80 protein-coding genes (1 of these 80 only partly in view) are annotated in these 115,343 nt (G+C 51.4%); 44 read left to right on the top strand and 36 right to left on the bottom strand.

What is annotated here, in order from left to right; translation table 11 throughout:
* The first annotated feature begins 178 nt into the window (after positions 1-178).
* The 10 genes from LZD49_RS21255 (at position 179) to LZD49_RS21210 (ending at position 15,976) form a co-directional block, all read left to right on the top strand.
* Positions 179-3,505, top strand: a complete 3,327-nt coding sequence (locus LZD49_RS21255) for a TonB-dependent receptor (RefSeq protein WP_234669683.1) — start codon at positions 179-181, stop codon at positions 3,503-3,505.
* 7 nt (positions 3,506-3,512) lie between these two features.
* Positions 3,513-5,282 carry a RagB/SusD family nutrient uptake outer membrane protein gene (locus LZD49_RS21250; RefSeq protein WP_234669682.1) on the top strand — a complete coding sequence of 590 codons (1,770 nt, stop codon included), beginning with the start codon at positions 3,513-3,515 and terminating at the stop codon, positions 5,280-5,282.
* Between the two features lie 158 nt (positions 5,283-5,440).
* A complete protein-coding gene (locus LZD49_RS21245) occupies positions 5,441-5,776 on the top strand; it encodes a PadR family transcriptional regulator (protein ID WP_234669681.1) in 336 nt (111 codons plus the stop codon).
* Positions 5,773-8,397, top strand: coding sequence for an ABC transporter permease (locus LZD49_RS21240; RefSeq protein ID WP_234669680.1), 2,625 nt, complete (start codon positions 5,773-5,775; stop codon positions 8,395-8,397). Before LZD49_RS21245 ends, LZD49_RS21240 begins: the two co-directional genes overlap by 4 nt.
* Positions 8,398-8,693: 296 nt before the next feature.
* The gene (locus LZD49_RS21235; RefSeq protein ID WP_234669679.1) at positions 8,694-9,530 is read left to right on the top strand and encodes an AraC family transcriptional regulator; all 837 of its coding nucleotides are present in this window, start codon (positions 8,694-8,696) and stop codon (positions 9,528-9,530) included.
* Positions 9,531-9,631: 101 nt separating this feature from the next.
* Positions 9,632-10,039, top strand: a complete 408-nt coding sequence (locus tag LZD49_RS21230; RefSeq protein WP_234669678.1) for a DinB family protein — start codon at positions 9,632-9,634, stop codon at positions 10,037-10,039.
* Positions 10,040-10,222: 183 nt separating this feature from the next.
* Positions 10,223-11,386 carry a hypothetical protein gene (locus LZD49_RS21225; protein ID WP_234669677.1) on the top strand — a complete coding sequence of 388 codons (1,164 nt, stop codon included), beginning with the start codon at positions 10,223-10,225 and terminating at the stop codon, positions 11,384-11,386.
* 421 nt (positions 11,387-11,807) lie between these two features.
* Positions 11,808-13,280 (top strand): ankyrin repeat domain-containing protein, encoded by a 1,473-nt coding sequence (locus LZD49_RS21220; protein WP_234669676.1) that lies wholly within the window; start codon positions 11,808-11,810, stop codon positions 13,278-13,280.
* Complete coding sequence (locus LZD49_RS21215; protein ID WP_234669675.1) at positions 13,280-13,765, top strand: DUF2271 domain-containing protein; 486 nt, start codon at positions 13,280-13,282, stop codon at positions 13,763-13,765. The genes LZD49_RS21220 and LZD49_RS21215 overlap by 1 nt, the downstream gene beginning before the upstream one ends.
* Before the next feature lie 15 nt (positions 13,766-13,780).
* A complete protein-coding gene (locus tag LZD49_RS21210; protein ID WP_234669674.1) occupies positions 13,781-15,976 on the top strand; it encodes a PepSY domain-containing protein in 2,196 nt (731 codons plus the stop codon).
* Here LZD49_RS21210 and LZD49_RS21205 read toward each other — a convergent pair.
* The gene (locus LZD49_RS21205; RefSeq protein ID WP_234669673.1) at positions 15,973-17,136 is read right to left on the bottom strand and encodes an MFS transporter; all 1,164 of its coding nucleotides are present in this window, start codon (positions 17,134-17,136) and stop codon (positions 15,973-15,975) included. The genes LZD49_RS21210 and LZD49_RS21205 overlap by 4 nt on opposite strands.
* A 60-nt stretch (positions 17,137-17,196) precedes the next feature.
* Positions 17,197-18,372 (bottom strand): serine hydrolase, encoded by a 1,176-nt coding sequence (locus LZD49_RS21200; RefSeq protein WP_234669672.1) that lies wholly within the window; start codon positions 18,370-18,372, stop codon positions 17,197-17,199.
* A gap of 51 nt (positions 18,373-18,423) precedes the next feature.
* On the opposite strand from LZD49_RS21200, the gene LZD49_RS21195 reads away from it, so the two are divergent.
* Positions 18,424-18,708: a hypothetical protein gene (locus LZD49_RS21195; protein WP_234669671.1), complete on the top strand. Its 285-nt coding sequence runs from the start codon at positions 18,424-18,426 to the stop codon at positions 18,706-18,708.
* Between the two features lie 464 nt (positions 18,709-19,172).
* Here the strand turns inward: LZD49_RS21195 and LZD49_RS21190 are convergent, their stop codons facing one another.
* The 16 genes from LZD49_RS21190 to LZD49_RS21115 form a co-directional block, all read right to left on the bottom strand.
* On the bottom strand, positions 19,173-19,529 hold the full coding sequence (locus LZD49_RS21190; RefSeq protein WP_234669670.1) for a DUF1801 domain-containing protein: 357 nt from the start codon (positions 19,527-19,529) through the stop codon (positions 19,173-19,175).
* A gap of 116 nt (positions 19,530-19,645) precedes the next feature.
* On the bottom strand, positions 19,646-20,041 hold the full coding sequence (locus LZD49_RS21185) for a response regulator (protein WP_234669669.1): 396 nt from the start codon (positions 20,039-20,041) through the stop codon (positions 19,646-19,648).
* A 12-nt stretch (positions 20,042-20,053) separates the two neighbouring features.
* On the bottom strand, positions 20,054-21,718 hold the full coding sequence (locus tag LZD49_RS21180; protein WP_234669668.1) for an ATP-binding protein: 1,665 nt from the start codon (positions 21,716-21,718) through the stop codon (positions 20,054-20,056).
* A gap of 4 nt (positions 21,719-21,722) precedes the next feature.
* Entirely contained in the window at positions 21,723-22,730 is a 1,008-nt protein-coding gene (locus tag LZD49_RS21175) for an ATP-binding SpoIIE family protein phosphatase (RefSeq protein ID WP_234669667.1), read from the bottom strand.
* Positions 22,723-23,133, bottom strand: a complete 411-nt coding sequence (locus tag LZD49_RS21170; RefSeq protein WP_409021342.1) for an anti-sigma regulatory factor — start codon at positions 23,131-23,133, stop codon at positions 22,723-22,725. The genes LZD49_RS21175 and LZD49_RS21170 overlap by 8 nt, the downstream gene beginning before the upstream one ends.
* A complete protein-coding gene (locus tag LZD49_RS21165) occupies positions 23,123-23,512 on the bottom strand; it encodes an STAS domain-containing protein (RefSeq protein ID WP_234669665.1) in 390 nt (129 codons plus the stop codon). Before LZD49_RS21165 ends, LZD49_RS21170 begins: the two co-directional genes overlap by 11 nt.
* 23 nt (positions 23,513-23,535) lie before the next feature.
* The gene (locus LZD49_RS21160; protein ID WP_234669664.1) at positions 23,536-24,399 is read right to left on the bottom strand and encodes an STAS domain-containing protein; all 864 of its coding nucleotides are present in this window, start codon (positions 24,397-24,399) and stop codon (positions 23,536-23,538) included.
* Positions 24,400-24,492: 93 nt separating this feature from the next.
* Positions 24,493-25,959: a serine hydrolase gene (locus LZD49_RS21155; RefSeq protein ID WP_234669663.1), complete on the bottom strand. Its 1,467-nt coding sequence runs from the start codon at positions 25,957-25,959 to the stop codon at positions 24,493-24,495.
* Positions 25,960-26,018: 59 nt separating this feature from the next.
* A complete protein-coding gene (locus tag LZD49_RS21150; RefSeq protein ID WP_234669662.1) occupies positions 26,019-27,278 on the bottom strand; it encodes an MSMEG_0569 family flavin-dependent oxidoreductase in 1,260 nt (419 codons plus the stop codon).
* Positions 27,279-27,437: 159 nt separating this feature from the next.
* Entirely contained in the window at positions 27,438-28,352 is a 915-nt protein-coding gene (locus LZD49_RS21145) for a methylenetetrahydrofolate reductase (protein ID WP_234669661.1), read from the bottom strand.
* A 56-nt stretch (positions 28,353-28,408) separates the two neighbouring features.
* Positions 28,409-28,708 carry an MSMEG_0570 family nitrogen starvation response protein gene (locus LZD49_RS21140; protein ID WP_234669660.1) on the bottom strand — a complete coding sequence of 100 codons (300 nt, stop codon included), beginning with the start codon at positions 28,706-28,708 and terminating at the stop codon, positions 28,409-28,411.
* Between the two features lie 5 nt (positions 28,709-28,713).
* Positions 28,714-29,673 (bottom strand): sll0787 family AIR synthase-like protein, encoded by a 960-nt coding sequence (locus LZD49_RS21135; RefSeq protein ID WP_234669659.1) that lies wholly within the window; start codon positions 29,671-29,673, stop codon positions 28,714-28,716.
* A gap of 68 nt (positions 29,674-29,741) precedes the next feature.
* The gene (locus LZD49_RS21130) at positions 29,742-30,341 is read right to left on the bottom strand and encodes an MSMEG_0567/Sll0786 family nitrogen starvation N-acetyltransferase (RefSeq protein WP_234669658.1); all 600 of its coding nucleotides are present in this window, start codon (positions 30,339-30,341) and stop codon (positions 29,742-29,744) included.
* A 23-nt stretch (positions 30,342-30,364) separates the two neighbouring features.
* Positions 30,365-31,471, bottom strand: coding sequence for an MSMEG_0568 family radical SAM protein (locus LZD49_RS21125; RefSeq protein ID WP_234669657.1), 1,107 nt, complete (start codon positions 31,469-31,471; stop codon positions 30,365-30,367).
* Complete coding sequence (locus tag LZD49_RS21120) at positions 31,468-32,436, bottom strand: Nit6803 family nitrilase (RefSeq protein ID WP_234669656.1); 969 nt, start codon at positions 32,434-32,436, stop codon at positions 31,468-31,470. Before LZD49_RS21120 ends, LZD49_RS21125 begins: the two co-directional genes overlap by 4 nt.
* Before the next feature lie 59 nt (positions 32,437-32,495).
* Positions 32,496-32,978, bottom strand: coding sequence for an MSMEG_0572/Sll0783 family nitrogen starvation response protein (locus tag LZD49_RS21115; protein ID WP_234669655.1), 483 nt, complete (start codon positions 32,976-32,978; stop codon positions 32,496-32,498).
* Positions 32,979-33,297: 319 nt separating this feature from the next.
* Here LZD49_RS21115 and LZD49_RS21110 point away from each other — a divergent pair, with 319 nt between their 5' ends.
* Complete coding sequence (locus tag LZD49_RS21110; protein WP_234669654.1) at positions 33,298-34,092, top strand: response regulator transcription factor; 795 nt, start codon at positions 33,298-33,300, stop codon at positions 34,090-34,092.
* 54 nt (positions 34,093-34,146) lie between these two features.
* On the opposite strand, the gene LZD49_RS21105 is transcribed toward LZD49_RS21110, so the two are convergent.
* The 4 genes from LZD49_RS21105 to LZD49_RS21090 all read right to left on the bottom strand — a co-directional run bounded on the left by LZD49_RS21105 (position 34,147) and on the right by LZD49_RS21090 (position 39,683).
* Entirely contained in the window at positions 34,147-34,299 is a 153-nt protein-coding gene (locus LZD49_RS21105) for a hypothetical protein (protein ID WP_234669653.1), read from the bottom strand.
* Positions 34,300-34,415: 116 nt separating this feature from the next.
* Entirely contained in the window at positions 34,416-35,531 is a 1,116-nt protein-coding gene (locus LZD49_RS21100; protein ID WP_234669652.1) for a sensor histidine kinase, read from the bottom strand.
* Positions 35,532-35,570: 39 nt separating this feature from the next.
* The gene (locus tag LZD49_RS21095; protein WP_234669651.1) at positions 35,571-36,380 is read right to left on the bottom strand and encodes a LytTR family DNA-binding domain-containing protein; all 810 of its coding nucleotides are present in this window, start codon (positions 36,378-36,380) and stop codon (positions 35,571-35,573) included.
* A 132-nt stretch (positions 36,381-36,512) separates the two neighbouring features.
* Positions 36,513-39,683, bottom strand: coding sequence for a lantibiotic dehydratase (locus LZD49_RS21090; protein ID WP_234669650.1), 3,171 nt, complete (start codon positions 39,681-39,683; stop codon positions 36,513-36,515).
* 301 nt (positions 39,684-39,984) lie between these two features.
* On the opposite strand from LZD49_RS21090, the gene LZD49_RS21085 reads away from it, so the two are divergent.
* From LZD49_RS21085 to LZD49_RS21075, 3 genes are all read left to right on the top strand, one after another.
* Complete coding sequence (locus LZD49_RS21085; protein ID WP_234669649.1) at positions 39,985-41,181, top strand: lanthionine synthetase LanC family protein; 1,197 nt, start codon at positions 39,985-39,987, stop codon at positions 41,179-41,181.
* 319 nt (positions 41,182-41,500) lie between these two features.
* Positions 41,501-42,091, top strand: coding sequence for a Crp/Fnr family transcriptional regulator (locus LZD49_RS21080; protein WP_234669648.1), 591 nt, complete (start codon positions 41,501-41,503; stop codon positions 42,089-42,091).
* A gap of 68 nt (positions 42,092-42,159) precedes the next feature.
* Entirely contained in the window at positions 42,160-42,603 is a 444-nt protein-coding gene (locus LZD49_RS21075; protein ID WP_234669647.1) for a carboxymuconolactone decarboxylase family protein, read from the top strand.
* Between the two features lie 11 nt (positions 42,604-42,614).
* Here LZD49_RS21075 and LZD49_RS21070 read toward each other — a convergent pair whose 3' ends face one another.
* From LZD49_RS21070 to LZD49_RS21060, 3 genes are all read right to left on the bottom strand, one after another.
* The gene (locus LZD49_RS21070) at positions 42,615-43,739 is read right to left on the bottom strand and encodes a hypothetical protein (RefSeq protein WP_234669646.1); all 1,125 of its coding nucleotides are present in this window, start codon (positions 43,737-43,739) and stop codon (positions 42,615-42,617) included.
* A 77-nt stretch (positions 43,740-43,816) separates the two neighbouring features.
* Positions 43,817-45,028 carry a hypothetical protein gene (locus LZD49_RS21065; protein WP_234669645.1) on the bottom strand — a complete coding sequence of 404 codons (1,212 nt, stop codon included), beginning with the start codon at positions 45,026-45,028 and terminating at the stop codon, positions 43,817-43,819.
* Between the two features lie 280 nt (positions 45,029-45,308).
* A complete protein-coding gene (locus LZD49_RS21060; RefSeq protein WP_234669644.1) occupies positions 45,309-49,391 on the bottom strand; it encodes a hybrid sensor histidine kinase/response regulator transcription factor in 4,083 nt (1,360 codons plus the stop codon).
* A 187-nt stretch (positions 49,392-49,578) separates the two neighbouring features.
* Between LZD49_RS21060 and LZD49_RS21055 the strand changes: the two genes are divergently transcribed.
* The 3 genes from LZD49_RS21055 (at position 49,579) to LZD49_RS21045 (ending at position 58,668) form a co-directional block, all read left to right on the top strand.
* Entirely contained in the window at positions 49,579-52,956 is a 3,378-nt protein-coding gene (locus tag LZD49_RS21055; RefSeq protein ID WP_234669643.1) for a TonB-dependent receptor, read from the top strand.
* A gap of 16 nt (positions 52,957-52,972) precedes the next feature.
* On the top strand, positions 52,973-54,772 hold the full coding sequence (locus LZD49_RS21050) for a RagB/SusD family nutrient uptake outer membrane protein (RefSeq protein ID WP_234669642.1): 1,800 nt from the start codon (positions 52,973-52,975) through the stop codon (positions 54,770-54,772).
* Positions 54,773-54,858: 86 nt separating this feature from the next.
* Positions 54,859-58,668, top strand: coding sequence for a polysaccharide lyase family 8 super-sandwich domain-containing protein (locus LZD49_RS21045; protein ID WP_234669641.1), 3,810 nt, complete (start codon positions 54,859-54,861; stop codon positions 58,666-58,668).
* A 66-nt stretch (positions 58,669-58,734) separates the two neighbouring features.
* Here the strand turns inward: LZD49_RS21045 and LZD49_RS21040 are convergent, their stop codons facing one another.
* On the bottom strand, positions 58,735-61,974 hold the full coding sequence (locus LZD49_RS21040; RefSeq protein ID WP_234669638.1) for a T9SS type A sorting domain-containing protein: 3,240 nt from the start codon (positions 61,972-61,974) through the stop codon (positions 58,735-58,737).
* 276 nt (positions 61,975-62,250) lie between these two features.
* On the opposite strand from LZD49_RS21040, the gene LZD49_RS21035 reads away from it, so the two are divergent.
* From LZD49_RS21035 to LZD49_RS21020, 4 genes are all read left to right on the top strand, one after another.
* Positions 62,251-64,005 carry an FAD/NAD(P)-binding protein gene (locus LZD49_RS21035; protein WP_234669637.1) on the top strand — a complete coding sequence of 585 codons (1,755 nt, stop codon included), beginning with the start codon at positions 62,251-62,253 and terminating at the stop codon, positions 64,003-64,005.
* Entirely contained in the window at positions 63,992-64,861 is an 870-nt protein-coding gene (locus tag LZD49_RS21030; RefSeq protein WP_234669636.1) for an MOSC domain-containing protein, read from the top strand. The genes LZD49_RS21035 and LZD49_RS21030 overlap by 14 nt, the downstream gene beginning before the upstream one ends.
* Positions 64,862-64,946: 85 nt before the next feature.
* Complete coding sequence (locus LZD49_RS21025) at positions 64,947-65,144, top strand: hypothetical protein (RefSeq protein WP_234669635.1); 198 nt, start codon at positions 64,947-64,949, stop codon at positions 65,142-65,144.
* Positions 65,145-65,197: 53 nt separating this feature from the next.
* Positions 65,198-65,878: a hypothetical protein gene (locus LZD49_RS21020; protein ID WP_234669634.1), complete on the top strand. Its 681-nt coding sequence runs from the start codon at positions 65,198-65,200 to the stop codon at positions 65,876-65,878.
* Positions 65,879-65,896: 18 nt separating this feature from the next.
* On the opposite strand, the gene LZD49_RS21015 is transcribed toward LZD49_RS21020, so the two are convergent.
* The gene (locus LZD49_RS21015; protein ID WP_234669632.1) at positions 65,897-67,480 is read right to left on the bottom strand and encodes a Na+/H+ antiporter; all 1,584 of its coding nucleotides are present in this window, start codon (positions 67,478-67,480) and stop codon (positions 65,897-65,899) included.
* A gap of 231 nt (positions 67,481-67,711) precedes the next feature.
* Entirely contained in the window at positions 67,712-67,975 is a 264-nt protein-coding gene (locus tag LZD49_RS21010) for a SemiSWEET family sugar transporter (protein ID WP_234669630.1), read from the bottom strand.
* A 250-nt stretch (positions 67,976-68,225) separates the two neighbouring features.
* Here LZD49_RS21010 and LZD49_RS21005 point away from each other — a divergent pair, with 250 nt between their 5' ends.
* Both LZD49_RS21005 and LZD49_RS21000 read left to right on the top strand, forming a co-directional pair.
* The gene (locus LZD49_RS21005; RefSeq protein WP_234669628.1) at positions 68,226-68,993 is read left to right on the top strand and encodes an SDR family NAD(P)-dependent oxidoreductase; all 768 of its coding nucleotides are present in this window, start codon (positions 68,226-68,228) and stop codon (positions 68,991-68,993) included.
* Between the two features lie 437 nt (positions 68,994-69,430).
* On the top strand, positions 69,431-70,324 hold the full coding sequence (locus tag LZD49_RS21000; RefSeq protein WP_234669626.1) for an AraC family transcriptional regulator: 894 nt from the start codon (positions 69,431-69,433) through the stop codon (positions 70,322-70,324).
* Between the two features lie 126 nt (positions 70,325-70,450).
* Here the strand turns inward: LZD49_RS21000 and LZD49_RS20995 are convergent, their stop codons facing one another.
* The 3 genes from LZD49_RS20995 to LZD49_RS20985 all read right to left on the bottom strand — a co-directional run bounded on the left by LZD49_RS20995 (position 70,451) and on the right by LZD49_RS20985 (position 74,030).
* A complete protein-coding gene (locus tag LZD49_RS20995) occupies positions 70,451-72,853 on the bottom strand; it encodes an ABC transporter permease (RefSeq protein WP_234669625.1) in 2,403 nt (800 codons plus the stop codon).
* Positions 72,854-72,958: 105 nt separating this feature from the next.
* Positions 72,959-73,456, bottom strand: coding sequence for a hypothetical protein (locus LZD49_RS20990; RefSeq protein ID WP_234669623.1), 498 nt, complete (start codon positions 73,454-73,456; stop codon positions 72,959-72,961).
* A 238-nt stretch (positions 73,457-73,694) separates the two neighbouring features.
* The gene (locus LZD49_RS20985; protein WP_234669622.1) at positions 73,695-74,030 is read right to left on the bottom strand and encodes a hypothetical protein; all 336 of its coding nucleotides are present in this window, start codon (positions 74,028-74,030) and stop codon (positions 73,695-73,697) included.
* A 102-nt stretch (positions 74,031-74,132) separates the two neighbouring features.
* Between LZD49_RS20985 and LZD49_RS20980 the strand changes: the two genes are divergently transcribed.
* The 18 genes from LZD49_RS20980 to LZD49_RS20895 all read left to right on the top strand — a co-directional run bounded on the left by LZD49_RS20980 (position 74,133) and on the right by LZD49_RS20895 (position 103,818).
* Positions 74,133-74,948 carry an AraC family transcriptional regulator gene (locus tag LZD49_RS20980; RefSeq protein WP_234669620.1) on the top strand — a complete coding sequence of 272 codons (816 nt, stop codon included), beginning with the start codon at positions 74,133-74,135 and terminating at the stop codon, positions 74,946-74,948.
* A gap of 51 nt (positions 74,949-74,999) precedes the next feature.
* Positions 75,000-76,583, top strand: coding sequence for an FAD-dependent monooxygenase (locus tag LZD49_RS20975; RefSeq protein ID WP_234669619.1), 1,584 nt, complete (start codon positions 75,000-75,002; stop codon positions 76,581-76,583).
* 439 nt (positions 76,584-77,022) lie between these two features.
* The gene (locus tag LZD49_RS20970) at positions 77,023-80,163 is read left to right on the top strand and encodes a TonB-dependent receptor (protein WP_234669617.1); all 3,141 of its coding nucleotides are present in this window, start codon (positions 77,023-77,025) and stop codon (positions 80,161-80,163) included.
* Positions 80,164-80,181: 18 nt separating this feature from the next.
* Positions 80,182-81,690 (top strand): RagB/SusD family nutrient uptake outer membrane protein, encoded by a 1,509-nt coding sequence (locus tag LZD49_RS20965; protein ID WP_234669616.1) that lies wholly within the window; start codon positions 80,182-80,184, stop codon positions 81,688-81,690.
* Between the two features lie 386 nt (positions 81,691-82,076).
* Positions 82,077-82,961: an SDR family NAD(P)-dependent oxidoreductase gene (locus LZD49_RS20960; protein ID WP_234669615.1), complete on the top strand. Its 885-nt coding sequence runs from the start codon at positions 82,077-82,079 to the stop codon at positions 82,959-82,961.
* Positions 82,962-83,235: 274 nt separating this feature from the next.
* Entirely contained in the window at positions 83,236-83,883 is a 648-nt protein-coding gene (locus LZD49_RS20955) for an RNA polymerase sigma-70 factor (protein ID WP_234669613.1), read from the top strand.
* Between the two features lie 8 nt (positions 83,884-83,891).
* Complete coding sequence (locus LZD49_RS20950) at positions 83,892-84,884, top strand: FecR family protein (protein WP_234669611.1); 993 nt, start codon at positions 83,892-83,894, stop codon at positions 84,882-84,884.
* A gap of 4 nt (positions 84,885-84,888) precedes the next feature.
* On the top strand, positions 84,889-88,386 hold the full coding sequence (locus LZD49_RS20945) for a TonB-dependent receptor (protein ID WP_234669609.1): 3,498 nt from the start codon (positions 84,889-84,891) through the stop codon (positions 88,384-88,386).
* Between the two features lie 33 nt (positions 88,387-88,419).
* Positions 88,420-89,985 carry a RagB/SusD family nutrient uptake outer membrane protein gene (locus LZD49_RS20940; RefSeq protein WP_234669607.1) on the top strand — a complete coding sequence of 522 codons (1,566 nt, stop codon included), beginning with the start codon at positions 88,420-88,422 and terminating at the stop codon, positions 89,983-89,985.
* Positions 89,986-89,988: 3 nt separating this feature from the next.
* Positions 89,989-90,924, top strand: a complete 936-nt coding sequence (locus tag LZD49_RS20935; protein ID WP_234669605.1) for a DUF4380 domain-containing protein — start codon at positions 89,989-89,991, stop codon at positions 90,922-90,924.
* A gap of 83 nt (positions 90,925-91,007) precedes the next feature.
* Positions 91,008-93,191: a PQQ-binding-like beta-propeller repeat protein gene (locus tag LZD49_RS20930; protein WP_234669604.1), complete on the top strand. Its 2,184-nt coding sequence runs from the start codon at positions 91,008-91,010 to the stop codon at positions 93,189-93,191.
* Between the two features lie 127 nt (positions 93,192-93,318).
* The gene (locus LZD49_RS20925; protein ID WP_234669602.1) at positions 93,319-94,512 is read left to right on the top strand and encodes an imelysin family protein; all 1,194 of its coding nucleotides are present in this window, start codon (positions 93,319-93,321) and stop codon (positions 94,510-94,512) included.
* 83 nt (positions 94,513-94,595) lie between these two features.
* On the top strand, positions 94,596-96,011 hold the full coding sequence (locus tag LZD49_RS20920) for a di-heme oxidoredictase family protein (protein ID WP_234669601.1): 1,416 nt from the start codon (positions 94,596-94,598) through the stop codon (positions 96,009-96,011).
* Between the two features lie 9 nt (positions 96,012-96,020).
* On the top strand, positions 96,021-97,148 hold the full coding sequence (locus tag LZD49_RS20915) for an imelysin family protein (protein WP_234669600.1): 1,128 nt from the start codon (positions 96,021-96,023) through the stop codon (positions 97,146-97,148).
* A gap of 5 nt (positions 97,149-97,153) precedes the next feature.
* Complete coding sequence (locus tag LZD49_RS20910) at positions 97,154-98,497, top strand: HTTM domain-containing protein (RefSeq protein ID WP_234669598.1); 1,344 nt, start codon at positions 97,154-97,156, stop codon at positions 98,495-98,497.
* A gap of 28 nt (positions 98,498-98,525) precedes the next feature.
* Complete coding sequence (locus tag LZD49_RS20905) at positions 98,526-100,712, top strand: TonB-dependent receptor plug domain-containing protein (RefSeq protein ID WP_234669596.1); 2,187 nt, start codon at positions 98,526-98,528, stop codon at positions 100,710-100,712.
* A gap of 164 nt (positions 100,713-100,876) precedes the next feature.
* The gene (locus LZD49_RS20900; protein WP_234669595.1) at positions 100,877-101,215 is read left to right on the top strand and encodes a PadR family transcriptional regulator; all 339 of its coding nucleotides are present in this window, start codon (positions 100,877-100,879) and stop codon (positions 101,213-101,215) included.
* Positions 101,212-103,818, top strand: coding sequence for an ABC transporter permease (locus LZD49_RS20895; RefSeq protein WP_234669593.1), 2,607 nt, complete (start codon positions 101,212-101,214; stop codon positions 103,816-103,818). The genes LZD49_RS20900 and LZD49_RS20895 overlap by 4 nt, the downstream gene beginning before the upstream one ends.
* Before the next feature lie 8 nt (positions 103,819-103,826).
* Here the strand turns inward: LZD49_RS20895 and ubiG are convergent, their stop codons facing one another.
* From ubiG to LZD49_RS20880, 3 genes are all read right to left on the bottom strand, one after another.
* Positions 103,827-104,627 (bottom strand): bifunctional 2-polyprenyl-6-hydroxyphenol methylase/3-demethylubiquinol 3-O-methyltransferase UbiG, encoded by an 801-nt coding sequence (ubiG, locus tag LZD49_RS20890; RefSeq protein ID WP_234669592.1) that lies wholly within the window; start codon positions 104,625-104,627, stop codon positions 103,827-103,829.
* A gap of 32 nt (positions 104,628-104,659) precedes the next feature.
* Positions 104,660-105,703 (bottom strand): acetylserotonin O-methyltransferase, encoded by a 1,044-nt coding sequence (locus LZD49_RS20885; RefSeq protein WP_234669590.1) that lies wholly within the window; start codon positions 105,701-105,703, stop codon positions 104,660-104,662.
* Between the two features lie 81 nt (positions 105,704-105,784).
* Entirely contained in the window at positions 105,785-109,996 is a 4,212-nt protein-coding gene (locus tag LZD49_RS20880) for a hybrid sensor histidine kinase/response regulator transcription factor (protein WP_234669588.1), read from the bottom strand.
* A gap of 329 nt (positions 109,997-110,325) precedes the next feature.
* On the opposite strand from LZD49_RS20880, the gene LZD49_RS20875 reads away from it, so the two are divergent.
* A complete protein-coding gene (locus tag LZD49_RS20875; protein WP_234669587.1) occupies positions 110,326-110,664 on the top strand; it encodes a PadR family transcriptional regulator in 339 nt (112 codons plus the stop codon).
* 132 nt (positions 110,665-110,796) lie between these two features.
* Here LZD49_RS20875 and LZD49_RS20870 read toward each other — a convergent pair whose 3' ends face one another.
* Complete coding sequence (locus tag LZD49_RS20870) at positions 110,797-111,861, bottom strand: phosphatidylinositol-specific phospholipase C1-like protein (RefSeq protein WP_234669585.1); 1,065 nt, start codon at positions 111,859-111,861, stop codon at positions 110,797-110,799.
* A gap of 251 nt (positions 111,862-112,112) precedes the next feature.
* On the opposite strand from LZD49_RS20870, the gene LZD49_RS20865 reads away from it, so the two are divergent.
* Complete coding sequence (locus LZD49_RS20865) at positions 112,113-114,764, top strand: ABC transporter permease (protein ID WP_234669583.1); 2,652 nt, start codon at positions 112,113-112,115, stop codon at positions 114,762-114,764.
* Positions 114,765-114,885: 121 nt separating this feature from the next.
* On the opposite strand, the gene LZD49_RS20860 is transcribed toward LZD49_RS20865, so the two are convergent.
* Positions 114,886-115,343: the 3' portion of an ABC transporter permease gene (locus LZD49_RS20860; protein WP_234669720.1), read on the bottom strand. It continues 2,200 nt past the right edge of the window; the window shows 458 of its 2,658 coding nt (coding positions 2,201-2,658); its start codon lies beyond the right edge, outside the window; its stop codon occupies positions 114,886-114,888.

Genomic DNA, 115,343 nt, shown 5'->3' with positions numbered 1-115,343 from the left:
TGTTAAGTTTTACTCAACTTCTTGATTGACAATCTGCCGCTTCCACCAGGCCACTCCGCCAGATTATGATATTGTTAAATAGCGATTCGCAGAAAGTGTAAATAAGATCGATTGCTCAATTTTGTCGCCTCAAAACCGAAAACTCACTAATATATTCTCCATACCAAACTTTACTCCTATGTATCGATGTAAAAAAAGGTGGCTGCTCAATGGCGGTGCCTTGAACAAGTCGTTCGCCGGATTAGCGCTGATCGCCATGATCGGCGGCCCAGGCTGGACCCTTGCGGCAGCAGGGACCGGTGCTGTTAACCGCAACGAGCACCGTAACATTACGAAAGCCGACCGCCAGATCAAAGGACGGGTGACCGACGGCGATACGCCGGACGGAATTCCGGGCGTCAACGTAGTTATTAAAGGCGGCCAGACCGGTACCGTTACCGACGCCAATGGAACCTACTCGATCGAAGTCCCCGAAGGCGGTGCCGTGCTCGTATTTTCCTATGTGGGCTATAACAGCCAGGAAATTGAAACTGGCACACGCAGCACAATCGACATCGCGTTGAAGGCCGACAACAAGTCGCTTAACGAAGTGGTGGTTGTCGGGTACGGTACTCAAAAGAAAGTCAACCTGACGGGTGCTGTGGATCAGGTGGGACAGGAAGTGCTGCAAAACAGACCGATCCCTAACCTGGCACAGGGCCTAGTAGGTGTAGTGCCGAACCTGAACATCAGGATGTTCGACGGCAAGCCTACACAATCGCCTTCGTTCAACGTTCGCGGTACAACCTCTATCGGTCAGCAGGGAAGTGCCCTGGTATTGATCGACGGTGTAGAAGGTGACCCCCGCATGCTCAACCCACAGGATATCGAAAGTATTTCGGTATTGAAAGACGCAGCTTCGGCCTCTATTTATGGTGCCCGCGCGGTATTCGGGGTAGTACTCATCACCACCAAGCCTGCTCCGGAAGGAAAAATGAGAATTTCCTATTCGGCCAACTACTCGATCAAAGCACCGACGGAAGTTCCCGACAATATCACTGACTCATACCCATGGGCACAGGGTTTCAGCGATGCCTGGTCACGCTGGAACGACAACGGTAGCACGCCGACGGCGATCAACAAAACCATTAGCTTCTCGCCTGCCTATCTGGCCGAGATCAAGAGAAGATATGAGGACCCGTCGCTGCCAAAGGTAGAGGTAAACCCAACTACTGGTGAATACCAATACTATTACAGCACCGACTGGTACAAAGAGCTTTACAAGAAAAGCCTCAGTGCCCAGGATCACGCGCTTTCTATCGCCGGCGGTACTGATAAAGCCACGTACCTGCTGAGCGGCCGTTTCAACAATCAGGACGGTTTGTTCCGATACAATACCGACAAGTACAGCATGTATAACTTCCGCGGTAAAGGCGGTGTGCAGCTGACCCCGTGGTTGCGCGTCGACAACAACACCGAGTTCTCTTCGATGAAGTACCACCAGCCAATAAACGTAGGTGAAGGAAGCGGTATTTACCGCAACATCGCCGACGAAGGCCACCCGCTGGCCCCATTGACTAACCCGGACGGGTCGCTTTCATTCTCTGCGGCTTACACTGTGGGTGATTATTACTATGGCCGGAACGCAATCGATTTGACCCAGCGTTTCCTGAAAAACCAGACGGCGATGAAGGCGCAGTTCTTCGAAAAGGCGCTGACCCTGAAGGCCAACATGACGTTCCAGAGTACCGATGTTGCTACCCAGCAGAATCGCGTTCCGGTACCATACAGCCGCGCCAAAGGGGTGATCGGTTATACTGGTACCAACACCAACGATATCGCGGTAGGAAGAAGCACCGTCAACTACCTGGCGACCAACTTCTATGCCGACTATGTGAAGTCGTTTAACAATACCCACAACTTCACCCTGCTGGGCGGTTTTAACTACGAGCGGTCCATCACAACCAGCCTGAGCGCCCAACGGAACGGACTTGTTTACAGCGGTGCCGACGATATCAACCTTGCATTGGGACAAAGCATTACAACCGGAGGCGGGTACCGGAAATGGGCGATTGCCGGTGGTTTCTTCCGTTTGAACTATAACTTCCGCGAACGCTATCTGCTGGAAGTGAACGGTCGCTACGACGGTTCTTCGAAATTCCCGACTGACCAGCAATGGGCATTCTTCCCGTCGGTATCAGCCGGATGGCGCGTTTCCGAAGAGCCGTTCTGGAAAGTGAACCCGAAAATCATTTCGCATGTAAAAGTCCGTGCCTCCTACGGTTCGTTGGGCAATGGTAACATCGACCCATACTCTTTTAACGAGAAGTTCGGCATTTCGCAGTCTGGACGTGTGATCAACGGTATCCGTCCGCAAACTACCAGTATGCCGGGCGTAGTACCCAACGATCTGAGCTGGGAAACTTCTACCACCGCCAACCTTGGTCTTGATTTCTATGCACTCAATAGCCGTCTCCAATTTTCAGGAGATATTTACCAGCGCAAAACGACGGACATGTTCACCGTGGGACCAACGTTACCCGCAGTTTTTGGAACAGGTGTTCCGAAAGGCAACTACGCCGATCTGAAAACCAACGGATGGGAACTTTCGATCAACTGGGATGACCAGTTCAATATGGCTTCAAAGCCCTTCCATTACAATGTGCGTTTCACTCTTGCGGATTACAAAGCAACGATCACCAAATACAACAACCCTGACAAAAACCTGACCGATAACTACGCAGGCCAGCGTATCGGTGAAATCTGGGGATACAAGGTGGCAGGTCTGTTCAAATCGGAAGCCGAGATCGCCGAATCTCCCTCACAGGCCAACGTTCCGAACACAAACACCCGGAAAAACTACCCTGGTGACATCAAATTCCAAAACCTGGATGGCGACAATGTGATCTATCAGGGTCTGAACCGCGTGGGCAATTCGGGTGACAAATCCATTATCGGTAACTCAGAGCCACGCTATACTTACGGTGTGAACCTGTCGGGAGATTGGAGTGGCTTCTTCGTGGGCGCTTTCTTCCAGGGAGTACTCAAACAAAACTGGTACCCATCGTCAGAAGCGCGTTTCTGGGGCCAATACAACCGCCCATACAACGCCTATCCCCGCTGGCAGCAAGATAACATGTACCGCGAAGAGCTGGGTAACTTCGACGCCTACCTCCCGCGCCTGGTAGGGTATGTGGCACAAGGCTCCGGCCGTGCATTGCAGGTAGCTAACGACCGTTACATGCAGAATGTAGGTTATATCCGTTTGAGAAACCTGCAAATAGGTTACACGATTCCGGAGCGCATTACCTCGAAGATCCACGCCCGCGACCTGAAAGTGTACGTGTCCGGCGAAAACCTATGGACATGGTCGCCGCTGTACAAATGGACCCGCGACACCGACGTGACCAGCATTTACGGATCTGACCGCGATCTCAGCTCCAGCAACCCGCCAGGCAATGCCGGTGACGGATACAATTACCCGATGTTGAAGTCCGTGTCGATCGGCTTGTCACTCAATTTTTAACGGAATTATGAAGACTAAAAAAATACTAAGCTATACCCTTGCCGTGATGCTGCTCGCTACGGCAAGCTCCTGCGACCTCAGTGAGGTGCCGGTGGATACTGCTACCAACGATGCTGTTTTTGGCTCGGAAAGTGGACTTGAGCTTTATGCAGGCTCTTTTTATAACCTACTGCCCAATACCGATACCGGTGTGTTCCAGGATGACGACAACTCTGACCTCGTAGCGCGGAATGGCGTAGACAACTACTTGGCAGTAAACGCATTAAGTCCTATCACCAGTAATGGTTGGGACTGGGGAAACCTGCGTAACATCAACTATTTCATTGAAAACACTGAAAAAAGCACCGTACCTACTAAAAACCACTATCTGGGGATGGCGCGCTTTTTCCGGGCGTTGTTTTATTTTGAAAAAGTGAAAAGATTCGGTGATGTACCCTGGATCGATAAAACCATTGCCGTGGATGACGACGCTACGCTGTATGGTGCTCGTATGAACCGCTACGAAGTAATGGACAAAGTGCTCGCGGACCTGAACTACGCGATCGAGAACATTACATTGACATCCGATCCTTCGGTTACCCGCATCACCAAAAATGTGGCCCGTGCGTACAAAACCCGAATTGCCCTGTTCGAGGCATCGTGGCGGAAATACCATACCGAGGACAACAAGCAGGCCACTGCCAATACCTGGTATGAAGAAGTAATAAAGGAAGCCAACGCGATCACCGGTTATACGTTGCATTCCAGCGTGGCCGACAGGGCTTACCGCGAATTGTTCCTCGCGAAAAGTGCTTATGCCGACGAGTCGATCCTTTCGGTGGCATTGAGCGCGAGCTTGCAGGTTTACAGCTCTGCAAACCGTCGCTTTATCAGCCCTACTTATGGTAACCGTCCAAGCCTGACGCGCCGTTTTGTTAATACCTACCTGAACCTGGACGGAACGCCGTTCACCAGCAAGGCGGGCTACGAAACCACACCATTTGTAGAGGAAGTAAAAAACCGCGACCTGCGTTTGAAACAAACCATCCGCACAGGCGACTATACCCGTACGGAAAACGGTGTCCCTGTGGTTGCCCCACCGAATTTCAGCCAGACCTACACTGGTTACCAGCCGATTAAATGGTGCTACGACGAACGTTTTCCTTTCGATGACGAAAGCCGTAACGACAATGCGCATATCGTAATGCGCTGGGCAGAAGTGCTCCTGAACAAAGCAGAAGCATTGGCCGAGCTCGACAAGATGACCGCAGCCGAATGGACCGGCACAATCGGCGCATTGCGCAAGAGAGCAGGTATCACCGGCGCTACTTTGACGACCGTTCCTACAACTGCCGACCCTTATATGATATCGTTCTTCGCAGGTAAGTTCAACAATCCTGTGTTGCTCGAAGTACTGCGTGAAAGAGGTACTGAGTTGGTATTCGAAGGCCTTCGTCCGGATGACCTGAGAAGATGGAAGCTGGGTAACCTGTTCCAGGATGCGCCTATGAACGGTATGTACGTGCCTGCCCTTGGCGAATACGACCTGAATGGGGATGGTAAAAATGATGTTTATTTCTATCAGGGAACAAAACCTACTTCCACCACGCCGGGTATCGCATTCGTGGATGTGAGCCCTTCTACGGCTGTGGGACGCATCCAATTGTCGAAAGGCACTTCGGGTGAAGTCCTATGGAACCCGGGACAGCGTGAATGGGCGGATAAGAAGTATCTGTACCCAATTCCGGAACCCGACCGCATCAGAAACCCGGCTCTGGGCCAGAACCCAGGCTGGTAAGAATTGGGAAATAGTTTTCACGAGAAGAGCGGGGTTGCCATTTGTGGTAGCCCCGCTCTTTTTTGTGTCTAAATAAATATTTTACATACAAAACATGAATTTATATTTTCATAATACATACATTTAGTGAATTAATATACTAAATTATTGGCTGCCAAATGAAAGGGACCAATTTGGGCGAGTTTGAAGAGCTGGTTTTGCTGACGATCGCGGCATTAGGCCGGGAGGCTTACAGCGTGGCCATCTGCGACGAACTGGAAAAATATACCGGCCGCTCCGCGAAGCTCGGGGTGGTACATGCCGTGCTGAACAGGCTTGAAGAAAAAGCACTCGTAAAAAGCCAGCTTGGCGACACCAGTGCGACGAGGGGCGGCAAGCGGAAGCGCTTTTATGAAGTAAGCCATGCGGGCAAGGTAGCGGTCACGCGGGCAAAGGAACTCAGGGAAACCATCTGGCGGGACATTCCCGGCTTTAACCTCGAAGGTTCGATATGAAAAAGACCGCACCGCAACCACCGCAGTGGGCCACCCGGTTTCTGAGATGGTACTGCCGCCCCCGCCTCCTCGAAGACCTCGAAGGCGATCTATACGAATACTTTCTCCGCAACGTCCGCGACAAAGGCCTCAGGCGCGCCCGGTTCATTTATATGATCGACGTCGTCAAGTTCCTGCGCCCGTATACTATTCGCAAGATCGAATTCCTAACCCTTTTAACCCATTTCATCATGCTCGGCAGCTATTTCAAAACATCGCGGCGCACCCTCGTCCGGAACAAACTGTTTTCACTGATCAATATCGTCGGCCTTGCCGTGAGCATGTCTGTTGGCCTGCTGGTGATCGCCATCGTGAGCGACCTGCGCTCGTACGACGATTTTCATGAGAAAAAGGACCGTGTATTTCGGGTGATCACGCAAAATCAGGCCGAAGGGCAGCCTGCTATGGACTTCGCCTCTACCTCAGTAAGAATCGGCCAGTTATTGCAGGAAAATGTCCCGGGTATCGAAAATTTCACGCTCATCCGCACCGGCTTTTCCGGCGATGCGCAGATCGGCCGGAACACATTCCCTTTAGAAGCGGTTTGGGCAGACCAGTCGTTTTTCAAAGTATTTACATTCCCGCTCGTAGCCGGCAATCCTGCCACAGCGCTTAAAGAGCCCTTTTCCATGGTAGTCTCCGAAAAAACAGCTGAAAGGCTTTTTGGCAGGTTCAACCCGTTGGGGCAGACTGTGCGTTTCGATACGCTCGATTACCAGGTCACCGGTGTGGCAAAGGATGTTCCGCATCTCTCCCATCTCCGTTTCGACGCCCTTATTTCATTTGCTTCCGCTGATGCGACAATTGGCAAAAAAGAAAATGCATTTTATGCCTGGAACAATATCTGGTCTAATTACGTGTACCTCACCATCCCGAAAGGCGGCAGCCCGGATAATGTGCAACATGCACTCGATCAGATCAATGCAGAACAAAACAAGGCATTGGAGCATTTGAAGGTGACCGTATCGTTGCAACCATTGAAGGAAATCGCGCTGGGTAAAGACCTCTCGAACAACCTGGGCCCTGAAACCGAGCCCGTAACGCTATGGATCCTTGGCGGGCTGGCATTGGTGATTATCCTTTCGGCTTGTTTCAATTATACGAACCTCTCGGTGGCCCGGTCGCTCAGGCGGTCACGCGAGGTGGGCGTTCGCAAGATCATAGGCGCGCGGCGCAGCCATGTTCTGGGACAGTTCATTGCCGAATCGGTGATGATAGCCTTCCTGGCATTGCTCTTTTCTTTTGGATTATACCTTTTATTACGAAAGGAATTTTTCGCGCTGGACCCGCACATTTCGCAAATATTCACGCTCGATCTTTCGGTGCAGTCGGTACTGTACTTCATCGGCCTGGCCGCCTTCACCGGTATTGCTGCAGGGCTTCTGCCTGCGTTGTTTTTTTCCAAAATCAGCGCCATCTCCGTCATGAAGGACGCTGGTGGGTTGAAACTTTTCAAACATATCGGGTTAAGGAAAGTGCTGATCGTCGTCCAGTACACCCTTTCGCTGATATTCATTGCCACCACCGCCGTAGGTTACAGCCAGTACAAGGGTTTCCTGAATTTCGATCTGGGTTTTAGTACTGAAAACATCCTGAATATCAAGCTCCGCGGTACCGATGCTACCGTACTGAGGGAAGAACTGGCCGCAATTCCGGAGGTAAAACAGCTCTCCCAATCGAGTATGATCACCAGCTTGGGCAGCACTTACGGCTATACCACGAAATATCTCCCGGGCGATTCGGCAATGGTATGGATGAATATGGTCGACGAGCATTACCTGCCTCTCCACAAACACGAATTGCTGGCAGGCAAGAATTTCACCCTTCGTCCCGAAAAAGGAAAAGAAAGTGAGGTAATTGTCAATCAGCAACTTTTAAAGCGCTTTAACATTGCCGGACGAGATCCCAGGAAAGCATTAGGAGAGATCATCACATTGGGTGACCAGAAAGTGGCTATTGTGGGCGTGCTGAAAGACTTCCATTACGGCACCGTCGAGAACAAAATAGAGCCGGTGATGTTCCGTTACTCACGCAGCGAACCGTGGGGATATTTAAACCTCAAAATCGCTTCCAACGACCTTACTGCCACCATGGGCAAAATCGAAGATGCCTGGAAACGGTTTGATAAGGTGCACCCGCTCAAAGCCAGTTTTTACGACGACCAGATCGAGGAAACTTACAGCCAGTTTTCCATGATGGTCAAAGCGATCGGATTCCTTGCATTTCTTGCCATTTGCATTGCTTCGCTGGGGCTGTTCGGCATGGTGGTGTTCACAACCGAAACCAAATTGAAAGAAATCAGTATTCGCAAGGTGCTAGGTGCCAGCGAACCGGGACTGATATTCTTGCTTTGCCGCGGTTTTTTAACACTCCTCGGCATCGCCACGCTCATCGCACTGCCCGTTACCTACCTGCTTTTCGATCAGGTTTTACTGACGCGCTTCGCCTATCACCAGCCCATTGGTATGGTCGAATTGCTTGGGGGCGCATTGGTTGTAATGTTGCTGGCCGTGCTCATGATCGGTTCCCAAACTACCAAAGCTGCACGGAGTAATCCTGCGAAAGTCCTGAAAAGCGAATAAAGCCCGTCGCGAACCGCGCACTCTTCAAACGGTATTGGTCAACCGCCCCTGCGAGCGCTTGGCCGATACCATTTTCTTTTCCTGCTTCCTCTTGGTACTGTGAAAATGATGCAAACGGGTGCCCGGGGAACAGCAATCCGGAGGCCTGCAATCCATTTTGCGATTGCATTTACAACCAGGGGAAACCATTGGACGCGTGTTTGGACGCGTATGAAAAAGCTTCTGCCCGCTACTGACACACTGCTGTCATAAGCCGGTATTTCTTTTGAGTGAAAATGACCACAATTCATTCACGCATGGATGCTATCATCGACACCCTTTACCGCTCGGCGCTGGTAACAATACACGACTTCCGCTGCCAGTGCGGGCATTGCAAGGTTTCGGCCACCGAGTACCAGCGCGAATTTTCCATCGCCTATGTCCGGACCGGCAACTTTGTGTTCAAAAGTTTCAGAAACGATCTCGATTCCCATCACGGGCACTTTCTGATCAGCAAAGCGGGATTCGAATACAAAGTAGGCCACGTACACGCCCTGCCAGATCAATGCACCATATTTTCGGTTTCACCGGCCAACCTCGACCAACTGCTCGCATTAAACACCGGTTTTGCATCCTTTGTCCAAAACCCCGACCGCCATTCGATGCTGGCCAGGGCCACCCCGGAAACCGAATATCTTCACCATTGCATTTTCAACGCCTTGAATGCAAAACACTTCGACAAACTGCGGATCGAGCAACTAACGGTTTCACTGATGGAGCAGGTCATTACGGGTACTTCGAAACAAACAGCCCCGAAAGCGCTGAGTGATAAGCATAAGCGGGGCTATTTACCTATGATCGAGAAGGTTAAGAAGTTGATCAACGATAATATATGCGAAGACATTTCCCTCGCCGACCTGGCTGATGCCGCCAACATAAGTCCGTTTCATTTTTCGCGGTTGTTCAAACAAATCACCGCATTCACACCATACGGCTATTTGCTGCGTTCACGCCTCCAAAATGCCCACTTGCAAATCGCCCATACCAACCTTCCGGTCACGACGATTGCATTTGAGTCCGGTTTCAACAGTCTCGAACATTTCTCGGCGGCTTACAAGACGTTTTTCGGAAAGTCGCCATCGGCGGGTCGCTGAGCTGGCAGTTTTACCTGCCTGGTTCCAAAATCAGCAATATTCCTTAAATATAGGCCGTGCGCTCGCGGTAGTTTTGCTCATCAAATCAAAAACAAACATTCATGAAAGAGCAATTGTTGATTACGCTTGAAAATTCCAGAAAGTACACGCTGGCTGTCGCATCCGCCCTGCCGGAAGCAACATTCCAGTTCAAACCCGCCGAAGAGGTCTGGTCGTTTGCCGAATTGCTGAGCCATATCGCTTACGGAATTTACTGGTGGGAGGAAAATTACATTCGCGGGACCGAAAGCGACTGGAGCCCGCCAGCCTCCGCGCAAACAAAAGTGGATGCACAGGCCGCCCTGGAAGCAGCTTATGATATGCTGGCCAAATCTGTGAATGCCTTAAAACCTGACACCGATCAATTGAACGGCTTTCATGCCACGCTCGACCACATTACCCACCATCGCGGCCAGGCCACCACATACCTCCGCTGCTGCGGCATCGAGCCTCCGACGTACGTTTATTAGCCAAGTTATCTATTAGCCATGTTAATTGTTAGGTCAAACCGTCAGGGCTATGCACTGGCGGTTTTTATATAAAAAGATCCTTTTTGTGCGTGCGTTGAACCCGTCCCGACCTTTCAATAGGTTATTTAATCAAAGCATCGCCGTTTCGCTATTTTTGATATTATACAAAAAAGCGTTCAGGCCATGCATATTCCTTCCCCAAACGAAGTCCGGGCCATTGCTGCGATCACCGATCCAACGATCCGTAATTTGCGTATTACCCATTGTTATTATGAACTTTCGGCTGCTTTTATCAGCCGCACGGGTCAGGTGGCGAACTGGTGCACGTTTGCGACCTGGGCATCCAAGCAGGCCGGTCAAAGTATCCGCCGGGAGGATTTGATGCGCAGCATCGAGGCCAAACTGAATTGGAGTAAGCTGAATGAGTTAACGCTCCTCTGGAAAATCGCGACCGAAATGGGCGTCAGCGCGTCCCTCGAACAAAAGCTGCACGGCATTATCCGCGACACCTGGCTTGCGCATATCATCAACCGGATCAGCGAGGCGGTTGCGCGGGGTAATCAGAAGGTTTTCGAGGAGATCGGATGGGAATTTGCCCGATTTCTTTCGGTTTGTTTTCAAGATAAAACCTTCGATCAGCAGCGGCTGGATGCTTTCTCCAAAGAACTTCGTGCAGGTAACCCGCCGGATGGACAGCAATATCTGACACAGGCATTTACAAATTATTATACCGCCTTTTTTGAACAAAACCCGCAATTGAAAACCGAATTGCAACTACTTGCAAACCTGGAAATCGGCTTTCATGAACAAACACGTTTGCAACCGGAAATCGCGGCCTCACTGAATGCCGCATTCATCGTCGACAAGGAGATTACCCGTCAAAAAATACTCGACGCCTTCTTCCCATCCGATAGCTGGCGGGCCCGTATTCGTCTCGCCTATTTGAAAATCACAGGCAAAACTTCGCGACTCGAAGCGGCGATCGACCGCTTGATGAACCGACTCCAAAGCATCATGCGCGAGGTCCTTACAACGCACCTGATGACCCTCACCCTCCCACCCGACGTGCGCCTGTCACTCGCGAAAGATCTTAACAGAACCTATCCTGAGGCATTGCGTCAACTGTCATGCGGAAGCCTGATCACCCTACTGACCCAAATAGACCCCACCCGTGACAGCGTCCTGGAAAGTGGCGCCATCGACTGGGCTGATCTCCCGGAGCGCATGCACTTCATCGCGGAGCTGTTCCGCTGCTACCACGCCGATGAGACGCTGTACTGCGAAGCATTTACAGCACAGCAGGTAACGGCCATGAAAGAAGGTAAGTTACCGGCGGGGCGGCTTTAAGCTTTTGGGGAGATTGGCCCAAACAAAGCTGCCGCGGTGATCCACCGCTCGTCGGCAGACTCAGGAACGAATGACACCAAATGGAATAATGTCAGATACTTGTCTGCCGACCCTCATTTCCGACACCCGGAAAATGCGCTCTTTCATTGTATTGCATTAAAATATCTGCATACAGGCAAAAAAGAAAGACTTTGTAAAGCGGAAGCTTTGCCGTATACTTGTTTATATTTAGTTTAAATAGTAAACATATCAGCAATGTTTTGATCCAAGACTCTGCTGACTAATGGAGAAAAGTAAACAGCGATGACGGCCAAGGGTTAAAAGATGATGTCTACGAAAAGCCCACCAGGTTGCGGGCAGCATTATAGTAGTAGTATCAATTTTAACTTGAAAACAATACGTATCACAATTCAATACCCCTATGAAAAGACTTCTTGTCGCCCTCTGCACCTCGCTTTCCTTTGCGGCATACGCGCAGCAGAATGTGCTTTTGGAACAATCGTTCTGGAAAAATAACCCCGACGTTGCGACGGTGAAAGCCGCTGTCGAAAAAGGTGCCGATCCTACCCAATTCAACAGCAACAGTTTCGACCCGGTGGTGCTGGCCATCAATGCGGGCGCTCCCAACGAAACCATCAAATACCTGCTTGCACAACCCGGCAATGGCGTTGATAAAATCACCCACGATAGCCGTATATACCTGCATTGGGCCGCCAGCCGTGGAAATATAGAGCTCATGGAGTACCTGGTAAGCAAGGGCTCGAAGGCGGACGTTATCGACAGCCACGGTGCTACTCCGCTGAACTTTGCGGCAGGCGGCGGGCAGACCAACACCAAGGTTTACGACATCTGCATTGCTAACGGCGCCAACCTCAAAAAAGACCTCAACCAGGACGGTGCCAATGCATTGCTCCTTGCTGTGGCCAACGACAATGACCTGACGCTGACCAACTATTTCACCTCCAAAGGCCTGGACCTGAAAAGCACCGACGCCAACGGCGCGAATGCATTCAGCTACGCCGCCCGGGCGGGTAATATTGAAATGCTCAAAAAATTGCTCGCGAAAGGCGTTCAAGCGAATGGTACTGCCATGCTGATGGCCGCCCAGGGGTCTCGCCGAGGACCGAACAACATCGAAGTGTTCCAATACCTCGAAAGCCTCAACCTGAAACCGACCGTTGTAGGCAAGAATGGTGAGAATGTGCTGCATTCCATCGCCCGCAGACCAAAACAGGAAGAGATCATTCAATATTTTTTGTCAAAAGGTGTGGATGTAAACCAGGCCGACGAAGACGGTAACACGGTTTTCATGAATGCCGCCGCATCCAATCGCGATACTGCGACTTTGAATTTGCTGCTTCCAAAAGTGAAAAATATCAACCAGGCCAATGCCAAAGGCGTAACAGCCCTAATGCTGGCAGTTCGCGGCAATTCGCCGGAAACAGTTGGTTACCTCATCGGCAAAGGCGCGTCAGTCAATGCAGCTGACCGAAATGGCGATAATCTGGGTTATTATCTGGTGCAATCGTATGCGCCGGCAAGAGCAGCTGATTTCGACGCGAAACTGAAAGTGTTGGAGGGCAAAGGCTACAAGGTGGCAGAGCCACAGGCCAACGGCAGCACACTATACCATTTGGCGGTTGCGAAAAACGACCTTTCGCTGGTGAAGCGCCTCGAACCTTACCAAATTGACGTGAATGCAAAAAACAAAGAAGGCCTTACGGCATTGCATAAAGCAGCCATGGTTTCTAAGGACGATGCGATCCTGAAATACCTGCTGTCGGTGGGCGCGAAAAAGGACATTGCTACCAATTTCCAGGAAACCGCCTTCGACCTGGCTTCCGAAAATGAATCCCTTTCCAAAAACAACGTTACAGTCTCCTTCCTGAAATAATGTCGATTTTTCTAAAAACAGCACTACTGCTAATTGTCCTGTTACTGGCCAAACCTGCCGCCTCCGTTGCGCAGACCAGCAAATACAAATGCATGATCCAAATGACCAACTACACCGGGGAAGGTGCCTACATGGTGATCTCGCTGATCAACCCCAAGGGCGCTTACGAGAAAACCCTTTATGTGTTGGGTCCTGATAAAAAATGGTACAACACGGTTAAAGAGTGGCATAAGTTTCAAACCAAGAAACCGTCAAACCTCAGCGCCATTACCGGCGCATCGGTCACTGGCGGCGACCGGGCCATGAATGTGCTCGAAATCGAAACTTCGAAAATCAATGCGGGTTACAAGCTCCGGTTTGAAAGTGCGGTGGAAGACAAGGCCTACCATGCCAAAGACCTTGAAGTCCCGCTGACGACAGAAGGCCTTTCGGCAAAAAGTGAGGGCACCGGGTACATTCGGTATGTACGATTCAGCCCCAACTAACGCATTACCATTTTTATGACGATTTCCATCTGGAGATACAGCCACCTCGCGTTGGCTGTATCTTCTTTCATTTTACTAACCCTCGCCTCAGTCACAGGCATTATACTGGCATTCAAGCCGGTATCCGAAAGAATACAGCCCTATGGCACCGAGCGGTTAAGCGAAATCCGTCTTTCCGAAACCCTGCCCCTGCTGCGGAAACAATACCCGGGCATTTCCAACATGACCGTCGACGTCAACAACTTCGTGACGATCAAAGGCACTGACGACGCGGGTAAGAACCTGCTCGCGTACGTAGACCCGCGCACCGGCAAGCTCCTAGGGCAACCCGCGCCGCCATCCGAGTTTTTTGAATGGGTAACTGCCCTGCACCGGTCGCTGTTTTTGCATGAAACGGGCCGTTTTTTTATCGGTCTCACTGCATTTTTGCTGTTGCTGATCACCGTTTCCGGCACAATGCTCATTATTCAGCGCCAGCGCGGACTGAAACGGTTTTTTACCCGCATTGTCCGTGATAATTTTGCGCAGTATTACCATGTCACGCTCGGCCGGCTGTCGCTGATCCCGATCCTGCTCATTGCATTGAGCGGTACTTATCTCTCGCTGGCACGCTTCGAACTGATCGACACGGCCTTTACTTCACCAGAAGTTGATTTTGATGTGATTAAAGGTGAGCCGGTCAAGAATCCTGTCGATTTCACCATTTTCAAAAACACCCGGCTATCCGACGTTCAGTCCATTGATTTTCCTTTTTCGGACGATATAGAAGACTATTATACACTGAAACTTAAAGACAGGGAAGTGAATGTCAACCAAATCACCGGCGACATACTCTCGGAAGCCAGATATCCGACAGCAACCCTATTTACCGAACTAAGCCTCGACCTACATACGGGTCGTACGAATATACTCTGGGCCATTGTACTCGCTTTTGCTTCGGGCAATATCCTGTTTTTCATTTACTCAGGCTTTGCTATGACCATTAAGAGGCGTGCGGGAAGGGTCAAAAACAGCCATACAGCCGAAGAGAGCGAATTTATCATTCTGGTTGGCTCCGAAAACGGAAGCACCTTCCACTTCGCAAATGCCATCCACCAGCAACTGACGGAAAACGGGAAAACTGCTTTTGTAACAGAACTGAATAACTACCGAGAGTTTCCGAAAGCCGCGCATATGGTCGTGATGACGGCCACTTACGGGCTGGGCAACCCTCCTGCCAATGCTACGCAATTTGCCGCCAAACTAGCCAAACACAGGCAATCCCGCAAGGTGCATTTCTCGGTAGTTGGCTTCGGCTCGCATGGTTACCCTGATTTCTGCAAATTCGCTTACGAAGCTGAAAACCTGCTGGCTAAACAGGAATGGGCTGTTCCATTGATAGAAGTGCATACCGTCAATGACAGATCACCGGAAGAGTTTGGTCATTGGGCCAGCAACTGGGCACAACATGCTGAAATACCACTCACGCTTTCAACCAGCCTGATAACCACCAGGCAAGACCGGCCGCATGTATTTACAGTCATTGAAAAAACAACCGTATCAGCACCGGAAGAAGCTTTCCTGCTCCGTCTCAGGGTCGAAGGGACAGTCGAATTCACGTCGGGCGACCTGCTGACCATTTACCCTGCCGACGACCATCGCGAACGGCAGTATTCGATTGGTAAAACCGGACAGGACGTGCAATTGAGCGTAAAGCTGCACGCTGGCGGCTTGGGCTCCGAGCATCTTTACCGCCTGCAACCAGGTGATCGCCTGCGCGCGCGGATCGATTCCAATGCGCATTTCCATTTTCCCGAAAAAGCAAAAAGCGTGATCATGATCTCAAACGGGACCGGCATTGCGCCATTCCTGGGCATGATCGACGGACTAACCGGTGACTCGCAGGCTTACCTCTATTCGGGCTTCCGTGACCGGGCCTCGTTTGCATTATATGAGCATGCCATTCAAAAAAGTGTAACTGAAAGGAAGCTGGCGGCATTTCACCTCGCCCGGTCTCGGGAGGATGAAAAGCAATATGTACGGGATCTGTTGGAAAGGGACGAAAAACTTGTCGCCGATGTACTCAGCCACGGGGGCGTGATCATGCTCTGCGGGTCGCTTTCAATGCAAAATAATGTCGTAGAACTGCTGGAAAGGATTTGCTCCACTCGCCTCGGCAAAAGTGTCAGTTACTACCAATCGCATGGGCAAGTACTGATGGATTGTTACTAGGTTTGAGCAACCCGTCCAAACCATTGAATGGTGACAAGCGCCACGACGAGGAAAGGCACAGCCACCATATTGACCATCTCCCATCCCCACAAGTTCAGGACGGCACCCGCGAGAAACGACGACAGCGTAGTAACGGCATACACCGCAAAGTCATGAAATGATTGCGTTTTGGCCCGGTCGGCTGGCGTGTACGCCCTTGTCAGTAAAGCGGTCCCTCCAATGAACATGAAATTCCAGCCTACACCCAGAAAGATCAGTCCCGAAACGAAATGGAAAAAATCGGTTCCGGTGAGTGCGAAGGCGACGTGGGTCAGAAAGATCAAGATGCCCAGTGATATGATCCTGACGGCGCCAAACTTCTGAACGAGATTTCCAGTAAAAAAGGAAGGTACAAACATCCCGAGCACGTGCCATTGTATGACGATCGACGAATCATCGGCATCATGTCCGCACAATTTCATGGCAATCGGCGTGGCCGTCATCACCATGACCATCACCGCAAACCCTACCGCGGAAGAAATCAGGGCCGCAATAAAAACCGGTTGCTTGGCAATGATGCTTAGTGGCCGTTCCTTATGCGATACTTCGCCGTTATTGTCTTCCTGCTGCCCTGCTTCCTTCACCGCCGAAATGATTCCTATCGCGATAATGCTTAAAACAGACACGGAAAGGTAAGAGTAAAAGAACGGCAAATGGCCAATATCCTTGGTAAGCCTGGCCAGCAACGGCCCTGCGATGGCCGCGAACACTCCACCCGACACCACCCAGGAAATAGCCTTGCTCCTGTCTTCCGCCGCAACCGACTCGGCCGCTGCAAAGCGATAGTACTGTGCAAAGCCACCATAAGCCCCGATGAACATATTCCCAACTACAAAAAGCCAGAAGTTAGTGTAGTAAATCCCGGCTGCGGTGAGCCCGCCCGCTACAAAGCCAAGCGCGACACCAACCATGAATCCACGCTTACGGCCATACTTTTTCATGAAAACAGAGGCCGGTATCAGTATGGCGGCCGTCCCGACGGAAATGAGCGCGACAGGCAGCGTGGCAAGGCTTTTGTCCTTCGCAAGATTAAAACCTACCAAACCCGACAAAGCCGCAACCAGCACGGCGGCCGTCTGGTACAATGCCTGGGCGCTTACAAGCGGAAAAATTTTCTTCAAAACTTGACTGAATGGGTGGTGAATGGACAACTTTCACAAAGGTCGCTTCTGATCACGGGATTAGGAAACCAGTAACGAATCCAATGCAATCGCCAGCTTCGGATGAAAGATCACTTTACCGCCATTGTCGCTGTTGGTAAACATCACAAAACCCGATTTTCGTTGTACCGAACCCATCGTAAGCGAGCGGAAACCATTTTGGCCACCCGAATGAAGGATCACATCTCCGGTTTTGCGTTGCTGTACCGCCCAACCTAATGCCCACGCATCGGCGCCATCGATCTTTGCGCCCTCTTTCAATTTTACTTGCGGACGGATCATTTCGCTGTGCATCTTCCTGGTTAACCGAAACTGGTCGGTTGTTGTTGGGTTCAGCACCTCGATCAGAAATTTCGCATAGTCACCGCAGGTTGTGTGAAGGTCACCCATGGCGCCATATCGCGCTATATCCGGCGCCGTAGGCCTCTTTTTGATGTGTGGTTTGCCCACTACATCATGCGGGCTTGCTGCCTTACCGGCAAATTCATCCCGCCAGAGATATCCGCTGGCTTCCATTCCGAAAGGTGCCAGCACATTTTGTTTCAAAGCAGCGTCGAAGTCGGTCGCACACACTTTCAAATCAGCTTCATATTGCGCGCACTCACCCGGCTCTTCCCGGCCGTGCAGACGCGCAATAACCGATTGCAGGCACCAGTAACCCTCTCCCGAATAGTCAAATTGCGAACCGGGTTTAAAATGAACTTTCAAAGGCTGGTCAGTTGAGCGAATATTTTGAAACCCTGTGGTGTGGGAAAGCACATGGCGCGGGGTGATCAGGTCCAGCTGCGGATCATCTCCCAGAAAAGATGTGGATACATATTTGCCCAGGGGTGTGTCCAGACCGATAATATTCTTTTCACAAAGCTTCAACGCGAAATAGGCAAACACAGTCTTACTCACCGAAGCCGCCTCAAATACCGTGTCAGGACCGACCGGCTCCCTGGTTTCCGTGTTTTTCAATCCGAACCCCCGCTGCCAAAGCAATTTGCCGTCGGTAACAAGCGCAATGGATAACCCGGGTACGACCGCTTCCTGCATTAATTGAGGAATAATCTTCGTGAGGTCGTCAACTATCTTCTCGCCGTCACAGGGCGGCTTTCCTGGCTGGCCTGGTAAGAAGGACCAGTCGGCCAGGGATGGCAGGCAAGATGCCACTGCCGGCATCCCGGCTGCTTTGAGGAAATGTCTTCGGCGCATCAGGTTCGCAGGTATTTCGTGATCAATTCATATATTTAAAATCATCATTGGTTGAGAACTACTCCATTGGAATACTTCGCTTCCCAGTTATGCGTGCAATTCCTCCTGAACTTTATAGAAGCTGCTTTCAGCAAAGAATGCTATGCATTGATGCGGGAATTAAAAGACGACATTAACCCGCAAAACCTGGCTTACCTATACGACCGGATCTGCTTTTTTGAAGGTCGGCCACAGCGGTATGGTACACAATATGACGATAGCCAAATGTACCCTGTTGAAGATGCGAAGGCCGTCGGGACGCTCGGCGCAAAAAATAACATATTGTTCATCGGGTGACACAAAAACATCGGCTTCGTAATGCTCCGAATTTATTGCATTCGGTAGTTCCCAAGATGTTTGAAACTGACCTTTTACATTTTTGGACGACCTGATATCATAATTCTTTTCATTGGGCAGTTTTGCACCGGCATTCGACGAAAAATACATGGTACCGCTTCTTGTAAAAGACATATAATACTCATTTTAGCGCTATTGATGCCCCGCCCGGCATTAACCGGTACGTTCGACCAGCCGTTCTTTGTTCGCTCTATGTACCAGATATCGAAATCCTTCTTCTCTCCACGGCCATCCGAGGCGCGGTCTGAAATAAAATACAACCGTTTTTCATTCGGTGATAAAAACGGGTCATTGTATTCGTAATCGGGGCTCGCAATAATTGTTTTCGGTGCGGACCATATGAATTAGTTTCAATAATTAGATATGCCCTCTGCTGCCCTCCGCCGACGTTGATTCCACGCGAGCTACAAAGTCGACTTAATCCACTCAGACACAATCCTGCTCAGTAATTCCCGGCTTGCCTCAATCACAGCCAAATTCTTAAAACTCGCCACAGCCCGGTCATTGGTTCTCCAATCCAGAAGCCCGGCATCATCTTTCAACAGTTTTTCCTTCGGCTGTTCTTTAACCTTTGCACCGCGATGAAAAACCAATTGGATTTGCTTGGGTGGCTGGATCCTCATAGTAATCCGATCCTCCTCACCGACGGCGTAGTTGGGGCCATTCCATTTGATATTTTCTGTCAGCGATTTCTCCGCCTCCAGAATGATTTGCCGCAAGACCTCGATCTCTTGTCGCAAAGGATGATTGAGTTCATCCAAAAATCGGGTTACTTCGGTATTTAATGGCATAGTCTTTCTGTTTGCTGTTGGTGAGAACACCAACAATGGCGTTAATTATGGCTTATTTAACTCGTAAGTAGTTTCCACATGGAAGCCTACCGACCGCGTTCGATGACCATCGACATGGTTTCGAGAATCTGTTCGTAGGAGTAGCCTTTGGTAAAAAATGAAAAGCGGCCCTCCGTCAATACCTGCTTCGGAATAGCCGACACATCGGAGGTTGTGAGAAAAACGAATGGAAAACCGCTGGGCAGCAACTTCTGCTGTGTCAGGGCATCCAGTAATTCCAGGCCGTTCATCACCGGCATATTCAAATCACTGATGACCACGAACGGATTGGCGGGCAACTGTTGAAAATAGTGGAGGGCATCCAGTCCATGCCTGAAAACCCGTACTTCGTTGGAAATGCTTAGTTCTTCCAGGGCTGTTTTGATAAGAAACACGTCGTCCTCATCATCATCCACCAATATGATCGGGCCATTCACTGCCATGGTTCAAAATTATCAACTTTGTCTGTAAGGTAAATAAATACTGAAAACCGAGCCCCCATTGACCTGGCTTTTTACTCTGATATGCCCCTGGTGCATTTCGATAATGCGCTTGCAGATCGCCAGGCCAATACCGGTTCCCTTGAACTGCTCCTGCGTATGGAGGCGCTGGAACATCTGGAAAATCTTGTCGAAATATTGCTCATCAAACCCTATCCCGTTATCGGTAACATCCACCCGTACCCATTCCGTTCTTTCGTCACATTCAGGCAGTTGCTCGTCTTTTGCCAATGTCCGAATGTTTACCGAAATAACCGGTTTTACCCCTGCACCAACAAACTTCAAACCATTCCCGACAAGGTTTTGGAAGAGCAGGGTCAGCAGCCGTTTGTTTCCTTGTAAAAACGCGTTACCCATTTGCCGGATCTCTGCGCCGGATTCACTGATCTGCTCGTCGAAATGCTCTTCAATATGCTGGATTATCTCGGAGAATACGACCAGTTCCATCTCAACTTGCTCGCCTGCGGAAATCCTTGAATAATCGAGCAGGTCCCGGATAACCGCGACCATGCGCTCGGACGCAGCTTTGATCCTGGTTAAAAAATTAATTCCTTCTGCCGGGAGCAAATGCTGGAACCTTCCTAGCATCATTTCTGAAAAAACGATCATTTTCCTGGCTGGCTCCTGCAGATCGTGGGAAGCGACATAGGCAAATCGGGCCAGCTCCTGGTTACTGCGGTTCAGGTCGGCGATGGTCGCGTCGAGCTCCATCTGCCGCTTCTCTAGAACTTGCTTGGTATATTTCAATTCCGCATTGTCGCGCAGCGTCGCCTCTACAAGCTTCTGTGCCTGAATATTCACCAGAAACCCCGACCATTCGACACTGCTGGTTACAGCGCTTTCGGTCGGTGTCATGGAGAGCAAGTGCCACAACCGGGTGCCGTCCGCTTTTCGCTTGATACAAGCTTCTATTGAAAATTCCTCCTTTGCTTTGAGCCGGTCGCGGATCTCCCCGGCCGCCACACTGGATTCGCATTCGCTCAGCCAATTAATCCAGTTCAATACTTTGCCCGGTTGCAATGCCGTCCCGGCGAACTGCCTGAACCCCTCGTTGGCAAATAGCAATTGCCCCTCCTGATCGAGCGTAAACATCATGAGCGGAACAGCGTCGGTGAGTACCTGATATTTTCTTTCGCTTTCCCGCAGGCGGGTCGCCATTTCCTGCAACTGCACATTCAACCTTTTGGCTTCTTCGTATGGCGTAACCGCCGGTAACTCTTCAAACAATTTCTGGCCCCTCAAAATAATCTCCCTGCTGAGCCGTATAGCCACTGGTAAGTCACAAAGCAATGTAATGGCTTCGGCCTCGACGAAAAATCCACTAACGAGCCGCCTGGCATAAGTCAGGTTTGGGTTGTCCGGTTCCACGGCAGATATCGACTCATCCACGACCCGGGCACATACACTGTTCCGCCCCGACTGGTTCTTGAGGAACCCCAGAAAAAGGTGGGGCATTGTGCCCTTATCGAGCATTAACCGGCATACCTCGGAGACGGCGGTTGCGAAACTTGTCTGATGCACCAACCCCACCCCACCATATTCGGCCACCTGCATGGAGCGTTTGTGCGCGAGCATGAGGTCAAGGTCATTGTCCAGGTTCAACTTTGTAATGAGGTGCATACGGTCAAACTTTAACGATTACCACCGAAGTATCATCCGAATAGCGTGCAAAATCCTTATAAATGACCGATGCAAGGATGGATTGGTCACAGCGAAACGCGCCGATGTGATTGCTGGCATCCCACCGGGAGGTTATGCCGTCGGAACACATGATCAAATGCCTTCCGGGCTCTGCACTGACGTTTTGGGATTCAAGTTGCCGTGGTACATTGACGCCGACTATGCCATTATACGGCACATATGTTTTCGAGGATATCGCGTCATGAAGCCGTGTAGAAATGTTGCCTACGCCGCAAAACTGCCACGTTTTGGCCGACAAATCATAGACACCTATCGTAGCGACAATGCCACGGGTATTTTTAATTTGGTGATGGATGTCCATCAAGATCTGGTTGGGTGTATTGTACACACTCTTTTGGAAGGCCTCAGCCGCTTTTTCAGACGCATGCTGGGCCAAGATTCCATGCCCGAGACCGTCCGCGAGCATTACCTTGATAAAATAGGGATTTGCTTTCCATGAGCAAAGATCACCACAATGGGTTTCACCTGGCTTTGGCAATATAATCGGGTACACGCCGAACCGCACGGCATTTGTTTTCGAAAGTGGCTCCTTCAAAATCCTGGCTAACAATACGGTACCCCATCCGGGCGTCGAATAGATTTGGAATTGATCGGACAGCCGCTTGATCGCCCCAAGGCCATGTCCCAGTGTTCCGGCCGTCGAAACACCGTCTTCCACCATCCGGCCAGGATCAGCCATTCCCGGACCGCGGTCGATACTGAGAATTTCAATGCCTGAGGGACCGGCATCGTCGATCATCCGCAGAATTATTTCCCCTCCTCCGGCATGTTTCAGCAGATTGGTCGCGATCTCGGTAAGTACGATATCCAGTTCCGCCAGCTGTTTGGGGACAAGTCCCGCCCTTTGCCCGAGGCGGAATGCCTCCCTTTTTACTATTGGGATAAAACTTCTGTCTTTTAAATCAAACCCTACCTGCTTTGCACTATCCATTTTTCCACTTGATGATTTTAACGGTAGTGCCTATTCCAACCGTACTTTCGATAAAAAATTCGCTGACCAGCCGCCTCGCACCGGGTAATCCCATCCCCATGCTTTTACCGGTGGTGAAGCCGTCCTGCATGGCCTTATTAATGTCGGCTATTCCGGGGCCTTTGTCTTCAAAAACGATCTGGACTCCCTGTTCTCTACCTCGCGTGACGGTTTCCAGCAATACGTTTCCACCACCACCGTAGATCAGCATATTTCTTGCCAGTTCGCTTACGGCCGTGATTAGCTTCGTCTGGTTCACAATGCCCATGCCAATCTTTACCGCAGCTTCCTTAACCCGGTTGCGGCAAATAATCAAATCCCTTTCCTGTCGAATCGATAATTGTTCCCTGATATTAGTCGTCATCAACATCCTCGTCTTCCGTTTCGTCGGGCATCCGCGCAGTAAGCAGGGCCATACCGCGCTCCACATTCAACGCGGTGTAAACGCCCGGCAATGGAAGGCCAAGTTCTATTAAAGTAATCGCAACCGCCGGCTGCATTCCGACAACTACCGTTTCAGCATCGAGGATACTGGACATCGCGGCAATATTCCCGATGATTTTGCCCATAAACGAGTCTACGATAGACAATGCCGAAATATCGATCAGCACGCCTCTTGCACCTGTCTTGTGGACCATTTGAATCAGATCTTCTTCCAGTGTCAAAGCGAGCCTGTCGTAGAGATCAACCTGAATGGTCACCAGCAGAAATTTACCCATTTTTAGAATAGGAATTCGTTCCATATGTTCTTCTGCTTGCCCCTTTACTAGTTAGACTTATCTTTTTGCACACGTCTCACTTCCAGCTGTAATGTTGTGAGCGAATACTTTAATGCGCTGGCTAGTGTTGCCTTCGTAACCATCTTGGAAAGATCTATGCCAAGGTGTACAACGGTCTGTGCGATTTCAGGACGAATACCGCTGATCACGCAGTCGGCACCGAGCAGTCTAATGGCGTTGACGGTCTTAATTAGGTGCTGCGCGACGAGCGAGTCAACCGCTGGTACGCCGGAAATGTCGAGGATAGCAATGGAGCTCTCGGAATCAACGATCCCCTGCAGCAAATTTTCCATCACCACCTGTGTGCGGGCGCTATCTAGCGTACCGATAATCGGCATGGCGATAATGCCGTCCCAGACTTTGATTACCGGCGTAGAGAGCTCGGCCATTTCGTCGGCCTGGCTCAGAATCACTTCTTCCCGACCTTTGATAAATGTTTCAAAACTGGTAATACCGATATTGTCGACAAATTTGCTCACTTCGAGCGTGGTGCGGTACAACTCCTGCGTGTCGTCTGTGATGATTTCTCCCAAAGCTCTGAGCAGCGCGTCTTTCAGGGAGAAGATGTAGGTCGCCGTTTCCCTCGGAGAAAAGCCTTGCTTCGCCCGGGAAATAGTAAGGCCCGAAATATAGTCGAATAGAGGTTGAAGATCAGGCGAATAGGGATCCGTGATGTTTTCCGGAGTAATGGTTTTCAAAACAATTTCCAATAGCTCGGAGGATTGCGCTTTGAGATCGTCCGATGAGTTGAAGTTTCCCCCAAAATCGTCCGCCATTTCTCTTTGGCTGATCCAGTAAGTTAAAATCAGATCATGTTTCTCTCTGAGGGACTCTACGGTTTTTGTGGTCATGGTAAGTACAATTTAAGCTACGAACCAACAAGGTAGAGATTCAAAGGCAGAACTTTGTGTTTTAGAGTATATTTAAATGTTGGCGATTCGGGGTTAAAAAACAGCGAAAACGGCTTCCTCGATGACTTTCCAGGTGATGCTATGGCTACCCGTTGTATCCGACGCATTGTGGTGGAATGTCAGCGCCACCAGGTCCAGGTCCGGAATAATGTAAAGCATTTGGCCGCCGTAGCCCGACGCATAAATAACCGGGAGCGTTGCACCCTTCACCCGCATCACCCCGCGCCACCACTGATAACCGTAGCCAAAATCGCCACCGGATTTGCCGACCGGCAATATAAATGCGGTGCTCTCCTTGATCCAGGACTGAGACACGACCTGGCTGCCGTCCCATTTTCCGCTGTCAAGCACCATCTGCCCTATTTTCAACAGGTCACGGGGGCGCAGGAACAGTCCGCCGCCAGTATGTACCTTGCCGCCCATGTTCGTCCATGCAAATTGTTTTATTCCCAGTTCTTTAAAAAGCGTCTCCCGGGCAAAAACATCGGCTGGCTTTCCGACTGCATTCTTTAAAACCCCACCGAGCAAAATCGAGAGCCCGCTGTTGTATTCGAACCGCTCGCCGGGCTTGTCCTTCGGGTCGGGACCTTTGGAAAGCACATACTGGTACAAGTCGCTGCTATTGTTCATCCGCACAGCGTCGTTCTTAGGGTCGGAGTAAGGAATATCCTCCGTCCAGTCCAGCGCGGCGGACATCGTCAGGGCATGCCGCAGGGATGGTGATACAGCCTTTGATCTGATAGAATCGGCATATTCCGGAAAATAGCTTTTCAACGGCGCGTCAAGGTTTTGGATCAAAGCACGGTCGCGCGCCATGCCCAGCAATAGCGAGTTCACACTTTTGGTAACGGACTGGACACTATGAATCCGGTCGCGGCCACCCAGGTAAAAGTATTCTTCGAGCACCAGTTGCCCATTCTGTGCCACGAGCAGCGCATCGAGGCCATGAAATTTCCCTTGCAGAATCTGCTGAAACAACCCTTTCAACTCTTTTGAATCGGTGACCGCCGGCCGCAGCTTTCCGACTTTCCAGCCATCGGTGGTGGGGGACGGAGCTTCGTATTTCCAGGTTTTCAAAGGCTGTTTATCCGGGCCAATACGGGCTGGTACCTGTGCCGACCAACGCGGAATTCTGGTCAGGGTAATCGTTTCAGGCTTTTGGCCAGGCACGTTCAGAATGCCTTTGATGGTGGCTCGGTCCGTTGAAATATCCCCGGTGAACTTCGCGCCGCCACCGAGTCCCAGCTCCATTTTTAAATCTTTTATTTTAATGCTTTCAATGGGCGCGGTAACCATCAGTTCGGCAAGTTCAAACCGGCCGTTCCACTTTTCTTCCGGCCAGTTCCTGCGCAGCTCAATATCGAAAGCGCTTCTCAGTCCGGGCACCGTCTCCAGTTCGGTATGCCATATACCGGTCAGTTGTTGCTCGTCGGAGTTGCAAGCCATCAACAGCAGCAGCGCGTAAACGAAGAAGTTGTATCGGAGTTTCAAATGCGTCAAAGGTCTGTCTTGTTGTAACTGGTGAATACCTAACAGTGCAATTTACAGAACATTCCTTCTCACACAGCCTCCACGGTGACAGATTTCGGATCCAGTTGTGCCTGAATGCATTCCAAAAGGAACTCGGCATCCTTCCCTACCCCTGAAAACCGCGCAGAACCCCACGTATTTTGCCAGGTAAGGCCCAGAAAGTACATGCCCGGCACTTCGGTAATGCCGCGTTTGTGTACGGGAAAGCCCCTCTCTCCCAGAATGGGCAGTTTGATCCAGGAAAAGTCGTGCCCAAATCCAATGCACCATACGACCGAAGTAATTTTTGAATTCTCCAGGGCCAGTTCGGTTACCTCTTCCGCAGGCTGCCATACAGGTTCGTAGGCCGGCTCTTGCGGCGCCTCGATGCTGTTGTCGGCAATGTACTTATCTATTTTCTTCTTAATGTTTTCCGAAACCCTGTCTGCACTGTCGAGGTTCTCTTTGAGTTTTGGTTCAAAAATCAGCTTTTCCTGATCTGCGTTCGTCAGCGGGCCATAAAGCTGCATGCCTTCCAGCGCGAATTTCCGGAGATCTATTTCCCGTCCACCATCGCGACCAGTCACATAATGATTGGTTTTTTCACGTACCCCCTCACCCTCGGGATGCTTGTCAACCGGCAAGTCGTAGTATTCCATTTTATCGAGCCATTCCACCACATCCCTGCCCCTGTACACCCGTGCGCAACGTGGCGCGTTACCTACGCACAAATGCACTTTCCGGCCCTCCAAATGCAGGTCTTCGGCAATCTGGCTGCCCGATTGTCCCGTTCCAACCACGAGTACTTCACCCTCTGGTAGTTCGCGCGGGTTTTTGTAAAGAGCAGAATGCACATGTACAATATGCGATGGGAATTGCATGGCCAGTTTCGGAATCGGCGCCGAATGGTAGTTTCCAACGCAAGCCACAACCTGCCGCGCAAAATAGTCCCCTTCGGGTGTGCGCAGACGAAACCATTCACCCGTAGCGTCTTTTTCAACGCTCACCACGTGGATACCTTCCAAAACCGGCGGTTCGAAACTTTGCACATACTTTTCCAGAAACGCAACGATCTCGTCCTTGACCATAAAGCCGTAAGGATCTTCGCCGGTGTAAGAGTAGCCCGGCAGATTACATTGCCAATTGGGTGTCACCAGGCAGAACGTATCCCAACGGAAACTCCGCCAGGAGTCGGCGATCCGCTTTTTTTCCAGTACAATGTGGTCAATGCCCTTTTCTTTGAGCAAATAACTCATCGATAGCCCCGACTGGCCGCCACCGATTACGATAACGTCAAAATGCCTTTTCATTTCTTTGTTGGATTGATGTAAAAAACCTGTTGGTAAGGCCGCCACCTGAGACCGGGCGGGGTAGCGATGTGAAAAACGGGCGCATCGGGGCTCAGGCAATTCGATCCCGAAGTGAACCAACCGCCCAATGCAGAATCAACCTGGTACTATATACGTAAGTCAGTATACCAACTCCCCTCCCAAACCGGCCGCCGTAATAACGCGCGGCACCCAATCTTCTGCGCCGATAGAACGGATATGCAGCCCGGAAATCCCTTCCATGGCCCTGATACCGTTGATTAATTCGAGGGTAACCGCCAAACTTTCCGCTTCGCTGTTATGACTTTCAATCCTTTCGAGCAAATGCTGCGGGATATCGAGCCCGGGAATTTCCTTCAAAATGTGCAATCGCTCCGCACCGCTGAACGGAAATACGGCACCAATGAAGCGTGCCCTTTGATGAAGCCCTCTTCTTACCACTTCCTTCATCCAGAGCTCCATAGGCCCAAGTTCAAACACCGCCTGTACCTGAATGTATTTCGCACCCGCCTCGATCTTCTTTTCCAGCCGTTCAAAACTTTGGTCCATTTTCTCAGGGGAACACGGAAAATCAATCGTCCCGACACAGAAAGCCGGCGCGGGGCTGATCACGTCCCCGTTGAACATCCGGCCATGCTCCGACAGTGCGACGATCTTTTCGATAGCTTCCACGCTGCCCATGTCCGACGCATCCTTGGCCGTAGGGTCCGAGCCGATGGAACAGGGATAACCGCCCAGGATGATCACATTTTCGAGCCCGAGGTTGGCGAATGCAAGCAAATCTCCCTGCAATGCGATCCTGTTCTTATGGCGCAATGTGAATTGCAAGATCGGTTCCATTCCGGCATTTTTGCAATGCAAAGCCGGGATCACATTGCTCATCCGGGCGCGTGAAAGCAGGTGATCATTAATCTGCACCACATCCACATACTCGTTAATAATCCGCGCATGCTCCATAAACTTCGTCAAGTCGAAATGCCGCGGAGGAGTAAGCTCAGCCGACGTAATGAACTTGTCGGATGCAAGAAGCGAGGAGAATTTAGAGCTTAGGGACATGGTAAATTTGAATGAGTGAATTTTGAATGAGTGAATGAGTGATTGAGTGATTCAATTCACTCACTCATGGAAACAATAACCACCTCCAACCTCGCTCCCTCTGCTGCCTCTTTCCGTATCCTTTCCACCAGGCCATTCACCCTCGCGAGTTCGCCCATGGCGGAGGTGCATTCGTAGCCGAAACGTTCGTAAACGCGGTTGCTGGCGTGGTGGAGCGCCTGGCTGCAATTGTTTTGGAAGTCGTCCAGCGACATCACCGATGCCTGTTCAAAATATTGTTTAATGATCGTCGACGGCGAATATATTACTTCCTCGCGGTCGTTGGGAAGCTGCACTTTCAGATAGGTTTCCGGCATGAATTCTAGTTGATAAACGCTGTTTCATTATTTTGGAATAAAGCGATCCTGCTGGTTTCGTTGATCTCGCCGATCGACATGCAGGTAATCCCACCGGAGCTGAATTTCCCGATGATCGCGTCGACATGCTCTTCCGGCGCTGTGAGCAGGTATCCATAGCTCGGAAAACTAACCAGCCATTTCAGTAAATCCACATTTTCCGGGACCGGCACCCGATCGAGATCGATGACCGCCCCTTTTTGCGAAGTCCGCATCAGCATTCCCAACGTCCCTACAATCCCTCCCATACTGATATCTTTTGCCGCACGGCAAAGCCCTGCCTCCGCTATCTCATACATAAACCGCATATTCCGCCGCAATTTCGCGGGTGCACTGGTGGTACTCGCATTCCAGAACGGGTAATGCTCGAAATAGGCACCATCCATATCGATCGCCATCAGCAACCGGTCACCGGCTTTGGCATCGAAGCTGGTAAGCAGCTTTCTCGCTTTGCCGATAATGGAAACGGCCAGGTTCAACTCATTGCCGTAGCAGGTATGCCCGCCCACGATCGGGACGCCGTAATCGGTGCTCGCCTGTACCATCCCATTCCAGATTTCCTCACTGGCAGTTTGGTCTTTCGCCCACAACACGTTCGTTACAGCTACCGGCAAGCCGCCCATTGAGCATATGTCACTAATATTGACCATCACCGCGGAGTATCCGGCAAACCAGGGCGAGTTGCGCACGAAATTCTGAATAATGCCCTCCGCGGCAAAAAGCGTGTAAGTGCCGTCGCCATTTGGGATTGCTGCACAGTCGTCGCCATTCCTGATCTCGAAATGAGTATCCACCGCTTCCAGCAGCAGGTTCGCAGGGTCGATGAAAGTAGAAGTCCCGGAATGCGTGTAGGTCCTTTCAATCAACAGTTTATCCTGTACCAAAGGATTCGCCGACAATGCATTTACGATTTCTTTCAATTCCATTGATCTTAACCTGATAATCAATCCAAAAACACATAAGCGGCTCATGCCTGCCCAAAAAGCTGTTTCGTCTATGCGCTGATCTGCTGCCATTTGGCAAGCTGCGTCAGCGATACAGCCGAAGGCGGATAGTAATCCAGGTCGGCCTGCATGAATGCATGCTCGATGCCATGCATCGTCACTGTATCCAGCACACGCCAGTGCAGCCGTTGAAACAACTTGACATTCTGCACCTGAATGTGCGCGTAAAACTCCCTGCAACCCAGCGCACGGGCCGTGGAAACAGCCTTGAAGATCAACCCCGCTCCGATGCCGAGCGTAAAAGGATTTACAGGAATATTTCCGTCAAACAACTTGTCCGAGTTGAACCCGGCAATCAGCCGATACAATTCCGCGACACCAAGCCGGCTTCCAAACCACACGCCCGGCTCACGCTCGTCGATCCGCACGACCCCGATCACTTCGTCCAGCGCGCCCCCGCAACTGCATTCGGCCACGATCGGGATCGCCCTTTCGTCGATACCATCTCGGTCGCTATCCCGGAAAATCTGCTGTTCGTCGCAGAAGATCTTTTTCCTTAGCTCCCAGTATTGCCGTCGCTGCCAGGGCTCGTAGGCAAAGTCGAACGTGATAAATTTACATTTGTACGGTAGCGGGGTTTCGATGATCATCGCCGTATCGGTTTATGTTTTTGTTATGCTACTTCCAAAGCTTTTTTCTCATACACTTTCAGCGTCGAGCAGGCGCCGCATTTGCCGCAGCCCGACTTCATTTTGTCCGACGTCAGATCGGCTTCGGCCAGCATTTGCCCTACTTCCGACAGCACGGTTTTCATAAAATGCCTGTCGGGTGCCGGATGGTTTTGCAACGGTGTATTCTTTACCGGCACGAATGGCACTACAAAAGGATATACGCCTATTTCGGTCAAGACCCGGCTCATATCGATGATACTTTCGGCGGCATCGCCTAAGCCGGCCAGCAGGTAGGTCGACACCTGGCCACGACCAAAAACAGCCACCGCCGCTTCGAATGCATTCATGTAATAATCAAGCGGCACTTCCGCTTTGCCCTTCATAATGCGCTGGCGCACTTCCTCTTCCACAGCTTCCAGGTGCATACCGAGCGTATCCGCGCCCGCATCTTTCAATTTCTGAAACCAGCTAAAATCGTCCGGCGGCTCGCATTGCACCTGAATCGGCAGATCGGGCAACACCTTTTTGATGGCCATGACGCTTTCATACAAAATTTTCGCGCCGCGATCGGGTGTAGCGGGTGTGCCGGTGGTGATCACAAACTGCTCGATGCCATCCATTTCGTAGGCCGCTTTCGCAACTTCGGCCAGGTGATGCGGCTTCTTGAACGGGATGGTAGTCTGGTTTTTCAACGATTCGCCGATGGCGCAGAACTGGCAGGACGTATCTTTGTCGTTATACCGAATGCAATTCTGTAAAACAGTCGTTGCCAGCACATTGTGGCTATGCAACTGTGCGATTTTCCAGAACGGCACGCCATCGGAGCTGAAATGCTTGTAAAACTCAGGTGCCTTTGGAAACAAGCCGTAGCCGACCGGTTCGCCTTCCTTCATAATCGTGATCGTACCGAAGTCATCCGGCAGCGTCGCGGTAAAGGGCGAACGGTCCGAGGCCAGGTTGTACACCGGCACCATAATGGTCGTTCCGGCAATGCGCACCGCCTTGTGATCGGTAGGCCCCGCCCCGCCCCGCCTTCCCAGGATTTGCTGGCCGCTTTCCAGCCGAAGGCCGTAGGTTTGCAGCGCAATAAGCAGTTCGTCGGTTTTCATAGGTCTATCCATTTTTCGTCCTCCGTAACCACTTCTTTCACCGACATTACGTCCTGCGAGGCCTTATTCAAATGCAGCGAGAGCAATTCCGGGCGGGAATAATGGCCCACCGAATCCATCATCCGCTTGCGTTTGGTGATCAGTGCCATGTCCAGATCGGCATAAATGATGCCTTCTCCTTGCGTCAGCGGCTCGCACAAATGCACGCCCTCGGGTGAAATGATCGCCGTCATGCAACCGCCCCGCAGTGATTTTTGCAATTTCGGGTCCGTCGTGAGCGTGTTGATCTGATCATCGTCCAGCCAACCCGTCGAGTTGATCACAAAACAGCCCGATTCCAATGCGTGGTGGCGGATCGTAACTTCCATCTGATCGCCGAATATCTGGCCAACAAGAGAACCCGGAAACTGGCTGCAATGGATTTCTTCATGATCCGCCATGAGCGAATAGCGGGCCAGCGGGTTATAATGCTCCCAGCACGCCAGCGCGCCGATTCGTGCAATGGAAGTGTCCACGGCCCGTAGTCCGCTGCCGTCGCCCTGGCCCCAGATCATGCGTTCATGGTAAGTCGGCGTAATTTTCCGGCGTTTCAGGACGATCTCGCCGGTGGTATCGTAAATGAGTTGCGTATTGAACAGCGAGCCATGGTCGCGCTCGTTCACACCGAGCACCACCACTATATTGCATGCTCGCGCAGCCTGCCCTACCATATCGGTAAGCGGACCAGGCACGACCACCGATTCCTCATAGAGTTTCAGATGGTCCTTACCCTGGAAAACGGGGGGTGTGATAAACGAGAAATAAGGGTAGTAGGGTACGAACGTCTCGGGAAACACGATGATATCCGCCCCCTGCGCAGCAGCCGTCCGGATCGTGTCGCATACTTTTTCAGTGGTCGAGATACCGCTGAAAAGTACCGGTTTGATTTGCGCCGCCGCAGCTTTAATAATTTTCTTTGAAGCCATTTCATGCAAGGTTATTGATCCTTATTCCGATCCGGATCGACCGTCAACAACGCTCGAACCTACAAGGTCCAGGAATGCACCATAAATGCGCCTTCTCTATTGTGTATCAATTGAATATCGAGCACATCCAACGGGCTTATCGGTATAATACCGGGGATAAGCGATGGTTCACCATGGCCGTATAATGCCTGCAATGCGAAACGGCAAGCATATACCTTACCGCCTTCGCCCATGAATTTGGTGAGGCGCTCGCCGTAAACCAGATGGCCCGGGAAAGCCTCATCACCGATCTTCGGAAACCCGCGCTGCAAGCCCAGCGTTACGCCCGGACCGTACAGCAGAATAGAGGTTTCATAACCTTTTCGGAGCAAACGTGTGGCTGTCAAAATGTTAACTAAACCGATAGATCCTTCAAAAGCCACTGTATGGAATGTAACGAGCGCCTTCTGGCCTGGTTCTGCTTTGACATCTTCAAATACCTTGTCTTCATAATCGACGAAGTAATCCCCCTTTTTGTGCGGTTCTAATTCTACCTTAGGCATAGACGTGATCGTTTTTGGTGAATTGAAAAAATACAATTTCAGAGATTCTGAGGAAAGGGGGTACCTACCCTGCCCATTGCCAAAATCCCGTCTTTGACAAGCTTTGGCGTAAATAAATTAGCGCCAAATCTTATTTTGCTAACGATACAAAACTACACACAAACCAGAGGTGATGTCAATCACCAGAAAAGGTTATATTTCTCCCAATTTGCAAAAATTACAACGATTTTTATCTAAATTAAAACTCAGATTCGCGGGTTTCACATTTTTAGATACCAATTTCAGTAAAATCTGATCCAATTTTTCGAGTTATTTGAAAATGAACAATCAAGCACCCAGGCTTGGCGTACCCGACGACTCGGTCGCCATTGAGGGAAATAAATTCAAAAGCTTTCTGGTGAATATGACCTCCCAGTCGCTAGACAGGGAAAGCGAAGTGCATCTGCGAATATTAGAATACATTAAAAATATACAATTATTTCACAACCAGTTCCTATATATTCACCACATTAAGACTGGCAAGTTTTATCACAAAGGTTTTGAGGAATGCCTGGGCTTCAGATTCCAGGAGCTGACGGCCGACTTTTTTGTGCGGAACATCCATGTTGACGACCGTGTGACTTATTTCAATGTATCCAAGGCATTGCTCTCATTTGTGACCTCGCACGCGGCCGACCTCGTTCCATTTGAAAGCAACTTCCACATCAATTACCGGATCAAGAACTCGGACGATGTTTACGTTCCGATCCTACGGCAAAGCTCCGTCATGATCCTGAATGAACGCCATGAGATTGAGGCTTATCTGAGTTTATGCACGGATATGACCAATATTCTGGATTCGATCCGGATACGGTGGCACATGTTTGGTCCGAAAAGCGAGAAATTTCCGCAGTTTCTTTACCAATATGCCAATAAGAAAACGGGTATTTTCAGCGATCGTGAACTGGAAATTTTGCAGCTCCTCATTGAGGGTTATTCCAGTACGGAAATAGGTGAAAAGCTATTTATCAGCCTGAATACTGTTAATACCCACCGGAAAAGCCTGATGAAAAAGGCCAACGTGAAGAAAACAGTGGAGCTTATCGCCTTTGCACGTGAGAAGGGGTATTTATAACGAACAGGACCTGTGGCGCTGCCGCCATAGGTCCTGTGAGGCATCAGGTGCATGTCAGATCATGAACCCTCTGCATAAAAGCGTACTGGCAGTGGTATCGTAATCGATGAGATTCTTATTACCAGCTGCCCGCGATGGGCCATTCAACCGTGCGACTGTGTATTTGACCAGTTCCAGCTTCTCAGGGATAGCAGTTTGCTTTTTCATACAGACAATTGTGGTTAGTTTACACCACGAAATAAGCCTGTAAAAGCACAGCACTTTATCTTTTTATACCAAACGGCAGCCCCCCTCGACCAAAGGCCGAATTTCTACGTAATCACCTAATTTACTGGCATTTGCACTAAAACCTGAAACACATCTTCGGTTTCTGATCGCTCAAATTTGTACCCTCCGGGATAGTAAATTCCCAAGCGTCTTTCGAGGTTGATCAGCCCGATCCCCCCACTTGGCTTTTTTGCCGAACGCACCGGCAATATGCTCTTTGGCTTACTGTTAGCGATGACGAATTCCAGCACACCGGATGAAACCGAAATCGTGATATCGACGAAGCAGTCGTGGCGGGTGGCGTGCACACCATGTTTGAAAGCATTCTCCACCAGGGTAATGAGCGAAAGGGTCGGAATGCGGTGCGTATCCAGTATCTCTCCCTCCTGTATCACATTGACTTTGCATCGCCTGTTGCTCCGGACAGATTCGAGTTCCACATACAGATTCATATAGGCAAGTTCTCTTTCCAGCCTGATGAATTCGTCATTCATCTCATAGAGCGAAAACCGGAGTATTTCGGAAACTTTTAGCAGATATTCGGATGCATCTTCCGAAATAGGCAAAATTTTGGCATAGGCTGCATTGAGAACGTTGAACACAAAATGCGGGTTGATCTGCGATTTGAGCGCTTTCAGCTCCATGGTCAACGCTTCATTCTCGAGCTTCTGCCGCATGACGTTCTCGCTCGCCGCAAACTTGGCCATTTTCAGGGCCGCCGGCAGGATCATAAACTGGGCTTCGGACAGGTCGTTGGAAAATACCAGCCAGGAACCCCACTCCCAGAAATGGAACGGCGAGAGGTACAAATTCCCAAACAGTCTGAACCGGTCAGGCATATTTTCCAGCCCAAAAGCATAATCCACGGCCAGGAACAACCCGATAGAAAAAACATGGTTCAGCAGGATCGCTGAAAGGAAAAGAATGCAGAAGAGTAAAAATCCGCGGATGTACTTATTGAGAACGCTATACAGCCCGATGCAAAAATAATACTCGGGGATAATTTTCAGGAAGTAAAAAAAGCCTGTGATGGTTACACTGCTATCTGTCGCCTTTTGGGCTAATGTCGGCAACGCATATGCATAATGCAGCAGCACGAATAGCAACCAGAATAAAACGTGATACGTGACCCTGAGCCCCTGCGTACGCGGGAACAAAAGACGTTCAATCAATGATCTCTTATTCGTACTATTATTCACCACACCAGGAATCTATTTTTCTGTTAATTGCCTGAACACGTCGTCACGCGTTGGCGAAACGGCGATCGATACTTTCATGCCATTTAACATGGTAACCATATTCCCTTCGATCATTTTAATCATGTTGCGGTTGACAATATACGAGCGGTGTGTCCTAACGAACGGCGGCGATGGTAACCTTGCCATCATGGCGGCCATGGAGGCCAGCGTCACCAGCACTCCGTTGGCATAATATACTTTAACATAATCTTTTAGCCCCTCCACAAAGTAAATGTCTTTGAACCAAACGCAAAACATTTTCCTGTCGGCGCGGATCCACATATACTCTTCCTGCCCGGTGTCGGCCCTGTGTTCGGGTGCCATGTGATTGTTATTCACAGGCTCTGTCGGCGTCACTTCGGAGGGAGAACCGTCTGATTCCATTCCTGCGCGCCCCTTTTCCAATAATATCTGATTTCCCATCAGCCGCCTCACTTTGGTGACTGCCCTCAGAAACCGGTCGAATGCAATTGGTTTCAACAAAAAGGAGGTAACATCGAAGGTGAACCCGTCGACGGCATATTGGGGATAGGCTGTGGTCATGATCACGTGCGAGTCCGGCGCCTTAATAATACTAAGCAGGTCCAGACCTGAAAGTTCGGGCATATTCACATCCAGGAAGATGATATCCGGCTTGATTTCGGCTATCATATCAATTGCTTCTATCGCATTGTAACAACTACCCGCGTAGTCGAGCCAACTTAGCTTTGCAATCAGGAATTTAAGAACTTCATGAGCCGGCTCCTCATCGTCGACAATGAGGCAACTGATTTTTCCTCCCATATTTAAACTGATCCGAATTGCGATTTATGATCGTGCTACACAGATAAAGCAAATCGTGCTTTAAAACGTCAACAAAACCCAAATGCGGTTAATTCTTTTCAGCAAATATGAGCATTATGATTCAATTTATCATTAGTTGTTACCGCTGGACAATGTCGCTACCAACAATTTTCGCCTTTTGGCCAATCGGAAGTCGTAGTACTTTTTTAAGTAATGGTAAATAACCAACTCGTGTTCCCGCTGCCTGGAAACAAACAGGCGGTTGATGAACATATGAATAAGACTGACCGCCAAATCTCCCACCGAAATTTCCATAGCCGGGGCCAGGATTTTCATGGAGTTTTTGATACGTGCCGACCGTTCCCTGAAGGGCCGGATAGCACCTGTGATATTGTTGGCTGCATCCTGACGCGGGTCGAGAAAACTTTGGATCGCGTCGGAATGAGCGCGGTATTTGTTATTCAACTGAATGCTCAGCTGCGTATCGCCTCGGAATTCCCGAAAGAAATTTTCCTGTAAGTGTGTCACCAGTTTCTTTTTTTCTTCGGGACCAAAACCCAGGTCGGTGAGCAACATATCCGTCGCTCTCATGCCTATCAGCCAGCGGTAGCGCTCTCCTTCATCCCCATTTAGCATATTCAGAAAACCAGCAGTTGCCTGACTATCGGCGAAGAAGATGGATTCCACTTCCTCATACTGGTAATCCCCGTAACGTTCCAGCTCCCTTTTATAAGTATCGATCTGGATTTTATGGACAGTCCCCTCAGCGAGCAATGGGTCTATCAGCGTATTGAGCTCCATCAATACCGCGTGCCAAAACCACAATCGGGTACCATTGTAAAACCTGAGCCTTATGTGGTGATTGGGATCATGGTAGCGGACGAAAAACCACTTTTCAATGACTCCTCCGGCTATCAGGCGATCGGCCAACGGCTTGATAACCGAAGTTAAAAGCCGGTCGGCCGTTTTTGTGCCGGCATAAATTTTCACGTATAACCATTCACTCCCGGCGATAAAATTTCGTTTGGTCATTTCGGGCAACGGTATGGCTGGCTGCTTTTTCAATGATTGCTTGGTAAGCGAGGGCTCTTTTCGATGCAGGAAGGGTATTAAAACCTCATTTACATACCGGTTTCCGTGCGCTTGTAACAAGCCATTTTCGTCCCCTTCCAGAAATTCGGTCAGGCTTGCATGGCCAAACTTCCGGATCGAATCGCATAGCACTTGTACAGAAAAATCCGATTCGCCGTCGATCAGGAACTCATTGTCGCCCTGTCGAAGCTGTACGAAACGAGGGATGTTGTAAGCCTTGCGCACGACACTCCATTCACGCGCGGTAACTGAATGCTTGCCCGCCAGGCTTACGAACATCTCCGTGCCGATATTCCAGGTTGCTTTGCTGAGTACCCAATGCTTGTATTCGATCCTTGGCAAAAATACGCTAGCCGAAAGGTGCTCCCAGTTCCACCCCAGATACTGGTAATTATCCTGGTAGGTCAGCTCGCATAAAAAACGGTACACGGGTAGCCCGTTCGCAAAATTGTGCGCATTGGTGAGCCTGGGGAAAACACGTTTATTCAGTCGCTTTGATCTCAAGATCACCTCTCCCGACAATGACACGGATACCATCAGATCCTGCGGCATAATCCGGTTTTCTTCGGGCATAGAAGAAGCTGCCATGTAGGGTATCTCATATTTCCGGAAATGAGGCCGCATCAATACGTTACCTACCCTTGCCTCCGGCAAATGCGCGATTTCGGCAAAGACCACGTCTTCCCGGCAGCTTTCTTCTTCACGAACCGCATTTTGCACCCATTCAGAGAGCTGCTCACTTCCGTGGCAAAACCGCCCGACCAGTTTTAAGCCGGAAGGCCCTCCCATTGCATTAAATGCAAATTTGAAGTTACCATTGTCGACATCCTGCTGCGACGTGGCGATGAGGTTACCAAAAAGGTAGAAACTGTCAGGCGTCTCCCCGTCACGGATGGTGCTTTTGCGCACTTCATCGAGCATGGCATCCGTCAGGCACACCGACATTGTCCCTTCCAACATGGCGCGTTGGTAAAGTCCTTCCCGAAAACTCGTCAGCACCGAAGTCTCCTTCGCATTCACTTTTGCGGCTTCCGGAAACTGCACATCGTCCAGCAATGGGAGGTTATCCGATCCCCCCTGTATGGCATCTCCATAACCAATCCCTGTTTCACTGTCCAGCACGGCCAGTAATGGCATTTCACGTTGTTCGTATCTATCGAGAAAGCGTTTTTTAAACAGCTCCATATCCGGCTGGGGGTTCCGGTAACCCAGAAACTCAATCTTTTTGTACTCCTTCATCAAAGTTCCGATGGCGCGTTGGCTGATGGTACACGCCCGCGTATTGTAAAAAAGATCCGTCTGGATAAGGTCTTTGCTTCCGGCGGCCGCAAAATGCCGTGTAATCACCGATTCTATTTTTTTGTACCTGCACACACCGGCTTCCGTCGATTGCAACAAGTCTGCAATGGTATTCAACCGGGCCACATCTTCCTCCGCGCCTTCCAAACCGTTCAATCTGGCAATAATTGTCTCAAAAAACTCATCTCCGGTGACCGTTGCGGCCAGTTCGGAGGTCAGTATCTGCGCATCGATGATCTGGTCCACGTACCGGCTCGCCTCTTGCCGGCTGATGTCGCCCGACACAATGCTTTCCGCCAGTTCTCCGACAGTTGCTCCATGCCTGGCTGTGAGGAGAATGCAGTCCAGATAAGTATTGGCATTCACGGAAGTCAGCGTGTAAAACCGCTTCTTATTGTTCAGGGAACTTTCGACGTAACGATAAGTATCTCCGATCCGGTAGAGGCTTGAATTCGGGGAAAATTTCAGGCGGCCTCGGATTGTTTCCTTTTTCAAAAGGCCCTCTGCCATCTCCGCCACATAGTTCATATCCAGTCGGGAATGCGTATAAAAGGGGGCGTTAGTATCGAATTCGATGCTGGTGCTTTCCCCGATTTCTCCGATCGCACATCCGGCAAACATTCCGTAAGGGGTGCTGCGGGATGTCATCCTGACCAGATATTTATACAAAGTCATCAACAGCTTCTCCACGCCGGTCTTTACCCTGCCCTCGATCAGGCCGGTAAATGTGCTATATAGTTCCGGAGAAGCCAGATAGATCGCTTCCAGCATGGCCGGCTGCGAAAAAAAGCGGATGAGTTCCGCCTCAAACATTTCGGGGTTGTTATTAACCCGCTCATTGAAGCCATGAAAGGCATTCAGCGACAGCAGGGGCCGCCTCAAAACGAAGAATCCTTGAGATAAAATTGACATGGTGCTTAGCAGGTTAAGATCGTCTAAAAGGCCCCCGTCTTCAAAAAACAGGGGAAACGCATTAGCTGACGTTCTTCAAACTTGCTGTACGATTGCACGTTAGACAAAATATTTGTACCAATTATCCGGTTTCATCGACGAAATTTTCCGGATCATCAGGAGTTTCATGCAAGGCAAATCAGGGCATTCCAGGCAATTCGGTTTTAAGCTTCGTCTAAATAGTACGGCGATCCGTCTAAAAATTTCCCGATCATTCTGATTTACACACATATTTGTTTACAAACCTAAAACGAGCGCAATAATGACTACATCGGAGATATCTGGACTTTCAGCTATGATTGCAACTGCCAAAATCGATGAAATTCACGAAGTTGTGAGCATGCACCGGAAACAGTTTACCAATTTTGGCTTTTCCCGGGGCTATCTTGGCGTATCCGTTTTTAACTATTTGTACGCACTCCATACCGGGCAGAAACAATACCTGGACGAAGCGCGGCAAGCATTTGAGCAAGCTTGTGACATGATCGACGGCGATCCGCAAGCTGCCTATCCCCAGGATTTTACCGATCTCGGTGCCGTAGTGCAATATCTCCACCGGACTGGTGTACTCGATCTGGATCCAAATGTTTTTCTGGGCGATGTAGACGTGATATTATTGAAAAAATTGCGCCTGGAATTACGCGCAGGCAATATCGGGGGCTTTGCCCAGGGCGCGCTCGGTTACGGGCTCTATTTCCTCCACCGCAGCCAATACTGCCAGCGAAGTGCGAAATCGGCCATTGAAGACCTCGTACAGGGTATCATACAAAACGCGGTCCATACTCCCGAAGGCTGCTACTGGAAGTCCGAATGGGACCCGAGGTCGGAATATACCTCGCCCTTTTTTACTCAGGAATCCACGGCTATACTACTTTTCCTGTCCAGGATCGTTGAAATGGGGCTGGTGCCCGCCAGCGCCCTCGAGGACATCGCTCAGGAAGCGGTGAAGTATAAGCAGGCACAACGCGCGAAATACCAGGATTTTCAGTTCATCGACATGACACAGGAAGCCCCTCCTCCGCCATCGTCACTATATTATGGAGAGATGGGCACTGGCTACACGCTGCTTCGGGCCGGGGCCACATTTCACAAAGCTGCCTGGTTGCAGGAGGGCCGGGCGATCCTCAAAACTTGTTCGTTACACGACTGGGAAGAAATCCTTGCCATGGAAGACGCCAGCGTACTTTCCGGTGCTACGGGCCTCGCCCTGATGTTCGATCGTGTGGCGCAGCTCACCAACGATCCGGATATCCAACAGACGGCCAACTTCTGGTACAAACAAATCCTTCGGTTTGATCTGCATACCGATGGGTACGCCGGCTATAAAGTGGCCGACAGCCCATGGCACCCGCAAACCAACCTATCGTTCAGTCAGGGTATTATCGGAATTGGCTGCGGCCTCTTCAAGACGCTGCATCCCGGCAAGGCCGATTTTAATGATCTGATCTGGTTGCTTTGACCGTGTTCGTCCCCTGCTGGTGCGTTGCTACCCATACCACCTGCGCAAACAAAAAGCCACCAAAATGCAATGCCCCCAAGTAGTTGAATGCTTCTCGGGGGCATTTTTATTGGGTAAACGGGGAATACCAATTAAAATTCAAGCTCAGGCTTGTTAAGCCATATCTGCATGGCGACTCTTACAGGACATTGGCGAGGCCCGACGGTTGACCGGCCTTTATAACGGCATGGACTGGATTTCGGTGGCATTGACAGTATTTTAAATACATATCATTATAGAAACCAGCGCATCGAATAAATTTGGGCAAATATCATCTCAAATGGACTTTCCTGAATACACAGGTCGTGAACTCGCGGAGCATATAAAGGCTATCACCGGCACCTCTGTCAACGACACGGGCGCGCTGCTACGATTCTTTAAACACAGCCGTATCTCAAAAAAACAAATCATCCAACAGGCTGACCGTGAATGCACGACGCTGTTCTTTGTCGTTCGCGGCTGCCTGCGTATGTATTTTGTAGATAGTAAGGGCGTCGAGCGGACCACGCAGTTCGCGCTCGAAAACTGGTGGCTGACCGATTTCCTGGCGTTTGAGCGAAAACAGCGGACAGAGTTTGCGATACAGGCAGTAGAACCCGCCGAGGTGCTGTCGATTGACCATAATGCCTATCAATCGCTTCTGGCAGCATTTTCGCAAATGGAGCGGTATTTCCGGATTATCTATCAGTACGGTTATGGCGCGGCCCTGCTCAGGATGAAATATCAGCAGGATTTCTCGCGGGAAGAACTCTACCGGCATTTCGCCCGCCAGTTTCCCGATTTTGTCCAGCGTGTCCCGCAGTATTTGCTTGCCTCTTACCTCGACATTACCCCGGAATATCTGAGTGAGCTCCGGAAAAAACGATCTTAAACCTGTTTAAGTAAATTCGGTTTCGGCGAGGGTACCTTTGACCCATTAATCAACTAATTCAATTCAAGATGAAAAGGGTAAATATCGAAGCCACACAACCGCAAGCATACAAAGCAATGTATGGACTTAGCCACTATTTAAGCACTTCCAAACTGACCAAAACGCATCAGGAACTGATCAAAATCAGAGCGTCGCAAATCAATGGTTGTGCCTACTGCATCGACATGCATACCACCGATGCACTGAAAGCGGGAGAAACCATTCAACGGATCTTTTTGCTGAACGCCTGGCGCGAAACGACGCTCTTCACCGAAGAAGAACGCGTGATCCTCGAATTGACCGAGGCGATCACGTTCATCCACAAAGAAGGCGTTAACGAGGAGCTTTACGAACGCGCGGCAGAAACATTCGATGAAGAATATCTGGCACAGGTGATCATGGCCATCGCCACCATCAATACCTGGAACCGTATCGCAATCAGCACCACATTACAGCCTCCATTGCGCGCTTAGCGACTAACTCCCTACGCAGCGCCCAGATAATTTCCGATATTGAAAACATTGAAGCCCAATATAACCGGATTTCCCGGCGCTGTTTCAAAACGGATGGTGAGCGATCCTGGCGCGCTTGCGATGCTATTACTAATAATGGTGGAACCAGCAGGACAGTAAACAGGCCAGTCCCCCATCACCGCCAACACGCTGATGACCGCCTGTTCTTCCGTGGTAAAGTTGGCATCCGAAGTGAGCGTAAGCGAAATGCCGTCGGCTGCCAGCAGCGATCCTACCGCGTGAGTAAGGGTCCCGTTTTCGCCAAAGTAGGTCGCCCAGTTCGAGCCGTCGGTCCATGGTGGTACGGACTGGGATGCCCATGCCTGGTGTAGCAGGCTGGAATTGTACCAGGCGCCTGGCCTAACAGGAATGACGGCGAAATGGTCGAAGCTGGCGGAAATAGTGATCTTGCTCAGGGCGAATTTCCTGCTGATCCGTAATGCCGCGGAACTGCCGGTCCATATACCGAAATAGTTGGGGTCTTCCCCAGGTACCCATGAGTTGGAAACGTCGGAGTTTCCTTGGGTCGAGTCAAATGAGAAATTCGTTCTTGCGGAGGCGCGAAGCGTATTTTTTAATTCTGAAAAAGAAGGCGAAAAATCGGCTGGTAGGGCATCCGGGCCTTCATAGGGGTCCAGAATTGCCTGTGCGCCACTGATCAGCAACTGTGTGGAGAGGTCGGAGCGACCGATGTTGGCCACCGAAGGCGCATGCAGCATGGCCCACTGAAACCAAACAGTGGGCAACATGTTGGGTGCTGGCGGAGGCGTAATGCTATTGAGATAAGCCGTCCATTGCAGATAGACATCAGGCCCGATGTCCTTCATGAAAGCACTTTCGGGAAACGACAGCCCATTCACCACCGCGGCATACTGATTAAAAAAGGCCGACTGATGGTAATACCAGCGGTTGTATTTGAGGGTGACAGGAGGAACAACATTGAAGCAATCCCAAAGGCTCTGATCGCTCGAAGGCACTGCCGGTGATTGTAATAGCTGAAAATTCCGGATCGATAAGTTCAGGCTTGCTGCCAGCTGGTTGTACCACGCGTCTGTCAGGGCTGTTACCGCGTCGGTGGAGGTATCTAGTGCTATCATTTTGATTCCTGGTTTGCGGATATCCGGGTGAGGTCAAAAAAGAAGGCTGGTATTACCCAGCCTTCCCCTATGTATTGTTAAACCGTAGCATAATTGTTGTCCGCCACAAAGCTGCGTGCCGATTCGTAAAGCGAAACGCCGACGCTTGAAGAATGGCCAACGAACTCTCCTGCCGACAACACATTGACACCCAACACAATAGGCACACCAGGGATGCTATTGGTGGTAATGGTCATCTGTCCGCTCTCGCTGAAAGTAACACGGTTGCTCGACGAGCTGCCGCTGTCACCTGAGTAGAATGGCCAGAAACCCGCTGAACCGCTGGATGTAATGGTTTGCTGATCAACGGAGGAATATTTCGCATCCGACGTAATCGTGATCGACATACCCGACGCCGCAATGATGTTGGCTGAGAAATACTGCATATTCCCATTTTTCCCAAACGTGTTGTTCCAGTTGATAGACGACTGCGAGCTCCATGGATTACCGGTCTGGTTAGCATAGGCAAGGCCCATAGCAGATGAATAATACCATGCACCCGGGGTGTTGGAGTATACCAGAATGTGGTCAAAGCTGGCGCTTACCTGAATGCGGCTAGAAGCAAATTGCTCGCTGAGCGTCGAAGTAGAGCTGCTTCCGCCCCACAAACCGAAAAATCCGGAAGTTGAGCTGCCAGCCCATGAGCTGCTTACATTGCTATTCATGGTACTGCTGTCGAATGAGAACGACCGGGAAGGGCTGTTAGCCAACTGATTTACCAGATCGAGGTAGCCGAGTTGCCAGTCAAAGGCAAGAGGCAGGCCGGTTGGAGTTGTGTAGATCAATGTCAGCTCATTCTGCGCGGTAGCGATAGGGTCGAGCAAAATAGCCGCATAGTCGGAAGAACCGATATTGGCTACGTTGGGGGCGTAAAACATCGCCCAGTTTCTGAACATCGTCGGAATCTGGTTCATGGTGGGCAGCGTAGGCTGTTTTTGCACATAAGCCTGCCATGCATCGAAATTGGCTGCTCCGATGTCTGCTCTTACGTCGATGTTCCGCGAAGGGACCAACGCCGAGAGCAAGCCTCTGTAATTGTTGTAGAACTGGTTACCACCGCTTGCGGCAAACTGCGAGGTCAGGGTTTTAGGAGCGATATTGTTGTAGTAAGCCCAGAACGTCGGATTTGCCGCGGTGCCACTTGCAATCGGCGGAGCCGGCTGAATGATCTGAAAAGAATCCTGGCTTTGTCCCAATCCTTGGATCAGACCATTGTACCAGCCATTTTGTAAGTCTAGGAAATTGCTCATCGTTGAAAACACAAATAACCCCCGTTGTATGACGTCCGGGATCCGCCCCTGTAACAAATACCCTCACAGATAGGTCCGTTTTTTGAAGTGGTAGCTGATCTCCACTATACAAAAGCTTTTGTTTGACAAAGTTGAGTAGAAATAGTTCTTCGAAAACCCCTGTAAACACCTGATTTATAAAAACAAGTGTTTACCCGTTCCCGACCTCGGGACGATTTAATGGTAGATTTTGATCATCGGGGGAACTGGCGGAGAAAGGTTGAACGGCCCTTGAAACAATTCAGGTAGCCCCATATGCCACAGCGAATTCGCTGGGTGTTTTTCCAAATTGCTTTTTGAATTCCTTACTGAAATATTTACGATCGTCGTAGCCCACGGCATAAGCCACTTCGTAGATTGTCATTTTCTGTTGCTGTAAAAGCTGGGCAGCTCTTTTCAAACGGATCGATTTCAGGAAATCGTTGACGGACAGATCTGTTACCGCTTTCAGCTTCTTGTAAAGTACCGACTGGCTCATTCCGATCTTCTCTGCCAGCATGGCCACACCAAATTCCGGATTGTCCATCAGTTCCTCCGTAATGGTGACGATCCGCGCGAGGAACTGCTCGTCCATCGAATCGATCACCACATTCTGCGGTTGCAGGGTGACCTGGCGGCTGTACTTTTCCCTCATCAACGCCCTCGAAGCCAGCAGGTTCCTCACATTCAGACTCAAAAACCGGATACTGAATGGTTTCGGGATGTAGGCGTCCGCACCCGTTTGCAAGCCGCTGAGCTGGTGGTTCAGCGACGCCCGGGCAGTAAGTAATATCACTGGAATGTGGCTCGTCCGCTGGTCGGTTTTCAGTCTCGTACACAGTTCCAACCCGTCCATTTCGCCCATCATCACGTCGCTGATGATCAGGTCGGGGATGTGTTCGATGGCCTGTGCCCATCCTTCCTCCCCATTCACGGCCTGGATAATGCGGTACTCGCCCGCCAGTGATGCCATGACCAGTGACCTCACTTCTTCATGGTCCTCGACGATCAGAACGGCAGGTGTACCCTCGGCAGATAATGGCTGATAGCTGCGTACAAGGTCCGTTTCTGCCAACAGCATCTCGCCGTGCACCTGCGCAGGGGCTACTTTTACTAATTGTTCCGACGCGAAATGTGCATTTCCTTTCAGCAAGGTGATCGTGAAGCAAGTCCTACCCTTCCTATTATGCTGCTCCACACTGCTTTCCACCTTAAGGCTTCCCTTATGCAGTTCCACAATGCTTTTGGACAATGCAAGTCCAATGCCGTAACCCGTATTCTGCTTCCCATGGTCGTAGATCTGGAAAAAATTGGCAAAAAGCTTGCTCAGGTACTCCGGCGCGATACCGATGCCATCGTCCTCGATCCGTATGCTGACGGTATCGCCGACTTCGGTTATTTTCAGCGAAACCTTTCCGCCGTCGTGCGTGAACTTGTAGGCATTGCTCAGCAGGTTGAAAATTACTTTCTCCATTTGCGCGGGATCGAAAAATACGGCGATAGCGTCGGTACTGCATTCGAAAACCGATTCTATATGGCGGTGCTGCGAAAGGAAGCTAAAATCCTGAAAAATGCTTTGGATAAATGGCACCAGGTTGTTTTGACTAACGTGCAATGCCAGATGGTTCGTTTCGGCTTTGCGGAAATCCATCAGCTCGCTTACCAGTTTCAGCAACCGGTCGGCGTTTTTCCTGACCAGCGAAAGGTGCGTCTGAACCTCTTCGTCCTCCGGCCGGGTAATGACCATTTGCTCCACCGGCCCCTGTATAAGTGTCAGGTGCGTCCTGATCTCGTGGGATACATTGGTAAAAAAATTCAGTTTGACCTGATGCAGCTCATGCTCCCGCCGAAACAAAGCGCTCATGTAAAAGTAACGCGTCACAAACAGGATCGCCGAAATAATCGCGACAATGTACAAGCCATAAGCCCACCAGGTTTTCCATAAAGGTGGCAGCACCCTGATCGTGAGCCGTGAGGGCACCTTGCTCCAAACGCCGTCATTATTCGCCCCTTTGACCTCGAATGTGTAAGTTCCCGGCGGCAGGTTGGTGTAGGTAGCCGAAGAGGTCTTTACAAAATTCCAGTCCTGTTCGAAGCCTTCCAGCCGATAGGCATATTTGTTTTTTTCGGGCTTGATATAATTCAGCAGGGCAAAATCGATGGACAAAATGTTCTGATCGTGTGTAAATGTGATCTCGCGCGTGAGGCTGATGTCCTTTTCGAGCAGGCCGTCGTCCCCGCCAACCCCAACAGGCTTGTTGAACAGTTTCAATGCCGTAAACACCACCGGTGCCACGAATTCGTTTGTTTCGATGGCATTTGGAAAAAAGCTGACGAGACCATTCAACCCGCCGAAAAACATTTCGCCGGACGCATCTTTATAGTAGGTGTTTGAAATAAACTCATTGCCCGAAAGGCCATCGGCGACCGTATAATTCTTAAAAATACGCCTGGCGATATCGAAGCGTGACAACCCGTTGGAGGTACTGATCCAGAGATTGCCTCGTTCATCGTCCAGAATACCGAGGACATTGTCGTTCGGCAGCCCGTCTTTTTGAGTGAAATTGGTGAATGTGTTAGTAGCCCTGTCATAACGCGTCAGACCGCCATAGTAGGAACCGATCCAGATCAGTCCGCGTGCGTCCTCGCGTACGCAGTTGATCACCCTGGGGAACCGCTTCGTCGCAGACTCATCCCGTGGCCTGATCCAATCGATGCTGCTGGAATCACTTCTCAGTACATTAACGCCTTCGTTGGTGCCTATCCAGAGATTATGCCGCGAATCCTCGTAAAAATTACGGACAAAATTCCCGCTCAGTTTGAGTGGTGCCGGCGTCCCGACATTGAAATGCCGGAAGTTCTTCGTCGCCCTGTCCAGCAAGTCGACGCCTTTCTGATCGGTACCTACCCACAGTCGCCCGCGGCTGTCCTCAAAAACGGCGCTAACGTTGTCCGAACTGAGGGTCCCGGTATCACCCGGATCGTTCCTGAATGCAGTGAACTTTCGCCGGCCCGTATCGTAGTAGTTTAATCCGCCCAGGTGTGTGCCAATCCACAAATGCCCGGTCTTGTCCTGCACAATGGCCTTGACGAGATTGGAAGTCATTCCCGGTGCAGCATTGCCGTCGCTCCGAAAATTACGGACCGCACCCGAGCGGACATCCAGATAATTGAACCCACCACCTTCCGTTCCGACCCACAGATTGCCAGCCTTATCCTTCACGACAGCGCTTACGACATTGTGATTAATGCTATACTTCGCCTTCCCCGTCTGATAAACCCTGAACGGCGTTTCATACGAGTAAACAATATTGGCGCCATTGTAAAAAGTCCCCAGCCACACCGAGCCGTTGGCATCCTGAAAAATATCATAGAGCGAATTCTGGCTTAAACCAGTCGGGTTTTCGGGCTCGTGCTGGTAAGTTGTAAACGTGCGTTTGATAGGGTCAAGAATGCTCAGGCCTTCCAGTGTGCCAATCCAGAGGTTACCGCTTCGATCGGCGAGTATTTTGCGAATATTATTGTGTACCAATGCATTAGACCCAACACTTTTTTTATAATGAATGAACTTCCCTATGGTTTCATCCAGCAAATTGAGCCCGCCGTGCTTGGTACCGACCCAGATATGCTGCTGTTTGTCCTCCGCCACAGTCGTCACAAAATCATCGCTCAGCGCGCCGGGTTTACCAGGATCAGACTTGAACGCCTTGAAACGGATTGATTTGCCCTGAAAATCCATTTGGGTGAGCCCGGTAGCCGTCGCTATCCAGAGCCGGTGCTGCGAATCCTCGTAAACCGAACGTATATCATCCCCCGACAGACCAGGTTGCGTGTTGGCCACATAGCGTTTGAAACGGTGATGCTCCCTGTCGATGAGCTGGTGGAGACCCCGGTTGGTCCCAACCCACACAATGCCCCGGCTGTCCTCGAAAAGGCAATTGATGGTGTTGCTCCCGAGCGTGCCGGCTTCGTCGGGATTTCCGGCTAATACGGATACGAATGAGTCGGTTTCGGGAACGTAACGGTTCAGGCCATAGCTGGTGCCGAACCAAAGCGTATGCTTCGAGTCAGAAAGTGCCGAAAGAATGTAGTTGCCGCTCAATGAGCCCGGCATGGCCGGATCGTTCTTATATATCTTGAAATTCTTCCCGTCGAACCGGTTGAGCCCGTAGCTTGTGCCCAGCCACATGTAGCCACGGTGATCCTGCACAATAGCCAGCACCGAGTTTTGTGAAAGTCCGTGTTCCGCATTGAGTTTATTAAAAACCAGCCGCTGTCCTGAGGCACCGCCTATCGAGCAAAAAACTATTACGGCCCAAAAACAAAGCGCCTTTATTCTAATCATTTGTCACTTAATGGGTACACTTTCACACATTCTTTTTAGCACTAAAATAGGATAAAATTATCCCTCCGCCGAAAAACACCCCTATTCCAAACGGATTTTCGCCCCACTCCACCGGCCATTTCGCAGAATTTCGTTCCACCAAATTTCAGCAGGACAAAATAAACCACTTTCAATCCCGGGAAATACCATGAAGTATTCTACCAGATCAAAAATTGACACCAAAATCCCTCTGTCACCCGCTCGGCGCGTCGGGCCACATCCCGGTTTACCAGGCAGAAGAAGCCGGATGGGCATGGCGCTTGCCATGCTAACGCTGCTTTCGGCCCCTTGCGCATGCCCGGTGGCGGCATCGGCTATCTCCGTGCAGGCGCGAAAAGCGGTTGCAGAACTGGCAGGCAAAGTTACAGACGAAAAAGGCGAGGCCCTTCCCGGAGTGAGCGTCGTCCTGAAAGGCTCGCAACAGGGCACCGTCACCGATGCAGAAGGGCGGTTCCGTCTTACCGTCACAGAGGCTACCGACAAATCTCTTGTTTTCAGTTTTGTCGGCTATGAGAGCCAAGAACTCGCGATCGGCAATCAAGCGGAGTTCACGATCAGCCTCTCGCCACTGGCCAGCAATCTCGATGAGCTGGTGGTAGTGGGTTACGGTGAGCAGAAAAAAGTGAACCTCACCGGCTCCGTCGCGACCATCGATTCCAAAAGCATTGAAAGTCGTCCGGTGGCTAACCTGTCGTCGTCGCTCGCAGGCTTGGGCCAGGGCGTTTACGTGCGGCAAGGGTCGGGCAAGCCTGGCGACGACGGCGCTACGATCCGCATCCGCGGTACAGGAACGCTCAACGACAGCAGCCCACTCGTCCTGATCGACGGCATTATAGGAGTAATGGATGCCGTGAACCCCAACGATGTCGAAAGCATTTCCATCCTCAAAGACGCGGCCTCATCGGCTATTTACGGCTCTCAGGCGGCAAATGGCGTCATTTTAATTACCACCAAAAAGGGCTCGAAAAACAAAACGACTGTCTCATACAGCGGCCTGTTCTCGACGGCCAGCCCCAGCAACCTGCCTGAATTCGTCTCGGACTACCCCCGCCACATGCGCCTTTTCAATGAAGGTGCAGCCAATATCGGCCGGGCCGTGCCCATTTACTCCGACCAAACCATCCAAACCTGGGAATACGCCAAAACGCACCCCAACGAGCTGAATGTGAATGGTGTCCCCAACTGGCTGGCCTACCCCAACACCGACTGGGGCAAGGTAATCTTTGAAAATTACCTCGTGCAAAATCATAATGTATCGGTCAATGGCGGTAGTGAAAAAGCGCTTTTCAACATCTCGCTGGGCTACCTCGATAACCCGGGCGTGATGCAGAACACCGGGCTTAAACGGTACCAGCTCCGGGCTAATGTGCAAACCAAGATCGGCAATGCCGTGACAATCGGAACGCAGACATTCGCCCAGACGCAATCCAAGGACATGGGTAACACTGCCAATGCGTTCAACTTCCTTCGCCAGACCGTGCCGGGAATTGTGCCCTATTATGATGGGCGTTATGGGCTTCCAGCAGCCGCGGATGAGATCCAGACAGCCAATGGCATTCTTGCCTACCTGAACACTACCGGCGGCAAAGACCAGGAATCGCGTTTCAACACCACCCTTTTTGCAAATGTCGACATCATGAAGGGATTGAAGTTCGAAACGAAGGTGAACTACCAGATCCGGTTTGCCGAGTACAACTCGCACGCCATCCCGGTGCTCCGCTGGAACTTTGCCAACAATGTGGCCGACGACGTGAACCAGTCCAACGACCCGACCACAATGAGCACGCGTTATACTTTTAACAAAAACTACCAGATCACCTTTGATAACGTCCTCCGGTATAATACGACCATTGGCAAAGACCACGAGATCGGCGCATTGGCAGGTTATAACCAGTATTATTACAACTATTACGATATCGACGCCACCAAAACCGGCCTGATCGACTGGACGATTACAACCCTGGGCTCGGCCACAGACATGACCAACACCACCGGCACCGAATATGACCGCGCCATGCGTTCGTGGTTTGGCAGGCTCAACTATGCATTCCGGTCGAAATACCTTTTTGAAGCCAATATCCGCTACGACGGCTCTTCCCGCTTCTCGCCCGACACGCGCTGGGGCACATTTCCGTCCTTCTCGGCGGGATGGCGGATTTCCGAAGAAGCCTTTTTCGGGAGCCTGAGAAACCACATCCCAAACCTGAAACTGCGCGCTTCCTGGGGTAAACTCGGGAACAATGCATCCGGGGATTATGACTATCAGGCCAATTACGGCAAAGTAAACTACTCTTTCAACGGCACCATTGCTTCCGGTTTGGCACAAGGCAAGATCGCCAACCCTTACCTGCAATGGGAAACAACCACGGTGACCAACTTCGGCGTCGACGGAAATGCATTCAGCAACCGAGCGAGCTTCGAACTGGAATGGTACCAGAAGTACACCGACGGCATTTTGACCACACCCCCTATTCCACTCACCGCCGGCACCGTATCGGCGCCTACGCAGAACACGGCGGCTGTGCGGAACCGCGGGATCGAGTTTACGCTTGGTTGGCGGGATAAGGTCGGCGGGGTCAATTATTCGGTGAGCGGAAATTTCGCCTACAACCTCAACCGCGTGATGACCTACAAGGGCAAATTGAACGAGCAATGGGTAACCAATGCCGACGGCACGCGCTCTTATACCAGCAACCTCGGCGACGTGTCGACCGGTACCGACAACCGGATCGTGGAAGACCGCGCCATTAATGAGTACTATCTCCGCGAGCGTTACAACGGCACCGGCACCTACAAGTCGGGTGGCGAACTGGACATCAACGCCGGCCCGAAAGATGGGATGATCCGCACGCCTGACGACCTGGCCTGGGTAACGGCCATGATGGCTGCCGGCTACACTTTCTCGCCAGTAAACAGCATTGGCAAGGCACAACTTTACTATGGCGACTTCATTTTCGCCGACCTGAACGGCGACCGCAACTACGGCAACACTTACGACCGGAAGTTCAGCGGTACCACTTCCGCGCCGAAGTACGTTTTCGGGCTTAATATGGACGCCACCTGGAAGGGCTTTGATATGTCGATGATCTGGGCGGGTTCCGCGGGGATGCAGTACTACTATAATGCCGAGGGCTACAACAACTCTATTGTGCGCGACGGGAACGGCATCGCATCCCGAGTGGCCGACGACCATTACTACTACAACGACGCCAACCCGAGCGATCCGAACAATAACATTACAGGCTCATTTCCAAGGCTTAAATACAATGGCGACGCGATTAATACCACTTCCAGCACCACCTGGCTTTACGATGCGTCGTACATCAAACTGAAAAACCTGCAACTTGGCTACTCCATCCCGGATGCTTGGAGCAAAAAGCTGAAACTGAGCCGCGCACGACTATTCCTTTCGGGCGAAAACCTGCTGATCATCACCAAATACCCCGGTCTCGATCCCGAAATCGGCGCGGGTGTAGGCTATCCGACAATGAAACAGTATTCGCTGGGCATCAATGTAACCCTTTAATTTTCAAACAGTCATCATGAGATTTTATAACAATACATTCAAAATCAAAACGAGGATCTGTCGGATCGGTTTTCCGGCACTGGCTTTGCTGGCACTGGCCGGCTGCGAGCCTGATCTGCTGGATACCAGCCCCTATGGTTCCGTTTCGTCCAATACCATGTGGACGACCGACAACCTGACCGACCTTGGTATGACCGGCGTTTACAACGGCCTGAGACTGGGCATCAACACCAGTGCAGCCTCCGGACGCGAGCTCTACCATTTCGATCGCCTGGGCCTGGGTGGCCAGCAGCGTGACGGCGAGCCTTTTATGACGGGCACGGCCACCGTGGGCAATGGGAACGTGAGCAGTGTGTGGTCGGAGTTGTACGAAGGAGTGCACCGGGCGAATGACGCCATCAAAAATCTTACCGAAAAGTCACCTTCTTCTGCCGAGAAAAAGGCCCGGTACATTGCCGAAAGCAAATTCCTCCGCGCCTACTATTATTCCAGGCTGAACCAGCTTTTCAAAGGCGTGCCCATTTATCTCGAACCGGTGCAACTCGAAGAGATCACCAAAGGCCGCGAAACCGAGGCAAAGGTGTGGGAGCAAGTGATCAGGGACCTGTCGGACGCCATTAACGAACCTGCATTACCCGATAAGTATGCCAAAGGGAATGCCGGTTTTGGGCATGCGACCAAGGGCGCGGCCTATGCATTGCGTGGCAAGACTTACATGTATACCAAACAATGGGACCTCGCCATTGCCGATTTCGAAAAAGTGAAAGCCGCAGGCTACGCCCTTTTCACCGGTGGAGGTGCTGACAGTTACCGCTTGCTTTTTAAACAAGCCAATGAACAGAGCGACGAAATGATTTTCTCCATCCAGCATATGGGTGTAAGCGGCTACGGTTCCACGACCCAGTTTTTCTGCGGAACGCGCTCGTCGACAGGCTCTTGCTGGAACACATATCTGATTTCCCCGAATATCGTCGATCTGTACGAAAATCAGGACGGTACCCGGTTCAACTGGGACGCGGTCATTCCGGGCTACAATGCCATGCCTGTGGAAAAACGCGAGGTTTTCTTTTTGAGAAACAACCTTACCGCTACGGAAATTGCTGCCATGACCGCCAAAGGGCTCGATATGGGCCTTTACCTGCCCAATGGCAATGAGGAAAGGATCCTGAAAGCCTACCAGAACCGCGACCCGCGCTTGCAGGCCAATGTGATCACACCATATGCTCATTACAATGGCACCACGCCGGTCATTTCCCGCTGGCCGTACCGGGTTGCGAACGGACTGGCCATTGCCGACCTCCGTACCGACACTGGTAACCTGTTCCATTATCTGCACCGCAAATTTGTTTACGAGGGTGCTCCGGGTGTGGAGATCGAGAACCGGACGTATGGACCTACCGACTTCCCGATTATCCGCTATGCCGATGTGCTGCTGATGTGGGCCGAGGCATTGAACGAAAAAGGCAAGACGACAGAAGCCGTCGCGCTGGTGAATGAAGTAAGAGCGAGAGCGGGTGTGGCTCTGCTTAACTCCAGCACCGCAACAACCGTCACCGGCCAGGCCAATTTGCGGGAGCGAATCCGCAACGAACGACGGATGGAGTTCGTGAACGAGGGCATCGATTATTTCGATGAGCTGCGCTGGGGTACATTGAAGGAGTCGGTGTTTTATGCAGGAAATGGCGTCAAGCAAGTATGGGGAACCGTGGTGGTGCCTTACATCTGGTCGGGCGACTTTCTGTACAGTTGGCCGATCCCGCAATCGGAGATCGAACGAAACGCCAATTTACAGCAGAATCCGGGCTGGCTCAATTAAGGATATTTACGGAAGCGAGGCGCGGGCATTTCCGCGCTTCGTTCTCTTTCTTGTCAAAAACAGACTTATACATTCTATTTCAAACGATGATGAAAACACATAAGTCCTTTTACAAATGGCTGCTCCTGACAGGCGTGATCGCTTGCCTGCTGGGCACAAAAGCCACCGGTCAAACCGACTTCACGACGATTTCCGACCGTATTTTTGACAATTTCCAGGCCGCCAGTGCCTCCACCACCGACACCCAGGCCGCGGCATTGCTCAGCACCCTGCAAGCCGACTACTCCTGGCCCGACATCAACTACACCTCCACCAGCCAAACCGACTGGGCACCCGGCAACCATTTGGCCCGAATGGGTACTCTGGCCAAAGCCTATTCCAAACCCACCAGCACGTATTATGGCGATGCAAACCTGAAAACGAAGATCGAGGGCATTATGAATTACTGGCTCACGCTTAGCCCCGCGCCGAACAGCACCAACTGGTTCTACCTCTCCATCAGCGTACCGAAGGACATCGGCAACACCCTGATATGCCTTCGCAAGGCACCGCTGGGCATTTCCCAAACCCTGGAAAACCAGATGATCGCCTGGATGACCAAAGGCGTATCTATCGCTGTTTCCCCTGCCAAAGACGGCTCCAACCTGACCGACGTGGCGCAGCATTACATCATGCGCGCCTGCCTCACACAAGACCAGGCGCTATTGAACCAGGCGATCACGGCCGTAACCAGTTCGATCGTGGTAACCACCGGCGAGGGCATTCAAAACGACAATTCCTACACTGCCCACGGCCCGCAGCTATATGTGTACGGCTACGGGCGTGAATACATTTCGGGCATCAGCAACATTGCGGTGTACGTCGCGGGCACTTCCTATGCCTTTTCGAGTGACAAGCTCGCTGTCTTTTCCAATTTTGTCCGAAAGGGTTTTATCAAACCTTCCCGGGGCGCTTATGCCGATTATAACCTCTACGGCCGTGGCGTGAGCCGGGCCAACGCGGGTAAGGCGGACGTCGCGCTCATTGAAAAAGTAAAAGGCTTCGACCTCCCCGCCTACGCTTCTGAATACGACAATGCGATCCAGCGGATGCGCGGCTTACAGCCCGCTTCCTACAATGTAAATGCCGAACATCTGCATTACTGGCGCACCGACTACACTGTGCATCACCGGCCCGGTTACATGTTCGGGCTCCGGAGTATTTCTTCCCGCAATGCAAAATCGGAAATGGGTAATGGCGAGAATATCAAAGGCTATTACCTCACCGAGGGCGCCAATTACATTGCCGTGGATGGAGATGAGTATTACAATATCTTCCCGGTTTGGGAATGGAACAAAATTCCGGGTACGACTGTGCCGGAGATCACCACCTATCCCGTCAGAAGCTCCTGGGGCGTAAATTTCGGCACGGTACCGTTTGTGGGCGGCGTTTCCGACGGTGTATATGGAGTCAGTGCTTACGCGATGAACGATTATGGTACGACAGCGAAAAAGTCGTGGTTCTTTTTTGATGATGAGGTCGTTTGTCTTGGTGCGGGAATCACTTCCTCGGCTTCGCAGGCCATTAATACTACGGTAAACCAATCGCTGCTGAAAACCGACGTCACTGTTTCGGATATTTCAAACAATGTAAGCGTGCTCAGCAACGGCTCGCGGGATTATGCGGGAAATCTGAAATGGGTTTTGCAGGGAAATGTCGGCTATTTCTTTCCTGCGGCCGGCCTGGTTTCGCTGAGCAACCAGGCGCAGTCCGGAAGCTGGAATAGCATCAATACCACCGGTTCCGCCGCAACCGTTTCAGCCGATGTTTTCAAATTGTGGTTCAAACACGGCATTGCGCCGGGTAACGCTTCCTATGCCTATATTGTGGCTCCCGGCAAAACTTCGGCGGCAGAAATGCAGGCTTACAATGCATCCAATATCAGTATTTTGTCCAACACTGCAACCATTCAGGCCGTGCGGCACAATGCATTGGGCGTATGGCAGGTTGTGTTCTACCAGCCGGGTGAATTCACCGCCGGGCAGGTCACCGTCAAGGCGAACAAGGCCTGTACCATTATCTTAAAAAATGCCGAAAGCAATGATGTAACCGTCCATATCGCCGACCCCGCGCAAAACAGCCAGCAGATTTATGTAGGAATAAAAAATGCGCAATTACCGGTCATGAAAGCCGCGGCATTCACTATGCCGACCGGTGCCAATGCGGGTAGTTCTATTTCGGCCCACATCACGGGCAGCAACCCCGATTATTTGGAGCCCGTAGACCCATTGATGGTACTCACCAGCACTGCCGATGCGTTCGTACGTAGCGGAGGGAGCGGTAGTACTGCCGCCTACGCGAATACCAACTATGGTACCGACGCCGTATTGACCGTTAAAAAAGAATCAGCCGGATACGACCGCGAGGCATTCATCAAGTTTGACCTCAGCACGGTGAACCTGAACCCCGACAGCGCCGTGATCCAACTGCGGGTCAACAATGCGAATACGTCGATTTCCAGTACCAAATGGGCATTCTACCTCGTGGAGAACAATGCCTGGACCGAAACCGGCATTACCTGGTCCAACAAACCCGCCCACACTACCAAGTTGGGTGAAAGGACCGGCATCGTGACAGGTTCGACGGTCCGGTTGAACGTAACGCCGGCAGTAATCAGTCGTCTGGCGGCCGATAAGGTATTCTCGCTACATATCGTCTCCGAACCTACAACCACCGACGTGGCCACGATCAGCAAGACGGATGCGAGTTTCAATGCCAGGGAAAATGCCAATGCGCTGTTCCGCCCGCAGATCTGGATTTACGGTACACCCTCGTCCGGCCCCGAAACTTTGAAAGATTCGCTGACCGCCACGGCCGATTCCTACGTTCGCAGCGGCGGGAATGCGGCCAACAACTACGGCTCGCAAGGCTACCTTGTGGCCCGAAATAAATCCGACGACACGCAGGAGACCTATCTCGCTTTTGACCTGCATGGCATGCACAAGAATATTTCTAATGCTAAAATCAGGTTATGGGCCCTTGAAAATGGCATTAGCACCGGCTGGAATTTGTCCATAGCTTCCAACAGCTACTCAACCAGCGCCACGGCCTGGACTGAAACCAGTATCAACTGGAACAATAAACCACAAGCTGGCAGCTCCATTGCCGCTACGACTTCACCCGCCGCGGCAGGCTACATTTACTTTGATATTACCTCCGCATTGGCAGCCATTTCTTCCGACAGCATCCTGACCGTCAAGGTCACCGCTAGCACCGATCTTTACAGCTCGTTCCGGTCGCGAAACTTCGCCACCGACGCGCTACGGCCCAAGCTTGTTTACGATTACACAACCAACGAGGGATCACTGCCTGTCGAGCTGGTGTATTTCAAAGGGAATGCGGAGCAGGATGTGGTAAATCTGTTCTGGGAAACGGCTTCGGAACGGGATAATGACTATTTCGAAATCGAGCGCAGCGCCGACGCGCGGCATTTCGACACGATAGGACGGATAAGCGGCTCGGGCACTGCCAAAGGCGCAAGAAAATATAAACTCACTGACCCGGAGGCTGCCCTTTTCAAAACCGGCAACCTGTATTATCGTCTCAAACAGGTAGACTTCGACGGCACCAGCAGCTTATCATCCATTATTTCGGTTTCACTGGGAGCAAAGGAAAAGCTCCTGACGATAGGGCCCAATCCGACATCGGATTATCTGAATGTATTTTTGGATAACAATTCTAATGCCGCCACACTTTCGATCATCGGCAGAGACGGACTGACACTTGCTGAGAAACAGGTTATGAATGCGTCGAAAACTACATTTGATCTGAGCCGTTACCAGCCGGGCCTTTATTTTGTGAAGATCAGGCAGAATGGTCAGGCTGGGCAGGTTTACAAGTTCGTGATTCAAAAATAGACTGTAATCCTATCAAAACTTTCCCGCCGGTTTGCAAAGTGCGATGCTCCGGCGGGAAGTTTTATTTTATCGAACCCACACCTTTTGCGTCCGCTTTTGTCCACCAGCGTTGAAACGGATCAGGTACATACCCGGCGCTACACCTGGCAACGAGATGGCCGCGCGATTAACAGACTTAGATGGCACTGATACCGGAATTTTCCTGCCTGCCACATCCCACACAGAAAGATCCGAAATAATGGCGCCGGCTTCCACCGTGATCGCTGTGCTGTTTGACGCAGGATTAGGGTAAACCCTGATTTGCCCTGCGCTGGCAAGTGCTTCAATACGGCTGTATGCGAAAGTACCATCCACATCCACCATCCGTAAACGGTAATAAACGGCCCCATCCATTTGCGCAAATGCTTCATCCGTAAAAGTATAGCTAAGCTCCGCAGCGCTATTTCCCGCAGCAGCAACCTTACCGATCATTTCAAAATGTTTGGCGTCGGCGCTCCGTTCTATCTCGAAATGCGATGCGCCGGCTTCACTGGCGGTCTGCCATTGGAGCAGCGCATTGTTTTCAGCCTCACGCGCTTTGAAACTTGCCAGGCGCACAGGCAGAGGCTCTTCCGAGGTTTTGAGAAAGAACCCACTGAACCCCGTCACATCAACACTGATCTCCCACCAACGCGCGGCGGCGTTCCAGCGGATATCGCTGTCAACAGGGTCTATCGTAATCTCCGGTCCGGTATAGGTCCCTGGCAAGCCCGTGTTGTTGCTACTCGTTCCAGCAATCTTTTCGATGCGTATGTAGGAAATTTGAAAGGAATCACCTGGCCCCGTAGGCAACAAATCCTCGTTTACAACATTGAAAGCGTCGAAATCCGACTGGGAAAAATATAGGATAACCCGTCCCGTCGCGGTGCCTGCGCTACTGGTCGGAGTGATTTCGTAATGTCGCCTTACAAATCGGGCAGGCTGCGTGGTTTCGATCCACACCTTAGCAGTGACCGAACCCGCGACATCCCCCCGCGTATTGTTTTCACTTACCACACTCGCAATGAGGCCGCAATTATTGGTGTACATATTATATTGTCCCTGCTGCATGGTGGTCACGCTGTTTGCCACCGCCAGTGCACCGCTGAATGCCGGTGCCGCGCCAGTGCTGGTCCGTACCGGTGCATTTTGGTCCGTAAAGGAGCCGATACCCGCCTGACCTTCGGCATTTCTACCCCACCCGAACAGGCTATCCGCATCCATGATGGCCAGCGAATGGTTCCCTCCCGCAGCTACGGATGTCCAGACGGCCCCGCTACCTACCTGGACGGGCGCATTTTGATTGATATTGGAACCGATACCCAATTGCCCAAAGTTATTTCTACCCCATGTAAACAAGGATCCATCATTTTTAATGGCCACGGTAAAGAATATCCCTGCACTGACGCTTTTCCAATCGGAAGCGCTCCCCACCTGTACCGGCGTGCTTTGGTTTACAGTAGAGCCCAGTCCAAGTTCGCCGTAAGAATTTCCTCCCCACGCCCAAAGGGTTCCGTCGGTTTTAATGCCCACTGCATGCTGAACCCCACTACTCAAATTTTTCCAATCCGACGCGCTTCCTATCTGCACAGGCGTTTGGATCGCAATGGGGCCGGGCCCCAGTTGATCGGCAAAATTAAATCCCCATCCCCAGAGGGTCCCGTCAGTTTTGATTCCGAACGAACGTGCGCTCGTTGCACTGACAGATGCCCAGTCAGAGGCGCTACCCACTTGCACGGGTACGTGTTGATCAATAGCAGATCCGATTCCAAGCTGACCTTGGGCATTCATACCCCAGGCCCACAGCGTTCCGTCATTTTTAATGGCCAGCGTGTGATAATCTCCCCCTGCAACGGTTTTCCATTCAGCATTGCCTATTTGTGTAAGCACTTTTGGTTCATACCCGGAAGTTCCGTCGCCTACTTGTCCAAAGAAGTTATAACCCCACGCCCAGAGCGTCCCATCGTTTTTGATGGCCAGCGAATGCGCATCTCCGGTAGCAACCATTTTCCAATCGGTGGTGTTGCTGAGTTGCACGGGTATATTTTCATTTGCAGTGGTCCCAATGCCGAGCTGACCATAGGCATTAAACCCCCAACCCCAGAGCGTCCCGTCATTTCTCAGGCCCAGCGAAAAGTTCTCTCCCCCGCTGATACTCTTCCAGGTGGGGGATACAACCGGGACAGGCACATTTTTGTCCGTGTTGGATCCTATGCCTAGCTGACCGTACACATTTCCACCCCAGAGATAAATCTGGCCATCCCTGTTCAATCCTGTTGAATGGTAGGCCCCTGCGCTTACCGAAACCCAATTCTTGGCACTTCCTATCTGTACGGGTGACAATCTGCTCGTATTGGACCCGTCGCCTAACTGGCCGGTTTCGTTGAGTCCCCAGGCCCATAATGTACCATCTTTTCGAATACCCAGCGTATGCTCAGCACCTGCGCTGACAGTTTCCCAATTGGTGCCAGCACCTGCTTGCTGTGGGGTATTTGTACTGATATCCGATCCGTTGCCCAGCTCCCCTGAGCTGTTGTACCCCCAGCTCCACAGCGTATTATTATTTTTAATGCCCAAGGTGTAGTACAATCCGGCCGTGATACTTTTCCAATCGGTACCTGCGCCGACCTGGTTTGGCGTACTGCGGTTGGAATTGGGCCCGTAGCCTAGCTGGCCCTCCAGGTTTCTGCCCCAACTCCATAAACTGCCATCACTTTTGATGGCCAATGAATGGCCCTCGCCCGTACTGACTGTGGCCCAGGAAGAGGTGTTATCGATCAGCACCGGGGCGTTTTTGCTCGCATAGGACCCATCGCCCACCTGAGCATATTCGGCCGAACCCCACGCCCAGAGGCTGCCATCGGTTTGAATGGCCAAAGTATGTAATCCGCCCGCGCTGATACTTTTCCAGGTGTTGCCTGTGCCAACCTGTACCGGCGCGTTTTGATCGGTGTTGGAACCGATGCCCAGCTGACCGTCGGAATTTGAGCCCCAGGCCCAGAGGGTACCGTCGCTTTTAATGGCTAAGGTATGGCCTTGTCCCGCGCTGACGCTCACCCAATTGGATGCGCTGCCTACCTGCACCGGAATATTCTGGTCTGTGTTGGACCCAATGCCCAGTTGCCCGGCATTATTCCTACCCCAGGCCCACAAAGTCCCATCACTCTTAATTCCCAGCGTATGGCGGGCGAGAGGCCCAGTGGTAACGGTAGTAAACTGAACGCATTGGGCAGAGACGCCAAGGTTTGCAGCGAGTAGTAGCAACAACATGTAAATAATTTTTTTCATATGGCTAATGTTTGGTTGACAGTATAAAATTCGTTGTAAATCAAATTCTTGTCTCTAATACTTTATTTCTATAATACGGTACAACACATTTCCTACTTGTAGTAATATTTATGGTTACAAAGCCCTCTATTACTTAAAACAGTTTACATAATTCACTTGCTGTGAGCCAGGAAGCATTCATGCTTATCGTCGGCTAGTAAGAACCGCCCGCAATCCCTGGCACGGGGTTTTATAACAAGTTTTTACCGCCATCGGCGCGAGAAACCCGCAACAAAAATGAACCAACAAAAACCCCAAAAAAAAATCGGCATCGTGGGCGCAGGTCCGAGCTGTTTATATCTGTTAAAGCATTTAGTGAGCCTCGAAATGGATTTGGAGGTCGAAATTTTTGAAAAAAGCCAGGTAGTGGGCGCGGGAATGCCGTATAGTGCGCAGGGGGCCAACAGCGAGCACGTCACCAACGTTTCGGGAAATGAAATCCCACCCCTGGCCATTTCCCTGATCCGCTGGCTGGATGAAATGGCCGGCCAACTGCCGGACCAGTTTGCAGTGGACAAAGATAATTTCACACAACATCATGTGCTTCCAAGATTGCTGTTCGGCAAATACCTTGCGGGACAGTTTGAATTGCTGTGTGAGCAAGCACATTCCCGGGGTAAGGCTGTTAAGTTGCACCTGAATGCGGAGGTAACCGACCTGACGGATTGCCGTGAAGAGGAAAAGGCGGTTTTAAGCCTTGCATCGGGGAAAACATTCGAGTTTGATGTTGTCGTCGTCTGCGCTGGCCATCGCTGGCCCGAAAAAGGGGAAAATAGTAAGAAAGGCTATTTCCTTTCCCCTTATCCGCCCGCCAAGCTGGCCTTGCAGCTGAACCACCCCGTGGCTATCAAAGGCTCCTCCCTCACGGCTATCGATGCGATCCGCACGCTGGCGCGGCATAATGGAAGGTTTGAAGAAACGGGCGAAGGGAAGCTCAAATTCATCCCCGCCGAAGGGAGCGAAAAGTTTAAAATTGTCATGCATTCGCGGAATGGCCTCCTGCCTGCGATCCGCTTCCATTTGCAGCAGCCCAGGTTATCGCGTGAATCGCTGCTGACCCGGGAGGAAATCGAACAGAACAGAAAAGAGAACGGCGGATTCCTCTCGCTCGACTTTGTGTTCGATCAGAATTTCAAGCGCGGTTTTCAAAAGAGCGACCCTGCACTTTATAAGCGCATTAAAAACATGAAGGTGGAAGCGTTTGTAGACCTGATCATGTCGATGCGAGAAAATAAGGAACCGTTCGAGCTTTTCCGGGAGGAATATGAAGAAGCCGAGAAATCGATCGAGCAACGGAAGTCTATATACTGGAAGGAAATGCTGGCCGAACTGAGCTTCACGATGAATTATCCGGCTAAATACCTCTCGGCCGAGGATATGCTCAGGCTTAAAAATGTGCTCATGCCATTGATTTCCGTGGTGATCGCTTTTGCCCCCCAATCCTCCTGCAATGAACTTTTCGCCCTGCACGACGCAGGACGGCTCGACATCGTTTCAGTGGGCCAGGAAAGCAAGGTTGAACCCTTGAAAGAAGGTGGCATCCGCTACCATTGCACCGACGAGCAGGGTAAAAAGCACGCCATCCGTTACCCAACGTTTGTGGATTGTTCGGGACAACCGCATTTGTCCGCTGAGGATTTACCGTTTCCGGGACTTACCATGAAAAAATCCGTCAGCCAGGCTGTTATTCGGTTTAAATCTGCCGAAGAGGCCGAAAAATTGAAGGGTGAAGGGAATGACTTGATCGTCAGCAACAACAATGGCGATTTTTTCCTGAAAGTGCCGGGCATTACTATTACCGACCATTTCCAGATCGTCAACGAATTTGGCATACCCAACGAGCGCATTTACATGATGGCCGTGCCTTATATCGGCGGGTACAATCCCGATTACTCGGGACTGGATTTTTGTGAAGAAGCATCGCGCTGCATTGTTGAAAAGCTGGCCGACGTATTCAATGCCCGGCATCCGCCCATGCATGCGGAATGCTGAATATGAACTGCCTAAGAACGTGTCCCCGATGTATTTATCTGAGATATGGGTTTATCCTGTCAAATCGCTGGCTGGTCAACGCGTAACGCAATGCCGGGCCGGTTGGGCCGGGCTGGAATATGACCGGCAATGGATGATTACCGGAAAAAACGGCATCTTTCTGACCCAGCGAGCTTTGCCCCAAATGGCCCTGATCCAGGCCGGGGTAACTTCGGAAGGCCTCTTGCTAAGCGAGTGCGGAAACGCAGAAAACCATCTCCTGGTGCCCTTTTTATCGGCCGCAGGGATCGTGCGTCAGGTAAAAGTGTGGGATGATTGGGTAACCTCGCGCTCGGAAGGACAGCAGGCCGACCATTGGCTCAGCGAGCGGCTCGGCAGGGCCGTATCGCTCGTTCGTATGCAGGAAAATTTATCCAAAAGATCTTTTTCGGTTCCCGATTACCCGCAAGGCGCACTGAGCTTTGCGGATGATTTCCCTTACCATCTGGTCAGCCAGTCATCGATCGATGACCTCAATACGCGCCTTGATGATAGCGTCAGCGTCAGGCGTTTCCGTCCCAATTTTGTGATAGCAGGCGCATTGCCTTATGCCGACGACCATTGGTTCCGCTTCCGCATGGGCGATGCGGCTTTCGCTGCGCCGTCGCGCTGTGATCGTTGTGTGATGGTGAATGTCGACCCGGCCACAGGCGAAAAAGGCAAGCAACCGTTGAAATCGCTGGCCTCTTATCGCAGAGAAGACCGTAAAATCCATTTCGGCCAAAATCTGATTGCTACCGCAGAAGGTGTTGTGCGTGAGGGAGATATTCTTACGGTCACCGCCAACCGATCGCTCGATAAATCCGCCGATCACTAATCCAGATCTTCATCCACTCAATGCTTCGGAGTATTCCTTTCAAGAGAGGTTAATTTTGTATTGTTCAAAACATAACCTACTCATTATGAAAAACTTAAGACAGTCAGAATACCGCAGTTCAATTGCGAATGACACGCCTCAAACCTCCGAAACGTCGCTCGCCCAAACGAATGAAGACTTACTGGTTTTCTTTCTTTCCATGTTTACGACGGTCCAACTCGAAGAATCGCTGGCGGAACAGCGCCACGCCCGGCAGTATGAACTTGCCCAGCAAGCCGTGTGACCAATGCACTTTCCCATTTTCTTCACACCCCATTTTAATCAAATCTCCTAGTCATGAAAAACATTATGAAGTTATTTGCCACCGCAGCTATTTTGCTCGGTTCTTTAACCGACCTATCAGCACAACAGGTTTACAAAAACCGCCCGCAGTTCCCCTATTCGAACCGCTTTACCCTGGGTGGCGGGGTAAGTCAGATCCTGTTGGGCGGGTTCAATGTACAGGCCGAATACACGACCAACCGTTTCGTATTCGATTATTCTCACGGTTTTAACCTCCATTTCGATGGAAATGCCGCCTCACTGGTGGCACAGCGGCAACACCTGGCCGAAAAGCTCAAACAAACGTTGGGAGTTGGCATTGGTTACCGCATCACCCCGGAATTCGACATCCGGTTTGAGCCGAAAATCCATTTTTATGAGTTGAATTATGATGGGAAAGCGGAAGAAACCAAGCCGTTGACCACCTATAAAACAGTAACATTGGGGGCCGGCGCGTATTATCGATACTATCCTTTCCGCCGACAGGAGAATGCGTTGGCGGGAATCCTGATCATGCCCAGCGTACGCTACTGGCCGAACGTATGGACGTCGCTCGACGACGATAAATTTACCTACTTTAACAAGGTAACCGACCGGGCGGAAACCTACAAGGCCGCTCCGCAAGGTTTTACGGCCACCAAAGGTCTGTTCGCGAATGTGACGCTTGCCTACACCTTCGGCTTCAACCGGAAATAATGGCGGGGAGCGGTTTGGTCAGATGATTTTTAACCGCTCCTCCTCCAAATCGATCTGGTACAGCTGCTGGCGGATGATTTCCTCGTCGATCTTCGGGTCCTTATTCAGTTCAACAAGATATTGACGCTGCGTTTCAAGCAATTCCACAAAGATTGCCTTGGTCTTTTCATTCATCCAGCTATCCTCGGTCGCCTTGGCCCTCTCTTCCCATTGTCGCAGGAATTTCTCCATCCCTCCAAGACCGTTCGGTTCGTTTTCGTATTTGTTTTTGAGAAACTCGTACACATGCTGTTTGAGCCCGCGCTTCATTTTTTGCCGGGTCAGCTCCTCCGATTCCTCGTTCGCGATGCCTTCCAGCAACCGTCCCCGCCTGATAATGTACGGAAGTGTGAGGCCCTGAACCAGGAGCGTCGACAGTATCGCGATGAAGGTAATGAAGAGGATCAGGTTCCTGTGCGGGAATGGTGTGCCGCCGTCGAGGGTAATGGGAATGGCCAATGCAGCCGCCAACGATACAACGCCGCGCATGCCGGTCCAGCCGAGCAGCAATGGCATGAGCAGTCGGCGGGCGTTGGAACTGGCACGTGGCGCGACGCTGGGCCGGAAGATTAGCGTGGCGATCATCGCACAGTAGGAACTGATAATTCTTGAAATGACCAAAACACACGTAACCAATAAGCCATAGCCGATCGCTGTCTGTAACCGGATGCCATCGCTCCGCAAGCCTTCGACAATTTCCGGAAGTTCAAGACCGATGATGAGGAATACCACGCCATTTAAAATAAACACAAAGCTTTCCCACACACTAAAACCCCGGATGCGGCTCGCGCTGTTCAGAAAAACCAGCCGGTTTGCCGACATCATCAGTCCACCGCTCACCACAGCCAGCACGCCCGAACAATGCATCTGCTCGGCAGCCCAATACATAAAATAAGGTTCGATCAACGTCAATGCAATATCCGACGGTGCATCGGTAGGCAGGCGTTTCTGTGCCTGGACAAAAAACCAGGCGATCAGTAGCCCAATGCCCGAACCGCCGATCACCATCCATAAAAAGCTGACAGCTGCATCCTGCCAGATAAACTGCCCCGTTCCCACAGCCGCCAATGCAAAGCGGAAGATGATAAGCGAAGAAGCATCGTTCAATAAACTTTCCCCTTCCAGGATGGCAGAAGTGGATCTGGGGACTTTCACAAATTTCATGATCGCGCCCGTGCTCACGGCATCGGGCGGGGATACAATTCCTCCCAACAAAAAGCCCAATGCAATGCTGAATCCCGGAATGAAATGATTCGCAGTAACCGCCACCGAAAATGCGGTGAAGAACACGACCAGGAAAGCAAAACTCCCGATAATCCTCCACCACTTTTTCATTTCTTTGAGGGAAATGGACCAGGCGGCTTCAAATAGTAACGGCGGCAGGAAAATAAAAAAGATAAGGTCGGGATGAACCTCGACCAGGGGCAGCCCCGGAACGAAGCTGACCAGCAACCCGGCCATCACCAGCAAAATAGGATATGCGATTTTCAGCTTCGCAGCCCACATATTCAGCAATACAATGGCCGCTACCATTGCAAGTAGAAAGGGTAAAATGTTATGCATGAAGAACGATTTATCAGGCCAAAGGGATGTTTGGCAAATGTAATGTTTTGATAAATAGCTCAACCTCTATTTCTCACCTTATTCGCTCCGCATGGCCTTTGCCGGGTCATCCAATGCAGCCCGGATTGCCTGACAGCTGACGGTAGCAATAGCCGCAAATATTCAAACTTCTCATCCGATAGTGAACAATGCAGATCCGACAGCGGACAAGCCGATAGCTGATTGGTTGAATCAATCGTTGTCTTTGTATTTATACTTCAAAAACAGCATGGCCACGTTCAGGCATATGGTGAAAATGTTTGTGGAAATGATGGGAATGTCCTTTTTGTCAAGACCATAATAGACCCACAGTGCATTGCCAGTGAGCAGCACGATAAACATGGTCATCGATACCTCGCTGGCTTTCTTCTTTTTAATGGTCGTAACCAGCTGGGGAATAACCGCCGACGATGTGCATATCCCGGCAACAAGGCCCAGCCCTTCTATAAAGTCCATTGGGTGGCGTTTTAGAATTTATTCAGATATACGCTCCATTTTGCAGCGCGACCTGGGATTGATAAGTAAATCGGGACGGCGATGGAAAGAATTATGCCAAAGTCGGCCGGTAGTCGGAATACTGCAAGTGTGAGCCGACGGGCAAGGGTTTTTGACTTACTTCCGTGGAATGTATAAGTATATCCATAGATCGTCAAAATGGATGGCAGCCCGGTGAGCGAACTTTGTATCAACCAAAACATCAGAAATCATGGATACAAAAAATCACTCATCGAAAATCGTCCTCGTAACAGGCGGCAGCCGGGGAATAGGCAAAAGTATCGCGTTGAGTGCAGCGGCACGCGGCATCGACGTCATCCTGACCTACAATAGCAACCCAGAGCAAGGCCAGGCCGTGGCCGAAACGATCAACAGCAACGGTGGCAAGGCCGTGGCAATGCATTTGGACACCGCTAAAACCAGCACATTCGTCAATTTCGCCGACCAGGTTTCCCAGGCGCTCAAAGCAGAATGGGGCCGCGAAGACTTTGACTACCTCGTTAACAATGCAGGCATTTCCCAACGCACGCTGATCAAAGACACGACGGAAGAGATTTTTGACCGGCTCGTGGATGTGAATTTCAAAGGCGTCTTTTTCCTGACCCAAAAACTGATCCCCCTGATCGTGGATGGCGGGCAGGTCATTAACATTTCTTCCGGCCTAGCGCGTTTTGCATTCCCAGGAGTGGCGGTGTACGGCGCGCTGAAAGCAGGCGTCGAAGGTCTGACGCGCTATTTTGCCAAGGAATATGCCGCGCGCAGAATCCGTGTGAACAGCGTAGCTCCCGGCGCGATCGATACGGAATTCGGAGGTGGAAAAGGCGACGAAAGCCACCGTGCCCAGATCGCCACCATGACGGCCCTCGGTCGCCTGGGCGAAGCCGAAGACGTGGGCGATTTCGTAGCATCGCTACTTTCGGAAGACAGCCGCTTTGTAAACGCCCAACGCATCGAAATTGGAGGGGGGATTATGATATGACGGCTGACGGCCGACCGCTGACGGCCGACCGCTTGTGGGCCTAAGGCCCTGACCATAGACGATGGACCATGGACGATGGTTATCAAATAAAAGTCAGTCCAAGGTCGGTGGATTATGATATGACGGCCGACCGCCGACCGCTTGTGGGCCTGCGGCCCTGACCATAGACGATGGACCATGGACGATGGTTATCAAATAAAAGTCAGTCCAAGGTCGGTGGATTATGATATGACGGCTGACCGCCGACCGCCGACCGCTTGTGGGCCTGCGGCCCTGACCATAGACGATGGACCATGGACCATGGTTATCAAATAAAAGTCAGTCCAAGGTCGGCGGTCTATGGTCGGCGGTCTATGGTCGGCGGTCGGCCGTCGGCGGTCAGCGGTCGGCGGTCAGCCGTCATCCCCGCTTTTACGTAACTTTAACTCAAAATCGCCGTGCAATACACCGACATCACATCCATATCGCAATTGCTTTCATTCTTCCGGTACGACAAGCCGGTGCATCCGCTGATTGCCGTAGTGGACCTGGCCAAGGTGGAGCGGTCGCATAGAATACCAGATGCCGCATACCGGCTGGATCTTTATTCCATTGCCTGCAAACAAATAGAGGGTTCTTTCAAATACGGGCGCACTGATTATGATTTCTCGGAAGGGTCACTGATGTTCACTGCACCCAACCAGGTACTTTCGCCCGGCATTGAAAACAAGGTAGAAGGCTGGGCGATCTACATTCATCCCGACTTTCTCCACGCCGACAGCCGGGGGCGGAAACTAACCAGTTATTCCTTTTTCGGTTACGACACCCATGAATGCCTGCACATTTCGGATGCAGAGAAAAAAGTACTGGAAGATTGCGTAGCCAATATCTCCCGCGAAATCTCGATGAATGTCGACACGCATTCACACAATCTCATCCTGACCAACCTCGAACTGCTCCTGTCCTACTGCTCCCGGTTTTACGACCGCCAGTTTCTGACGCGCGTCAAGGCAAGCAATGACATTGTAGAAAGATTTGACCGGGCTTTGAACGATTATTTTGCCCAAAACACGCTGATTGATACAGGTGTGCCGGATGTGAAGTTCTTTGCGTCGCAACTCAACCTTTCGGCCAATTACCTGACCGATTTGTTGACCAGATACACCGGAAAATCAACCTACGAGCACATTCATCTGAAGTTGATCGACAAAGCGAAGGACCTGCTATGGAGCACCCAGATGCCCGTCAGCGCCATAGCCTATGACCTGGGTTTTGAACACCCGTCGCATTTTACGAAGCTTTTCAAAAACAAAACCGGCTATTCGCCCAGAGCTTACAGAAATTTAAACTGAAACATCCGATGACATCGCAGGTATGAAATTCACCAAACCAGTTCTGAATGTATTTTATTCAGACATCAACGATGGGCTAAAATTGTTAACTAGCGCCCAGGCCAAATAGGCAGCATTATTTAGTTGCTATTCACTTTTCAAACTCCGCACCGGGTTCATCAATGCCGCGCGGATACTTTGGAAGCTGACGGTAAACAATGCGATCATAATCGACAGTAAACCAGCGAGCAGGAACACCCACCATTTGATTTCGGTGTGATAGGCAAAATCCTGTAACCAGTTTTTCATACCATACCAGGCCACAGGAGAGGCGATCAGGATGGCGATGAGGACAGGTTTGAGAAAGTCCTTTGAAAGCAGCCCCACAATGCTCGGTACCGACGCACCTAATACTTTTCTGACACCAATTTCTTTGGTCCGTAACTCCGCCATAAACATCGAAAGCCCCAACAATCCCATGCAGGAAATAAGGATCGCAATGCCGGCGAACACACCAAAAAGCAACTGCTGGGTTTGCTCGCGCGCGTATAATTTCCCAAAGCGCTGGTCAAGAAACTCGTATTGAAATGGTACGTCGGGAAAACGCTCCTTCCAAATCGACCCGATATGGTCGATAGCTCCCGGGATGTTGCCGCCCGCAATCTGTACCGACACGCGTCCAAGACGGCCTGGCTGGTAGAACATGACAATAGGTGCTACTTTCTGGTGCAATGACTCGAAATGATAATCTTTGGTGACGCCGATGATCTGCCCGCGCATCTCGCCATAACCGAAACGGTTGCCAATGGCGTCGTCGGGGTTTTTCCAGCCCAGCAGACGTGCTGCGGTTTCGTTGAGCACAAAGCCATTGGTGCGGTCGGTGGGATGCTGGCGGGAAAAGTTACGCCCCGCGGCCATGGCGATCTGGTAAGCAGGAATAAAATCCTCATCCACGGAAAGCGATTTGACACTGATTTCGGTAGGAGCCATCGAATCGCCTTTCATGACGAACGCTTCCCAGGAATCCAGCAACCGGCCCGAAGGTATCCTCGACGACCGCCCTACTTCATTTACGCCTGGATTTTCTTTAAAGCGCTGCCGGATCGCCTCCACATCAACCGTAGAATCATCCGGCATTGAAAAGGTGATCACTTGATCTTTACTATATCCCAATTTGTAATTCTGGATATACCGCATCTGATTGTAAACAACCGTGGTACTGATGATCAGCGCCACCGCAATCGCGAATTGTGCTACCACCAGCGTTTGGCGCAATTGTCCGTTTTTCAATGCGGACGCAATTTTTCCTTTCAAAACTTCGATTGGTTGAAAGCCTGTCATAAAAAAGGCTGGATAACTGCCGGCGACGAGGCCTGTGAATACGGTGATGCCGAAAAGGATCGCCAGAAATACCGGATCCAGCAATGCGCCCATTGAAAGCTGCTTTTGGGTAAAATTATTGAACAGCGGAAGGCATAATACCACCGTTACGAAGGCGATAATCACAGAAATCAGCACAAGCAGCACCGATTCGCTTAGAAACTGGTTGATTAGCTGCGTCCGCACCGCGCCTATCACCTTTCGCATACCGACTTCCTTGGCACGCGTGGCCGATTTGGCGGTGGCAAGGTTCATATAATTGATGCAGGCGATCAGCAGAATAAATACCGCAATCGCCGAAAAGAGGTATACGTACTGAATATCGCCGTTGCCTTCAATTTCCGAATCCAGGTGCGAGCGCAAGTGAATGTCGGTTAGCTTGGTAAGTGTCAGGATAGAATATTTCGAGGCTTTCGGATCGATGTGTTTATTCTGAAATGCGGGAAATGCGGCGGCCAGTTTTTGCGCGTCGTAATGTTTTGGTAAAAGCAAAAAGGTCGAGAAAGAGTTATTGCCCCAGTTAGATCTAAGGCTCTCCGCTCCGTAAATGCGGTCGTCGTTTAACGTAGAGAATGAGACGAGGAAACTAGGATGGAAATGCGACTGCGCGGGTAGCGGCTCAAAAACACCCGTTACCGTGTAATCGAACTGGTTATCCAGCCGAACCACTTTGCCGATGGGGTCCTCCTTTCCGAAATATTTCTCGGCCATGGGTTTGGAGAACATGATCGAAAAAGGGTTTTCAAGCGCTTTTTCCGGGTTTCCACGATCTATTTTAAATGTAAAAACTTTGAAAATATTGGCTTCGGCAGCGAACATCTGTTCTTCTGCAAACCGGTTCTCACCATACTTTACCAGCGCGCCCGTTTCGAGTAGCCTCACCACCTCTTCGACTTGCGGAAAATCCTGTTTTACCAGCGGGCCAAAAGGTGGTGCCGCATGTCCGAGACGCAACGATTCCGTGCCGTCGTTGGCCAGGAAGGTGCGGTTTAGCCGGTAAATGCGATCGGCGTGTTCGTGAAAGCGGTCGTAGGCCAGTTCATCCTTCACATAAAGGGCTAGCAGCAGAAAGCAGCTAAGCCCCAGGGATACACCGGCTATATTGATGAAACTGAAAGCTTTATACTTTGTCAGGTTGCGGAGCGCTATTTTCAGATAGTTCTTGAACATATGGTTTGCATTTAGGATCGTAGGTCGGGAGTAGATTCCACTCCGGCTTACCCTTGACAACAAATGCATGCCACTTTCATTAGCTACTAATAATCAACCTGTTAGTTAATAATATTTGTCCGAAATCGGACGGTATTGTTCGGCGCTATGGTCGGGAAAGTCACTAACCCGCTCCCCCTGAGAATGCAATGCAAGCTCCTCGGTAAGATTTGCCACCTGTTTACAATGCTGATGAATCATCACCGTATTGATATTTGAACCGTTGATCAGGCCCAGCAACGTCTCATATTCTGCGATTATCTGCCGATGAACATACACAATCTTTCCAAGCGCCATATCCGTATCGCCCTCCATTTGCATGATCATCATTGGGTGCTTGTCGGGACGGGTAATGCAACCGTCGCGCATGCAACATTTGAGTGCGTCGTATAGGTTTGCCATTTCCTTTTTCAACACCGAACAAATCATATAATCCCGCGTCAACAAATTTCGCAACCGAAAGGGCATTTCCTGGCGCATAGCAACCGTCATAACCAGTTGCTGCATCTTATAAAGGCGCCAAATCTTCACGACCTGCGTAACAACCGCTTTTACGTTTTCCATATCAACTGATGTTTATGATGCATCAGCAATAATCATTCCAAATTTTTGGTTTTCAGTTATTTAAAGCCGGTTACAAATACGAGACGACAGGAGATAACTCCCGTTTCGACGCTAATAACGCCTGATCCGACTATGCTCTGGTTCAGAAGACAACTCCCCTTTTCGACTTTAAAACGCTTGCTTAGGCAAAAAAAAGAGCAGGAGATAACTCCTGCTGCTCCCATGATGCCCGACCATCTTAACGGCGGTCGTCTTTTGCTTTTTCTTTAAGCTCCTTCGCCTCCTCTTTGGTTGCTTCGTATGCTTTTTCTGCACCTTTTTTCGTCTTTTTAGCGCCTTTTTTCACGCCTTTTTTAGTTGCGTCGTAAGCCTTTTCGGAACCATCGGCTACTTTTTCCGCACCATCTTCCGCTTTGTCTCCCACATATTTGGCGTCCTTCTTAATTTCTTTTCCGGCTTTCCGGCCCGCCTCTTTTGTTTCCGCGGCTGCTTTTTCTGCTTTTGATTGATCGTCCTGCGAGTAGGCGGCAAATGACATGACACAGAATGCGATCAGAACTGCTAATTTTTTCATGATATTTAAAATTTGTTGTTTCAGAGGCCACTTGGCTCGTATAACCCAACAAAAATCATTCCCACGGCCATTCGGTACTTCCGAATTAACCTATCTTGCAAAATGCAGCACGAGGAATTTGAACCACCGGAAGAATTGCAGGATACGATAAAGTGCTTCTGGTACGACAGAAGGGACTTTGGAGCGGTACAATCCGGCTTTGAAGTAATACCAGACGGGTACGCAGAAATTATTTTTTATTTTGGAGGCCATTGCAGCATTTCCAGCCACAGAGACTTGCCACTCCCGTCTCCTTTCGTGGTAGGCTTGCTCAATAAGCCTGTTATTTTTTATTCAAAAAACCGTTTGGAAATAATCGGTGTCCGGTGTTATCCGTGGACTGTCTTCGATTTACTTGGGTTACCATCCGGCAAAGGTAGCGTGCACATATTGGCGCATCCGATTGCTCAGCTTCAATCCACATTGAGTGATTTGATTGGCACGGGCAGGGTCGATGAAGCAGTGACCCAGTTAAGACATTTTTTCCTGGACGTCCGCTCGCGGGTTGCGATTGACAGTATGCTATTCAAAGCGGGCGTCGCCATGAGCGAAGCGAAGGGCACTATACCGGTGAGCCAGGTAGCTGAGGCGGCACATGCGACAGTCCGCACGCTGGAACGAAAATTCAAACAGTCTTCCGGCCATACGGTGAAAGACGTGTCCGCGCTGATGCGCTTTGAGCAGGTAAGAAATCATCTATGGCTTGATCCGGGAGCGAACATTGCGGGCCTCGCCCATGAATTCGGCTATGCCGATCAGTCCCATCTCAGCAGGGAGTTCAAGCGGTACAGCGGCACTACCCCCGCGGCGTTCGCGCGAACAGCGAAAAAAAGGCAACTGGCCGCCGACCGTGATTTTGTCGCGTTTGTACAAGCCTGACGCCAGTACGTTGCGGATTTTTGTGTTTCAACTACCCGAAACACAATCGCTATGCAAACTAAATTTAAAAGCAGCAAATCCACTCAAAATCAACCTGTCTACGATGTAATCATCTCCGGCGCAGGGCCTGTCGGCCTGTTTCTCGCCTGTGAACTTGCGCTGGCCAAATGTTCGGTACTGATACTCGAAAAAGCCGACAATCCACATTCGCCGTTGAAGCAACTTCCATTCGGGATACGCGGCCTCTCCACCCCCACCATTGAAGCGCTTGATCGTCGCGGGCTGCTGCAAGAACTTGAAATACATAAGCGCGTCAAAAACCCGCACGCCATCCCCGCTTCCGGACCCAGCCCCCAGCCCGAACGCCAGGTAGGGCACTTTGCCGGTATCTCCTTTTATCCCGGCAAAATAGACGCTTCTCGATGGAGTAATCGACTGACAAGCTCAACAGAAACGCATTTGCTGTCTGAAATGGAAGAGCTGGAAACAATATTCGCTCGTCGGGCAGCAACCCTGGGCGTCGAAATCAATTATGGCACCGCCATCACAGGCTTTCACCAGACGGCGGATGGCGTTACGGTCCAATGTGCTGAACATTCATTCGAAAGCAAATGGCTTGTGGGCTGCGATGGTAGCCGGAGTATTGTTCGCAAGGCAGGTGGTTTTGAATTCGCTGGTACGGAACCCGAATTTACCGGCTACTCGGTCCAGGCGGACATTATCAACCCGGAAAAGCTCAAACCAGGCCGCAATATGACCGCCACCGGCATGTACCTGCAATCGCAGCCGGGCTACCTCGTCATCCAGGACTTTGACGGCGGCGCATTTCATGGTACCGGTCAGCCCGTTACGCTCGAACACATTCAGCAGGTGCTGCGCCGCATTTCGGGAACCGACGTAACCCTCGCCACCCTGCATATTGCCACCACCTGGACAGACCGGGCACGACAGGCCACTACCTATTGCAACGGCAGGGTACTTCTAGCCGGTGATGCCGCACATATTCACTCTCCACTGGGCGGCCAGGGGCTTAACCTCGGCTTGGGCGATGCCATGAACCTCGGTTGGAAACTCGCCGCTACAATTCATAGTAATGCACCGGAAGGCTTGCTGGACAGCTATTATGCCGAACGGCACCCCATTGGCACAAAAGTCCTGGACTGGTCACGCGCACAGGTGGCAATCATGAAGCCAGACCCGCACGCCCGCGCGCTGAATGCCATTTTCCGTGACCTGATGGACACGCGCGACGTTACCACCTACATTGCCGGACGGGTTTGGGGTGTTGACACGCATTATGACCTTGGAGGAGAACATCCGTTAATCGGCTATTATGTTCCCAATTTCGAGTTCGATGACGGTGTAAAAATCGGTGAGCTGATGCGCGACGGCAGGGGGCTAGTGATTGATTTTGATACAAATCATTCACTCAAAACCTGGGCTGGCCAGCATCGCGATCGAGTTAACTACGTTTCCGGCCGGGCGAAAGATCGGCTGGGATTGAACGCCGCATTGGTGCGCCCCGACGGAATCATTGCCTGGGCTTCTGACGGCAAACCCGATTACAGTGAGTTTCAAAGTTCCGTCGAACGTTGGTTTGCTAGTAATTCAGGCATTATCCATTCCAATTCATAAGTCGGTTCACAGGTCCATGAGTATGACGCCGGTGACGCGAATCGGTAAGTGAGAGAACCGCTGATGTCCGCGCTCCCTGCCATCACATCCTTGCACCGTCCTCCGTAGCGCGGGCACTGCATCCCCGCAGCGCCCGCGCTGCATTTTAATTCTAATTTAAGGTCATTTTAACGGCATTTAAATCTGCTCAGCCCTCTTTTGGACTATATTTTTCAAAAATATTAATATCTCCCTCACCTCTCAAAATAACTAAGGATCACGCCGGCTTCACAGCAAAAGGCGGTGGAAACACTATGACTTGAAAGCATTGAAAACTGAGAATCTTACTAAAACCATTTTTAATCATGACAAATATCCGCGCTCCCGTTCTGCCCGTACGGACTGCCCACTATTGCAATTTTTAAGAACAAACGCTTAATAAACACTAACTAATCCCTGCATGAAAAGTGATATACAATGGCCAGTCATTTGGCCGGTCAGGACTATCAATATAGCCCTGCTAAACCTCCTGCTGCTAATTTCCCTGTGCGCAAACGCCGGTAGCCCCGCTTCTGCCACCGATAAAAAAATAACGGGTAAAGTCCTGGATTCCAAAGACTCCTCCCCGCTTCCGGGTGTAAACGTGCTTATTAAAGGAACGGGCGTAGGAACCTCGACAGACGCCTCCGGAAATTATGAAATTACCGTCCCCGATGAATCCAGCACGCTGGTGTTCAGCTTCGTAGGGTTTACCAGCCAGGAAGTTGCCGTGGGCAACCAATCGGTAGTAGACGTGGGCCTGGTGGCCGATTCGAAAGCGCTGAATGAAGTGGTCGTGATCGGTTATGGTACTGTTCGTAAATCGGACCTTACCGGCGCTGTGTCCACGATCAAGGGCGAACAGCTGGTCGACAAGCCGGTCCCCAACGTTTCCCAGGCCCTGCAAGGTAAGATCGCGGGTGTCGAGGTGAGCGTCAACAGCAATGCGCCGGGTGCCGCCGCCAAAGTACGCGTCCGCGGTATCGGCTCCATTAACTCCAACATCGACCCGCTTTATGTGGTCGACGGGGTGATCGGTGTGGATGGTAACTCGATCAACCCCAATGACATTGCCTCTCTGGAAGTTCTCAAAGATGCGTCGTCGACCGCAATTTATGGTGCGAGGGGTGCCAACGGCGTCATCATGATCACCACCAAACGCGGTCGCGCGGGCGGCATGAAGGTTTCTTATGACGGCAATGTCAATGTAAGCGACCTTTACCGGCACGTCAAAACCTTGAATTCGGACCAATTTGTAAAGGTCTATAACGAAGCCTATGCCAACGGCACGAAATTCGACCCTGCTGGTGGTGTGTGGACACCCCCTGTCCAGCTCAACCACGCCAATTTCCCATTGTTGTTCGATGCGAACGACAAGCCTTTGTACAATACGAACTGGGAAAAAGAGGTATACAAACCTGCTTTCTCCAACAACCATCAGCTCAACTTTCAGGGCGGGAACGATAAAACCCTGTTCAGCTTGTCGCTCGGGTATCTGAACCAGAATGGCCTGATGACGACTTCGGCATTCAAACGCTACAATCTCAGGTTTACAGTAGATACGGATGTCAACCGCTGGCTGAGAACGGGTGGAAGTTTGTCGCTGATCAGCAGCCGGCAGCGCATGGTATCCGACGGAAATGGTAGTTTGAACGTGCCCCGCATGGTTTCGGAAGAAGTGCCGATCCTGCCAGTGAAATACCCCGACGGCACCTGGGCCGGCAACAACGATATCGCCGGACTCGAAGGCGGGCCTAACCCTGTGAACATTGCCAACAACCGGTATACCATCAATAACACGCTCCAATCGCTGGGCAATACCTATTTGCTGTTCCACATCGCCAAGGACCTGGATTTCAAAACCGATCTAGGGTTTAACCTGCAATCCCAGAAGAACAACTATTTTTCTTCCCAAAATCTGGCACACATGTCTGCCGATCAGGGTGGGGTTGCCAACATTCGCGGCTATCTGAACACCTACTGGCAGTCGGAAAACTATCTGACCTGGAACAAGACGATCAACTCCCGCAACCGGTTTACCGCATTGCTCGGGGCATCGTGGCAGCAATACAACCAGGAAACAGATTTCGTTGAAACCCAAAATTTCATAGACGATATATTTCAATGGCATACACTTGGTTCGGGATCGGTGCGGAGCTCTTCTACGTCTGCGGACTACAAATGGGCCATGAACTCCTACTTCGCCCGCCTGACCTACAACCTGGACGAAAAATATCTGTTCACTGCGACCGGTCGCTACGATGGATCTTCCAAATTCGGGGCTAATAACAAGTTTGCATTCTTCCCGTCGGTGGGTGCCGCTTGGCGCGTATCGGAAGAGGGATTCCTGAAAGGCAACAAAACCATTACCAACCTGAAACTACGTGCCAGTTATGGTCTTTCCGGTAACCAGGAAATCGGTCAGTACCAATCCATCGCGCAGATCCAGCCAGGAACGACCAACCCGACCAGCACGGTGCTGAACGGCGCACTGCAATCGACATTGCTTCCGAGCTATCTGGGTAATCCTAATTTGAAATGGGAGAAGTCGTTGCAGTTTGACGCAGGTGTTGAAATGGGGCTTGGCCAGAAGATCGACCTGACGGTGGATTATTATAACCGCGTCACCAAAGACCTGTTGCTGCAAGCGCCTATCCCCTGGTCGGCCGGTGAAGTGAATGCCAATGTGTACCAAAACGTAGGCTCGGTACGGAACTCGGGTTTCGAGGTGAGCTTGAATACGACAAATATTGAAACGCGCAATTTCAGCTGGACAACCAATTTCATCCTGGCTACCAATGCGAACAAGATCCTGAAACTGAACCGTGGCAACGCCGACATTTTCCCCGGCCCCAACTTCTTGGGACAAACCAACATCCTTCGTGTGGGTGAGCCGATCGGTTCGCTATACGGGATGACGAGGGTCGGGACTTACAGCAGCGACGAAGCGTCTGAGGCTGCCGAGCATAACCTGAAACCCGGCGACAGAAAATATATTTACAATGCCGACGGAAGCAATTATTACAGCATTATCGGCCGCACGACACCGAAATGGACGGGAAGCATCAACAGCACCATGAAATACAAAGGCTTCGACTTCTCATTCAACATCCGCTTCGTGGAAGGCCTGAATACCGCGGCGACATTCAAGCACTCGGTAGAAGACCGGCAGACCATCGCCAATAGCCTGGCGACCGTGCTCGACGCATGGACACCCGACCACCAGAATACGATGATCTCGCAGGTACGTAACTACAAATTCGCGCAAGACTCGCATTTCGATACCTGGTGGGTAGAAAACGGCTCCTTTATCCGCGGCCAGAACTTCATGCTCGGCTATTCCTTCGACAAGGACGTTCTCGACAGGCTGAAAATGGACCGCCTGCGGATTTATGCAAGTGTTCAAAACCTGTTTGTGATCACCAAATACAGCGGCTACGACCCTGAGGTAGATACTTTCAATGCTGGCTATGGTGCCAACACCGCGTTTTCACAAAACCTGGATTTCTTCTCCAATCCCCGTCCACGGGTTTGGAACCTGGGCTTGACACTTACTTTTTAAACCGCAACTACAAAAGATATGAAAGTGCTGAAAAATATATTGCTGGCGGCGTCATTGCTGACGCTAGGCGCATGCTCCGATTTTCTGGAAGAAAACCCGACCGGATTTCTGACGCCTGATTCGGAGGCTTCCAGCAGCAAGGTGGCGCGGGCTTATGCCAATTCTGCCTATGTAAATTTGCAGGGGTTGCTGGCAGGCCAGCCATCTTCCTATGGTGGAAATACCTACAATTTGCTCGAATTCATGACAGGCAAAGCCAATAGCGACCTCGGCCAGACCGGGTTTGTGAACTTCGAAAATCTCGGTTATACCAATACTTCATTCTACTTTGATACCTGGTGGCAGCAGATGTACCTGGGCGTGGGCGCTTGTAACCTCGCCCTTCAGAGCATTCCGGGCATCAATGCCGCAGGGCTCACCGAAGAGCAAAAGAACAACATGCTCGCCGAGGTGCATATGCTACGCGCGCTGTACTACTTCTACCTGGTACGGATGTATGGCGCAGTCCCAGCCGTCACGACCGTTCCAACGAGTCTGGACCTGAACGTGCCCCGCACGCCAGCGAAGGATATTTACGACAAGATCATCATCCCGGACCTGCTCGCGGCCGAAGCATCCACTTTACCGTGGTCGAACACGACGGGAATGGTATCAATGTCAGCGGTGGAATCACTTCTGGCGGATGTATACCTGACCTACGCGGGAGCGGCGATCAATGGTGGCCAGCAGTACTATGCCGAATCGGCCAAGCGCTCGTTGAATGTGATCCAGAAAGGCGGTTATTCACTTTTCAAGAATTACACCGACATGATCAACCCGGCAAACAAGAACCTCGGCGAATTCATTTTCCAGGTACAATTTGCAGCCAGTGTCCCGCTGACCAACCCGCTCACCCCGCTGACCATTCCCAACTACTCGGGCATTTCGAAATACGCGGATGAATACGGCTCGGTTTACCCGACACCGGAGTTTATCAAATCATTCCCGGCGGGCGATAAGCGGGTGGAAGAAAAGCAGTTTTTCTACACTACGGCACCAAGCATTAAGACCGGCCAGCCCGTGAAATTCAAGAACACGTACATTTACAAATGGTTTGATGCCAATGCAGTCACCAACTCCATCAAATCGGATCTGAATTACACCTTGTACCGCCTTGCCGATGTGTACCTGATGTATGCTGAGGCTTCCAACCGCGCCGAAGGCACACCGAACAGCAAGGCAGTTGAATACGTAAACGCCATTCGTGCACGCGCCAATCTGGCCCCTGTTTCGGGATTGAGCCAAACCGCTTTCGAGCACGAAGTGTGGGCGCAACGGTATTTCGAATTGTGCTTTGAAAACAAAATGTGGTTCGACATGATCCGTACCCGCAAAGTGCACAACGACGTGACCGGTAACTGGGACGATTTCGTAGGCCACAAAACCGTTTTCGGTGCCACTTTCAGCGAAAAGCAGTTGCTTTTCCCGGTACCAAGACAGGAATCGGACGTGAACCCGAATTTGCTGCCGAACAATCCGGGATTCTGATCGTTGAGAGGCTTCTCATAAGCCGATAGGATGGTCTCAAATTGTCACGCTGTTGTCACGCTGTTGTCACGCTGAGCGAAGTCGAAGCGCGGTACTGTTGCGCGCTTCGACTTCGCTCAGCGTGACAAGGCGTGTCATGGCGTGACAAAACCTAGCATGGCGTGACAAAGCCTACATCGCGTGACAAAGCCTGACATCGCGTGAGATAGCAGGACATCGCGTGACGACGCAGTTCGATTTGGCTCAGTTGACACAGCCTTCATTCCAGGGCACATTCAGTCGGCTTTACCAGTCGAAAATACAAATATTAGCGGCATCCATCCATTTTTTGGCGATCCCCAACCGGATATCTTTGACTTACGATAAAACGTAAACCTATCGGCATTATGAAGAACATTCTATTGACAGGAAGCAGCAGCGGCTTCGGTAAAGTGACAGCCCAGGTACTCGCGGCAGACGGACATCATGTGTTCGCTACCATGCGGAATACGGAAACAAAAAATCGGATACCAGCCCAGCATCTGACGGATTGGGCTGAATTGCACAATTTGCAATTGACAGTGCTGGACCTGGATGTAACCAGCGACGACTCAGCGGAATGCGCTATGCATGAAATCGCAGGACGCACCGGCGGCAAGATCGACGTGCTCGTCAATAATGCAGGTGTCGGCTATCTGGGACTAAACGAGACGCTGAGTGTGTCTCAGATGGAACGGATGTTCCAGGTGAATGTGATTGGGCCGGACCGGATGATCAAGCATGTGTTGCCGTATATGCACCAGCGTGAAAAGGGCCTGATCATCAACCTTTCCGGAACCGCCTCTCGCATTCCGCTTCCTGTAATGGGTGCCTATTCGGCTACGAAGGCAGCGCTCGACGCGTTGACGATCAGCTATTATTATGAACTGGCCTCGGCCGGGATCGGGATTGCCCTCGTGCAGCCCGGCATGTTCCCCTCCACGAACCTGATCACCAACCAACCCGTCCCTGCAAATCCCGAAGTGACCGACTTATACGGTTACGAAATGGAGCTTGTCCGGGAATCGATCGTCGAGAAATATAAACCCGGCCCCTTCAAACCGGAACCCATTGAAGTAGCCTATGCTATACGCGACATCATCCGCGCGCCGAGCGCCTTCCGCAGCCTTTGGACGATCGTCCAGGGCGGTGTAAAAGAACAATCGGTACGGCACATTAATCAGGCAACCAGGGAGTTGGTCGATTCGTTTTTGCAGGTGGCCGGGGTGGTGCATGAGGTAGATATTCGGTAACCAAACTTTGTCATGGAAACGGGTGAGGAAAAGTACAGTGGATAACACCCCTTTTTTACAGGAACTGTTATTGGGGTTCAGAAGAAGCCGTCGGAAGCGGCTTCTTCTTTTTTATGTCAGCCGCTCTATTTACATATTTCGCAATTACATTTTTCGTTGAAATTATATTCCGCCTGAAAGAGTTTTATAAATTTTTTATTTGCAACATAGGGGAAAGTAGTCTTTAATTGTCTGGTGGGGGTAATTTCAGGACAGCCCCATTATAACCAGACTGATGACTGCATTTCCCCTCAACGATTTCGACGATTTTCCGGCTCACAGCCAGGATAATCCGGACCGTACGTTGCCAGCGGGCATCGTGAGCGATGATGAATGGCTGCTGCGAAGCCAGTTCAGCGAAAACCCCGAAAAGGGTTGCGAATTGCTTTTCCGCCGCTATTATGTCAACCTCTGCAACCATGCGATCCGCTTTGTGCATTCGCGGGAAGTGGCCGAGGACATTGTTTCGGAGATTTTCACGGCATTCTGGCAAAACAAAACGTTCCTGCAGGTGAACATGTCGTACCGCGCCTACCTCTATAAATCGGTTCGGCACCGGGCCTATAACTACCTCAAATGGCAAATGCGGTTTATCCCGCCCGCCGACGCGCCCGTGCATGCTTCCGACAGCCCCAATCCCGACGAAGCGCTGCAATACTCCGAACTCCACCAGCGGATCGAGCACATCGTGCGCGAGCTGCCTGCACAATGCCGCCGTGCCTACTTGCTCAAACGCGTGGAGGGGAAGAAATACGAGGAGGTCGCCGAAGAAATGAAGATCAGCCCCAAGGCGGTGGAAGCACTCGTCAGCAGGGCACTCAGCCGGTTGCGGAAGGAATTATCCGCACATTGGGTCCTGTTCATTACGCTATTTTTCTGCTAGTCCGCACCATGAAGGAATCTGTTATCCGAGCATTGCTGTTCGATTTTTTCGAAGGCAACACCACCTCGATCCAGCGCAAACTGATCGAAGAATGGCTCGCCGAGCCTCAAAACGAGGAATTATATTACCGCTACCTCGACGAATGGGAAAGCCAGCACCCGCAGTTCACCCCGGACGCCGACCGTGCCCTGGCGCATTTCCAGGCGGCATTGAATGGCAACGCCGAAGAACCCTGCCAGAACACCAGCTGGGAGCCGACGGCCAATACCAGCCGCAAACCATGGGTATGGGTAGCAGCGGCAGCCGCAATTGCCGCGCTGGGAAGTTTTGTATTTCAAAAACAAATCCGCTATAAATCGCTGGAATCGGAACCGGGCCGCACGGTTTCCTACCGGCTTTCTGAAGGCACAGAAGTGTTGCTGAATTCCAATTCCACGCTGCTGGTGCCCCGTTTCGGGTTTTCGGGCAAAACGCGGGAAGTGTACCTGGACGGCGAGGCCGAGTTCAAAGTGACGCATACCCGCGATAACGACCGGTTTGTGGTCAAAATGGCCGACGATTACCAGATCGAGGTGCTCGGAACCGAGTTTGTCGCATTCTCCCGGGCACGAGGTAAGCGGGTTTTTCTCAAAAATGGCAAAGTAAAACTGCAATTGCCGGAGGGCAAGCAAGTGTATATGAAACCCGGCAACCTATTCGTGTCGGGCCGCAACGGGGCTTTTGAAATGACAGCCCCGGACGATCCCCGCCCCTACACCGCCTGGAAAGAGCAGACTTTTTACTTCGACAATACCCTGCTGTCAGACGTAGCGCTGCAGATTGAAGAACAATTCGATACGCGTGTGCGTATACCCGACACGTTACTCGCCCAACGCAGGATCGGCGGCATTTACAAGGCGGAGCAGGCCGATGATCTTTTACAGATCCTGTCCGAACTGATGGAAATCGAAATCATCCAGAAAGACGATCACATTGAACTGACTATTCCTAAACTTCCCTAAATCTATGTCCAATCAATTACTCTCGAAATCAGGGTTGGTATTGATGGCGCTGCTGATGGGCCGGAGTGCCGTTGCACAGAACGTAGCGTTCGTGCAGGCCTCCCGGCTCCATCCGGCCAGGCAAAACGGCCCTGAAACCCAAAAGCTGAAAGACGCGCTCATCGAACTCGGCAAAAAGTACCAGGTCAGTATTGTATTCGAAGAGTCGACCGTGCAGGGCATTTCGATCTCCGTACCTGTTGAGGCGGGTAATGCCAAATTCGAAAAACAGCTCGAATCGCTGCTCACTCCAAGCAACCTGGCATTTAAAAAATCGGGAAAGAGCACGTACCTGATCCTGAAAAAGCAAACCCGCAAAACGGCCTTCGAAGCGCCTAACTTGGAAGAAATACCCAAGGAAGACCCATTGCCCGGCACGCCTGCGCCGGGCGAGGCCAACCTAGCTGTCACGGTGGCGCAAATCGCCGCATTGCCTGTCAAAGGCCGCGTGCTGGATTCGAAAGGCGACGGGCTCCCGGGTGTGAGTATTGTCGTGAAAGGCACCAACCGCGGGGTTACCACCGATTTCGCGGGCAACTACCAGGTAACCGTCGAAGACGAGAATGCCGCCCTGATTTTTAGCTTCGTGGGTTTTGCCAGCCAGGAAGTGACCGTAGGCAACCGCACGACGATCGACGTGGTGATGGCCGAGAATGTAAATGCATTGCAGGAACTCGTCGTGATCGGTTATGGCGAGCAGTCGCGGAAAGACCTGGTGGGTTCGGTAGGCGTGCTTAGCCGTAAAAACTTCGGCGACGTGGGCGTGAGCAACACTTCGCAATTGTTGCAGGGTAAGATCGCGGGTGTACAGGTGATCAACAATAGCGGCGTACCGGGTGCCGGTGCACAGATCGTCGTGCGCGGTACGGGTTCCTTTACGAGCGCCGCACCCCTCTACGTGATCGACGGTATCCAGAGCGACGCGACGATGTTCAACTCATTGAGCCCTTATGACATTGAATACATCAGTGTATTGAAAGACGCCTCTTCGGTGGCCATTTACGGTGCGCAAGGTGCAAATGGCGTGGTGGTCGTGACCACGCGTCTGCCCAAAACCGGCAAGCCGCGGGTGACTTACAACGGCTATGTAGGCATTTCGAAGCCGTGGAAGCAATTTGATATGCTCAATGCGCAGCAATATACCGACCTGGTTAAAGAATGGTATACCAATTATGGCCAGCCGCTTCCGCCACGTCTCGCCACACCGGAAGCCAACATCACGCAGACCGACTGGCAAAAGGAAATGTTCCGGACTTCTAAAATGACCGAGCACCATATCAACCTCGGCGGCGGCACAGAGCACGTTACTTACAGCTTTTCAACGGGTTATACCAAACAGGAAAGCCAGGTACAGGCATTGACGTTCACCCGCGCCAACTTCCGTTTCAATCTGGAAGAATACATCGGCAAACGCATTAAACTGGGCCAGCAACTGAACATGCGCTACCAGCTTTCGGACGGTAACACCGCCAATATCCTGAATGGCCTTCGCATGCCGCCCTATATTTCGGTACTGGACCCTACCAACCTCCTCGGCGGCTACGGCATCGCGACGAGCGCCAGGGACGGTAACGATTCGCAAAACCCGCTCATTATCCCCAATTTATACGACACCAAGAACCGCAACCTGAACAACTACCTGCAATTGTACGGCGAGATCGATTTGATCGAGGGGCTGCGCTTCCGCACACAGTTTGGGGGCACTTACAATTTTAACCAGAACTATTCCTATAACCCAACCTACGCCGGTAATCAGCTCGTGACCCAGAGCCAGATTTCGGAAGGGTACGGCTACAACCTGAGCTACATTCTTGAAAATTATTTTACTTACAACAAACAATTCAAAGACCACGGCATTACGCTGACGGCCGGCAATTCCTACCGCGACGGCTACCTGTCGCGCTCGGTGAACCTGGTGGGAAGCAATTTTGCCAACGAGGAAATCCACCAGATAGGCGTGGCCAAGACGGTGAATTTCAGCTCGGGAGCGGCCAATTCCAATTCTCGCTTCATCTCCTACTTTGCCCGTGTGAATTATAATTTCAAAGAAAAATACATTCTGACCCTCACCGGCCGCCGCGATGCTACTTCGCTGTTCAGCAAGGAAAACCGGGTGGGATACTTCCCCTCGGCGGGTCTGGGCTGGCGCATTTCGGATGAGGCATTCATGAAAAACATCCCCTTCATCTCCGACCTGAAATTGCGTACCAGCTGGGGGAAAACCGGTAACTCGAACATCAACGGTTTTTCCTACCAGTCGACGGTCTGGACCGGCTCGGGTAACAGTGTAACCTATCCGCTCGGCCCGAACGAAACACTCGTCAACGGCGCTACAGTGGCCATTCCTTCCACCCCGAACCTGAAATGGGAAGAAACCTCGACGGTCGACGTGGGCCTGGACGCAACATTTTTTCACAACCATTTCACCGTGAGTGCAGGTTATTACAATCGTAAAAATAAAGACCTGCTCGTGGAAGTACCCGTGGCACTCTCAACCGGCTACGGCGGCGTGAGCGGTGCATCCACCAGCCAGCTCATTAACGCGGCATCGGCATTCAACAAGGGGTTTGAACTGACTTTGGGTTATAACGGCACGGCCAAAGATCTGCGGTACAGTATCAATGTGAATGGTGCTTACAATAAGAACCAGGTGACTTCGCTGGGAACGCAGGGCGCTGTGCCCATTATTGCGGGCGCATTCTACTCGGTACCGGCTATGTCGCGCACCGAAGTGGGCCAGCCGATCGGCGCATTCTACGGATACAAATATGACCACGTTGCCATTGACAATGCGGATATCGAGAAATACAATGCATTGGCACGTGCCAAAAGCGGTGACCAGAATGCCGTGTACCAGGCCGGATTGCTCCCGGGCGACCGCATTTTCGAAGACATCGACGGAGACGGACAGGTAACGTTCGCCGACCAGACTTTCCTCGGCAGCCCCATCCCGAAACTGACCTACGGCGTCGATATAAACCTGAATTACAAGAACTTCGACTTCATGGCCACCTTACAGGGTGTAGCAGGCGTGCAGATCATCAACGGTACCAAATACTACCTCGAAGGTGTGGCATTGCCATTCAATACCAAAACCACCGTACTGGACCGCTGGCAAAACCCGGGTGACATTACCGACATCGCCCGCGCCGGACAGAACTACGGGACGGCCGCCAACCTCCGCAACTCATCGTGGTATGTCGAAAACGGTGCTTATGCCCGCTTCCGCAATGTGACGCTCGGATATACGGTGCCCGGCTCGAAGATCAAGCCATCGACGGCCGACATTATTTCCAGCCTCCGCGTGTATATCACGGCCCAGAACCTGTTCACATTCACCAACTATTCGGGCTATGATCCAGAGGTGACCGGCAGCGGCAATTTCATCTTCGGAAGGGGCATCGATACCGGCCAGGTGCCGCAGCCGCGCACATTCATGCTGGGACTTCAACTCGGTTTTTAGATCAATATTTTAAGCTTCTCTAAACAGAAAGACATGAAAAGGATAAAGCTATTTCTCTGTACGGCGATGCTCCTTACCGCTTGCAGCGACAGCCTGCTCGACGTCAAGAACGAGAATACCTACACCGATGAAACCTATTTCAAGACCAAAACACAGTTCAACGAGGCCATTATCGCAACCTACACGGTGTTCAGCCACATGGGCATGATGTCGCGCGAATGGTACTTCATCTTCGACCTGCTCGCCAACGAGGCCGAACGGTCGAGCGCGCTGGTGGGTACCGAGCTGCAATTGACGGATTACAGTTTTACCAATAATAATGAGGACATCGTAGGCTTATGGTCGTCGCTGTACCGCATGGTATTCCGCGCGAACCTGGCCTTGAAAGTGATAGAGACCTGGACACCCGCGGATGCTTCGGAGGAGGTTCTAAAAAAACAGTATCTTGCCGAAGCGCATTGGCTGCGCGGATTTGCATACTTCCATCTCGTGACCAACTGGGGCCGCGTGCCTTTGAAAATGACTTACGACGAGTCAAAAGTAAACTCCGCAGCGCGTGCATCGGTGGAGGAAATATGGAAAGTAGTTGAAAACGAATTTACCCTCGCCATTCCCGACCTGCCCGTGCAATACCCGGCCGACCAGCTGGGCCGCGCTACCAAAGGTGCCGCGATCGGCTTCCTGGGGCGTACCTATTTGTTCCAAAAGAAATACGACCAGGCCATTACCGAGCTCACCAAGCTGACCGCCGCGCCATTTACCTACGCCCTGGACCCCAGCTATGACCATTTGTTCGGCGAAGACAATATCAATACCCCCGAAGTGCTTTTCGCGGTGAACCATACCTACACCACTTCCAACACCCAATATTATATGTTCGGTGGCTGGGAGGGCGAAGACGGCAAGACCTTTCACACCGGCCGGGCGCAGGAATATGGGTTCAACGACTGGGAAAACGTTACGATCTCGAACGCATTGGTAGCCGCGCATAAATACAACGACCCGGCCACCGGTGCAGCAGGCTACATCGACCCACGCGCCGGGCTGACCTTCTACGGCAGCGCAGCCAACGGAGGCGATACCGAATACTGCGACCATTGTGCCGCGGGGCCGATCCCATTCCCGTTCAACTTTTACAGCAATCGCTACCGCAAGTACGAGCCTTACGAGTTTCAGAAATACACCGAAGCGCCGATGAGCGGCATTAATACGCATGTGATGCGCTATGCGGATGTGCTCCTCATGCTCGCAGAAAGCCACATCGAAAAAGCCAGCCCTGATATTGCCAAAGGCATCGGCTACATCAACCAGGTGCGCAACCGGCCCAGCGTGATGGCTAAAAACTACCCGGCCACACTGAGCCAATCCGACGCCCGCACCGCCCTGCGCCGCGAACGGCGGATCGAGCTGGCGGGTGAGCAATCGCGCTGGTTTGACCTCAACCGCTGGGGTATTGCCAAAGAAACATTGAATGCCGAACACCCGGCAGGACCCGGCCAGGAGCCATTCCTCGATAAGCACGTGCTCCTTCCGATCCCCATCGCAGAAAGGAACTCCAACCAGGCGCTCGGGGCGGACATTGCCAATGATTGGAACTAGCGAATGGACGCATTGAAATCCAGGTTAACCATGGCGGCATGCATCGTTCTGATCGCATGCCTGCCATCATTGGGACAGAAATGGGCCATCCCAAAAGCACAAAATGGCCGGTACAGCATTGCACTCGATGGACAGGTCATGCATATTAATCCGGCAAAGGGAGGCCGCATTACCTCGCTGATCATGGATGGTGAAGATTTTCTGACCGATAGCACCGTCAACGATTTCAACTGGGGCTCCACATTCTGGTTCAGTCCGCAAAAGGATTGGAAATGGCCGCCCTCCGCTGAAATCGACAACCAGCCTTACGAAGCAAAGGTACAGGGCAGCGCATTGGTGCTGACCAGCCGGCAAGACCGCAAAACCGGGCTGGTGGTGATTAAAGAAATTTCCGGGAACATTAGTAAGCAGTCGTTTATCATCAAATACACGATCCGCAATGCGTCTGACGCGGAGCAGCGCGTGGCGCCCTGGGAGGTGACGCGTGTACACACAGGAGGAACGGCGTTTTTCCCCGTCGGGCTCGACAAGGCACGTGGCGGCCTGTTGCATTCTACGGAAGTACAGCAGGGTGTTTTTTGGTATGTTTATCAAAAAGAAAAATTGCCTGCGAAAGGCGACCGGCAGATCTACGCCGACGGCTCGGAAGGCTGGCTCGCGCAACTGAACGGCGACCGCCTGCTCGTGAAGCAATTTCCCGACATTACCCTCGAACAAACCGCGCCCGAAGAGGGTGAGGTCGAGCTATTTGCCAGCGAACTGTCGGTCAATGGTTCCGGCTATGTGGAAATCGAGCACCAGGGCGCTTACCTGCCGATCAAACCCGGCAGTTCGGTCAGCTGGACGACCACCTGGCTGCTCCGGAAAGTCCCGGCTGTTGTCGACCGTTCTGCCGGGAGCCGCAGCCTCGCTGACTATGTGCGGGGCATAGTAAAATGACCATTCCGTGGTCTTTTGTAACCCGAACGCCGTCAGGCGTTTCCCTATCCTAACCCTTATTCGAGCCTTGAACTTCCCTTTTTATGATTGGAATTAATAAATTTCAAAAATACTTTCTCAACAAAAACCTGCTCCTAATTCCTGCTATTGCCGCATTCACCGGCCTGGTGGCTTACCAGATGCGCAATGATGACGATCGCTCGTGGAGCATTTACAAAGCCGATGCCGAAAGTACCAGCTACTCAAAGCTCGACCAGATCAATGTATCCAATGTAACACAACTCCAACCGGCGTGGACACATTCCTTTGCAGATATGAAGGCCGAAGCACGCGCCGGCAGCAGCGAATGCAACCCGATTATCGTCGATGGGATCATGTACGCCACCTCCGCCAAGCATTGGGCCTATGCGATCAATGCGGAAACCGGTAAGCTACTCTGGCAATTCGATCCGTTCGAGGGTGCGGAAGGCGGCGGGGTGAGCCGTGGGGTAACCTATTGGGAAGATGGAACGCGGCCCGGCCAACCGGATAAGCGCATTCTCTTCACCGGGGGCGATAACTTGTTCGCGCTCGACGCCCGGACCGGTAAACCGATCCCTACCTTCGGGAAAGACGGCAAGGTGAGCATGAATGTCGGCCTGCGCGATGACCCGGAAACCATTTCGGTGATCCCCACCTCGCCGGGCATTGTTTACAAGGATTTACTCATCATGGGTGCCGAGGTTTCGGAACTTTACGGTGCTCAGCCAGGCTATATCCGCGCTTATAACTGCAAAACCGGCAAGCTGGAATGGACTTTCCATACCATTCCCCTGCCCGGTGAGCCCGGTTACGAAACCTGGCCGAAAGATGCCTATAAATATGCGGGAGGGGTAAATGACTGGGCTGGAATGAGTCTCGATTTGAAACGCGGCATCGTTTTTCTCGCAACGGGCTCGCCTTCTTATGACTTTTACGGTGCCGATCGGAAGGGTAACAACCTGTATGGCAACAGCGTAGTCGCGTTGAATGCGGCAACCGGTGCCTATATCTGGCATTACCAACTCGTCCACCACGATCTTTGGGACTACGACCTGCCCGCCCCGCCCAACCTCGTGACGGTCAAACGCGACGGCAAAGACATCGACGCCGTGGCCCAGGTGACCAAGCACGGGTTTGTATTCGTATTTAACCGCGAAACCGGCGAGCCGCTATTCCCGATCGAGGAGCGCAAAGTACCGGCCTCGAACATTCCCGGCGAGCACGCCTCCCCTACCCAGCCGTTCCCATTAAAACCCAAGCCATTTGCCCGGCAAATAATGACCGAGGCCGATCTGACGCATTATACCGACGCAGGTCACGATTCGATTGTGAAAAAATTCCGCTCCATGCGCTATGAAGGCCTTTTCACCCCACCCGACCTGAAAGGCACACTAATGCTCCCCGGTACCCGTGGCGGGGCGGAATGGGGCGGGGCGGCTTATGATCCTTCGAGTACGGTACTTTTTGTTAAATCCAATGACTCGCCTGAAATCCAGTCAATGAAAAAAGTGGATCTCGAACAGGAAGCCAAAGACCAAACCGTGTACGACCAGGGCAGAACATTGTATATGACCTACTGTGTGGCCTGTCATGGCAAGGACAAAAACGGCGACGAGCCCACCTATCCGTCGCTCATCGGCCTGCGCAATCGCATGACGCGTGAAGCTGCGCTCGATAAGATCAAAAAAGGCGGCGGCAAGATGCCCGCATTCGCCAGTGCCATCAAAGGGAAAGAAAAAGGCATTATCGCATTCTTGTACGACCGTCCGCAGAATTCCAGCAAAATAACCAAAATGGAAACCGGACAGACCCTCAGAGGAGCAGACAAATACCTGAACCTAACCGCCTACGGCCACTTCCGCGACCCGAATGGTAACCCCGCGCTTCGTCCGCCCTGGGGCACGCTGAGCGCAATTAACCTCTCTACGGGTGATTATGAATGGCAAATCACGCTCGGAAACGACGAAAAACGTCGTGAAACCGGCGCGCCTGAAACCGGCCAGGAAGGTTCCGCCGGGCCGATCGTCACTGCCGGAGGGCTCATTTTCATCAGCGGCACGCAGGATCGCAAACTTCGCGCATTCGATAAAAAGACGGGCAAGCTGCTATGGCAAACCGAACTTCCCGGTATAGCCAATGCTACCGCCAGCACCTATATGAGTGGTGGCAAACAATATGTGGCGCTCTCCGTTGGCGGAACAAAAGGAAATCCTTCCGGATCTATCATGGCATTCAGGTTGCCCTAATGTCCGGGTGAGCCATGCACATTACAGGCATCAGATTAAAATTTCATTAATTTTATTTGAAATTAGTCTAAATTGATCTATTCATATTTTCCTTTGTGGTTAATCACCTTACCAAAATCCATTGGATATGAAGAGATTTATTATACCTGTTTTCCTGCTGGGGTGCCTGGCGGCTTGCGATTCGGACGATGACGACGATCAGAACATTACTCCTACGGTCACCACGCAGGAAGTTGTGAATAATTACGCCGACCTGGTACTGGCCAATTATGACGATGCATGGAAGCTCGCAAAGGATTTGCAGGCGCAGGTGAATGCATTCGTGCAAAACCCTACCGCCAAAGGGTTGGAAGACAGCAAGGCTGCCTGGCTCGCGAGCCGTGTCCCTTACCTGCAAACCGAGGCTTTCCGCTTTTACGACGGCCCTATCGACGGGACCGAGGAAAATCTCGAAGGGCTGATCAACTCATGGCCATTGGATGAGGCTTATATCGATTACGTGAAGGAGGAAAAAGCACCCGGTGGGATAAATTACCTCGCGGGTGTGATCAATAACCTCAAAGATTACCCGACGATCAGCGAGGAAGTGCTGTTGGCCGACAATGGCAAAAACGGGGATACCGACGTAAAAGTAGGTTACCACGCGATCGAATTCCTGCTTTGGGGACAAGACCTGTACGACGACAGCGCGGGCAAGCGTCCTTATACCGACTATGTAAAAGGCGGAACCGCGCAAAATCAGGAGCGTCGCGCCCAGTACCTGAAAATAGTGACCGATCTGCTGGTCAAGGATCTGGAAAAAGTAAAAGCACAATGGGAAACTGCGGGCGCTTACCGCAAAGATTTTACGGCAGCGGCCAATGTAACTCAGTCGCTGACGAACATGATGCTCGGCATGGGTAAGCTGACCAAAGGAGAGCTTTCCGGCGAACGCATGACCGTGATCCTGGCGTCGAAGGATCAGGAAGACGAGCATTCGTGCTTTTCCGATAACACCCACAACGACTACATTTACGACGAGGCGGGGATTTACAATGTTTATCTGGGCAGATACAAACGCGTGGACGGCACCACCCTGGACGGCCCGGGTATCGACGACCTTGTGAAAGCAAAAAGCATCGATATCAATGCTCAGATCACGACCGGTATGGACGCCGCGACGGCTGCTGTGAAGGCCATACCCGCCCCTGTGGACCAGGCAGTGAAAAACGCCCGTCCCGCGATGGAGGCGGCTATCAAATCGCTGCGTGCGCAGGCCGACCTTATTACCCTGGCCGGAAGCACGATCGGGATCAACCTGAGCATTCCGGAAACCAACTGATTTTCAATGTATTCTTAGCAATGGCATCCCGCGGATCATGCGGGGTGCCATTTGCTGCCTGAAAAAAATAATCCCCTTTTGAAGTGATTACCAGGGTAAAAATAAGTTTCTGGGTATGCTTGGTGGGCCTGATGCTCGTTCAATGCAAACATGACGACGATGTGAAGAACGAGCCGGTTGCCGAGGAAGACGAGGCGTTTTCGGGCGGGCAGGAAGGGACTGTATTTGACCACACGGCCAATGCATTCGGCAATGCGCTGACGAGCCTGACATCGCCCGAAGTCGACCGCTTTGTGATCGGCAATTCGTTCAACCGCAACAACTGGGTAACGGCACCTTCCTCCACCAGCGCGCGCGACGGGCTGGGGCCGTTGTTCAATGCCTCCTCCTGTTCCGCCTGCCATTTTCAGGATGGCCGGGGCGCACCGGTTTCAGCCTCCGACCAGCAAATTACCCAGGCATTGCTTTTCCGCCTCTCGATACCCGGCCAGGATGCGCACGGCGGGCCGCTTTTCGATCCGAATTATGGCGAGCAGTTCAATCCAAGAGCAGTCATCGGTGCATTGGCGGAGGGTGACGTGGCCGTAACCTACACTGAAATGCCTGGTACTTATCCGGATGGCACGCCCTTTTCGCTAAGAAAACCCACTTATACATTTTCCAATCAGCAATACGGCCCTATGACCGGCACGCTGGTATCGCCACGCATTGCGCCGCAAATGTCGGGTGTGGGCTTGCTGGAAATCGTGCCGGAGCAGACCATCCTTTCGTTCGCCGATGATAGTGACAATAGTCATGACGGCATTTCGGGCCGGCCCAATTACGTTTGGGATTTCAGGCAAAACAAAAAAGTACTCGGGCGCTTTGGCTGGAAGGCCAACCAACCGACCGTCGAACAGCAAAGCGGAAGCGCATTCAATGGCGACCTGGGCGTGACTTCCCCGCTATTTATGAACGAGGGCCTTACCGCCGCCCAATTGGCCAAATATGGTGCATTGCCCAACGGCGGGAGACCAGAGATCACCGATTCTATTTTTGAGGACGTCGTGTTCTACATCCGTGCGTTGGCCGTGCCCGCCCGGCGCGACTGGAAAGACCAGCAGGTGCTCGCAGGCCGCGAATTGTTTGCCCAAGCCCATTGCACCGGCTGCCATATACCGAAAATGCTGACCGGCAAAACCAATTCTCCCTCCTATCTGTCGGCCCAAACAATCCGCCCCTACACCGACCTGCTGCTGCACGACATGGGCGAAGACCTGGCCGACCACCGCCCCGACTTCGAAGCTACCGGCACCGAATGGCGCACCCCGCCGCTCTGGGGCCTGGGGCTGATCCGCATCGTGAACAAGCACACTTTTCTGCTCCACGACGGTCGTGCACGCAATGCCGAAGAGGCCATTCTGTGGCATGGAGGTGAGGCCGAGGTATCAAAAAAGGCATTTATGAATTATTCCAAAACCGAACGGGAAGCATTGTTACGCTTCATCGATTCACTATAGCAATCCACCATGAAACGATTCAAAAAACTGGCTTACGCATTGGTTACCGGAATACTGGTACTGGGATGTTCGTCCAAAGACAATCCCGATCCGGGCGACGAGACTTCGCGCGTGGCGATGCTGCAAAATGTCGGCAACAATGTGATCATTCCTTCATTTGAGGCATTCCAGACCAATGCAAAGGCACTCACCGAAGCCGCTACGGCCTATGCTGCCGATGTCAAAAGCGAAACCAAACTGGCCGCCGTCCAGAATGCCTGGCTCGCAATGGCACAGGCCTGGAAAACGGCTTCCTTGTTTACCCAGGGCCCTATTGATGATGACTTCCTTGGGTCGTCCATTTATTTCAATACCCTTAACACTACCGCCATCGAAAAGGCAGTAAGCCAGCCGGGCGGTACGGTCGACGATGCCTATATCGAAGGCCTCGGTGCGGCATCGAAGGGCATTCGGGCCATTGAATACATGCTGTTCAGCACTTCAGGCAATGCGGCGATCATGGCGAACTATTCCGGGATCAATGGGGCCGGCCGGGGCAATTATCTCAAAGCGCTTTGTGCCAATTTGCAAAAGCAGGCTGAGACGGTCACTACTAAATGGAAGTCCGACGGCGGCAATTATATCAAAACATTCATCGAAGCCAATGGCCGCGATATCAACTCCTCATTTGGTGTGCTGGCCAATAAGATGATCGACCTCGTGTACACGATCAAGGACGAACGCCTGGGCGCGCCGATCGGGAAGCGGAACAACGGTACGCCCCAGCCGGGCCTGGTGGACGCACCACTGAGCAATGCCTCACTGGCGCTGTTAAAGGCCGAAGTGCAGTCGCTTGAAAATGCTTTTACAGGCAAAGCCGCCGGTGCCGCCGATGGTCCGGGAATTGACGATATCCTCGACGAAGCGGGTGCCAAATCGGGCGACCAGGCGTTGAGCGCGAAGATCAAAGGACAATTTGCGACGGTTTATGCCAAAATCGAATCTATTACCGTACCACTGAGCACGGCGGTAACTACCCAGAAGGACCAGGTCAACGCGGCTTACGACGAAGTGAAAAAACTTCAGGTAATGATGGAAGTGGATATGATCAACAACCTCGGCGTGTTGCTGACATTCAGCGATAACGACGGCGACTAGGCGAAATGTCGATCCAAAGCCTGATCCGAAAAGGCCGCGTGGCCACCACAGGAGAATCATTGGCATTCTTCCGGATCGCCTTTGGATTGCTCCTATTTGTGGCAGAAGTACGGTTCATCACACGCGGCTGGGTGTCGGATTTTTATATCAAACCCCAATTTTTCTTTTCCTTCTACGGATTTGAATGGATAAGGCCGTTGCCGGGGCCGTATATGCACGCGGTGTTCTACCTGCTCGCGGTGCTGGCATTGCTCATTACATTCGGGTTGTTTTACAGGTTTGCGATCGTTACATTTTTCCTGCTTTTCACCTACGTGGAGCTGCTTGACAAAAGCGTTTACCTCAACCATTATTACCAGGTAAGCCTGCTCGCATTGCTTATGTGCTTCCTGCCCATGCACGCCGCCTGCTCGCTCGACCGCCGTTTTTTCTCCAACATTCAAACACCGCCGGCCATGTGGATGTCCTGGGCGCTACGGGCACAGGTAGGTATGGTGTATTTTTTCGGGGGCGTCGCCAAGCTCCGGTACGACTGGCTTTTCGAAGCACAACCATTGCGGATATGGCTTTCGGCCAATCAGGATTTTCCGGTCATAGGCCCGTTGCTTACGCAGGCCTGGGTGGCATTTGCATTGAGCTGGTTTGCGATGCTGTTCGATCTCAGCGCACCGTTCCTGCTCAGCTGGCGACGGACGCACGGCTCAATGTACATGGTCGTGGTTGTGTTCCACCTCATGACACATTGGCTGTTTTACATTGGGATGTTCCCCTGGATGATGCTCATCACCGCGCTCATTTTCTTCCCTGAAACTTTTCACCGCAATATCCTGCGCACGTTCTTACCCGGCGCAAGTGCAGCGCAGATACGCGACACATATGTACGATTGCCGCCCGCCACGAACACCCTCCTGATTTTCTCCCTCACTATTTTCTTCCTTTTCCAGCTTGCCATGCCTTTCCGGAGTTACTGGTATGGCGGCAATGTACTATGGCATGAACAGGGTTTCCGGTTTGCCTGGAATATCATGCTGATGGAAAAAAATGCATCCCTGGAATACGAGGTGAAGGTGAAGCGCACCGGGCAACAGTTCACCGTGAAACCCGAACGGTTCCTGACCCGCATACAAGCCAGGCAATGCAGTTTTCAGCCGGATATGATCCTGCAATTCGCGCATTATCTCCATGACTATTACCTCGAAAACGGTGTCGGAGACACGGAAGTGCGGGCGGTTTGCTATGCTTCGGTGAACGGGCACCCGAGCAATCTGCTGATCGACCCGCAGACCGACCTCGCCAGGGTATGCGACGGCTTTGCCCCTAAACAATGGATCACAGCCTGGAAAAATTAGTTTTTTATTTTGTATTAAAATATTGATTTTGAATAGATTATATAAAAACAGCTGTGTATTATGCGGCATTTTCCTGCTGGCTCATATGGCTGGGGCGCAGGATGTGAAGCAGTTGGAAGAACTGCAAATCAGGGATGCCAAAACGGACGTGAATGGCCTGCGCCGCCTTTCCGATGTCGAGAATATGGGTATTTATGCAGGAAAGAAAAACGAAGTGGTAGTCCCCGACAACCTGAATGCCAACCTGGCTACCAACAACGCAAGGCAGATCTACTCCCGCGTGCCGGGCGTGAATATTATCGAAAACGACTCCTATGGCGTGCAGCTTGGTATTGCCACGCGCGGCCTGAACCCCAACCGCACCACGGAATTCAACTCCCGCCAGAACGGCTACGACATTTCCGCCGATCCGATCGGTTATCCCGAGAGCTACTACACGCCGCCCGCCGAAGCCATCGACCGCATCGAGATCGTGCGCGGCGCGGCTTCATTGCAGTATGGCACCCAGTTTGGTGGCTTGCTTAATTTTCAGTTCAAAAAGGGAAATCCGGATAAAAAATTTGAACTGGACTCCCGGCAAACGATCGGTACTTATGGTGTTTTCAACTCCTTCAATGCCGTTGGCGGACAGGTAGGGAAAGTCAACTATTATGCATTTTACCAACATAAGCAGGCCGATGGCTGGCGTTCGAATACTAATCTCAACCTGAATGCAGGTTACGGCGCATTGACGTGGCAGCTTACGCCCAAGCTTAAAGCCGGTGCAGAACTTACATTCATGGATTACCTCATGAAGCAGCCCGGCGGACTGACCGACGCGCAATTCGAGGCCGACCCGCAGGCCAGTTACCGCAATGGCAACTGGTTCAAAGCCCAATGGACCATTCCGGCGGCTTATCTGGATTATGCATTAAGCGAAGCCACGCGCCTGAATGTACGCGCCTACGGGCTCATCGCTGGTCGCGGTTCCGTCGGGAACATTATCAATCCCCTGCGCGACAAGACCGATACCACCGCCCGCCGACAGCTTTCTTACGACCACTACCGCAACTGGGGCGGCGAAATCCGGCTTTTGCACCGTTACCGCGTGGCCGGAAAAGTATCGTCCATGCTGGCCGGCGCACGTTACTTTCAGGGTCATACGCGGAAGAAACAAGGTACCGGTTTCACCGGCAAGGATGCCGAATTCCATTTCCCCGATCCCGGAAAGGTAGACGAATTCGACTACCTGTTTCCCTCCCACAATGCCGCGCTGTTTATCGAGAATGTGCTTTGGCTGAGCGGCAAATGGACGGTAACGCCAGGCTTTCGGATGGAATACATCAATACCAATGCCCGCGGGTACAGCATCGAGGAGAAAACCGGTGCTAATGTGCCCGGCAGGCAATCGAAAACGCGTGCTTTTCCGCTATTCGGGATTGGCGTGAATTATGCACTGACGCAGAAAGCGGAGCTTTACTTTAATATTTCCCAAAATTACAGCCCGGTCAATTTCTCTGATATTCAGGTCAGAACGCCCAACTTTCAGGTCGATCCCGACCTGAAAGACGTCACCGGCTTCAATGCCGATCTTGGTTTTCGCGGGCACCACAAAGATTGGCTCCATTTCGACCTGAGCGCCTATTATCTGGATTATAACAACCGCATCGGTATCATTCGCAAAGCCAGCGACGACGGCCTGGAAGTGATCCGCTACCGCACCAACGTCGGCCGTTCGCGCAGCCGGGGCGTGGAAGCTTATGGTGAAATCAATTTCTTCCGGCTGTTCGCGCTGCACAAGGAAACGGGCGATCTTTCCCTGTTTGCAAGCATTGCTTACACCGATGCCCAGTATACAAAAGCCATTAACCCGCTGCTGACCACATTGATCGTCGGGCGGCAGGTGGAGTTTGCACCCAAACTCATTACGCGGGCGGGCATTACCTACCGCAGAGGCCGTTTCGGCACGACTGTTCAGACGGCCTACACCAGCATGCAATACTCCGACGCCTACAACTCGCCCCACACCGCCGACGGCCTAGTGGGTGAAGTCCCTGCCTATCAACTGTTTGACTGGACAGCCAATTACCGTTTGAGCAAATTCAGCATTAGTATGAGCGTCAACAATTTGCTCAATAAACATTACTTCACACGCCGCGCATTGGGCTTTCCGGGGCCTGGTATTATTCCAAGCGACGGGCGCACAGGTTACCTCTCCATAGGGTTCAGGATTTAAATACAGACACCCATTCGGGTTGTCCGTTAGCGGACACTTTACGTCCTTTTGCGAACAAAACTTCTTTTCTAAAACAGCGAAAAAAGGCTTGCAGGCAATGCGTCGCACGTTTTCGCGCGGTGGCATGCATTTGTACTAAAAAATATAAACTAATCATCGTGCTGATGCGACGAACTTATCTGGGGGAATTTGAAGAACTCGTTTTGCTGATGATCGCTATCCTCGACGGTCAGGCATACGGGGTGACCGTCAGCCAGGAGATCGAGCGGCATGCGGGGAGGGTCGTCACATTTGGCGCGGTTCACAACACATTGATCCGCCTCGAAGAAAAAGGATTTGTGAGCTCAGAATTAGGCGGTGCGACCACCGAACGTGGCGGTCGGCGGAAGCGCCTTTTCAGGGTAACGGCACTGGGGAACCGGGCACTGGCCGATATTCAGCAAATGCGCGACAAGCTTTGGCAATTAATGCCCGACAATACTTTGAGAACGAGCACCCTATGAACACACCACAACCGCCGCAGTGGGCGAAAACCCTGCTTCGCTGGCTGCACCCGCAAAATACGATCGAGGAAGTGGAAGGCGACCTGGACGAATTGTATACATACTGGTATGCCCGTTCCGGAAGAAGCAGGGCTATTCTGCGCTACCTCCTGAATGTGATGTCGGTCATCCCGCCATTTGTGCGAAAACGAAAAAGTAAAACCTCATACGATCAACCATTTTTTCTGAACCCTGATATGCTAAAGAACTACTTTAAGATCGCCTGGCGGAATATCGTCCGCCAAAAGGCCTATTCGGTGTTAAACATTGCCGGGCTTTCCATCGGGATGGCTTGCAGTATACTGATCCTCCTGTGGGTGCAGAACGAGCTCAGCTACGACCGGTTTCATAAGCACGCCGACCAGATTGTCCGCCTGACCTGCAATGCCGGCGATTTCAGAGCGGCCGTGAGCCCGGCGGGAATGGCCAGAGGACTTCAAACACAACTGCCTCAGATCGAAGCCGGCACGCGATTGAGCAAACCTGTTACCATGCTGCTGGAAGTGGGCGAAAAGAAGCTGGAAGAAAAACGCGTCTTTTTCGCCGATTCCAATTTTTTGCAGGTTTTCTCCTTTCCAGTTTTAAGAGGCAATGCGGCAACTGCCCTGCAAGATCCGGGCGCACTGCTGGTCACCGAAGAAATGGCCGAAAAATACTTTGGCACCCAGGATGTGCTCGGCAAAACGATCCGCGTCAACAACAAGGAAAATTTTACCGTTGCGGGTGTACTGGCCAACACGCCCTCCAATTCCCATTTGCAGTTTGATTTCATCATTCCGATGAAAACCCTCGCCAAAACGGATTGGGACCTGAAAACAGATACGTGGGGAAACTTCAATTTTTATACCTACTTCCGGCTCGACGACCAGGCGGCCGCCTCTATCCCTGCCCGGCAAAAGCTGGCCAAACGGATCGTCGACATTCACAAGAAGCACGTAAAGGCACTCAATGTCGGGTTTCAATTACAGCCTCTGACCGATATCCATTTGCATTCCGACTTGCAGATCGACCTCCCGGGCCATGGTAACATTCAGTATGTCAACATATTCTTCGTGGTTGCTATCTTCATTCTGATGGTAGCATGTATTAACTTCATGAACCTCGCCACCGCACGTTCCGAACGCAGGGCCAAAGAGGTGGGACTGCGCAAAGTGGTGGGCGCCGGCCGCTATCAGCTCGTTTTCCAATTCCTGGGCGAGTCGCTGATCTTCTCATTTCTTTCCCTTTTCATCGCGATCTGCATCGTGTACCTGATGCTGCCCATTTTCACCATGCTGACTGAGAAAACGCTGGCGATTCATTTGCTGGACGGCAAGATTCTGATGAGCCTCGTAGGCATTGCCGTGCTCACCGGCCTGATCTCCGGCAGTTATCCTGCGCTGTTCCTTTCGGGCTTCGCGCCGGTAAAAGTGCTGAAAGGCAAGATGAGAGTAGCCGGCGGCAACCTGATTTTCCGGAATGCTTTGGTAGTCACGCAGTTTGTAGTCGCCATCGTGCTGCTTGTCGGAACGACCGTAGTTTACAGGCAATTGGATTTTATCAAAAAACGAAACCTGGGTTTTGATAAATCCAACCTGCTTTACATGCCGATGACCGGTGAAATATGGGGAAAACAGCAGGCCCTGAAAACAGCATTGGCCCAAAATCCCTTCACCGAACATTTTTCCATTATTTCCGACCTGCCCACAGCTCTTATCTCCGGCACGATCGAGGTTTTTTGGGATGGGCAAACTAGCCCTAACCAGGTCGTTTTCCCCAACTTGAATGTGGATGAAAATTTTGTCGATGTTTTTAAAACTAAGGTGCTGGCTGGTCGTGGTTTCACCAGTACGTTTACGGGTGATAGTTCCAATTATATGATCAATGAAAAGGCCATGCAGATCATGGGCCTGAACCTGGGTAATGCCGTAGGAAAAAACCTTACATTCGGCGACGAGAAAGGGACAATCATAGGCGTCGTCAAAGATTTTCATTTCAAATCACTGCAATATGCCATGGAACCGTTGATACTACGGCTCAACAAATGGGGAGGCGTCGTGATGGTCCGCACGGAACCTGACAACAACGAGGAAACTATTCTGGCATTGGAAAAGATAAACCGGCAACTCAACCCCGCCTATCCGTTCACATTCGGCTTTCTGGACAAGGACCTTGACAACCTCTACCGCACTGAGCAGCAGATGGGGGGTATCTTCAACTTATTTGCCGGACTTGCGATTTTCATATCCTGTCTGGGACTCTACGGGCTATCCGCCTTTATGGCCGAACAGCGCACCAAAGAGATCGGCGTGCGTAAAGTACTAGGCGCAACAGTCACCGGCGTGGTTACATTGCTTTCCCGCGACTTCCTGAAACTGATATTGATCGCGATCGTCCTGGCAGCACCGATCGCCTGGTACGCCATGACCCGCTGGCTGCAAAGTTTCGCATACCAAACGAACTTCGAATGGTGGGTAATCGCCCTTGCGGGCATGCTGGCGACGGCCATTGCGCTGCTCACGATCAGTTTTCAGACGATCAAAGCGGCTTTGATGAACCCGGTGAAAAGTTTGCGTAGCGAGTAGACCACCCCCTACCTCTTCACGGCATAACCCGCGTAAAGTATATTCATATCATTGCTCTCTACCAACCAGAAATTCTGCCCAAGTTCCGCAAATGTCCACTCCCCTTTCACGCGTTTTCGGAGGTACCCCAGCATTTTGGGGATGGATACATTGGGTTCGGACCCTCTGTGTTCTTTCCAGTCGAACCCGTTTTTGGCTAAAAGTCCTTTGATTTCTTCGGGCTTGATAAACATTTTCCACACGTGGAGGTTAGGCGGCATAAATGCCCACCGTTTCCATTCCTGCCATATTTTGATGGCTACAAGGTTACTGATAAACGTTCTGTTGAGGGTGTCATACAGGAAAACGCCATTGGGTTTGAGCACTCTGGAAATTTCAGAAATTACCTTGGGCAAATCGGCCACGTGTTCCAGGACATCGCAACAAAACACGCAGTCGAACGACGCATCGGGATAAGGAAGACGCTCGCCGGTGCCCTGATCATACGTAATGTCGAGCCCCATCGCCTTCGCATGGCCCGCAGCGGTACGGATCGACTCCTCTGCCGGCTCGATGCCCGTGGTAATGAATCCCATTCTCGAAATTTCTTCGGTCAGAATTCCCCCGCCGCTGCCTACTTCAAGGGCTGTTTTGCCTTTTGGGTCAAAGTTGAGTTTCCTTAAAGCGTTGGTGGCAACACCTACGCGCCAGGGGTTCACCGACGTTTTCAGGATGTGCAAAACATTCTCGGGGTTCCACCAAAGGTCGCCTTTCTCATTGTAAAGGTCATTGTCTATCTGCGCATAAACTTCCGGTGCTGTCTTTTCCATGTCTATTCGTTTGATTTAGTTGGTTTTGAACATTATTTGATGGCAATGGCCGCGCTAGTCGGCCCTGCCAGGGGCAGCAGCGAGGTGGAGCTGAATCCCACCTGCCGGGCCCACCGGTTGAAATCGGGTAAGGTATAGTCGAAGCCGGTGCCTGTTTCGATCAGCATATTTAAACTCATCAACAGACCAAATACATTGGTCTTCCTGTCGTCGTCAATGACATTTTCAATGGCTATAAAAGCGCCCCCTTTCGGCAATGCGGTGTATGCACTCCTCATCAGGCTGATCTTTTGTTCTTCATCCCAGTCATGAAGGATATTGCCCATCACTACCACATCGGCGGCCGGAAATGGATCCTTAAAAAAGTCGCCGGATACCGCTTTCACCCGGCCGTTCAAACCCGCATTAGCGATTTTTTTTTCCGCGATGGCGGTAACGCCCGGCAAATCCACGCTCGTGCAGGACATGTGCGGCTGGTGATTGGCAACGGTCATCGACAGCAAGCCGCTCGAACCACCTGCATCGGTCAGCGTTTTGTATTTAGAAAAATCGAACTTCTGAGCAAAAGCCATAAACGCCCCTACCTGAATGCCGCTCATGGCGTTCATAAAGTTTTCCAGCTGTTCGGGCGATTTGTAAATGGCGTCAAACAGGTTCTCTCCCTGCTTTGCTTCATTTTGCGGCTTTCCGGTCCTCAGCCCTTCTTCCAACGTTCCCCAGAAACCGTAGAGGCGATTGTTTAGCATTTTCAGTATTCCACCGACATAGGCTGGCTTTTTCATGTCGAGAAACAAGTCGGTATCGGGCGAATTGGAATAGCTGGCAGTTTCCAGGATACCCGTGCGGTTTAAAAAGCCCAATCCGGTGAGCGTATCCAGGAAGTCGAACAGGTGCCGGTCGGTGCAATGCAGGTCCAGTTTTTGTTTCAATTCGCCTGCGGTAAGCGGGCCGGTTTCTGCCAGCAGGGTAAACAAGTCGAAGTCGACGGCGGTCAACAATACTTTGGATGCCCAAAAGCCGGTACCCATCTGGAGGATGCTTTCAGGAGAAGGTTCAATAGCCTGATCTGTTGCCATTGGAATGATATAGTTTAGGTGCAGGACAAACTTACGGAAGAACGCAAGGGCACAGGTGGACTACACACCCAAAAAGGTGGACTACTGTCCCAGACGCCGGAATTCGGTCGGCGACTGACCGAGTTCTTCGGAAAACAACCGGGTAAAATACTTCGGGTCTTCAAATCCGACCGCATAGGCCACTTCCGAAATGCTCATCGGGGTGGTTGTGAGCAAGTGGCGGGCCTGGGCCATGCGGAGTGAGCGGTCGTAACGGGTGACCGACATGCCCGTGAGGGCGACCATCTTGCGGTGGAGCGAAGAGCGGCTCATCCCGATCTGGTGGCAAATGGCTTCCATAGACAACGGGTTGTTCACCCACTGTGCCTCTAGTACCAAGCGCAATTTCTGCAAAAACGAAGTTTCCAAAGATTCGTTTTCTTCAACAGGCGGAAGTCCCGGCTCCTGCATTTCCATCATTCGATGACCATAATGCGCCCATAGCCGACGGCGGGATTGAAGCAGATTGCTCAGCACCACCTGCAACTCCTCCCGTTGAAACGGTTTGGTCAGATATGCGTCGACGCCCCGCCGGAGTCCGCTGATCCTGTCGCTCACTCCCGCCCGGGCCGTTAGCATCACAATGGGAATATGGCTTGTCGCGGGACTATTTTTCAGCGTATCGCATAATTCATAACCATCTTTAACAGGCATCATCACGTCGGTCAGGATCAGGTCCGGGATGGCTTCCAAAGCCAAATCTATGCCTCCCTGACCATTCCCGGCCCGGATAATGCGATAATCGGTATTCAGCGCGGATACGATGTAGGCGGCTACATCCTCGTTATCTTCCACGAGCAGAAGAACAGGCTTTTCCTCAGCCACTTCATCGATGATCCCGGTGGCATCCGGCATGTGCGGGCTAACGGCAACCGGCTCAACCACGGGCAATGATCCGAATGGGGCTTGCCGCGTGCGCCGGAAACGCACCACAAACTCGGCTCCCCGGCCCGGTGCGCTTCGCACCCCCAGTTCTCCCTGCATCAGCGACACCAGTTCCCGCACCAGTGCCAAGCCAATTCCGGTCCCGCCTGTTTCGGTCGCTGACTGACCGGGAACCTGGAAAAACCGGTCGAAGATCAGGGGTACCTTATCAGCTTCGATGCCCGGGCCTGTATTGCAAATGTGGATTGAAATCCATTCCCCATCCGGCTGTGAAAGCGGCAAAACTGCTGCATAATATTCCTGGCTGCCGAGCAAATCTTCGCTTCCCTGGCGAGCCCCTCCACAGCCATTGTTTCCATGGCCGATCTCACTGCCGGAGCCATCAGTGCCGCCCTCCGTGTGAACATTAGTCAGACGCAGGTACACATGCCCGCCAGTTGGTGTAAATTTGATCGCATTGGTCAACAGATTTGACAGGATATCCTGCAATTTATCCTTATCAAAATCTGCTTCCAGCGTAGGTTCGTCGGAATGGAAATGCATTTGAACACCCTTAGCGGCCGCCATAGTATCAAAGGATTCTGCCACATAACGTGCAAACCTGATCAGATCAACCCGAATGGGTTGCCAGGACATCGCGCCGGATTCCAGTTTAGAAAGGTCCAGGATTTGGTTGATCAGCCGCAGGAGTCTGCTTCCGTTGCGCTCAATCAGGTCGGCGGTGCGATGGCTACGCTCCACTACTTCATCGGGGCCATAACGTTTGAGCTCCGAAGTCATACCCAAAATAACAGTCAGCGGTGTCCGGAACTCGTGTGAGATATTGGCAAAAAAGCGCGATTTGGCTTCATTGAGCTGGTGTAGCGACCGCGCCTGGCGCTCGATCACCTGTTTATCCTGCTCGATGCGCGCGGTCGCCTGCCTGATCTCGGCTTGCAATCTTAATTGCTCATGCCGATGGTTCCAGATGCGCCATTTCAACCATCCCCAGATAGCGGCCATCAGCAACAATACTGCTATGGCCAAAAACCAGACTTGCAGATAAAATGGTCGCCTGACATCGACCCCGATCGCCAGTGTATTGGCCGACCATTGCCCGTTGGCCGCCTGCCCTTTAACCAGCAACCGGTATTTCCCATAAGGCAGGTTACCCAGCCGTAACGACGACTCGGTTTGCTGGGTCCATGCATTATCCAGACCTTGTAACTGAAAGGCATATACGTCCTTTTCCGCATCGGTAAAGTTCAGCATCGTGAAATCAATCACCGCGGTTTGCTCCCCTGGCCTGATAACAATCTTTCCCGTCTTAGTAAGCTCCTCCGTTTTGTCTTTGAGCCGACTGGCGGAATGATCGAACTGACGAAACGAAACCAGGCGCATCGGCAGCGGGGCCGGTGGCTTTTCGTTTTCGAAGTCCCGGGGATCAAACGAGGTAATGCCATTTAATCCACCAAAATATAACCTTCCCGTTTTGTCCTGAAAATGTGCGATGCGGTTAAACTCATCATGGGTGATGCCATCCTGAGTGAAATAGGCCCGGGTAGTGAGGCGTATCGGGTCAAACTGCATGATACCACGGTCGCTACTGAGCCACAAGCGCCCGCGCCGGTCTGGATAAATGGCGTGGATGTTGTCATTGGTCAGGCCTTCCGAGCGGCGGAATTGCCGGTACTTGTTCCTAAGCCGATCCCATCGTATCATCCCGGCGTTGGAGGTTCCCAGCCAGTAAAAGCCGTTTTGATCCTGATAAAAATATGCATAAGCGTCGGCAGGCAAATAAAAACGGCCTTTGCCTCCGCTCCAATAGCGGGCAGTAATGCCTTTGACCGGATCAACGGTGTACAAACCGGTTCCCGAGCAAACCCAGAATGTACCTTTCCGGTCGGGTGCGATGTGCAGTACATGCGACTGGGCAAGCTCCTGAAACTGATTGTATCGCGTAAATGACTCAATCTGACCCATTTCGGGATGGACCCACCACAACCCCAGGCGACCGCCGGCCAACCATTGGCCAGCCCCAAACGGATGAACCGTCCAGATTGTACTGTTATTGGGTAATTCAAACACCGTCTGTGCGCCCGTTTTCCTGTCATAGTCAACCAGCCTACTTCCCACACCCGCCAACAACCGACCGGGCGAATGGTTGGTAAGGGTCACATTGGGTGGATTCCGTGGATCACTCAGTATTTTCCTGACCGATCCATCATTTGCATTGCCCGCATAAATTCCGAATTTTTCAAAGCTGGCGTAAACGGTGTCTCCGCTTGCCACGATTCCGCGAATGGCGGCTGTTTTTTCACCTGTGTAGGAGGCATTGTAAAATAACCGGCGGAAATAATTGGGTGCTACTTTAACCTGATACACGCCAAAACTTGTCCCAAGCCACATCGAGCCGTTTTGATCCGCAAAAAAACACCGGTTAATTACCGCTTCACCCGCAAGCTGATCGCTGATATCCAGCAAAATCACGCCCGTGCTGTCCCGGAGACGTGTTCCATCCCATATCAAGCCGGATTTATCGAAGGCATAACAAACGGGAAAAAGCTGCTGCGGCAAAGACGGGCGTTGCTCGCGTGAAAGCTCTTGCCGGTTACCCGATTGATCAATCCAATAAGCATGGGTAGCCTCGCCCGACGTATTGACGGTCAGATAACAAAATTCGGTACCGGCGTTGCGTTGTCCTAAGCAACTGGCCATTAGCCCCTCCGAATGTGGAAACTGCCGGAGTATCCGGCCGTCCGTGTCCAGTTCAACCAGATCGTTTCCATCGGCGATCGCCCAAACGGTATTGCGCACGGTTGTCTGGCGAATCGTCACCTGCTGGAACCGGGATAGGCGAACATGCCTCAGGCCCGATTTGGGATGGTAAGACGACAAAATAGCCGGACGGTGATTCGCGAAAAAGATTGTCCCATCCGGGCTGCCAACCAAACGCTGTGGAATGTTTAAGTAGCTGCCAATGTGTTTTTTACCAAATTTCTTTTCAAAAGGAATTGTTGCACCAGTCAATGGATTAAAGAGCGAGATTCTTGATTCGCCATACGGTCCCATAAGCCACAACAGCCCGTCGGCATCCTGCGCAATGGATTGTATATCATCGAAAGCAAGTCCGTTGCGGTCTTTGGTGAAATTGGTGAAGGTCTTCCCGTCGAACCGGCTAAGCCCAAACCTGGTGCCGAACCACATAAACCCCTGCCGGTCCTGGAAAATAGCATTCACCTCCCGATGAGCCAGCCCGTTTTCCGGGCCGTAATGTTTCACCCATGCTACGTAAGGTCGGGCCGCGCTAGGTCGGGCCGCGCCCGGCTGGCCTTTTGCCGACGTGCACAACAAAATGAATACGCTTAGTACAAGGCTTGGTGCTTTCACAGGATTTGGTAAAACCTACAAAACTGAAAACAGATCTGACTTACTCTCCCTTACATGTAGCTAAACTTTGATCGCCGTAAATTCCCTTGAACGCAATCAACATCGAATCCTTAAAGTACTATCTTTTCTTCATATTAATACATTTGCTTCGTTAAACGTAACAGACAATAACCGAACTTTTAACTTGTTCCCGATCGCACGGATGATGTCCGTTTATGGACACTTGTCAATCTACAAACTTCCAAAAAAGGCATTTCAAGCAGTACAGAGCCTTTTTAAAAATTGGCAAGCCATTTGCTATACAAGTGAGTAGGATAAATGTATGTGTGATGAAAGGCTCACAGTTAGGAGAATTTGAAGAGATCGTACTATTGACGATTGCATTGCTCTATGACGATGCATATAGCGCGTCGGTCATAGAAGAACTCGGCCAGCGGCTCGACCGGCCTATGAGCCTAGGAGCGGTACACCGGACCATGCAGCGGCTCGAAGAAAAAGGGTTGGTATATTCCCGTTTCGGCGAGTCGACGCCCGAACGCGGCGGTCGGCGCAAACGGCTTTTTACTGTCACTGTTGCCGGTGAGCAAGCTTTGCAGGAGGCGCGGAGAATCCGGAACGACCTTTGGACCGACATTCCTAAAACAGCTTTTGGAGGGAGTTTGGGATAAATCCTGAGCAGAAAGAATCAGCAGACGGAAATACCCCGTCACCCATTAAAAAGTTTGCGAAGCGAATAGGCAGGAATCATAAGCCGAAAAACCAGCGATGCACTGTCATTCGCTGGCTTTTCGGCTTTACGGTCAATTCACCGCAAACAACGGGTTCACCCGGAAATACTTTCGACCGTCAAAACTCACCGAATAGTCGGACTGAAAGTGCGTGCTTTTCAGGTAGTAATCGGTGGTGATGATCTGCGCACCGGAACTACAGGCGGCGGTGAAGCTGCTTTTGTCATTGTTTCTGGCTTCCCGGGTATCCGAATCGGCACGGGTACGGATGATGTAGCCCTTTTTCACTAGACCTGCGATTTCAGGATCTTTCGGATTGTTGCGGATCGTCATCGCAGCCTCGGGTGTGCCCGGATCCGCGCAAACGAACATCGCGCGCCCTTTTAATGAAGGATGGCCATCTACATACATATCTCTTTTGGCCGCACGGTCGTCCAGCAGGAACAGAAATTTACCCTTTGCATTCTTCACTTTTGGCCAATTGTTACTGAGTACCGCCTTTTCCAGCGTTTCGTATTTCCCCCGCACGTTGTCGGGCGTGATGATATGGTTTGAACCCAGCTTTTCCATCAGCACTTTATCCAGTTCATCAAAACCCTCTTTATTGAAAATCTCCGATGAGGCGAGTTCGCTGTTTGGGGTAGCACGGCCTTTGGCTTCCAATGTGATAAAAACAGGCGTGTGGTCCGGATGTGCTTCCGACCATTTTCGGAGCGCTTCCAGGCAGTCATTCAAAGTGAGGTAATGACTCCTGAAATCGAGGTCAGGAACGTGCAGGATCTTGAATCCGGGCTGTTTCATTTTACCTTCCGGATCGAACGCTTTCTGGTTCGGGACCATGTCGAGCCCTTTCGGATGTGCATACCGCCCCCCCTTTTCGTCTGCGTAAACATCGATTTCAAGATTGCGGAGCCCCATATTCAGCTGATCGACGATCGGAATGTGTTCATAATCGATTTTACTCGCCGAAACTGAGTCCTTTTTCTCAAATGCCTTGAACAATGCCGGGTCTATGGCTTGCTTGTAACTGTTGTGTGAACCAATGACCTGTATCTGGTTGATCGGCAGGTTGTCGGTGTCGACAAATTGAGAAGCCGGTAAACCCAGCGCTAAAATCAAGCTTAAAATAGTTTTCATAAGAAATTGAATAGGCAGCCGGAGCATATGTGTCATCAACCGGCACTTTTTGGCAAAGTTAAATGATCATGGCAGGCAGTTATATTAAATTTCCGTTAATGTCCCCGGTGTCCAGTTCCGAACAATTTGTCGGCCAGAATCGGACAATTACCTCAGGTTACAATTTCAAAAAATAAGGCTTACAACTACCTGGGGGCTTTTTCCCATGCTGGCGTCGGATTTGCTATGCAAAAAGAAAACATATACATTTTATGCCAATGCACATCGATCAGCCGCCTCATCGGAATCCGCCGCGCTGGGCAGAGCGACTGGTAGAATGGATGGCGGCTTCGCACATCCGTGAAGAGATCCTGGGCGATCTGTACGAACTGTTCCAAAAACGTGGGAGGCGATACGGCTACACCGTGGCCCGCCTGCTATACATGCTGGAAGTATTGTTTCTGATCCATCCCAGGCTTTGGCGCGAAACCGCTCGATCGGCCCAATCAAAAAACACTGCCATTTATTCAAAACCCAACCCAACGGCCATGCTTAGCAATTATCTCAAAGTCGCGTTCAGAAAACTAAACCGCCAGAAGTCATATACGCTGATCAACACGGTCAGTCTGAGTATGGGCATTGCTTGCGCCATTCTGATTTTCGCGCTGGTGAAATATCATCTGAGTTTTGACGGATTCCACACGGACAAGGACCGGATCTATCGCATTTACACAGAAATGCATGGCGAAAAGGTCATTTACAATACCGGTGTGCCTAACCCGCTCGGCCAGGCGTTCCGGACGGGTTATGGGGTAGCTGAAAAAATTGGACGGATCGCATTCTTGCCCAAAAGGGTGGTTTCGCTATCCCCGCAGAAGAAGTTTGAAGAAGATATTGCATTCGCGGATCCGGATTTCCTGGACATTTTCAATTTTCCGCTGGTAGAAGGTAACCTGCAAACTGCACTGAAAGACCGCAACACCGCCGTGATCACTGCGCAAATCGCCGGTAAATATTTCGGTAGCCAGGATCCCATCGGGCAACTGCTCAGGATCGATGATTCGCTGGTGGTCAGGGTTAACGGCGTGCTTCGCGACCTTCCTTCGAATACAGATTTCCGTTCGCAAATTTTCATTGCCTATGATAACCTGGAAGATCATAGTCCCTGGATGGTAGAGAAAGACTGGTGGTTCAGCGTCAACAAGGAAATGCAATGTTTTGTGCGGTTAAAACGCGGCGTATCTGCTGCCGGGGTGGACAAGAGTATACTCCCGGCTATTTCCAACGCCCATTACAATAAAGAGCAGGCCAAATACTTCCGTTTCAGGTTACAGCCGCTAGCCGATATACATTTTAACATGGATTTGCGCGGAAAAACCGATAAAAAGCACCTCCGAACCTTCGCCTGGATCGGCTTCTTCCTGATCCTGACCGCCTGCGTCAACTTTGTGAATCTGGCTACCGCGCAGGCCGTGGGGCGATCAAGGGAAATTGGCGTAAGGAAGGCGCTGGGCAGTCAGCGGGGATCGCTTTTCTGGCAGTTCATGACCGAAACTTCTGTTATCGCCACGCTGGCTTTGGCGATCGCGGTCGGGCTCGCATATCTGGCATTACCATTTGTTAACCAATGGTTTGAGATAGATTTGATGATCAACCCATTCAACGATAGCTATCTGATTGCTTTCCTCGGTATCCTGCTGGTGACGGTTGTCTTCTTCTCCGGCGCCTATCCCGGGCTGATCGTGGCCCGATTGCAACCTGTTTTGGCGCTGAAAGGCAAATCGACCCAAAAATCACCCACCGGCATTTCATTAAGAAAAGGGCTGGTGGTGGGCCAGTTCGCCATTTCTCAGTTGCTCATTATCGGTACGCTGGTTATTACGAACCAATTACGCTACTCCCAACAAGCCAATATGGGTTTCGAAAAGGATGCGGTCATAATCCTGCCGGTCCCTGACAATCAGAAATCGAAAACCACTGCACTGGGAGATGAGATCAGCAAACTGGCAGGTGTTGACAAGGTCACTTTTTTTGACACCCCACCTGCCACCGAAACGATAGGACACACAAGTATTCAATTCGATTCACGTCCGGAAGCAGAAGACTTCTCCATTTCCGTGAAAGCCGCTGATCATCAATATGTTCCCATGTTTGGAATACCCGTATTGGCCGGAAGGAACCTAAGCCCTTCCGATACCATCCGCGAATACCTGCTCAATGAATCGGCCGTAAAATCGCTGGGGTTGGCAACCATGCAGGATGCCATCGGCAAAACGGCGACGGTCAATGGAAAACCGGGAAAAGTCGTCGGTGTGGTGAAGGACTTTCACTTCCGCTCCCTGCGCAGTGCGATCGAACCACTTTGCCTGACCACACGCAGCGAAAATTATAGTAGCTGTGGGATAAAAGTAAACCTCGCCAACATCGTGCCCACGATTTCCGGATTGGAAAAAGCGTGGATCAGGAGCTATCCCTCCTCGATTTTCACTTACCATTTTCTGGATGAGGAGATCGAGCGGTTTTATCGGGTCGACAACATGCTGCTCCGGCTCATTCAGGTATTTGCTGCGGTGGCCATTTTGGTGGGCTGCCTGGGGCTATACGGTTTGGTCTCCTTCATGGCGGCTCAGAAAACCAAGGAAATCGGCATACGGAAAGTACTAGGCGCTTCCACGTCGAGCATCCTCTGGCTTTTCGGGAAGGAATTTCTGGCCCTGTTGTTCATTGCTTTCCTGCTGGCGGCTCCATTGGCCTGGTGGGTTATGCAGGATTGGCTAAGTGACTTTGCCTATCACATCGAGCCGGGCGCCCGTATTTTTGCCCTGGCAATCCTGATCACCTCGCTGGTCGCGGCGCTGACGGTCGGATTCCGTAGTTTTAAAGCATCACTGGCAAACCCTGTCAAAACGCTGCGATCGGATTAGCAAGCAGGACTAAACCTGCCTTTTAATGAAACGGAACTTCCATTGTGGGTTTATACAATCGGAACTGGTATGATCAAAAAGCCGGAGGTAATGCTTCCGGCTTTTTGTCAACCATTAATTTTTATTCGGAGCGAAGGGATTTGACAGGATTAACCAATGCTGCACGGACACTTTGGAAGCTCACTGTCAGCAGTGTGACAAGTAAGGCGCCTCCGCCCGAAACAGCGAAAATCCACCATGAAATCTCGGTATGGTATTCATACTTCTGGAGCCAGTTGCTCAGTACGGACCAGGCAATAGGGGTCGCGATCCCGAACGCGATGGTGACCAGCACCACAAAGTCCCTGGAAAGCAGCGCCCACACATTGGCCACCGATGCGCCAAGCACTTTTCGAACGCCAATCTCCTTGGTCCGTTGCTCGGCGACAAAGGAAGCCAATCCGAACAGTCCCAGGCAACTAATGAGAATCGCCAGTATTGCAAAACCGGATGCCAGCTTGCCAATGCGTTCCTCCGCGGCAAACTTCAAGGCATATTGCTGATCGGTAAACCGATAGTCGAAGGGACTGCCAGGATTGA

Origin of the sequence: Dyadobacter sp. CY261, assembly GCF_021440085.1 — a bacterium.
Classification (GTDB): domain Bacteria; phylum Bacteroidota; class Bacteroidia; order Cytophagales; family Spirosomataceae; genus Dyadobacter.
The sequence above is the reverse complement of the archived record's forward strand: the minus strand, read 5'-3'. Positions and strand labels throughout refer to the sequence as shown.

Excerpts from the sequence above, each read along its gene's own strand:
- LZD49_RS21255 (WP_234669683.1), top strand. The coding sequence starts at position 179 with ATGTATCGATGTAAAAAAAGGTGGCTGCTCAATGGCGGTGCCTTGAAC.
- LZD49_RS21250 (WP_234669682.1), top strand. The coding sequence starts at position 3,513 with ATGAAGACTAAAAAAATACTAAGCTATACCCTTGCCGTGATGCTGCTC.
- LZD49_RS21245 (WP_234669681.1), top strand. The coding sequence starts at position 5,441 with ATGAAAGGGACCAATTTGGGCGAGTTTGAAGAGCTGGTTTTGCTGACG.
- LZD49_RS21240 (WP_234669680.1), top strand. The coding sequence starts at position 5,773 with ATGAAAAAGACCGCACCGCAACCACCGCAGTGGGCCACCCGGTTTCTG.
- LZD49_RS21235 (WP_234669679.1), top strand. The coding sequence starts at position 8,694 with ATGGATGCTATCATCGACACCCTTTACCGCTCGGCGCTGGTAACAATA.
- LZD49_RS21230 (WP_234669678.1), top strand. The coding sequence starts at position 9,632 with ATGAAAGAGCAATTGTTGATTACGCTTGAAAATTCCAGAAAGTACACG.
- LZD49_RS21225 (WP_234669677.1), top strand. The coding sequence starts at position 10,223 with ATGCATATTCCTTCCCCAAACGAAGTCCGGGCCATTGCTGCGATCACC.
- LZD49_RS21220 (WP_234669676.1), top strand. The coding sequence starts at position 11,808 with ATGAAAAGACTTCTTGTCGCCCTCTGCACCTCGCTTTCCTTTGCGGCA.
- LZD49_RS21215 (WP_234669675.1), top strand. The coding sequence starts at position 13,280 with ATGTCGATTTTTCTAAAAACAGCACTACTGCTAATTGTCCTGTTACTG.
- LZD49_RS21210 (WP_234669674.1), top strand. The coding sequence starts at position 13,781 with ATGACGATTTCCATCTGGAGATACAGCCACCTCGCGTTGGCTGTATCT.
- LZD49_RS21200 (WP_234669672.1), bottom strand. The coding sequence starts at position 18,372 with ATGCGCCGAAGACATTTCCTCAAAGCAGCCGGGATGCCGGCAGTGGCA.
- LZD49_RS21185 (WP_234669669.1), bottom strand. The coding sequence starts at position 20,041 with ATGGCAGTGAATGGCCCGATCATATTGGTGGATGATGATGAGGACGAC.
- LZD49_RS21180 (WP_234669668.1), bottom strand. The coding sequence starts at position 21,718 with ATGCACCTCATTACAAAGTTGAACCTGGACAATGACCTTGACCTCATG.
- LZD49_RS21175 (WP_234669667.1), bottom strand. The coding sequence starts at position 22,730 with ATGGATAGTGCAAAGCAGGTAGGGTTTGATTTAAAAGACAGAAGTTTT.
- LZD49_RS21170 (WP_409021342.1), bottom strand. The coding sequence starts at position 23,133 with ATGACGACTAATATCAGGGAACAATTATCGATTCGACAGGAAAGGGAT.
- LZD49_RS21165 (WP_234669665.1), bottom strand. The coding sequence starts at position 23,512 with ATGGAACGAATTCCTATTCTAAAAATGGGTAAATTTCTGCTGGTGACC.
- LZD49_RS21160 (WP_234669664.1), bottom strand. The coding sequence starts at position 24,399 with ATGACCACAAAAACCGTAGAGTCCCTCAGAGAGAAACATGATCTGATT.
- LZD49_RS21150 (WP_234669662.1), bottom strand. The coding sequence starts at position 27,278 with ATGAAAAGGCATTTTGACGTTATCGTAATCGGTGGCGGCCAGTCGGGG.
- LZD49_RS21145 (WP_234669661.1), bottom strand. The coding sequence starts at position 28,352 with ATGTCCCTAAGCTCTAAATTCTCCTCGCTTCTTGCATCCGACAAGTTC.
- LZD49_RS21140 (WP_234669660.1), bottom strand. The coding sequence starts at position 28,708 with ATGCCGGAAACCTATCTGAAAGTGCAGCTTCCCAACGACCGCGAGGAA.
- LZD49_RS21135 (WP_234669659.1), bottom strand. The coding sequence starts at position 29,673 with ATGGAATTGAAAGAAATCGTAAATGCATTGTCGGCGAATCCTTTGGTA.
- LZD49_RS21130 (WP_234669658.1), bottom strand. The coding sequence starts at position 30,341 with ATGATCATCGAAACCCCGCTACCGTACAAATGTAAATTTATCACGTTC.
- LZD49_RS21125 (WP_234669657.1), bottom strand. The coding sequence starts at position 31,471 with ATGAAAACCGACGAACTGCTTATTGCGCTGCAAACCTACGGCCTTCGG.
- LZD49_RS21120 (WP_234669656.1), bottom strand. The coding sequence starts at position 32,436 with ATGGCTTCAAAGAAAATTATTAAAGCTGCGGCGGCGCAAATCAAACCG.
- LZD49_RS21115 (WP_234669655.1), bottom strand. The coding sequence starts at position 32,978 with ATGCCTAAGGTAGAATTAGAACCGCACAAAAAGGGGGATTACTTCGTC.
- LZD49_RS21110 (WP_234669654.1), top strand. The coding sequence starts at position 33,298 with ATGAACAATCAAGCACCCAGGCTTGGCGTACCCGACGACTCGGTCGCC.
- LZD49_RS21105 (WP_234669653.1), bottom strand. The coding sequence starts at position 34,299 with ATGAAAAAGCAAACTGCTATCCCTGAGAAGCTGGAACTGGTCAAATAC.
- LZD49_RS21095 (WP_234669651.1), bottom strand. The coding sequence starts at position 36,380 with ATGGGAGGAAAAATCAGTTGCCTCATTGTCGACGATGAGGAGCCGGCT.
- LZD49_RS21090 (WP_234669650.1), bottom strand. The coding sequence starts at position 39,683 with ATGTCAATTTTATCTCAAGGATTCTTCGTTTTGAGGCGGCCCCTGCTG.
- LZD49_RS21085 (WP_234669649.1), top strand. The coding sequence starts at position 39,985 with ATGACTACATCGGAGATATCTGGACTTTCAGCTATGATTGCAACTGCC.
- LZD49_RS21080 (WP_234669648.1), top strand. The coding sequence starts at position 41,501 with ATGGACTTTCCTGAATACACAGGTCGTGAACTCGCGGAGCATATAAAG.
- LZD49_RS21075 (WP_234669647.1), top strand. The coding sequence starts at position 42,160 with ATGAAAAGGGTAAATATCGAAGCCACACAACCGCAAGCATACAAAGCA.
- LZD49_RS21070 (WP_234669646.1), bottom strand. The coding sequence starts at position 43,739 with ATGATAGCACTAGATACCTCCACCGACGCGGTAACAGCCCTGACAGAC.
- LZD49_RS21065 (WP_234669645.1), bottom strand. The coding sequence starts at position 45,028 with ATGAGCAATTTCCTAGACTTACAAAATGGCTGGTACAATGGTCTGATC.
- LZD49_RS21060 (WP_234669644.1), bottom strand. The coding sequence starts at position 49,391 with ATGATTAGAATAAAGGCGCTTTGTTTTTGGGCCGTAATAGTTTTTTGC.
- LZD49_RS21055 (WP_234669643.1), top strand. The coding sequence starts at position 49,579 with ATGAAGTATTCTACCAGATCAAAAATTGACACCAAAATCCCTCTGTCA.
- LZD49_RS21050 (WP_234669642.1), top strand. The coding sequence starts at position 52,973 with ATGAGATTTTATAACAATACATTCAAAATCAAAACGAGGATCTGTCGG.
- LZD49_RS21045 (WP_234669641.1), top strand. The coding sequence starts at position 54,859 with ATGATGAAAACACATAAGTCCTTTTACAAATGGCTGCTCCTGACAGGC.
- LZD49_RS21040 (WP_234669638.1), bottom strand. The coding sequence starts at position 61,974 with ATGAAAAAAATTATTTACATGTTGTTGCTACTACTCGCTGCAAACCTT.
- LZD49_RS21035 (WP_234669637.1), top strand. The coding sequence starts at position 62,251 with ATGAACCAACAAAAACCCCAAAAAAAAATCGGCATCGTGGGCGCAGGT.
- LZD49_RS21030 (WP_234669636.1), top strand. The coding sequence starts at position 63,992 with ATGCGGAATGCTGAATATGAACTGCCTAAGAACGTGTCCCCGATGTAT.
- LZD49_RS21025 (WP_234669635.1), top strand. The coding sequence starts at position 64,947 with ATGAAAAACTTAAGACAGTCAGAATACCGCAGTTCAATTGCGAATGAC.
- LZD49_RS21020 (WP_234669634.1), top strand. The coding sequence starts at position 65,198 with ATGAAAAACATTATGAAGTTATTTGCCACCGCAGCTATTTTGCTCGGT.
- LZD49_RS21015 (WP_234669632.1), bottom strand. The coding sequence starts at position 67,480 with ATGCATAACATTTTACCCTTTCTACTTGCAATGGTAGCGGCCATTGTA.
- LZD49_RS21010 (WP_234669630.1), bottom strand. The coding sequence starts at position 67,975 with ATGGACTTTATAGAAGGGCTGGGCCTTGTTGCCGGGATATGCACATCG.
- LZD49_RS21005 (WP_234669628.1), top strand. The coding sequence starts at position 68,226 with ATGGATACAAAAAATCACTCATCGAAAATCGTCCTCGTAACAGGCGGC.
- LZD49_RS20995 (WP_234669625.1), bottom strand. The coding sequence starts at position 72,853 with ATGTTCAAGAACTATCTGAAAATAGCGCTCCGCAACCTGACAAAGTAT.
- LZD49_RS20990 (WP_234669623.1), bottom strand. The coding sequence starts at position 73,456 with ATGGAAAACGTAAAAGCGGTTGTTACGCAGGTCGTGAAGATTTGGCGC.
- LZD49_RS20985 (WP_234669622.1), bottom strand. The coding sequence starts at position 74,030 with ATGAAAAAATTAGCAGTTCTGATCGCATTCTGTGTCATGTCATTTGCC.
- LZD49_RS20980 (WP_234669620.1), top strand. The coding sequence starts at position 74,133 with ATGCAGCACGAGGAATTTGAACCACCGGAAGAATTGCAGGATACGATA.
- LZD49_RS20975 (WP_234669619.1), top strand. The coding sequence starts at position 75,000 with ATGCAAACTAAATTTAAAAGCAGCAAATCCACTCAAAATCAACCTGTC.
- LZD49_RS20970 (WP_234669617.1), top strand. The coding sequence starts at position 77,023 with ATGAAAAGTGATATACAATGGCCAGTCATTTGGCCGGTCAGGACTATC.
- LZD49_RS20965 (WP_234669616.1), top strand. The coding sequence starts at position 80,182 with ATGAAAGTGCTGAAAAATATATTGCTGGCGGCGTCATTGCTGACGCTA.
- LZD49_RS20960 (WP_234669615.1), top strand. The coding sequence starts at position 82,077 with ATGAAGAACATTCTATTGACAGGAAGCAGCAGCGGCTTCGGTAAAGTG.
- LZD49_RS20955 (WP_234669613.1), top strand. The coding sequence starts at position 83,236 with ATGACTGCATTTCCCCTCAACGATTTCGACGATTTTCCGGCTCACAGC.
- LZD49_RS20950 (WP_234669611.1), top strand. The coding sequence starts at position 83,892 with ATGAAGGAATCTGTTATCCGAGCATTGCTGTTCGATTTTTTCGAAGGC.
- LZD49_RS20945 (WP_234669609.1), top strand. The coding sequence starts at position 84,889 with ATGTCCAATCAATTACTCTCGAAATCAGGGTTGGTATTGATGGCGCTG.
- LZD49_RS20940 (WP_234669607.1), top strand. The coding sequence starts at position 88,420 with ATGAAAAGGATAAAGCTATTTCTCTGTACGGCGATGCTCCTTACCGCT.
- LZD49_RS20935 (WP_234669605.1), top strand. The coding sequence starts at position 89,989 with ATGGACGCATTGAAATCCAGGTTAACCATGGCGGCATGCATCGTTCTG.
- LZD49_RS20930 (WP_234669604.1), top strand. The coding sequence starts at position 91,008 with ATGATTGGAATTAATAAATTTCAAAAATACTTTCTCAACAAAAACCTG.
- LZD49_RS20925 (WP_234669602.1), top strand. The coding sequence starts at position 93,319 with ATGAAGAGATTTATTATACCTGTTTTCCTGCTGGGGTGCCTGGCGGCT.
- LZD49_RS20915 (WP_234669600.1), top strand. The coding sequence starts at position 96,021 with ATGAAACGATTCAAAAAACTGGCTTACGCATTGGTTACCGGAATACTG.
- LZD49_RS20910 (WP_234669598.1), top strand. The coding sequence starts at position 97,154 with ATGTCGATCCAAAGCCTGATCCGAAAAGGCCGCGTGGCCACCACAGGA.
- LZD49_RS20900 (WP_234669595.1), top strand. The coding sequence starts at position 100,877 with ATGCGACGAACTTATCTGGGGGAATTTGAAGAACTCGTTTTGCTGATG.
- LZD49_RS20895 (WP_234669593.1), top strand. The coding sequence starts at position 101,212 with ATGAACACACCACAACCGCCGCAGTGGGCGAAAACCCTGCTTCGCTGG.
- ubiG (WP_234669592.1), bottom strand. The coding sequence starts at position 104,627 with ATGGAAAAGACAGCACCGGAAGTTTATGCGCAGATAGACAATGACCTT.
- LZD49_RS20885 (WP_234669590.1), bottom strand. The coding sequence starts at position 105,703 with ATGGCAACAGATCAGGCTATTGAACCTTCTCCTGAAAGCATCCTCCAG.
- LZD49_RS20875 (WP_234669587.1), top strand. The coding sequence starts at position 110,326 with ATGAAAGGCTCACAGTTAGGAGAATTTGAAGAGATCGTACTATTGACG.
- LZD49_RS20870 (WP_234669585.1), bottom strand. The coding sequence starts at position 111,861 with ATGAAAACTATTTTAAGCTTGATTTTAGCGCTGGGTTTACCGGCTTCT.
- LZD49_RS20865 (WP_234669583.1), top strand. The coding sequence starts at position 112,113 with ATGCCAATGCACATCGATCAGCCGCCTCATCGGAATCCGCCGCGCTGG.